Source organism: Ralstonia sp. TCR112 (genome assembly GCF_007997035.1).
Taxonomy (GTDB): Bacteria; Pseudomonadota; Gammaproteobacteria; order Burkholderiales; family Burkholderiaceae; genus Ralstonia; species Ralstonia edaphi.
In genome coordinates this window covers 1-103,901 of record NZ_VOSS01000044.1, presented here as the reverse complement: position 1 = coordinate 103,901, position 103,901 = coordinate 1, and the positions used below count along the sequence as shown (strand labels likewise).

General features: G+C 61.4%; 128 protein-coding genes, 4 tRNA genes and 4 pseudogenes. 73 read left to right on the top strand and 63 right to left on the bottom strand.

Features of this window, described 5'->3' with window-relative positions; all coding sequences use genetic code 11:
- The 4 genes from FUT88_RS13775 to FUT88_RS13760 form a co-directional block, all read left to right on the top strand.
- Positions 1-1,308: cbb3-type cytochrome c oxidase subunit I (locus FUT88_RS13775; RefSeq protein ID WP_147215891.1), on the top strand; the 1,308-nt coding region annotated here is incomplete at its 5' end.
- The gene (gene cyoC / locus FUT88_RS13770) at positions 1,301-1,966 is read left to right on the top strand and encodes a cytochrome o ubiquinol oxidase subunit III (RefSeq protein WP_147215889.1); all 666 of its coding nucleotides are present in this window, start codon (positions 1,301-1,303) and stop codon (positions 1,964-1,966) included. The genes FUT88_RS13775 and cyoC, both read left to right, overlap by 8 nt.
- Positions 1,963-2,388 (top strand): cytochrome o ubiquinol oxidase subunit IV, encoded by a 426-nt coding sequence (gene cyoD / locus FUT88_RS13765; protein WP_147215887.1) that lies wholly within the window; start codon positions 1,963-1,965, stop codon positions 2,386-2,388. Before cyoC ends, cyoD begins: the two co-directional genes overlap by 4 nt.
- Before the next feature lie 16 nt (positions 2,389-2,404).
- The gene (locus tag FUT88_RS13760; protein ID WP_147215885.1) at positions 2,405-2,830 is read left to right on the top strand and encodes a GNAT family N-acetyltransferase; all 426 of its coding nucleotides are present in this window, start codon (positions 2,405-2,407) and stop codon (positions 2,828-2,830) included.
- A gap of 9 nt (positions 2,831-2,839) precedes the next feature.
- Here FUT88_RS13760 and FUT88_RS13755 read toward each other — a convergent pair whose 3' ends face one another.
- Positions 2,840-3,736, bottom strand: a complete 897-nt coding sequence (locus FUT88_RS13755; RefSeq protein WP_147215913.1) for a LysR family transcriptional regulator — start codon at positions 3,734-3,736, stop codon at positions 2,840-2,842.
- A 117-nt stretch (positions 3,737-3,853) separates the two neighbouring features.
- Here FUT88_RS13755 and FUT88_RS13750 point away from each other — a divergent pair, with 117 nt between their 5' ends.
- From FUT88_RS13750 to FUT88_RS13655, 20 genes and pseudogenes are all read left to right on the top strand, one after another.
- Entirely contained in the window at positions 3,854-5,617 is a 1,764-nt protein-coding gene (locus tag FUT88_RS13750; RefSeq protein ID WP_147215883.1) for an acyl-CoA dehydrogenase family protein, read from the top strand.
- A pseudogene (locus FUT88_RS13745) lies at positions 5,614-6,800 on the top strand (CaiB/BaiF CoA transferase family protein). Before FUT88_RS13750 ends, FUT88_RS13745 begins: the two are co-directional and overlap by 4 nt.
- A 79-nt stretch (positions 6,801-6,879) precedes the next feature.
- Positions 6,880-8,286 carry an MFS transporter gene (locus FUT88_RS13740; protein WP_147215881.1) on the top strand — a complete coding sequence of 469 codons (1,407 nt, stop codon included), beginning with the start codon at positions 6,880-6,882 and terminating at the stop codon, positions 8,284-8,286.
- A gap of 98 nt (positions 8,287-8,384) precedes the next feature.
- Entirely contained in the window at positions 8,385-8,579 is a 195-nt protein-coding gene (locus FUT88_RS13735) for a hypothetical protein (protein ID WP_147215879.1), read from the top strand.
- A gap of 156 nt (positions 8,580-8,735) precedes the next feature.
- A complete protein-coding gene (locus tag FUT88_RS13730; RefSeq protein WP_147215877.1) occupies positions 8,736-9,266 on the top strand; it encodes a sigma-70 family RNA polymerase sigma factor in 531 nt (176 codons plus the stop codon).
- 153 nt (positions 9,267-9,419) lie between these two features.
- A complete protein-coding gene (locus FUT88_RS13725) occupies positions 9,420-11,555 on the top strand; it encodes a TonB-dependent siderophore receptor (RefSeq protein ID WP_261797154.1) in 2,136 nt (711 codons plus the stop codon).
- 314 nt (positions 11,556-11,869) lie between these two features.
- Positions 11,870-13,261 (top strand): lysine N(6)-hydroxylase/L-ornithine N(5)-oxygenase family protein, encoded by a 1,392-nt coding sequence (locus FUT88_RS13720; protein WP_147215911.1) that lies wholly within the window; start codon positions 11,870-11,872, stop codon positions 13,259-13,261.
- The gene (locus FUT88_RS13715; RefSeq protein WP_147215873.1) at positions 13,258-14,478 is read left to right on the top strand and encodes an MFS transporter; all 1,221 of its coding nucleotides are present in this window, start codon (positions 13,258-13,260) and stop codon (positions 14,476-14,478) included. Before FUT88_RS13720 ends, FUT88_RS13715 begins: the two co-directional genes overlap by 4 nt.
- Positions 14,468-15,082 carry a GNAT family N-acetyltransferase gene (locus FUT88_RS13710; RefSeq protein ID WP_147215872.1) on the top strand — a complete coding sequence of 205 codons (615 nt, stop codon included), beginning with the start codon at positions 14,468-14,470 and terminating at the stop codon, positions 15,080-15,082. Before FUT88_RS13715 ends, FUT88_RS13710 begins: the two co-directional genes overlap by 11 nt.
- Positions 15,083-15,100: 18 nt before the next feature.
- On the top strand, positions 15,101-16,987 hold the full coding sequence (locus FUT88_RS13705) for an IucA/IucC family protein (protein WP_147215870.1): 1,887 nt from the start codon (positions 15,101-15,103) through the stop codon (positions 16,985-16,987).
- On the top strand, positions 16,984-17,796 hold the full coding sequence (locus tag FUT88_RS13700) for a siderophore ferric iron reductase (protein WP_261797153.1): 813 nt from the start codon (positions 16,984-16,986) through the stop codon (positions 17,794-17,796). The genes FUT88_RS13705 and FUT88_RS13700 overlap by 4 nt, the downstream gene beginning before the upstream one ends.
- A 97-nt stretch (positions 17,797-17,893) precedes the next feature.
- Positions 17,894-19,054, top strand: coding sequence for an aromatic ring-hydroxylating oxygenase subunit alpha (locus FUT88_RS13695; protein ID WP_147215868.1), 1,161 nt, complete (start codon positions 17,894-17,896; stop codon positions 19,052-19,054).
- Positions 19,055-19,130: 76 nt separating this feature from the next.
- Positions 19,131-21,149: a bifunctional tRNA (5-methylaminomethyl-2-thiouridine)(34)-methyltransferase MnmD/FAD-dependent 5-carboxymethylaminomethyl-2-thiouridine(34) oxidoreductase MnmC gene (gene mnmC / locus FUT88_RS13690; protein WP_147215866.1), complete on the top strand. Its 2,019-nt coding sequence runs from the start codon at positions 19,131-19,133 to the stop codon at positions 21,147-21,149.
- 244 nt (positions 21,150-21,393) lie between these two features.
- On the top strand, positions 21,394-22,737 hold the full coding sequence (gene tig / locus FUT88_RS13685; protein ID WP_102067278.1) for a trigger factor: 1,344 nt from the start codon (positions 21,394-21,396) through the stop codon (positions 22,735-22,737).
- A 39-nt stretch (positions 22,738-22,776) separates the two neighbouring features.
- Complete coding sequence (clpP, locus tag FUT88_RS13680; RefSeq protein WP_024975598.1) at positions 22,777-23,424, top strand: ATP-dependent Clp endopeptidase proteolytic subunit ClpP; 648 nt, start codon at positions 22,777-22,779, stop codon at positions 23,422-23,424.
- A 198-nt stretch (positions 23,425-23,622) separates the two neighbouring features.
- Complete coding sequence (gene clpX, locus FUT88_RS13675) at positions 23,623-24,897, top strand: ATP-dependent Clp protease ATP-binding subunit ClpX (protein ID WP_147215864.1); 1,275 nt, start codon at positions 23,623-23,625, stop codon at positions 24,895-24,897.
- A gap of 169 nt (positions 24,898-25,066) precedes the next feature.
- Positions 25,067-27,481, top strand: coding sequence for an endopeptidase La (gene lon, locus FUT88_RS13670; protein ID WP_147215862.1), 2,415 nt, complete (start codon positions 25,067-25,069; stop codon positions 27,479-27,481).
- 103 nt (positions 27,482-27,584) lie between these two features.
- Complete coding sequence (locus tag FUT88_RS13665; RefSeq protein WP_410003880.1) at positions 27,585-27,911, top strand: HU family DNA-binding protein; 327 nt, start codon at positions 27,585-27,587, stop codon at positions 27,909-27,911.
- Positions 27,912-27,978: 67 nt separating this feature from the next.
- Positions 27,979-28,054: transfer RNA gene (locus FUT88_RS13660), tRNA-Val, on the top strand.
- A 169-nt stretch (positions 28,055-28,223) separates the two neighbouring features.
- Entirely contained in the window at positions 28,224-29,351 is a 1,128-nt protein-coding gene (locus FUT88_RS13655) for a site-specific integrase (protein WP_147215858.1), read from the top strand.
- A gap of 3 nt (positions 29,352-29,354) precedes the next feature.
- Here FUT88_RS13655 and FUT88_RS13650 read toward each other — a convergent pair whose 3' ends face one another.
- From FUT88_RS13650 to FUT88_RS13500, 35 genes are all read right to left on the bottom strand, one after another.
- Positions 29,355-29,570, bottom strand: a complete 216-nt coding sequence (locus tag FUT88_RS13650; RefSeq protein ID WP_147215855.1) for a helix-turn-helix domain-containing protein — start codon at positions 29,568-29,570, stop codon at positions 29,355-29,357.
- The gene (locus FUT88_RS13645; RefSeq protein ID WP_147215853.1) at positions 29,567-30,148 is read right to left on the bottom strand and encodes a hypothetical protein; all 582 of its coding nucleotides are present in this window, start codon (positions 30,146-30,148) and stop codon (positions 29,567-29,569) included. Before FUT88_RS13645 ends, FUT88_RS13650 begins: the two co-directional genes overlap by 4 nt.
- Positions 30,149-30,159: 11 nt before the next feature.
- The gene (locus FUT88_RS13640) at positions 30,160-30,360 is read right to left on the bottom strand and encodes a hypothetical protein (RefSeq protein WP_147215851.1); all 201 of its coding nucleotides are present in this window, start codon (positions 30,358-30,360) and stop codon (positions 30,160-30,162) included.
- A 2-nt stretch (positions 30,361-30,362) separates the two neighbouring features.
- Complete coding sequence (locus tag FUT88_RS13635; protein WP_147215849.1) at positions 30,363-30,875, bottom strand: hypothetical protein; 513 nt, start codon at positions 30,873-30,875, stop codon at positions 30,363-30,365.
- A 198-nt stretch (positions 30,876-31,073) separates the two neighbouring features.
- The gene (locus tag FUT88_RS26225) at positions 31,074-31,235 is read right to left on the bottom strand and encodes a hypothetical protein (RefSeq protein ID WP_186829309.1); all 162 of its coding nucleotides are present in this window, start codon (positions 31,233-31,235) and stop codon (positions 31,074-31,076) included.
- 12 nt (positions 31,236-31,247) lie between these two features.
- Positions 31,248-32,015, bottom strand: coding sequence for a lambda exonuclease family protein (locus FUT88_RS13630; RefSeq protein ID WP_147215848.1), 768 nt, complete (start codon positions 32,013-32,015; stop codon positions 31,248-31,250).
- 2 nt (positions 32,016-32,017) lie between these two features.
- On the bottom strand, positions 32,018-32,914 hold the full coding sequence (locus FUT88_RS13625) for a hypothetical protein (RefSeq protein WP_147215847.1): 897 nt from the start codon (positions 32,912-32,914) through the stop codon (positions 32,018-32,020).
- Entirely contained in the window at positions 32,911-33,297 is a 387-nt protein-coding gene (locus FUT88_RS13620; RefSeq protein ID WP_147215846.1) for a hypothetical protein, read from the bottom strand. The genes FUT88_RS13625 and FUT88_RS13620 overlap by 4 nt, the downstream gene beginning before the upstream one ends.
- Before the next feature lie 1,356 nt (positions 33,298-34,653).
- A complete protein-coding gene (locus tag FUT88_RS13615) occupies positions 34,654-37,164 on the bottom strand; it encodes a DNA methyltransferase (RefSeq protein WP_147215845.1) in 2,511 nt (836 codons plus the stop codon).
- Between the two features lie 91 nt (positions 37,165-37,255).
- Positions 37,256-37,441 (bottom strand): hypothetical protein, encoded by a 186-nt coding sequence (locus tag FUT88_RS13610; RefSeq protein ID WP_147215844.1) that lies wholly within the window; start codon positions 37,439-37,441, stop codon positions 37,256-37,258.
- Positions 37,438-37,878 (bottom strand): hypothetical protein, encoded by a 441-nt coding sequence (locus tag FUT88_RS13605; protein ID WP_147215843.1) that lies wholly within the window; start codon positions 37,876-37,878, stop codon positions 37,438-37,440. The genes FUT88_RS13610 and FUT88_RS13605 overlap by 4 nt, the downstream gene beginning before the upstream one ends.
- Before the next feature lie 2 nt (positions 37,879-37,880).
- Positions 37,881-38,993 carry a hypothetical protein gene (locus FUT88_RS13600; RefSeq protein WP_147215842.1) on the bottom strand — a complete coding sequence of 371 codons (1,113 nt, stop codon included), beginning with the start codon at positions 38,991-38,993 and terminating at the stop codon, positions 37,881-37,883.
- Complete coding sequence (locus FUT88_RS13595) at positions 38,987-40,165, bottom strand: RNA-directed DNA polymerase (RefSeq protein WP_147215907.1); 1,179 nt, start codon at positions 40,163-40,165, stop codon at positions 38,987-38,989. The genes FUT88_RS13600 and FUT88_RS13595 overlap by 7 nt, the downstream gene beginning before the upstream one ends.
- Before the next feature lie 200 nt (positions 40,166-40,365).
- Positions 40,366-40,740 (bottom strand): four helix bundle protein, encoded by a 375-nt coding sequence (locus FUT88_RS13590; RefSeq protein ID WP_147215841.1) that lies wholly within the window; start codon positions 40,738-40,740, stop codon positions 40,366-40,368.
- A 9-nt stretch (positions 40,741-40,749) separates the two neighbouring features.
- A complete protein-coding gene (locus FUT88_RS13585) occupies positions 40,750-41,340 on the bottom strand; it encodes a DUF1566 domain-containing protein (RefSeq protein WP_222614266.1) in 591 nt (196 codons plus the stop codon).
- A 52-nt stretch (positions 41,341-41,392) separates the two neighbouring features.
- A complete protein-coding gene (locus FUT88_RS13580; protein WP_147215840.1) occupies positions 41,393-42,001 on the bottom strand; it encodes a DUF1566 domain-containing protein in 609 nt (202 codons plus the stop codon).
- A 96-nt stretch (positions 42,002-42,097) separates the two neighbouring features.
- Positions 42,098-42,622, bottom strand: a complete 525-nt coding sequence (locus FUT88_RS13575; RefSeq protein WP_147215839.1) for a hypothetical protein — start codon at positions 42,620-42,622, stop codon at positions 42,098-42,100.
- Positions 42,619-42,819, bottom strand: a complete 201-nt coding sequence (locus tag FUT88_RS13570; protein WP_147215838.1) for a hypothetical protein — start codon at positions 42,817-42,819, stop codon at positions 42,619-42,621. Before FUT88_RS13570 ends, FUT88_RS13575 begins: the two co-directional genes overlap by 4 nt.
- The gene (locus FUT88_RS13565; protein ID WP_147215837.1) at positions 42,819-43,097 is read right to left on the bottom strand and encodes a Ref family recombination enhancement nuclease; all 279 of its coding nucleotides are present in this window, start codon (positions 43,095-43,097) and stop codon (positions 42,819-42,821) included. Before FUT88_RS13565 ends, FUT88_RS13570 begins: the two co-directional genes overlap by 1 nt.
- Positions 43,094-43,270: a hypothetical protein gene (locus tag FUT88_RS26220; RefSeq protein WP_186829308.1), complete on the bottom strand. Its 177-nt coding sequence runs from the start codon at positions 43,268-43,270 to the stop codon at positions 43,094-43,096. The genes FUT88_RS13565 and FUT88_RS26220 overlap by 4 nt, the downstream gene beginning before the upstream one ends.
- Positions 43,267-43,611, bottom strand: coding sequence for a hypothetical protein (locus FUT88_RS13560; RefSeq protein ID WP_147215836.1), 345 nt, complete (start codon positions 43,609-43,611; stop codon positions 43,267-43,269). The genes FUT88_RS26220 and FUT88_RS13560 overlap by 4 nt, the downstream gene beginning before the upstream one ends.
- Positions 43,608-43,814, bottom strand: coding sequence for a hypothetical protein (locus FUT88_RS13555; RefSeq protein ID WP_147215835.1), 207 nt, complete (start codon positions 43,812-43,814; stop codon positions 43,608-43,610). Before FUT88_RS13555 ends, FUT88_RS13560 begins: the two co-directional genes overlap by 4 nt.
- Positions 43,811-43,999 carry a hypothetical protein gene (locus FUT88_RS13550; protein WP_147215834.1) on the bottom strand — a complete coding sequence of 63 codons (189 nt, stop codon included), beginning with the start codon at positions 43,997-43,999 and terminating at the stop codon, positions 43,811-43,813. Before FUT88_RS13550 ends, FUT88_RS13555 begins: the two co-directional genes overlap by 4 nt.
- Complete coding sequence (locus tag FUT88_RS13545) at positions 43,996-44,334, bottom strand: DUF1064 domain-containing protein (protein WP_186829307.1); 339 nt, start codon at positions 44,332-44,334, stop codon at positions 43,996-43,998. Before FUT88_RS13545 ends, FUT88_RS13550 begins: the two co-directional genes overlap by 4 nt.
- On the bottom strand, positions 44,331-44,480 hold the full coding sequence (locus FUT88_RS26215) for a hypothetical protein (protein WP_186829306.1): 150 nt from the start codon (positions 44,478-44,480) through the stop codon (positions 44,331-44,333). The genes FUT88_RS13545 and FUT88_RS26215 overlap by 4 nt, the downstream gene beginning before the upstream one ends.
- On the bottom strand, positions 44,477-44,701 hold the full coding sequence (locus FUT88_RS13540; protein WP_147215832.1) for a hypothetical protein: 225 nt from the start codon (positions 44,699-44,701) through the stop codon (positions 44,477-44,479). The genes FUT88_RS26215 and FUT88_RS13540 overlap by 4 nt, the downstream gene beginning before the upstream one ends.
- On the bottom strand, positions 44,698-44,913 hold the full coding sequence (locus FUT88_RS13535) for a hypothetical protein (protein ID WP_147215831.1): 216 nt from the start codon (positions 44,911-44,913) through the stop codon (positions 44,698-44,700). Before FUT88_RS13535 ends, FUT88_RS13540 begins: the two co-directional genes overlap by 4 nt.
- Entirely contained in the window at positions 44,885-45,436 is a 552-nt protein-coding gene (locus tag FUT88_RS13530) for a dATP/dGTP diphosphohydrolase domain-containing protein (protein WP_147215830.1), read from the bottom strand. The genes FUT88_RS13535 and FUT88_RS13530 overlap by 29 nt, the downstream gene beginning before the upstream one ends.
- The gene (locus FUT88_RS13525) at positions 45,433-46,158 is read right to left on the bottom strand and encodes a metallophosphoesterase (protein WP_147215828.1); all 726 of its coding nucleotides are present in this window, start codon (positions 46,156-46,158) and stop codon (positions 45,433-45,435) included. Before FUT88_RS13525 ends, FUT88_RS13530 begins: the two co-directional genes overlap by 4 nt.
- A 1-nt stretch (position 46,159) precedes the next feature.
- On the bottom strand, positions 46,160-46,486 hold the full coding sequence (locus tag FUT88_RS13520; RefSeq protein WP_147215826.1) for a hypothetical protein: 327 nt from the start codon (positions 46,484-46,486) through the stop codon (positions 46,160-46,162).
- Positions 46,483-46,830 carry a hypothetical protein gene (locus tag FUT88_RS13515; RefSeq protein WP_147215825.1) on the bottom strand — a complete coding sequence of 116 codons (348 nt, stop codon included), beginning with the start codon at positions 46,828-46,830 and terminating at the stop codon, positions 46,483-46,485. Before FUT88_RS13515 ends, FUT88_RS13520 begins: the two co-directional genes overlap by 4 nt.
- A gap of 98 nt (positions 46,831-46,928) precedes the next feature.
- The gene (locus tag FUT88_RS26210) at positions 46,929-47,096 is read right to left on the bottom strand and encodes a hypothetical protein (protein WP_186829305.1); all 168 of its coding nucleotides are present in this window, start codon (positions 47,094-47,096) and stop codon (positions 46,929-46,931) included.
- 71 nt (positions 47,097-47,167) lie between these two features.
- Positions 47,168-47,950 carry a replicative helicase loader/inhibitor gene (locus FUT88_RS13510; protein WP_147215823.1) on the bottom strand — a complete coding sequence of 261 codons (783 nt, stop codon included), beginning with the start codon at positions 47,948-47,950 and terminating at the stop codon, positions 47,168-47,170.
- On the bottom strand, positions 47,943-48,821 hold the full coding sequence (locus tag FUT88_RS13505) for a conserved phage C-terminal domain-containing protein (RefSeq protein ID WP_147215821.1): 879 nt from the start codon (positions 48,819-48,821) through the stop codon (positions 47,943-47,945). Before FUT88_RS13505 ends, FUT88_RS13510 begins: the two co-directional genes overlap by 8 nt.
- A gap of 179 nt (positions 48,822-49,000) precedes the next feature.
- Positions 49,001-49,255 carry a hypothetical protein gene (locus tag FUT88_RS13500; protein ID WP_147215819.1) on the bottom strand — a complete coding sequence of 85 codons (255 nt, stop codon included), beginning with the start codon at positions 49,253-49,255 and terminating at the stop codon, positions 49,001-49,003.
- Positions 49,256-49,279: 24 nt separating this feature from the next.
- Here FUT88_RS13500 and FUT88_RS13495 point away from each other — a divergent pair, with 24 nt between their 5' ends.
- From FUT88_RS13495 to FUT88_RS26730, 35 genes are all read left to right on the top strand, one after another.
- Positions 49,280-49,819, top strand: a complete 540-nt coding sequence (locus FUT88_RS13495; protein WP_147215817.1) for a hypothetical protein — start codon at positions 49,280-49,282, stop codon at positions 49,817-49,819.
- Positions 49,800-50,033: a hypothetical protein gene (locus FUT88_RS13490; RefSeq protein WP_261797152.1), complete on the top strand. Its 234-nt coding sequence runs from the start codon at positions 49,800-49,802 to the stop codon at positions 50,031-50,033. Before FUT88_RS13495 ends, FUT88_RS13490 begins: the two co-directional genes overlap by 20 nt.
- Before the next feature lie 918 nt (positions 50,034-50,951).
- Positions 50,952-51,027 (top strand) — tRNA-Asn (locus tag FUT88_RS13485).
- Positions 51,028-51,031: 4 nt separating this feature from the next.
- A tRNA-Met gene (locus tag FUT88_RS13480) sits at positions 51,032-51,106 on the top strand.
- 86 nt (positions 51,107-51,192) lie between these two features.
- Positions 51,193-51,423 (top strand): hypothetical protein, encoded by a 231-nt coding sequence (locus tag FUT88_RS13475; protein ID WP_147215813.1) that lies wholly within the window; start codon positions 51,193-51,195, stop codon positions 51,421-51,423.
- Positions 51,424-51,855: 432 nt separating this feature from the next.
- Positions 51,856-52,035: a hypothetical protein gene (locus tag FUT88_RS13470; RefSeq protein ID WP_147215811.1), complete on the top strand. Its 180-nt coding sequence runs from the start codon at positions 51,856-51,858 to the stop codon at positions 52,033-52,035.
- A 136-nt stretch (positions 52,036-52,171) separates the two neighbouring features.
- Positions 52,172-52,702, top strand: a complete 531-nt coding sequence (locus FUT88_RS26205; protein ID WP_325205668.1) for an HGGxSTG domain-containing protein — start codon at positions 52,172-52,174, stop codon at positions 52,700-52,702.
- Positions 52,695-53,945, top strand: a complete 1,251-nt coding sequence (locus FUT88_RS13460; protein WP_147215809.1) for a phage terminase large subunit — start codon at positions 52,695-52,697, stop codon at positions 53,943-53,945. Before FUT88_RS26205 ends, FUT88_RS13460 begins: the two co-directional genes overlap by 8 nt.
- 7 nt (positions 53,946-53,952) lie before the next feature.
- Positions 53,953-55,287 carry a phage portal protein gene (locus FUT88_RS13455; protein WP_147215807.1) on the top strand — a complete coding sequence of 445 codons (1,335 nt, stop codon included), beginning with the start codon at positions 53,953-53,955 and terminating at the stop codon, positions 55,285-55,287.
- 73 nt (positions 55,288-55,360) lie between these two features.
- Entirely contained in the window at positions 55,361-55,672 is a 312-nt protein-coding gene (locus FUT88_RS13450) for a hypothetical protein (RefSeq protein WP_261797151.1), read from the top strand.
- Positions 55,673-55,692: 20 nt separating this feature from the next.
- Positions 55,693-55,914: a hypothetical protein gene (locus FUT88_RS13445; RefSeq protein WP_147215805.1), complete on the top strand. Its 222-nt coding sequence runs from the start codon at positions 55,693-55,695 to the stop codon at positions 55,912-55,914.
- 2 nt (positions 55,915-55,916) lie between these two features.
- Entirely contained in the window at positions 55,917-56,135 is a 219-nt protein-coding gene (locus FUT88_RS13440; RefSeq protein WP_147215803.1) for a hypothetical protein, read from the top strand.
- 7 nt (positions 56,136-56,142) lie between these two features.
- Positions 56,143-56,406, top strand: a complete 264-nt coding sequence (locus FUT88_RS13435; RefSeq protein WP_147215801.1) for a hypothetical protein — start codon at positions 56,143-56,145, stop codon at positions 56,404-56,406.
- 9 nt (positions 56,407-56,415) lie between these two features.
- The gene (locus FUT88_RS13430) at positions 56,416-57,132 is read left to right on the top strand and encodes a GIY-YIG nuclease family protein (protein ID WP_147215799.1); all 717 of its coding nucleotides are present in this window, start codon (positions 56,416-56,418) and stop codon (positions 57,130-57,132) included.
- Positions 57,107-58,516, top strand: coding sequence for a DUF6582 domain-containing protein (locus tag FUT88_RS13425; RefSeq protein ID WP_147215797.1), 1,410 nt, complete (start codon positions 57,107-57,109; stop codon positions 58,514-58,516). Before FUT88_RS13430 ends, FUT88_RS13425 begins: the two co-directional genes overlap by 26 nt.
- Positions 58,517-58,582: 66 nt before the next feature.
- On the top strand, positions 58,583-59,578 hold the full coding sequence (locus FUT88_RS13420) for a hypothetical protein (RefSeq protein ID WP_147215795.1): 996 nt from the start codon (positions 58,583-58,585) through the stop codon (positions 59,576-59,578).
- Positions 59,579-59,641: 63 nt separating this feature from the next.
- Positions 59,642-59,869 carry a hypothetical protein gene (locus FUT88_RS13415; protein ID WP_147215794.1) on the top strand — a complete coding sequence of 76 codons (228 nt, stop codon included), beginning with the start codon at positions 59,642-59,644 and terminating at the stop codon, positions 59,867-59,869.
- A complete protein-coding gene (locus FUT88_RS13410) occupies positions 59,866-60,162 on the top strand; it encodes a hypothetical protein (protein WP_147215792.1) in 297 nt (98 codons plus the stop codon). The genes FUT88_RS13415 and FUT88_RS13410 overlap by 4 nt, the downstream gene beginning before the upstream one ends.
- Positions 60,163-60,165: 3 nt before the next feature.
- A complete protein-coding gene (locus tag FUT88_RS13405) occupies positions 60,166-60,948 on the top strand; it encodes a hypothetical protein (RefSeq protein WP_147215790.1) in 783 nt (260 codons plus the stop codon).
- Between the two features lie 8 nt (positions 60,949-60,956).
- A complete protein-coding gene (locus tag FUT88_RS26200; RefSeq protein WP_186829303.1) occupies positions 60,957-61,094 on the top strand; it encodes a hypothetical protein in 138 nt (45 codons plus the stop codon).
- Positions 61,091-61,438: a hypothetical protein gene (locus FUT88_RS13395; RefSeq protein WP_147215786.1), complete on the top strand. Its 348-nt coding sequence runs from the start codon at positions 61,091-61,093 to the stop codon at positions 61,436-61,438. Before FUT88_RS26200 ends, FUT88_RS13395 begins: the two co-directional genes overlap by 4 nt.
- Positions 61,438-62,298: a hypothetical protein gene (locus tag FUT88_RS13390; protein ID WP_147215784.1), complete on the top strand. Its 861-nt coding sequence runs from the start codon at positions 61,438-61,440 to the stop codon at positions 62,296-62,298. Before FUT88_RS13395 ends, FUT88_RS13390 begins: the two co-directional genes overlap by 1 nt.
- Before the next feature lie 7 nt (positions 62,299-62,305).
- Entirely contained in the window at positions 62,306-62,470 is a 165-nt protein-coding gene (locus FUT88_RS26195) for a hypothetical protein (protein WP_186829302.1), read from the top strand.
- A gap of 67 nt (positions 62,471-62,537) precedes the next feature.
- Positions 62,538-64,064 (top strand): phage tail sheath C-terminal domain-containing protein, encoded by a 1,527-nt coding sequence (locus FUT88_RS13385; RefSeq protein WP_147215783.1) that lies wholly within the window; start codon positions 62,538-62,540, stop codon positions 64,062-64,064.
- 58 nt (positions 64,065-64,122) lie between these two features.
- On the top strand, positions 64,123-64,557 hold the full coding sequence (locus tag FUT88_RS13380) for a hypothetical protein (RefSeq protein ID WP_147215781.1): 435 nt from the start codon (positions 64,123-64,125) through the stop codon (positions 64,555-64,557).
- A 47-nt stretch (positions 64,558-64,604) separates the two neighbouring features.
- Positions 64,605-65,042: a hypothetical protein gene (locus tag FUT88_RS13375; RefSeq protein ID WP_261797150.1), complete on the top strand. Its 438-nt coding sequence runs from the start codon at positions 64,605-64,607 to the stop codon at positions 65,040-65,042.
- A gap of 166 nt (positions 65,043-65,208) precedes the next feature.
- Entirely contained in the window at positions 65,209-65,697 is a 489-nt protein-coding gene (locus FUT88_RS13370; RefSeq protein WP_147215779.1) for an HK97-gp10 family putative phage morphogenesis protein, read from the top strand.
- Between the two features lie 242 nt (positions 65,698-65,939).
- Positions 65,940-67,838, top strand: coding sequence for a hypothetical protein (locus FUT88_RS13365; protein WP_147215777.1), 1,899 nt, complete (start codon positions 65,940-65,942; stop codon positions 67,836-67,838).
- Between the two features lie 3 nt (positions 67,839-67,841).
- Positions 67,842-68,795: a hypothetical protein gene (locus FUT88_RS13360; protein ID WP_147215776.1), complete on the top strand. Its 954-nt coding sequence runs from the start codon at positions 67,842-67,844 to the stop codon at positions 68,793-68,795.
- Positions 68,796-68,880: 85 nt separating this feature from the next.
- Positions 68,881-69,930 (top strand): phage late control D family protein, encoded by a 1,050-nt coding sequence (locus tag FUT88_RS13355; RefSeq protein WP_147215774.1) that lies wholly within the window; start codon positions 68,881-68,883, stop codon positions 69,928-69,930.
- Positions 69,927-70,556, top strand: coding sequence for a phage baseplate assembly protein V (locus tag FUT88_RS13350; protein ID WP_147215772.1), 630 nt, complete (start codon positions 69,927-69,929; stop codon positions 70,554-70,556). Before FUT88_RS13355 ends, FUT88_RS13350 begins: the two co-directional genes overlap by 4 nt.
- Positions 70,553-70,954: a phage tail protein gene (locus FUT88_RS13345; RefSeq protein WP_147215771.1), complete on the top strand. Its 402-nt coding sequence runs from the start codon at positions 70,553-70,555 to the stop codon at positions 70,952-70,954. The genes FUT88_RS13350 and FUT88_RS13345 overlap by 4 nt, the downstream gene beginning before the upstream one ends.
- A 102-nt stretch (positions 70,955-71,056) precedes the next feature.
- On the top strand, positions 71,057-72,145 hold the full coding sequence (locus tag FUT88_RS13340; RefSeq protein ID WP_261797149.1) for a baseplate J/gp47 family protein: 1,089 nt from the start codon (positions 71,057-71,059) through the stop codon (positions 72,143-72,145).
- On the top strand, positions 72,145-72,819 hold the full coding sequence (locus tag FUT88_RS13335; protein WP_186829301.1) for a hypothetical protein: 675 nt from the start codon (positions 72,145-72,147) through the stop codon (positions 72,817-72,819). Before FUT88_RS13340 ends, FUT88_RS13335 begins: the two co-directional genes overlap by 1 nt.
- Before the next feature lie 58 nt (positions 72,820-72,877).
- Positions 72,878-74,623: a hypothetical protein gene (locus FUT88_RS26730; protein ID WP_261797148.1), complete on the top strand. Its 1,746-nt coding sequence runs from the start codon at positions 72,878-72,880 to the stop codon at positions 74,621-74,623.
- A gap of 197 nt (positions 74,624-74,820) precedes the next feature.
- Here the strand turns inward: FUT88_RS26730 and FUT88_RS13325 are convergent, their stop codons facing one another.
- The 3 genes from FUT88_RS13325 to FUT88_RS13315 form a co-directional block, all read right to left on the bottom strand.
- Positions 74,821-75,978 (bottom strand): acyltransferase family protein, encoded by a 1,158-nt coding sequence (locus FUT88_RS13325; protein ID WP_147215767.1) that lies wholly within the window; start codon positions 75,976-75,978, stop codon positions 74,821-74,823.
- 220 nt (positions 75,979-76,198) lie between these two features.
- Positions 76,199-76,903, bottom strand: coding sequence for a hypothetical protein (locus FUT88_RS13320; protein ID WP_147215765.1), 705 nt, complete (start codon positions 76,901-76,903; stop codon positions 76,199-76,201).
- Positions 76,900-77,760 carry a GDSL-type esterase/lipase family protein gene (locus tag FUT88_RS13315; protein ID WP_261797147.1) on the bottom strand — a complete coding sequence of 287 codons (861 nt, stop codon included), beginning with the start codon at positions 77,758-77,760 and terminating at the stop codon, positions 76,900-76,902. The genes FUT88_RS13320 and FUT88_RS13315 overlap by 4 nt, the downstream gene beginning before the upstream one ends.
- Positions 77,761-77,869: 109 nt before the next feature.
- Between FUT88_RS13315 and FUT88_RS13310 the strand changes: the two genes are divergently transcribed.
- From FUT88_RS13310 to FUT88_RS13275, 8 genes are read left to right on the top strand one after another with little or no spacing between them, the layout of a single operon-like run.
- A complete protein-coding gene (locus tag FUT88_RS13310; protein WP_147215763.1) occupies positions 77,870-78,160 on the top strand; it encodes a hypothetical protein in 291 nt (96 codons plus the stop codon).
- A complete protein-coding gene (locus FUT88_RS13305) occupies positions 78,157-78,600 on the top strand; it encodes a lysozyme (protein ID WP_147215761.1) in 444 nt (147 codons plus the stop codon). Before FUT88_RS13310 ends, FUT88_RS13305 begins: the two co-directional genes overlap by 4 nt.
- A 56-nt stretch (positions 78,601-78,656) precedes the next feature.
- Entirely contained in the window at positions 78,657-79,220 is a 564-nt protein-coding gene (locus FUT88_RS13300; protein WP_147215759.1) for a hypothetical protein, read from the top strand.
- Positions 79,221-79,222: 2 nt separating this feature from the next.
- On the top strand, positions 79,223-79,432 hold the full coding sequence (locus FUT88_RS13295) for a hypothetical protein (RefSeq protein ID WP_147215757.1): 210 nt from the start codon (positions 79,223-79,225) through the stop codon (positions 79,430-79,432).
- 2 nt (positions 79,433-79,434) lie between these two features.
- Positions 79,435-79,947 (top strand): hypothetical protein, encoded by a 513-nt coding sequence (locus FUT88_RS13290; protein ID WP_147215755.1) that lies wholly within the window; start codon positions 79,435-79,437, stop codon positions 79,945-79,947.
- 2 nt (positions 79,948-79,949) lie between these two features.
- Entirely contained in the window at positions 79,950-80,186 is a 237-nt protein-coding gene (locus tag FUT88_RS13285; RefSeq protein ID WP_147215753.1) for a hypothetical protein, read from the top strand.
- Positions 80,187-80,190: 4 nt separating this feature from the next.
- The gene (locus tag FUT88_RS13280) at positions 80,191-80,403 is read left to right on the top strand and encodes a hypothetical protein (RefSeq protein ID WP_147215751.1); all 213 of its coding nucleotides are present in this window, start codon (positions 80,191-80,193) and stop codon (positions 80,401-80,403) included.
- Position 80,404: 1 nt separating this feature from the next.
- Positions 80,405-81,568 carry a LysR family transcriptional regulator gene (locus tag FUT88_RS13275; protein WP_147215749.1) on the top strand — a complete coding sequence of 388 codons (1,164 nt, stop codon included), beginning with the start codon at positions 80,405-80,407 and terminating at the stop codon, positions 81,566-81,568.
- Here FUT88_RS13275 and FUT88_RS13270 read toward each other — a convergent pair.
- From FUT88_RS13270 to FUT88_RS13180, 20 genes are all read right to left on the bottom strand, one after another.
- Positions 81,565-81,798: a hypothetical protein gene (locus FUT88_RS13270; RefSeq protein WP_147215747.1), complete on the bottom strand. Its 234-nt coding sequence runs from the start codon at positions 81,796-81,798 to the stop codon at positions 81,565-81,567. The two genes, FUT88_RS13275 and FUT88_RS13270, sit on opposite strands and share 4 nt — an antisense overlap.
- 8 nt (positions 81,799-81,806) lie before the next feature.
- Positions 81,807-82,187: a phage protein NinX family protein gene (locus FUT88_RS13265; RefSeq protein WP_147215745.1), complete on the bottom strand. Its 381-nt coding sequence runs from the start codon at positions 82,185-82,187 to the stop codon at positions 81,807-81,809.
- A 1-nt stretch (position 82,188) separates the two neighbouring features.
- Positions 82,189-82,458, bottom strand: coding sequence for a hypothetical protein (locus FUT88_RS13260; RefSeq protein WP_147215744.1), 270 nt, complete (start codon positions 82,456-82,458; stop codon positions 82,189-82,191).
- Between the two features lie 26 nt (positions 82,459-82,484).
- The gene (locus tag FUT88_RS13255) at positions 82,485-82,739 is read right to left on the bottom strand and encodes a hypothetical protein (protein ID WP_222614268.1); all 255 of its coding nucleotides are present in this window, start codon (positions 82,737-82,739) and stop codon (positions 82,485-82,487) included.
- Complete coding sequence (locus FUT88_RS13250) at positions 82,736-83,404, bottom strand: HNH endonuclease (RefSeq protein WP_147215740.1); 669 nt, start codon at positions 83,402-83,404, stop codon at positions 82,736-82,738. Before FUT88_RS13250 ends, FUT88_RS13255 begins: the two co-directional genes overlap by 4 nt.
- A complete protein-coding gene (locus tag FUT88_RS13245; RefSeq protein WP_147215738.1) occupies positions 83,401-84,678 on the bottom strand; it encodes a hypothetical protein in 1,278 nt (425 codons plus the stop codon). The genes FUT88_RS13250 and FUT88_RS13245 overlap by 4 nt, the downstream gene beginning before the upstream one ends.
- Positions 84,679-84,834: 156 nt before the next feature.
- Positions 84,835-85,023: a hypothetical protein gene (locus tag FUT88_RS13240; RefSeq protein ID WP_147215736.1), complete on the bottom strand. Its 189-nt coding sequence runs from the start codon at positions 85,021-85,023 to the stop codon at positions 84,835-84,837.
- Positions 85,020-85,370 carry a hypothetical protein gene (locus FUT88_RS13235; protein WP_147215734.1) on the bottom strand — a complete coding sequence of 117 codons (351 nt, stop codon included), beginning with the start codon at positions 85,368-85,370 and terminating at the stop codon, positions 85,020-85,022. The genes FUT88_RS13240 and FUT88_RS13235 overlap by 4 nt, the downstream gene beginning before the upstream one ends.
- An 11-nt stretch (positions 85,371-85,381) precedes the next feature.
- Entirely contained in the window at positions 85,382-85,789 is a 408-nt protein-coding gene (locus FUT88_RS13230; RefSeq protein ID WP_147215732.1) for a recombination protein NinB, read from the bottom strand.
- A 1-nt stretch (position 85,790) separates the two neighbouring features.
- Complete coding sequence (locus FUT88_RS13225) at positions 85,791-86,072, bottom strand: hypothetical protein (RefSeq protein WP_104565629.1); 282 nt, start codon at positions 86,070-86,072, stop codon at positions 85,791-85,793.
- Positions 86,073-86,081: 9 nt separating this feature from the next.
- Positions 86,082-86,768 carry a hypothetical protein gene (locus tag FUT88_RS13220; protein WP_147215730.1) on the bottom strand — a complete coding sequence of 229 codons (687 nt, stop codon included), beginning with the start codon at positions 86,766-86,768 and terminating at the stop codon, positions 86,082-86,084.
- Between the two features lie 10 nt (positions 86,769-86,778).
- On the bottom strand, positions 86,779-87,441 hold the full coding sequence (locus tag FUT88_RS13215; RefSeq protein ID WP_147215728.1) for an AAA family ATPase: 663 nt from the start codon (positions 87,439-87,441) through the stop codon (positions 86,779-86,781).
- Between the two features lie 191 nt (positions 87,442-87,632).
- Positions 87,633-87,818 (bottom strand): hypothetical protein, encoded by a 186-nt coding sequence (locus tag FUT88_RS13210; protein WP_147215726.1) that lies wholly within the window; start codon positions 87,816-87,818, stop codon positions 87,633-87,635.
- Between the two features lie 223 nt (positions 87,819-88,041).
- The gene (locus FUT88_RS13205) at positions 88,042-88,230 is read right to left on the bottom strand and encodes a hypothetical protein (RefSeq protein WP_147215725.1); all 189 of its coding nucleotides are present in this window, start codon (positions 88,228-88,230) and stop codon (positions 88,042-88,044) included.
- Positions 88,227-88,439, bottom strand: coding sequence for a hypothetical protein (locus FUT88_RS13200; protein ID WP_147215723.1), 213 nt, complete (start codon positions 88,437-88,439; stop codon positions 88,227-88,229). Before FUT88_RS13200 ends, FUT88_RS13205 begins: the two co-directional genes overlap by 4 nt.
- Complete coding sequence (locus tag FUT88_RS13195; RefSeq protein WP_147215721.1) at positions 88,423-88,875, bottom strand: HNH endonuclease; 453 nt, start codon at positions 88,873-88,875, stop codon at positions 88,423-88,425. The genes FUT88_RS13200 and FUT88_RS13195 overlap by 17 nt, the downstream gene beginning before the upstream one ends.
- Before the next feature lie 18 nt (positions 88,876-88,893).
- Positions 88,894-89,190 carry a hypothetical protein gene (locus FUT88_RS13190; RefSeq protein ID WP_147215719.1) on the bottom strand — a complete coding sequence of 99 codons (297 nt, stop codon included), beginning with the start codon at positions 89,188-89,190 and terminating at the stop codon, positions 88,894-88,896.
- Between the two features lie 29 nt (positions 89,191-89,219).
- Positions 89,220-89,465, bottom strand: a complete 246-nt coding sequence (locus FUT88_RS13185) for a hypothetical protein (RefSeq protein WP_147215717.1) — start codon at positions 89,463-89,465, stop codon at positions 89,220-89,222.
- A 14-nt stretch (positions 89,466-89,479) separates the two neighbouring features.
- Complete coding sequence (locus tag FUT88_RS26185) at positions 89,480-89,638, bottom strand: hypothetical protein (protein ID WP_186829300.1); 159 nt, start codon at positions 89,636-89,638, stop codon at positions 89,480-89,482.
- Positions 89,635-89,952, bottom strand: a complete 318-nt coding sequence (locus FUT88_RS13180; RefSeq protein ID WP_147215715.1) for a hypothetical protein — start codon at positions 89,950-89,952, stop codon at positions 89,635-89,637. The genes FUT88_RS26185 and FUT88_RS13180 overlap by 4 nt, the downstream gene beginning before the upstream one ends.
- A 303-nt stretch (positions 89,953-90,255) precedes the next feature.
- Here FUT88_RS13180 and FUT88_RS13175 point away from each other — a divergent pair.
- Together FUT88_RS13175 and FUT88_RS13170 are read left to right on the top strand one after the other, a co-directional pair.
- Positions 90,256-90,332, top strand: a tRNA-Asp gene (locus FUT88_RS13175).
- 156 nt (positions 90,333-90,488) lie between these two features.
- Positions 90,489-92,429, top strand: a complete 1,941-nt coding sequence (locus FUT88_RS13170; RefSeq protein ID WP_147215713.1) for a SurA N-terminal domain-containing protein — start codon at positions 90,489-90,491, stop codon at positions 92,427-92,429.
- A 79-nt stretch (positions 92,430-92,508) separates the two neighbouring features.
- Here FUT88_RS13170 and lepB read toward each other — a convergent pair whose 3' ends face one another.
- Together lepB and FUT88_RS13160 are read right to left on the bottom strand one after the other, a co-directional pair.
- Positions 92,509-93,201 carry a signal peptidase I gene (lepB, locus tag FUT88_RS13165; protein WP_147215712.1) on the bottom strand — a complete coding sequence of 231 codons (693 nt, stop codon included), beginning with the start codon at positions 93,199-93,201 and terminating at the stop codon, positions 92,509-92,511.
- An 82-nt stretch (positions 93,202-93,283) separates the two neighbouring features.
- Entirely contained in the window at positions 93,284-93,892 is a 609-nt protein-coding gene (locus FUT88_RS13160; RefSeq protein WP_147215893.1) for an arylesterase, read from the bottom strand.
- A 73-nt stretch (positions 93,893-93,965) separates the two neighbouring features.
- Between FUT88_RS13160 and FUT88_RS13155 the strand changes: the two genes are divergently transcribed.
- Positions 93,966-94,676, top strand: coding sequence for an ABC transporter ATP-binding protein (locus FUT88_RS13155; protein WP_147215710.1), 711 nt, complete (start codon positions 93,966-93,968; stop codon positions 94,674-94,676).
- A 9-nt stretch (positions 94,677-94,685) separates the two neighbouring features.
- Here the strand turns inward: FUT88_RS13155 and pgi are convergent.
- Together pgi and FUT88_RS13145 are read right to left on the bottom strand one after the other, a co-directional pair.
- A pseudogene (pgi, locus tag FUT88_RS13150) lies at positions 94,686-96,304 on the bottom strand (glucose-6-phosphate isomerase).
- Between the two features lie 217 nt (positions 96,305-96,521).
- Positions 96,522-97,826 (bottom strand): annotated as a pseudogene (locus FUT88_RS13145) (NAD(P)H-hydrate dehydratase); the annotation flags it as partial.
- 226 nt (positions 97,827-98,052) lie between these two features.
- Here FUT88_RS13145 and FUT88_RS13140 point away from each other — a divergent pair.
- From FUT88_RS13140 to FUT88_RS13130, 3 genes and pseudogenes are all read left to right on the top strand, one after another.
- Positions 98,053-98,622 (top strand): winged helix DNA-binding protein, encoded by a 570-nt coding sequence (locus tag FUT88_RS13140; RefSeq protein WP_004626997.1) that lies wholly within the window; start codon positions 98,053-98,055, stop codon positions 98,620-98,622.
- Positions 98,623-98,770: 148 nt separating this feature from the next.
- Positions 98,771-102,876, top strand: a pseudogene (gene purL, locus FUT88_RS13135) (phosphoribosylformylglycinamidine synthase).
- 291 nt (positions 102,877-103,167) lie between these two features.
- Positions 103,168-103,901 (top strand): ESPR-type extended signal peptide-containing protein (locus FUT88_RS13130; protein WP_222614265.1); only part of this gene is annotated, 734 nt, incomplete at its 3' end.

Sequence of the window (103,901 nt, the reverse complement as noted above, 5' to 3'; positions counted from 1 at the left end):
ATGCGCATGCCGATCTTCACGTGGACAGCGCTGTGCACCAACGCGCTGATCGTTGCAGCGTTTCCGGTGCTCACGGCTGCCGTGACGCTGCTGGCGCTGGACCGCTATGTTGGCACCCATTTCTTTACGGTCGAGCTGGGCGGCAGCGCAATGATGTATGTGAACCTCATCTGGATCTGGGGCCACCCGGAGGTCTACATCCTGGTGCTGCCGGCGTTCGGCATCTTCTCGGAAGTGGTCGCCACGTATTCGCGCAAGCGCCTGTTCGGCTACGCGTCGATGGTCTATGCGACCGTCGTGATCACGGTGCTGTCGTATCTGGTCTGGCTCCATCACTTCTTCACCATGGGGTCGGGTGCGAGCGTCAACTCGTTCTTCGGGATCACGACGATGATCATATCGATCCCGACCGGGGCCAAAATCTTCAATTGGCTGTTCACGATGTACCACGGCAAGATCCGCTTCGAGCCGCCCATGCTGTGGACGGTCGGGTTCATGGTCACCTTCGTCATCGGCGGCATGACCGGCGTGCTGTTGGCGGTGCCGCCCGCGGACTTTTCGCTGCACAACAGCCTCTTCCTGATCGCGCATTTTCATAACGTGATCATCGGCGGTGTGCTGTTCGGCCTCATGGCCGGCATTACGTACTGGTTTCCCAAGGCGTTCGGCTACCGGCTCGTCTCGTCGTGGGGCAAGGCGTCGTTCTGGTTCTGGTTTGTCGGGTTCTACGTTGCCTTCATGCCGCTGTACTGGCTCGGGATGCTTGGTGTAACGCGGCGCATGAACCATTTCGACGATGCGTCGTTGCAGATCTGGTTCCAACTGGCAGCGCTCGGTGCCCTGCTGATTGCCATCGGCATTGCGTGTTTCCTGATCCAGCTTGTGGTGAGCTTCCTGCGCCGTGAAGAACTGCGCGACACGACAGGTGACCCCTGGAACGGCCGCACGCTGGAGTGGTCGACGTCGTCTCCGCCGCCGCAGTACAACTTCGCGATCACACCGCTCGTACATGACGCCGACGCCTGGTGGCAGATGAAGCAGTACGGCTACCGGCGCCCGCAGGAAGGGTTCAAGCCGATCCACATGCCCAAGGGCACGGCGGCGGGCATCGTGCTGGCCGGGCTCTCCACGGTGTGCGGTTTTGCATTGATCTGGCATATCTGGTGGCTGGCCATCGCATCGTTCGCGGCCACGATCATTTCGGCAATCATTCACACCTTCAACTACAAGCGCGATTACTACATTCCGGCAGAAGAGGTGATCCGGACCGAAGCATCGCGCACCCAACTGATGGCAGGCCATGGCTGAAACGACCGCATCCCTGCATGTGACCGGCCCCTCGGGTACCACCACGGTGGATGACGTCCCACCGGGCGGCTACCAGTTCCACGTCACCGAAGAACCGCACGTGCCAAACGGCACGCTGCTCGGGTTCTGGCTGTACCTGATGAGCGACTGCCTGATCTTCGCGTGCCTGTTTGCCGCCTATGGCGTGCTGGGCCGCGAATACGCAGGCGGGCCCACCGGGGCGGAGCTGTTCGAGTTGCCGCTGGTGGCGCTCAACACGTCGTTCCTGTTGCTGTCGTCCATCACATACGGCTTTGCAATGCTGCAGATGCAGCAGAACAAGGTCCCGGCCATGCAGATCTGGCTGGCTATCACGTGGGTGTTCGGCGCGGCGTTTCTGTCAGTGGAACTCTATGAATTCGCGCACCTGATTCACGAGGGTGCGGGGCCGACGCGCAGCGCGTTCCTGACTTCGTTCTTCTCACTGGTCGGCACGCACGGGCTGCACGTGACCTTTGGCCTGATCTGGCTGATCGTGCTGATGGTGCAGGTATCAAAGTACGGGCTGATCACCGCCAACAAGCGCCGGCTGATGTGCCTGTCGATGTTCTGGCACTTTCTGGACGTTGTCTGGATCGGCGTCTTTACCTTCGTCTACCTGATGGGAACGCTGCCATGAGCGCGCAAGATCAAACGATGAACGGACACGGTCATGGCCACGATGGCCATCACCACGAAGAAGAGATGGGACCGCACGCCACGCTGGGCGGTTACCTGACGGGGTTCGTGCTGTCGGTCTTCCTGACGGCGATACCGTTCTGGCTGGTGATGGCCAACGTGTTCGACAGGTCGTCGGCTACGGCGGTAGCGATCCTGCTCATCGGCGCGGTGCAGATCGTGGTGCACATGATTTTTTTCCTGCACATGAACGCCAAGTCCGAAGGCGGCTGGAACATGCTGTCGCTGATGTTCACGCTGGTGCTGGTGGTCATCACGCTCAGCGGTTCGCTTTGGGTGATGTACCACCTGAATACAAACATGATGCCGCACATGCGGCCGGCACAGACAACGCCTTCTGTTCTGCCGGCCCGAACGCAATAGAGGCAATAAGGTTCGCATGCAGCCTCCGGAAATCATCGTCACCGACGCGGCGGATGACGAATCGATCCAGATCATCGGCAATGGTCTGAACCGCTTCAACGATCAGCACGTCGGCTACGGCGATCGCCAACCGTTGGCAGTCCTTGTTCGCGGCCCTCAGAGCGGAGACGTGGTCGGCGGCGCGAGCGGGCGGACATCGCTGGGGATGTTGTTTCTTGACCTGTTCCATCTGCCCGAGACGTTGCGCGGCATGGGCATCGGCACCGAGGTGTTGCGCAGGTTCGAAGAAGAAGGGCGCCGCCGCGGTTGTCGCTCGGCGGTGGTCTATACGATCAGCTTTCAGGGCCCGCAGTTTTACGAACGCAACGGCTGGGTGCGGTTCGGAGAAGTACCCTGCGATCCGCCCGGTACGAGCCGGATCTTCCTCAGCAAGACTTTGTGAGTGAGGCCATCAAGGTCTCAGGTTGTCCTGCGCCGCGGCTTCGAGGTATTCCAGAAAGCGGCTGGCGACCGGCTCTGCATCGCCCGTGCGTCGCAATGACAGCACGGACGATTCTTTTTTGTCGCCGGCCAGCGGCACAAAGCTGACGCGCGCGTCGCCGGCATGTTGCAGCGTCTTCGGAACGAGCGCCACGCCCATGCCGCACCCCACCATCGTCACCACCGTTTGCCACAGCCGTGCCTCGTGGCGGATGACCGGGCTGAAGCCGGCATCCACGCAGAGCGCGATGATCAGGTCGTGATAGTGCGGCGATACCGTGCGCGGGAAGAGGATGAACGGCTCTTGCGCGAGCGCGTCCAGTTTCAGACGCTTGCGACGCGCCAGCGGGTGGCCCGTGGGCAGGCAGGCGACGAAGGGTTCCGAGAAGATCGGCGTGGAAATGACCTCGGCGGGAAACGTTCCCCAATATGCGCAGCCCAGGTCGATCTGCTGACGCTGGATGGCCTGAACCTGCTCGCCGGTGTTCATTTCGCGCAGGATGATTTCCACGGCCGGGTGGTCGGCCTCGAAGCGCTCCACCGCACGCGGCAGGCCGCGGTACAGCATCGAATTGACGAAGCCGACGCGCAGCCGGCCCGCCAACCCGTGCGCCGAGCGCTGCGTAATGCGTTCGACTTCCGCCGCTTGCTGCAACAGCTTGCGAGCCTCGTCCAGTAACACCTGGCCGGCATTGGTAAGCGCCACGCTCTTGTTGGTGCGCGCGAGCAATTGCACGCCCAGTTGATCCTCGAACTTCCGGATGTCGAAACTGAGCGCGGGCTGCGAGATGAACAGCCGTTGCGCTGCGCGCCCGAAGTGCAGTTCTTCCGCCACGGCAACGAAATAGCGCAGTTGCTTCAGGTCCATCGTGGGCATGATCGTCGATAAGGAATTCTTATCGTACAGGACAAATCCTGTATTGGACGATTATCGATACCGTTCCTATGCTGGCCGGACAAAACAGGAGACAGCGAGGCCACCCGCATGAACGACATCGCCCGCCAGCCGCTTACGACCCAGCCCGGCAGCCACCAGAACATCCCCGACAGCCGGGGCATCAATTTCTTCCACGTCGATCCTGACCTCGGGCGCCTGTTGCGGCTGTACCTGGGCGACGCGCAGTACCGCACCCTTGAGCCGCAGTTGAAGACGCTCGGCCAGCGCGCCTCGGACGAACTCGACGCCTGGGCCATCAGCGCGGATCACAACCCGCCCCAGCTACGCCACCGCACGCGTCGTGGCGAGGCCCTGCAGACCATCTACAAGCACCCCGATTACGTTGCGCTGGAGCGGGTGGCCTACGCTGAGCTGGGCCTCGCGTCGATGAGCCATGTCGGCAACGCACCGCCGCCGCTCGTCAAATACGCGCTCACGTATCTGTTCGTGCAGGCTGAATTCGGCCTGTGCTGCCCGGTCAGCATGACGGATTCGCTCACGCGCACGCTGCGTAAGTTCGGCGACCCGGCACTCGTGGCGCGCTATCTGCCGATGCTGACCTCGCGCGACTTTGATGTGCTGTACCAGGGCGCGATGTTTATGACCGAGCAGGATGCGGGGTCGGACGTCGCCCGCATCGCCACGCGCGCCGCATTGGAAACGGCGCCCGATGGCACGCAAACGTGGCGCCTGTACGGCGACAAGTGGTTCTGCTCGAACGCCGATGCCGATCTCGCCATGGTGCTTGCCCGCCCGGACGGTGCGCCGTCCGGTATCAACGGCCTGGCGCTGTTCCTGTTGCCCAAGACGCTGCGCGATGGGTCGCGCAATCACTACCGTATCGTCCGCCTGAAGGACAAGCTCGGCACGCGCTCGATGGCCAGCGGCGAGATCGTGCTTGAAGGCGCCACCGCCTACCTGATTGGCGAGATCGGCCGCGGCTTTCATCAGATGGCAGACATGATCAACATGTCGCGGCTGTCGAACGGTGTGCGCGCTGCCGGCCTGATGCGTCGCGCCGTCACCGAAGCGTTGCACATCGCGCGCAACCGCGAAGCCTTCGGCCGCAAGCTGATCGACATGCCGCTGATGCAGCGCCAGCTTCTGAAGATGTTGCTGCCGACGGAGCAAGCGCGCTCAATGTTCATGCAGATCGCGCAACTGCTGCCGCTGGCGGATGCGGGCGACGCGCAAGCCGGCAAATGCGTGCGCATCCTGACGCCGCTCATCAAGTTCCGCGCTTGCCGCGATGCGCGCCGCGTGACGGGTGACGCCATGGAAGTGCGCGGCGGCACCGGCTACATCGAAGAGTGGAGCGACGCGCGCCTCGTGCGCGACGCCCATCTGGGCTCCATCTGGGAGGGCACGAGCAACATCGTCGCGCTTGACATCGCGCGCGCTGTGAAGCGCGAAGGCGCGTTGGAACCGTTGCGCGCGTATCTCGTCGGCTTGATCGATGGGGTCACGTTGCCGACGCAGAGCGAAGCGTTGCTGCGTGCCACGCTCGACCGCGTGTGCCGCGTGATCGCCAAGGTGGCTGAAGGCGGCAGCGACGAACTCGTGCGCCAAGCCGGCTCCGCGCTGTATCACATCACCACGGCGATCTTCATGGCGGTGGAGGGCGTGCGTCTGGCGCCGGATCATCGCCGCTTGGCATTCGCGCATCTGGTGCTGCGTCACAAGCTGCTGCCGGTGGATCCGTTGGCCTTGCCCGAGAGCGCCGATGCATGGCTGTTCGATGCCCTCGTCAAGCAGCGTGACGTGCCGTTTGCGCTGGCCATGCAAGCGTTGCCGGCCGGAGGCGTGCAATGAGCGCGGTCGCCGGCGCGTTGCACGGCCTGAAAGTCATCGACTTGAGTCGCGTGCTCGGCGGCCCGTATTGCACGCAGGCGCTTGCCGACCACGGCGCGGAGGTCATCAAGTTGGAACCGCCCGTCGGCGACGAAACCCGCACCTGGGGCCCGCCCTTCGATGAGAGCGATACCGCCTGGTACTTCAACGGCGTCAACCGCAACAAGCTCGGCATCTCCGTCGACCTGTCCAACGAAGAAGGCCGCGCCGTGCTGTGGCAGTTGCTGGAAGACGCCGACGTGCTCGTCGAGAACTTCAAGCCCGGCACGCTCGCCCGCTGGGGCATGGATTTCGCGCGCGACCTGCAACCGCGCTTTCCACGCCTGATCCACTGCGCCGTCTCCGGCTTCGGCCCCGACGCCCGCTTGGCGGGCTGCCCGGCTACGATGCCGCCATCCAGGCGATGGCTGGCCTGATGAGCGTCAACGGCGAGCGCGACGGCGGCCCCATGCGCGTCGGTCTGCCGATCGTCGACATGGTGACCGGGCTCAACGCGCTCGCGGGCATCCTGCTCGCGCTGGCCGAGCGTGAGAAGAGCGGCCGCGGCCAATCTGTCGACATCGCGTTGTATGACTGCGGCGTATCGCTGCTGCATCCTCATCTGCCGAACTACTTCGGTTCGGGCAAGGTGCCGCAGCGCAGTGGCAATGCGCATCCGAACATCGCGCCGTACGACAGTTACCAGACCGGCACCGCGCCGATCTTTCTGGCGGTGGGCAACGATCGTCAGTTCGCCAAGCTTTGTGCGCATATCGGTGTCGCCGAATTGGCACAAGACGCACGCTTTGCCGACAACCGCAGCCGCTGCGCGCATCGCCCGGAACTCAAACTGGCGCTGGAAGCACAGCTGGCACGCTTCGATTGCGAGACGCTCGCGCAAGACCTGATCCATGGCGGTGTACCGTGCGGGCCGGTGTTGAGCGTCGATGTCGTGGCGCGCCATCCGCATACGCTGCACCGGCAGATGGTGGTCGAGCTGGGTGAGTACCGTGGCACGGGGTCGCCGATCAAGCTGTCGCGCACGCCGGCCACGTATCGCAACGCACCGCCTGCGCTCGGCGCTGATACCGATGCCGTGCTGGCGTCGCTCGGCATTGACGCGGGCACGCGGCAGCGCCTGTTCGAGGCCGGCGTTCTGAAATGAAGTAGCCCAGGTTCACCACGACAAGGCAGACAGCCCGCAGAGGCTGCGCCAAACCGGCAGTACCACCAAGGAGACCAACATGCCTCACCAGCCTGCGCCCCACGCCAACGCGACCGCAAACCTGCAACCGCGCCGCGCTGCAGTGGCCGCGTTCATCGGCACCACCATCGAGTGGTACGACTTTTACATCTACGGCCTTGCTGCGGCGCTCGTCTTCGGCAAGGTGTTCTTCTCCAAGACGCTGGACCCGGGCATCGCGACGCTGCTCTCGTTCGTCACGCTGTGGGCCGGCTTTGCGGCGCGGCCGATCGGCGGGATCATCTTCGGCCATTTGGGCGACAAGATCGGCCGCAAGACCACGCTCATCATCACGCTCATCCTGATGGGCGTGGCGACCATGGGCATTGGCCTGCTGCCCGGCTATGCGCAGATTGGCATGTGGGCGCCAGTGGGGTTGGTCGTGCTGCGTGTTGTTCAGGGTGTGGCCGTGGGCGGCGAGTGGGGCGGCGCGGTGCTGATAGCCAGCGAGAGCGCCCCCAAGCGCAAGAGCATCCTGTACTCGGCGTTTGCGCAGCAGGGCTCGCCGACGGGCAACCTGCTGGCGACACTCGTGTTCTTTGCGCTGAGCGCATTACCCACGCCGCAGTTCATGCTGTGGGGCTGGCGCGTGCCGTTCCTGTTGTCGGCGCTGCTGGTGGTCGTCGGCATGGTCATTCGCCTGAAGCTGGAAGAGTCGGACGATATGAAGCGCGTGCTGGCGCAGAAGAAGACCGTCAAACTGCCGCTCAAAGACGTGGTGCGTGACCACTGGGGCCTCGTGCTGCTGGGTGCCGGTACGCTGCCGCTCATTCACGTGACATACCTGAAGAGCAACTTCGCGCTCGCCTGGGCCACGAAGAAACTCGGCTACGCACAGGACACCTTCCTCGGCATCATCGCGACTGCGCTGGTGGTGCAATTCATCACGCAGCCGCTGGGGGCATGGCTGGTTTCGCGCATGGACATGCGCCGTGCCATCTGCCTGATGGTGCTGCCGGAATTCCTGCTCATGCCGGTGATGTTCTTCGCCATCGAGACCAAGGTGCTCTGGGTCGCGCTGCTCGGCATGTGCCTGGCGACGATTCCGCATTCGATGTTCTACGGCGCTATCGGCGGCATTCTGGCGCGCGTGTTCCCGACGCGCATCCGCTATACGGGCTTGTCGCTGGCGTATCAGCTGTGTTCGCTCGTGGTGGGCGGGGGCACACCGGTGTTTGCGCAGTGGATGCTCAATAGCAGCGGCAACATTGTGGGCGTGGCGGTGTCGTCGGCGCTGTATGCGCTGGTATCGCTGGCGTGCACGCTGGTACTGCTCAATCGCACGGGCTATCGCGCAGACGAACTGTCCACCGCCGAACGCGCCGATGCAATGGACCTGGGGCAGGGTGATGCCGATGTCGCCCGCCCGTTCCCCGGCCCGGCGGGTAAGCCGGCGGCCGCTGTCTGAGGTATTGGGAGCCACCGCGTCCTACGCGAAACGTGCGGTGGCACATCCGCCGCGCCTTCCCTACGATGAAGACGGTTCATGTACAGCGGGGAAGCGCCATGTCCATCTTCGACGAAAACGAGCATCGCGAGGCCTTCTGGGAAACGGTGCGGCAGGCCATCGAGGCGCGCCAACAGGCTGATGAAGCCCGGCGAGCAGGGCGGCTGACGGGGCTGGCAATCGGCCTGTCAGTGGCGGCGCTGGCGGTTGCGCTCATGGCGTGGCGGCACCGGTCGGCGGGCGATGGGGCATGAGGTCGCCCGCTGCGCCCGCCGATGCTTAGCACTTCCTTTTAATTCCCCGTTTGCAGACAAGGTTTTCGCGCCATAAAATGAGAATGATTCTCATTTGTATGGACGCGATGATGCGTGTGCTACGCGCGTGCGTCCGGTTGATGCCCTGGAGCCCGCATGCCCGCCGTCCGGCCCACGCCGCTGCACGACGCTGAGACGTCTATCGATGCGCTCTATGTGCAATACAGCGAATGGCTGTTCGCCTGGTTGCGCAAGAAGCTCGCATGCGCGGAAGAAGCGGCAGACGTGTTGCATGACACGTTCATGCGCGTGCTGGCTGCGCCGGACAGGCTGGGGGAGTTGCGCGAGCCGCGCGCCTATCTGACCACCACCGCCAAGCATTTGATGATCGATCGGGCGCGTCGTCGACGTGTCGAATGCGCATGCCTTGATGAACTGACGTTGCGGTCCGCGCAGTATGAGCATGCGCCATCGCCCGAGCAACGCCTGGCGCAGGCGCAGTCGTTGCAGCACACGAGCGCGATGCTGGAAACCCTCTCGCCCAGTGCGCGCGAGGCCGTGCGATTGCGCTACATCGAAGGGCAATCCCACGCGTGCATTGCCGAGCAGCTTGGCAAGTCGACGCGTATGGTGCGCAAGTATCTCGTGCAGGCGGTGGAGCGTTGCGCGACATGCGCGATGCGCTGATCGAAAAAAGATTCCGCAGCGGTTCCGCTTTCGCGGTGTGGATCGTCGATGGGTGTGGAAACCACACGCATCTTCCAACACACCATGCCAAAGCAAACGAACACAACAACGGTTTTTCCATCCGATACGCTCTGCCGGACAACGCTGCGCCCAATGGCGCTTGCCGCGCGGCTGACTTGCGCAGTGCTGCTGGGGGCGGCGCTGCCGACGCAAGGGATGGCGCAGAGTACCACTGGCGAGATCAGCGCCACGCTGCCCGCAACCACGGCGGTCGGCCGAGGGGAGACGGCGCAAAGCCCGGGCAAAGGCTTCGTTGCCAAGCAGAGCGCGGCGGGCACGAAAACCGATACACCCATCATCGAAACGCCGCAGTCGATCTCGGTGGTGACGCAGCAGCAGCTGGACGACCAGAAGCCGCGCGGCATTTCGGAGGCGCTGAACTACACGTCGGGAGCGTTTACCGCCCTGGTGGGGGCGTCCAACCGCTACGACTACGTTGCGCTACGCGGCTTCAACGACAGCAGCGTCGACAACACCTTGCTCGATGGGCTGCGCCTGATGAGCGACCAGGGCAGCTACAGCTCGTTCCAGGTTGATCCGTATTTCCTCCAGCGCATCGATGTGCTGAAGGGCCCGGGTTCGATCCTGTACGGCCGTGCGTCGCCGGGTGGCGTGGTGGCGCTGACGAGCAAGAAGCCGCTCTTCCAGCCGTATCACGAGGTGGAAGTCACGGTGGGCAATCGCAACCGTCTTGAAGGCGCGTTCGATATCTCGGGGCCGATCGACCAGAACGGTGTGATGGCCTTCCGGGTGACCGGTCTGGCGCGCGGCATGGATACGCAATTCGAGCACGTGCGCGAGCAGCGGTTTGCGATTGCGCCGTCGCTGGCCATCAACTTCACGCCCGATACGCATCTGCTGTTGCAGGCCTATTTGCAGCACGATCCGGAAGGCGGCTATCACAGCGGCGTGCCGGCAGAAGGCAGCGTCTTCCCGCGCAATGGCCGCTACATTTCCCGCTACTTTTTCGATGGCGACCCCACGGTTGAAAAATACCGTCGCACCGAGCGCATGGTCGGCTATCAGTTCGAGCATGCGTTCAACGATCGGCTGACCGTACGCCAGAACTTTCGCTACGTGTTCGGCGATACGCGTTTGCGCCAGATTTACGGCTTCGGCTGGGCCAGCGCGGATGAGCTGACGCGGTACTACTCCGGCGCCAAGGAGGCCACGCACGCTTACACGGTCGATAACCAGCTGGAAGGCAAGTTCACCACGGGCGCGGTCAAACATACGATGCTGTTTGGCCTCGATTATCAGAAGCGCCACGTCGATGGCTTCTGGGAGTCCGGCAGCGCTGACCCGATCAACGCGTTCAATCCTGTATATGGCAGCCCGGGGCTCACGGGCGTCACGGCGTCACCGATCGATCGGTGGCTCGAGCAGACCGGCCTGTATCTGCAGGATCAGATTGCTATCGACCGGTGGCGCTTGACGCTGGGCGTGCGCGAAGACCATGCGAAGGCGTCCAATCTGTACGGTACCGGCACGCCGTCGGAGTGGAGCGGCTCGAAGTTCACCAAACGTGCGGGCGTGGTCTATCTGTTCGACAACGGTATCGCGCCGTATTTCAGCTACTCGGATGGTTTCAACCCGAGCCTGCGCGCGGACCAGCGGGGCAATCTCTTGCAACCGGCCACGGCCAAGCAGTTCGAGGCGGGTGTGCGTTATCAGCCGAAGGGCTCCAGCACGATGCTCTCGGCGGCGGTGTTCAATCTCGATCAGGAGAACGTGGCGACCAAGCCGGTGGGGCAGATTTACTACGTGCCGAGCGGCAAGATCCGCACGCGCGGCGTAGAGCTGGAAGCGCGCACGCAGGTGACGGACACCGTCTCGGTGTTGGCCAACTACACCTTCACCAACATGAAGTTCATCGAGTCGGCAGAAGGTTTCGTTGGCAACACGCCGTATCAGGTGCCGCGCCATATGGCGTCGGCCTGGGTGGACTGGCGCTTCATGCCGGGCTACACCGCCGGCATGGGCTTGCGCTACGTCGGCACAAGCTGGGGCGACAACGCCAACAGCTTCAAGGTGCCGCCGTATACGCTGGTGGATCTGATGTTGCGCATTGACCTTGCACGTTGGGATCCGTCGCTCAAGGGTGCCAAGCTGCAATTGTCTGCCAAGAATCTCTTTAATAAGAATTACGTGGCATCCTGCTTGAGCAACGCCTATTGTTATTGGGGTGATGCGCGCAATGTGATGGCCACCATTTCTTATCAATGGTAATTACATTTTCTTCACACAAGCATTCCATTTTCTGTGTAGTATTGTGACTTAGATTGTTGCCCGGCGATTTGTTTTCATTCCGTCGCCGGGCATTTCGAATCTGTTCCCGATATCGCGCTTGCGATATTCATGATCATTCAGCAGCCGGCACGCATCGGCTGTGATCAAAACCCCACCTGAATTCACCCAGCCTAGGCGCGGCCTCAAGCCGCCGGCCGACGGAGAGCGTGCGCGTTCGCCGCGCTAGCCCGGCCACGTTCCTGGTGCTGTCGTTTGGTAAATGCAGCCTTTGCAAATCAGGAGGTTCAAGCGTGATGAAGTCCGATGTATATGATTTTATTGCAATTGGTTTAGGGCCATTCAATTTAAGCCTGGCATGTCTGGCGGAGCCGATTGAAAGTCTGAACGGCCTATTTTTGGAGCGCGCCGAGGAATTCAATTGGCATCCTGGCATGCTGATTGATAACACCACATTGCAGAATCCATTCCTCGCCGACCTGGTAAGCCTGGCCGATCCGCAAAGCCGCTTCAGCTTCCTGAACTACTGCAAGCAGGAAGGCAAGATCTATTCGTACTACATCCGCGAGAACTTCTATCTGAGCCGCGCGGAATACAACCGCTACTGCAAATGGGTCATCGCGCAACTGAGCAGCGTGCATTTCCACCATGACGTGGATGCGCTGGCCTATGACGCCCAACGCGGTTGCTATGTCGTCACAGGCTTTCGCGGCGCGGAGCGAGAACCGTTCGTGCTGCGCGCACGCAAGCTGGTGCTGGGCGTCGGGTCATCACCGTCGTTTCCCGCATGCGTGCCGCGCGATGGGCATCGCTACCTGCACACCGCCGACTACATCGACGTGCGGGACGCGCTGCGCGAAAAACGCTCCATCACCATTGTCGGCAGCGGGCAAAGCGCGGCGGAGGTCTATTACGACCTGCTCAAGGAGAGCGACAAGCACGATTACAGCCTCGTCTGGATCACGCGTTCGCCGCGCTTCTTCCAGATGGAGAACACCAAGCTGACGCTGGAGATGATCTCTCCGGACTACATCGATTACTTCTTCAACCTGCCGGATGGCCGCAAGGAAAGCATCCTCCGCAAGCAGGACAGCCTCTACAAGGGCGTCAACGCGAGCCTGATCAATCAGATCTACGATCTGCTCGACGATAAGCGCAAGACGGGCGCGCTGCGCACGCACCTGATCACCAACTGCGAGTTGCAGGCCTGCCGGCACGATGCCGTTACCGGCACCTACGAGATCGAGTTTCAGCAGCTCGACAGCGGCGCGCGCTATGCACATCGCACGGAGGCGCTCGTGCTTGCCACGGGCTATGAGCAGAACATCCCCGCGTTTATCGATGGCATCCGCCACCGCCTGCGCTGGGACGCCAAGGGTCGCTATCAGCTTTCGCGCAACTACGCGGCCGATTTCAATGGCAATGAGGTCTACGTGCAGAACGCCGGCCTGCACACGCACGGCTTGACCAATCCCGACCTCGGGATGAGCTGCTACCGCAACTCCTGCATCATCCGCGAGCTGACCGGAGTGGAGCACTACAAGATCGAGCGGCGTATTGCGATCCAGGATTTTGCGGTCCCGTCCACGCCCGATTTCATTCCGCTGGCGGCCAGGGAGTCAGCCAAGGAAGCAACCAGGGACCGCGTGCCGGAAATGGCGGAAGAGACCGCCGGGGTGGCCGCATGACGTTGCGTATGTACATCATCCTGATGACGACTTTTGCCGTCATCAGCGATGCCATCCTGATTCCGTTCTATCCGCAGTTCTTTGCTTCGCGTTATGGGCTCGATAGCCCCGTCCATGTGGGCGCATACGTCGCGGCGATCTCCATCGCGGTGATGTGCACGTTGCCGGTCTGGGCGCGCGTAGCCAAGCGCGTGGAACCGCTGCACCTGCTGGTCTACACGCAGTTTGCGGCGGGCACCTTCAGCCTGCTGAGCGACTGGGCGCCGGACGTGGTGACGTACTGGGTGCTGTCGATGCTGATGTTCATGTGCAAGAGCAGCTATCTGCTGATGTATCCGTACATGATGCGGCTCACGCCCAAAGAGCAGCACGCCGCCACGGTGGGCATCCTCTCGGTGGTGGTGCACTTTGGCGCCATCTTCGGTGCCGTGGTGGGCGGCTTCGTGCTGCAGACCTGGGGGCCGCGCGCCAGCATCGTCGCCATGGCAGCGGGCGATTTCTTCCAGATGGCTGTGTGCCTGTATCTGATCCGCAGCGGGAAGATCGTGCGCGTCAATTCGGGCGAGCACGCAGAAGCCGCGGCCGCGGAGGCGCCGCGCACGAGCTGGCGTGATCGTCTGCCGATCCTGCGTCTCGCGCTCGTGATGCTGGTGTTCGATTTCAGCGCATACCTGATCCGCTCGTTCTTTGCCGTGTATTGGCAGCAGGTGTCAGGCCACGACAGCGAGTTCGTTTCAGGCATGGTCTTCGCGATACCGGGTGCCATGGCCATCCTTGCGCTGCGCTTGCATGCCCGTATCCGCGCGCGCGGTGGCAAGTTGCCGGACCACACGCTGGGCAATCTGCTGCTGGGCGCTGCCGGGCTGCTGCTGCAGGCTGCACCCAACCCTGTGCTGATCGTCATCGGGCGCGTGCTGTATGGCTGGGCGTTGTTCCAGATCATCGTGAAGCTGGATGTCAACCTGTTCCGGCTTTCCACTCCACAGCGCTATGCGCACGACTACAGCATCACCAATTTCTTCCAGAACCTGGGTGTGCTGCTGTCTTCGTTTGCGGCCGGGGCGATCGTCAATCGCTACGGATTGCACGTGCCGTTCCTGTTGGCTGCGGGCGGTTTTGCGCTGACGGCGCTGCTCGACCGGCTGATCCTGAACGTGCCGAGCGCCACGCACGCAGGCGAACCCGTCAACCTGGAGGCGCCCGCTCATGCCAATTGACCTGCATGCCATTCATCGGCGCGCCGACGCCAGCCGTGCACCGCACACGGATGCCGACGGCTACACCTTCCGTCTGCTGCGCATTCCGGAAGACATCCCGACGCTGCACCGCTGGTTCCAGCCGGAGCGTGCATCGTTCTGGTTGATGCGCGACAAGACCGAAGCCGAGATCGGCCAGATCTATCAAGAGCTGATGGATTCCGGGCATGCCACTGCCTATCTCGTCTGGAAAGCGGGGCGCCCGGTTTTCCTGGCCGAGTGCTACGACCCCGCGCACGATCGCATCCGTGCGTTCTACGACGTGCAGCCTGGCGACTTGGGCATGCACATCTTCATCGGCCCATCGGATGTGCGCGTGCCCGGCTACACGCGCGAGGTGTTCTTCGCGTTGATGCGTTTCATGTTCGAACACCTCGGGGCGGCACGCATCGTGGTCGAGCCCGACGCCAACAACGAACGCATTCACGCCATCAACCGCGCCGCCGGTTTCGTCTACGGCCGTAACGTCGCCTTTACCGAAAAGATCGCCAGCCTCGCCTTTTGCACCCGGCGAGATTTTGAACGCGCTATCGCCGCCACCGCCGCTATCACCGCCACCGCTTAATCAACGAAAGGATTCGCCATGAACGTGACGCTCCAGAACCAGCTCTCCCAACACCCGGCACAGGCCGCCGCTCACCTCACGCCCGAAGTGTGGGCACAAGCCAATCGGCTGCTGCTGCGCAAAGCCATTGCCGAATATGCGCACGAGATCATCCTCGAACCCGAACACGTGAAAGATGCGGCCAACGGCTTCGCGCTGTATCAAGTGTTTTCCGACGACGGCAAGGTCTGCTACCAGTTTGAGGCCCGGGGGTTGGCGCTGCGCCATTGGTTTATCCGGCCGGAGTCGATTCGCCGCCTGGTCGATGGCGCTGAGCAACCGTTGGATGCGCTGCAGTTCATCATCGAATGCCGCCAGCGCCTTGGCATCCGCGACGACCTGCTGCCCATCTACCTTGACGAAATCAGCAGCACGCTCTTCGGCAGCGCCTACAAGCGCATGAAGGCCGACGCCCCAAGCAGCGCACAACTGGCCGACGCCACCGACTTCCAGACCATCGAGGTCGCAATGATGGAAGGGCACCCGGGCTTTGTCGCCAACAACGGACGCCTCGGCTTCAACGCCGTCGACTACCAGGCCTATGCGCCGGAGGCCGGCTCCGACATCCGCGTAATCTGGCTGGCTGTGCACAAGGACCACGCCACACCGTCGACGCTGTCCACGCTCGACTACGCGCAGCTGCTGGCCGAAGAGCTGGGCCAGGACACGGTCGACGAATTCACCCGCCAGGTGGCTGCGAAGGGCGTCGACCCGGCTGACTATCACTTCATGCCGGCGCACCCGTGGCAGTGGTTCAACAAGCTGTCCATCGCGTTCGCGGGCTACGTGGCACAGCGCAAGATCATCTGCCTCGACTACAGCGCGGATCACTACATCGCGCAGCAATCCATCCGGACGTTCTTCAACACGAGCGATCGCACCAAGCGCTATGTGAAGACCTCGCTGTCGATCCTGAACATGGGGTTCATGCGCGGGCTGTCGCCGTACTACATGTCAGGCACGCCCGCCATCAACGAATTCATCAAGGCGCTGGTGTCGGGCGATGCCTTCCTGCGCGAGAACGGCTTCACGATCCTGCAGGAAGTGGCAGCCATCGGCTTCCGTAACTTCTATTACGAGGCGGCGATTCCCGTAGATACGCCGTACAAGAAGATGTTCTCGGCGCTGTGGCGCGAGAACCCGCTGCAACTGCTGCAACCGGGGGAACGCCTGATGACGATGGCCGCTTTGCTGCATGTCGACAAGGACGGCGTTGCGCTGATGCCGGAACTGATTCGGCGCTCCGGCCTGCCGGCACTGGCCTGGGTGCGCCGATACCTGCAGGCGTATCTCACGCCGCTGCTGCATTGCTTCTACGCACACGACCTGAGCTTCATGCCGCATGGCGAAAACCTCATCCTCGTGATCGACAACCACGTGCCCGTGCGCGCCATCATGAAAGACATTGCCGAGGAATCCGCCATCCTGGAAATCAAGGCACGCGAATGGCTGCCTGAACGCGTGCAACGCCTGGCCGTGGAGGTGCCGGACAACTTCAAACTGCTCGGCATCTTCATCGACGTGTTCGATGGTGTGTTGCGTCACATCAATCACGTGCTGGTGGAAAACGGCTGCTGCACAGAAGACGAGTTCTGGGGGGCGGTCGCGGATTGCGTGTATGACTACCAGGACGCGCACCCCGAACGCTCCGCCAAGTACGCGCACTACGACATGTTCGTGCCCGAGTTTCTGCATTCGTGCCTGAACCGCCTGCAGCTGGGCAACAACGTGCAGATGGTGAACCTGGCCGACCCGGCATCGAGCCTGAAGATGGCCGGCAACCTGGTCAACCCGATCGCCAAGTTCCGCCGTGCTGCGCAGGGCCGTTCGGTCGCGCCGGCTGAAGCAGCGGAAGCGGCTGCATGACGGACGGCATGCGCGCCTTCGTTGAAGACGCCAGCGGGCCGGGCTTCGCCACGGCGGTAGCCTGGCGGCCATCGTCTGTGCCGGATCTCGCACGCGTATGGGCGGCGGCGCAGCGCGTCCTGCCCAGCCTGCGCGGTGAGCAGGGCGGCGCGGCACCGGCGGGCGCGCTGCGTCTCGGAGACGACGATGCGTTGCGCGCCCTGTGCGACCACTGGGCGCGTGCCTATCCGGAAGCTGGCGCCCATTACCTCGCCCTGCGGTGCTGGGGCCTGGCGATCTGGCAGCCGATCTATCTCTGCGTGATTGCAGTCCATCTGGATGCGCCGGTGCCCAAGCTGTCAGGTCTTGCGCAGCCGGTGAAGAACGGTTTTCCGAGCGGCCTGCGTTTGCCCGCACATGTGCCGGTCGAGGGAACGTTCGCGGCGCGCAGGGAGGTCGCCGCCACTGAACTGCGCGCGTTCTGCGCGGCGATGCGTCGTGCGTTGAAACCCATGGTGTCGTTACACGATCGCGCTGCCGATCGGCTGCAAGCCGAGTGCGTGCTTGGCGCCCTCATGGCCGTGCGTCCGCATGTGCCGTTGTCCGATGCGGACTTGGTAGCAGCCGGGGAAGACTGGCTCGCGCATCTTGGCATCTCCGGCGGATGCGGCTTCTTTGCCTACCGCGCCCGAGACGGCACGCCCGCACTCGCCCTCGACCGCAAGGTCTGCTGTCACCATTTCCGCCGTCACGACGGAGAGAAGTGCAGCACGTGTCCGAAGCTCTCGCTGGACGCCCGCATCGCCCGCTTGGTGGCGGAAGCGGGCTGAACGTCCCCGCGCGAGCACATTCCCCCGATACCTGATGGGGCGCATGTGGTTTGGCCCAATGCCAAACCGCCCGCCACACCGTGTTGGAGATTCTCCGATGACTGATGTCGGACGCCTGGCGCACGTGATGCCAGCGCATACCCAATTGCCCGTCGCCGCGTACTTTGATGACGCCTTGTTCGCGTGCGAACTCGAAACGATCTTCAAGCATTCTGCCTGCTACGTGGGCAGCGAAAAAGCCGTACCCGAATCCGGCGATTGGCGCCGCCTCCCACAGGAAGGCGGCGGCCGCGTGCTCGTTCGCAACGCCGGCGGCGTGGAGTTGATGTCGAACGTCTGCCGGCATCGGCAGGCGCTGATTCTTGGCGGTGAAACGGGCAATGTGCGCGGCCCCGCCAATGCCACCGGCAACTTGCGCACGGCCGGCGGCAATATCGTCTGCCCCTTGCACCGCTGGACGTACACAGACCACGGTGAACTGATCGGCGCGCCGCAGTTTCCCAGCACGCCATGCAAGAACCTGCAGCGCTTCACGCTTCGCAACTGCCATGGGCTGTTGTTCGAAGGCCCGCGCGATCCGGCACGCGATATGGCGCCGCTGTTCGCGCGTCCGGAATTCGACTTTGGTGACTACGTGCTCGATCACGTAGAAGTTCACCAGTGCAACTACAACTGGAAGACGTTCATCGAGGTCTATCTGGAGGATTACCACGTCGCGCCGTTCCACCCCGGCCTCGGCCACTTTGTCACCTGCGACAACCTTGAATGGGAGTTCGCCGACTGGTACAGCATGCAGCGCGTGGGCATCAACGAGGCGCTCAGCCAGCCGGGCTCCGATATCTACGGCGCGTGGCACGATCGACTGCTGGACTATCGCCGCGGCGCACCGCCCGACTTTGGCGCGATCTGGGTGACGTATTTTCCGACCCACATGATCGAGTTGTATCCGCATGTGCTCGTGCTTTCCACGCTGTATCCGAAAGGGCCGCAAGACACCGTCAACGTGGTCGAGTTCTACTACCCGGAAGAGATCGCCGCGTTCGAGCGTGAATTCGTCGAAGCGCAACGCGCTGCGTATATGGAAACCTGCATCGAGGACGACGAGATTGGCGAACGCATGGATGCCGGCCGCCGTGCGCTGATGGAGCGCGGTGTGTCGGAAACCGGGCCGTACCAGTCGCCGCTCGAAGACGGCATGCAGCACTTCCACGCGTGGTACCGGCGCGTGATGGGCACGCTGCCCGTCGCCGACGTGTAACGCAGAGCCGCTGCTTTAGATCAAGGCGCAGGGAAGGGGCGGCGTTACAATTCGCCGCTTCTTCCCAGGGTGTTTCATGCCACGCGGCCTTGTTCTCGCCACGCCTCAGCTCACGTCGGACGGCACGCCGTTCTCCGCGCAGTACGACGACGTCTATCACAGCTCCGAAGGTGGTCTGGCGCAGGCGCATCACGTTTTCCTGGGCGGCAACGGCTTGCCGGGCGCATGGCGCGGCAAGCGCGCCTTCACCATCGTCGAAACCGGCTTCGGCCAAGGCCTGAATTTCCTCGCCACCTGGGCCGCATGGCGCGACGATCCGCAGCGTTGTGCGCGGCTCGATTTCGTCTCGGTCGAGAAGCATCCATTCGATCGCGCGGGCTTGTCGGTCGTGCATCCGGCCAGGGGCGCGCTGGCCCCGCTCGCCGAGATGCTCCGCCAATCATGGCCCGTGCCGGTGCCCGGCGTGCATCGTTTGACCTTCGACGGCGGCCGCGTCACGCTCACGCTGCTGCTCGGTGATGCGATGGAGACGCTGCCGCAACTGTCGTGCGCTGCCGACGCGTTTTATCTCGACGGGTTCGCCCCGGCCAAGAACCCCGATCTGTGGCAGCCGCGCGTGTTCAAGCAGCTTGCGCGGGTGGCACGTGCCGGCGCGACATTGGCGACGTACACCGCCGCAGGATTCGTACGACGCGGCTTGCAGGAAGCCGGTTTCGAGGTACGCAAGGCGCCCGGTTTCGGCAGCAAGCGCGACATGACCGTCGCGCAGTTCCCGACCCATTGGCGCACACGGCGCGGGCCGGCCGAAGCGCCTGTCTGGAGCCAGCGTCACGCCATCGTGCTCGGCGCCGGGTTGGCGGGCTGCTCTGTTGCAGAGCGGCTCGCGTCGCGTGGCTGGCGCGTCACGGTCATCGACGAAAATGACGGCCCCGCGCGCGGCACGTCTGCGCATCGTGCAGCGGCCATGCATCCGCATGTATCCATCGACGACAGCGTGCTGTCGCGGCTATCGCGCGCAGGCAACCTCCTTGCACGCCGCCACTGGGATGCACTCGATCGCGCCGGCTTCGCCACCGGTTTCCAGCGCACCGGCGTGCTGCAGCTCGCTGAAGACCCCGATGACGCTATCGAGCAGCAACGGATCGTGCAAACGCTCGGCTATCCGACCGATTACATCGACTGGCTCAATGTAGAGCAGGCCGCGCAACGCGTCGGCGCCGGCGTGCCGCAGGGCGGCTGGTGGTTTGCGCAAGCCGGCTGGGTTGCGCCGCCTGATGTTTGCCGTGCCAATCTCGCCGCTGCGGGTGCCGCAGTCGACGCACGCTGGAACACGCGCGTTGAATCGCTGCGCCAAGACGGCGAGCAATGGCAGGTGCTGGATGCGCAGCGCGCTGTGATTGCGAGTGCGCCGGTCATCGTTCTGGCCAATAGTCTTGGTGCCGCGCGCCTGGCTCCCCTGACGTCCGCTTCGCTCAAGTCCGTACGCGGTCAACTCACCGATGTGCCGATCCCCAGCTTGGAAGCGGGTGCCCCGTGGCCGAAGGCCGTGGTTTGCGGCGACGGCTATCTCTTGCCTGCCGAGCCGGGGGCGCGATCGGTTCGCACGGGCTCGTCGTTCCAGCCGGGGGAATCCGATCTGGCCGAGCGTGTCACCGATCACGCGGCCAATCTCGGCCGGCTGGCCCGGTTGCAACCGCAACAATCGCGCGCGCTTGCGATGCTGAATCCTGCAACGCTGCATGGCTATGTCGGCGTGCGCTGCGTCTCGGCCAATCGGTTGCCGTTGATAGGCCCACTGGTGGATGAGGCGGCGGCCATGGCGCCCGGTTTCCGACTGCGTGGTCCACATGCCCAACTGCCTCGCCTTGCCGGGCTGTATGCAGCACTTGCGTATGGCTCCCGGGGCCTCACATGGTCGGTACTGGGCGCAGAGGTGCTGGCGGCGCAGATCGACGGCGGCCCGCTCCCGCTGGAATCGGACCTGGTTCCGGCGCTTGACCCCGGCCGGTTTGTTCTGCGTGCGTTGCAGCATGGGCGCCATCAAGGGCAGGGCGCGACACCCCCGGAAAACGAAGCCGCGGAACCGCTGGATTAACACGCGGTTTGAAGGGTTTTCCTAGCGTTCCGACCCAAAAAATCAGGGCCGCCGAACGTTCCATGCCATAATATGCGTTTTGCGTTTGCCAGCCTGAACGCGCCCGTTGTGCCGTGCATTGTGCAGTCAAGCGGCCCTCGCGCCGCATTCCTGCAAGCCCGGCAACACCAAGAACTTTGAACCACGGCTGCTGCTGGCGCTGCGCCGTTCGACGCAACCATCTTCTGAATCTGGAATTACGACCATGTCGACTATCGAAAACCTCGGCAAGCTTGATCGCAAAGTGACCCTGGCTGTCCCGAAGGCCGAAGTGGAGCAAGAGAAGCAAAGCCGTCTGGCGCGTCTGTCCAAGACCGTCAAGATGTCCGGCTTCCGCCCGGGCAAGGTCCCGATGAAGATGGTCGAGAAGCAATACGGCCAACAAGTCGAATTCGAAGTGCGCTACGACAAGGCTGCTCGCCAGTTCTTCGACATCACGAACGAGCAGGGCGTGAAGGTTGCCGGCCAACCGCGCTTCGAACTGAAGACCGAAGGCGTGGCTGACGATCAAGTCGCCTTCGACGCGACGTTCGAGGTGTATCCGGAAGTGAAGCTCGGCGATCTGGCCGGCGCGGAACTGACCCGCACCAAGACCGAAATCACCGATGCCGAGATCGACAAGACCCTCGACATCCTGCGCAAGCAGCGCGTGCACTACCATCCGCGCGGCGAAGCCGGCGAGCACGGCGACGGCGGTGCAGCCGTTGCACAGAATGGCGACCGCGTGACGGTCGATTTCGTCGGCACGATCGACGGCGTGGAATTCGCCGGTGGCAAGGCTGAAGGCTTCAGCTTCGTGCTGGGCGAAGGCCGCATGCTGCCTGAGTTCGAACAAGCCACGCTGGGCCTGAAGCAAGGCGAGTCGAAGAAATTCCCGCTGGCGTTCCCCGAGGACTACCACGGCAAGGACGTCGCCGGTAAGACTGCTGAATTCACGGTCACGCTCAAGCAAGTCGAGTGGGCGCACTTGCCGGAAGTCAACGAAGCCTTCGCACAATCGCTGGGCATCGCCGACGGCAACCTCGACAAGATGCGCGCCGACATCCGCGAAAACCTCGAGCGTGAAGTCAAGCGCCGTACGCACGCGCTGCTCAAGGACCAAGTCATGGAAGCGCTGCTGAAGGTGGCGGAGCTGGACGTGCCGAAGTCGCTGGTCGAGCAAGACCAGGAGCGTCTGGTCGAAATGGCCCGTCGCGACCTCGAATCGCGCGGCATGCCGAACGCCAAGAACATGCCGATCCCGGCTGAGATGTTCACGCAGCAAGCTGAGCGCCGCGTGAAGCTGGGTCTGGTGCTGGCCGAAGTCGTGAAGGCCAACGGCCTGGAAGCCAAGCCGGAGCAGATCAAGGCTGAGATCGAAGAGTTCGCCAAGAGCTATGAAGACCCGAAGGAAGTCATCCGCTGGTACTACGGCGACCAACAGCGCCTGGCCGAGATGGAAGCCTACGTGCTCGAAAACAACGTGGTAAATTTTGTGTGCGACAAGGCCAAGGTCACTGACAAGGTCGTGTCGTTCGAAGAGCTGACCGCCACGCCGGCGCAAGGCTGATTCGATCGATAGTTTCCGAACTAAGCACCGGAGAACCGCATGATCCGCAATGAACTGATCGACCAACTTGCCCGTACCCAGGCTTCCGCGCTTGAAACGCAGGGGCTCGGTCTGGTGCCGATGGTGGTCGAGCAGTCGGGCCGCGGCGAGCGCGCCTACGACATCTACTCGCGCCTGCTCAAGGAGCGAGTGATCTTCATGGTGGGTGAGGTCAACGACCAGACTGCCAACCTCGTGGTGGCACAGTTGCTGTTCCTGGAAAGCGAGAATCCCGACAAGGACATCTCGCTGTACATCAACTCGCCGGGCGGTTCGGTATCGTCCGGTCTGGCGATGTACGACACGATGCAGTTCATCAAGCCGGACGTGTCGACGCTGTGCATGGGGATGGCGGCCAGCATGGGCGCGTTCCTGCTTGCAGCCGGTGCGAAGGGCAAGCGGCTGGCGCTGCCAAATTCGCGCATCATGATCCACCAGCCGCTGGGCGGCGCGCGGGGTCAAGCCTCTGACATCGAGATCCAGGCGCGCGAGATTCTCTACCTGCGCGAGCGCCTGAACACGGTGCTTTCGGAGGCGACGGGTCAGCCGGTCGACAAGATCGCCCGCGACACGGACCGCGACAACTTCATGAGCAGCGAGCAGGCCAAGGAGTACGGCCTGATCGACCAGGTTATCGCCAAGCGCTGAAGTGTCGAAGTCATGCGTCGATGTGCGCGGTAGGCGGTATTGCCGGTGCGTTCTACGGCACACCGGTTAGCCGCTCCGAAACATGTCAAGCGGTGTCAAAAACGAGGCCTCGCGCCTCGTTTTTGCTTTGAACAACACCTGCGGATCGTCGCCAGATAATTTGGCGTATGATGCTGCCAAGAACTACTGGTAATCGTTATGGCGGACAAGAAAGGCTCGACTGGCGAAAAGCTGCTGTACTGCTCGTTCTGCGGCAAGAGCCAGCATGAGGTCAAGAAACTGATTGCCGGCCCCTCGGTCTTCATCTGCGATGAATGTATCGACCTGTGCAACGAGATCATCCGGGACGAAGCAGCCATCTCCGAAAAGGAAGGTGGTCTGGCGGTCAAGTCTGATCTGCCCACGCCGCATGAAATTCGCCTGAGCCTGGACCAATATGTGATCGGTCAGGAACAGGCCAAGAAAATCTTGGCGGTCGCGGTCTACAACCATTACAAGCGTTTGAAGCACCTCGGCAAGAAAGATGATGTCGAGCTGTCCAAGAGCAACATCCTGCTCATCGGGCCGACCGGCTCGGGCAAGACGCTGCTTGCTCAAACGCTGGCGCGTCTGTTGAACGTGCCATTCGTCATCGCCGACGCCACCACGCTGACCGAAGCGGGCTACGTGGGCGAGGATGTCGAAAACATCATTCAGAAGCTGCTGCAGAACTGCAATTACGAGGTGGACAAGGCCCAGCGCGGCATTGTCTACATCGACGAGATCGACAAGATTTCGCGCAAGTCTGACAACCCTTCCATCACCCGGGACGTTTCTGGGGAAGGCGTGCAGCAGGCCCTGCTCAAGCTGGTGGAAGGAACGATGGCGTCGGTGCCCCCGCAAGGTGGTCGCAAGCATCCGAACCAAGACTTCCTGCAGGTTGATACGACCAACATCCTGTTCATCTGCGGCGGCGCCTTCGATGGTCTGGAAAAGATCATCATGCAGCGCTCCGACAAGACCGGTATCGGTTTCGGTGCCGAGGTGCAGAGCAAGGAAGAGCGCGACGTCAGCGAAGTGCTGCCGCAAGTGGAGCCGGAAGATCTCATCAAGTTTGGTCTGATTCCCGAGTTGATCGGCCGTCTGCCCGTGGTTGCGACGCTGGCCAAGCTCGATGAGGCCGCCTTGATGGAGATCCTCGTCGAGCCGAAGAACGCAATCGTCAAGCAGTACCAGAAGCTGCTGGCAATGGAAGGGGTGGAGCTGGAAATTCGTCCGAGCGCGCTGACGGCAATCGCCCGCAAGGCGATCAAGCGCAAGACGGGGGCGCGTGGTTTGCGTTCCATCGTCGAGCACGCTTTGATGGATGTGATGTATGACCTCCCCAACCACAAGGGTGTGCAAAAGGTGGTGATCGATGAAAGTACGATCTCCGACGAAGGCAAGCCCTTGCTGATTTACGAAGAGCAACCCAAGGTTGCAGGTTCCAACTGACGCGAATGCCGGCCGGGATGCGCCGTATGCGTCCCATGCAGGAAGCCGTTCGCTCGCGAGCGGCTTTTTTTGCTTCGGGAAACCGGGTCGGCATGCGACTTGCAGCAGCGGTCTTGTAAAACCGTCGCTGTGCCCAATTTAGCCCTTACATGACTTTCTGGGGAAAATAATGTCCGGAACCCAACTTTTACCCGCTGAGCAGATTCGCCTGCCGCTGTTGCCGCTGCGTGACGTGGTGGTGTTTCCGCACATGGTGATTCCGCTGTTCGTGGGGCGCCCCAAATCCATCAAGGCGCTGGAAGCCGCGATGGAGGCGGGCAAGAGCATCATGCTCGTGGCGCAAAAGACCGCCGCCAAGGACGAGCCGACCGACAAGGATCTGTACGAGGTGGGCTGTATCGCCAACATTCTGCAGATGCTGAAGCTGCCGGACGGCACCGTGAAGGTGCTGGTCGAGGGCACGCAGCGCGCCAACATCCTCTCCGTCACCGACGACGAATCGCACTTCTTCTGCGAAGCCGTGCCCGTCGGCCCGGAACCCACTGAATCGGCCGAGACCGAGGCGCTGCGTCGCGCCATCGTGTCGCAGTTCGACCAGTACGTGAAGCTGAACAAGAAGATCCCCCCTGAGATCCTGACTTCCTTGTCGGGCATCGACGAGCCGGGTCGTCTGGCTGACACCATCGCCGCGCATCTGCCGATCAAGCTCGAGCAGAAGCAGAAGATTCTTGAGATGTTCAACGTGACCGAACGTCTGGAGAGCCTGCTTTCGCAGCTTGAAGGTGAGATCGACATCCTGCAGGTGGAAAAGCGCATCCGTGGCCGCGTCAAGCGCCAGATGGAGAAGAGCCAGCGCGAGTACTACCTGAACGAGCAGGTCAAGGCCATCCAGAAGGAACTGGGCGAAGGCGAGGAAGGCGCCGATCTCGAAGAGCTGGACAAGAAGATCAAGGCCGCCCGCATGCCCAAGGAGGCCAAGAAGAAGGCCGAGTCCGAGTTCAAGAAACTCAAGCTGATGTCGCCGATGTCGGCCGAAGCAACGGTCGTGCGCAACTACATCGACACGTTGGTGGGGTTGCCGTGGCGCAAGAAGAGCAAGGTCAACAACGACCTGTCGAATGCCGAGCAGGTTTTGGATCAGGACCACTACGGCCTGGAGAAGGTCAAGGAACGCATTCTTGAGTACCTCGCAGTGCAACAGCGCGTGGACAAGCTGAAGGCGCCGATCCTGTGCCTCGTGGGGCCGCCGGGTGTCGGTAAGACCTCGCTTGGGCAGTCGGTGGCGCGCGCAACGAACCGCAAGTTCGTGCGCATGGCGCTGGGCGGCGTGCGTGACGAGGCCGAGATTCGCGGTCACCGCCGTACGTACATCGGGTCGATGCCGGGCAAGATCCTGCAGAGCCTGACGAAGGTCGGCGTGCGCAATCCGCTCTTCCTGCTGGACGAGATCGACAAGATGGGTGCGGACTTCCGCGGTGACCCATCGTCTGCGCTGCTCGAAGTGCTGGACCCGGAACAGAACCACACGTTCCAGGACCACTACATCGAGGTGGACTTCGATCTGTCGGACGTGATGTTCGTGGCGACGTCGAATTCGCTGAACATCCCGGCGCCGTTGCTGGACCGGATGGAAGTGATTCGCCTGTCGGGCTACACGGAAGACGAGAAGGTCAACATCGCCCGTCGCTACTTGCTGCCCAAGCAGATCAAGAACAATGGTCTGAAGGAAGGCGAGATCGAGGTGACCGAAGCCGCCCTGCGCGACATCATCCGCTATTACACGCGGGAAGCTGGTGTGCGTTCGCTGGAGCGTGAGGTCTCGAAGATCTGCCGCAAGGTGGTCAAGCAGTTGCTGCTGAAGAAAGAAGCCGGCACGTCCGTGAAGGTCGATTCGGAGAACCTGGACAAATTCCTCGGCGTGCGTCGCTTCGACTTTGGTCTGGCCGGCAAGGAAGATCAGGTGGGCCAGGTGACCGGTTTGGCATGGACGGAAGTGGGCGGCGATCTGCTGACCATCGAAGCCGCGCTGATGCCGGGCAAGGGCAACATCACCCGCACCGGTTCGTTGGGCGACGTGATGAAGGAGTCGGTCGAGGCTGCGCGCTCGGTGGTGCGTTCGCGTTCGGCGCGCCTGGGTATCAAGGATGAGATGTTCGAGAAGCGTGACATCCACATCCACGTGCCCGAAGGTGCGACGCCCAAGGACGGCCCGTCGGCAGGTATTGCAATGACGACGGCGCTGGTGTCGGTGCTGACCGGGATTCCGGTGCGCGCTGATGTGGCGATGACCGGCGAAATCACCCTGCGCGGCGAAGTACTGCCGATCGGTGGCTTGAAGGAAAAGCTGCTGGCGGCACACCGCGGTGGCATCAAGCTGGCGCTGATTCCGGAAGAGAACGTCAAGGATCTGGCGGACATTCCGGACAACGTGAAGAACAGCATCGAGATTCAGCCGGTGCGCTGGATCGACAAGGTGCTGGAACTCGCGCTGGTGCGCAAGCCGGAGCCGTTGCCGGAAGAGGAAGCCAAGCCTGCGCCCGCCCAGGGCGACGACGGCAAGTCGCAGGAAATGGTGCATCACTGACACCGTCGCCTCCCAAGGCTGAAGAAGGGCCCGACATGTTCGGGCCCTTTTTCTTTGCGCAGGCTGCGACCTGTGGCATGCAGTTCTTCGCCTTGACACGTCGATTGACGGCCACTTTAATGAATCCACACTAGCGGGTGTTCGGGGAGGTGGCACGATGAACAAAACAGATCTCATCGACCATGTGGCGACGCAGACGGACATGTCGAAAGCCGCGGCAGGGCGCGCCATCGATGCGCTCATCGACGGCATCAAGGATGCGTTGCGCGAAGGTGGGTCGGTCACGCTCGTCGGTTTCGGAACGTTTCTGGTCGGCAAGCGATCTTCGCGTAATGGGCGCAATCCCCGCACGGGTGCGGCCATCACAATCGAAGGCGGTAAAGTTGCTAAATTCAAACCTGGTAAAGCGCTAAAAGATGCGCTAAACTAGCGGGCTTTGGTGCTCGTGGGTGACAACACGGGCGCCGGACAGCCCGGCTCACGCCGGCAGTACGAACGGGTGCTTAGCTCAGTTGGTAGAGCAGCGCCCTTACAAGGCGCGGGTCGGGAGTTCGAGCCTCTCAGCACCCACCATCGTTCGTTCAATAGAATCAAGGGCTTAGAGCAATCTAGGCCCTTTTTTCTTGCCTGTCGCACCTACTTTCAAAGGAGCCAAAAGGAGCCCATACCCGCCAAAAGTAGACGCTTACCAGCTATACTATTTCTGTGCAGGGCGTAGATTCGCCCAAGGGGAGAGTGGCGGGTGGCAGGCAAGAAGCGGTTCCCAAACGGGACGGTGCAGTACATCTTCAAGAAGGCGGGGGTGCTTGATAAGCCCCTCTACTTGACCTTCAAAGACGAGGCAGAAGGCGATGCGTATGCGGCGCAGTTAGAAGAGCTGCTGTCGCGCGGCATTGTTCCGGCGCAGCACCAGCCGCAGTCAAACATTGTGCGGCTTGACCAATTGGTGCGCGCGTACGAACTAGACGCGCATCCAAGCCCCAAAGATCAGGGGGCATTGAACGCCTGCCTCAAGAAGTGGGGCGACACGCTTCTTCCTGTGATCAGCGCGAAGTGGGTGGACCAGATCATCGATGAGATGAAACGCGTGGAGAAATTGGCGCCTGCCTCGATCCGTGCACGCATCGGCGCCTTAGCTCGGGCCGCCGACTGGGGAATGCGGAAAGGGCACGTTACGCTGCCAGACCATCCGTTCCGCACACTGCCAGACGGTTATGCCCAGTACAGCAAGGCGGATGTATCAGCCGCTGGCGTCAAGCGCCAGGATATTGAGCGGGACCGACGCTTGGAGCCAGGGGAATACGAGCGCATTCTAGCCGTGATCGACGGCGGTGTTTTGGCGCGCAAGCAACGGCCGTTGACGATCGAATACCCAAGGGCCCACCGAACACTGTTCATCCTCGCGGTGGAGTCGGCGATGCGCCTATCGGAGATGTACACACTATCTGTCGGTCAAGTGGATTTGCCGAAGAAAACCGTGTTCTTAGAAAAAACCAAGAACGGCGACAAGCGCCAGGTTCCGCTTTCAAGCGTAGCGCTGGCCCTGATGCGTGAGCATTTGGATGAGAGGGAAATACCCGCCGCGCACCCGCAGGATCTGGTGTTCCCGTGGTGGAATGGGGATCGATCTACTAAGGCACGGGCGGACGTATCGGGCTACCTCTCGAAGCGATTCATCGACATTTTCACACAGGCGAAGTGCGAGGGCTTGAAATTCCACGACCTGCGCCACGAAGCGGTAAGCCGTTTGTTCGAGCGGACCACGCTGTCTGAAAGCCAGATCATGAAAATCAGCGGTCACAAGAGCCACCGCATGATGATGCGGTACGCGAACCTTAGAGGGTCGGACCTTGCGGTAGCTCTCTGGTAAATGTCAGGCGCTCATGCGCCGCGCGACCAGCCTCTTGCTTGTCTGCTCCATGATTTGCCTCTCAACGTAGGCCATCACATCCCGCGTCAACATGACCCAGGAACGGCCCACCTTGGCAGCGGGAATTGTGCCTGCGCGGATCATGTCTTCGACGGTCTTGGGGTGGACGCGCATGATCTCGGCCGCGCCCAGCACGCCGACGGTATCGGCAGTTCTCATGCCGCACCCCCAATCCAAGCCGCGGCCTCGTCGCGCCGGATCAACTTGCCTCCCTTCTCGCAGTCTCGCAGGCGCTTCTTGGCGTCACGCCGTGCTAGGGCTTCAGGATTCTGCTTGAATCGTTGATAGCGGCGTTTGTTGATCTCCTTCTTCGTCAGCGGCTGCGGGCGCGGCGCATCCTTCCCGGCGCCCAGCGTCCACAGTTTGGCCCGGTAGCCAGTCGGGCCGCGCTCGGCGTAGCCCGCGATATGAATGTCGGCCGGGTGATGTTGCCGCAGTTCTTCGTAGACGTGCTGGCGCGTGACGCCCGTGCGCTTGGAAATCTCGATCGGCGTAAGCGGCTCGCCTGCTTCCAGTACTTGCCGGATCAACCGCCACGACGGCGAATTACCGGAAGTGCACCCGCTTCCGCGTGGCGCCAGTTTGAGCTTGCCGGCGCGCTGCACAATGCCGCGCTCGCTTCGGCCCGGCAGTAGATCCAGCCACATGCGGATCGGTCGGCCATTCGTCCACTGTTCCCGGAGCGTCTTGTCTTCGGCTGCGCTCCACTTGAGCCGGCTTGATCTCATCTCGCTCATGATTCCCCCGATCAGCGGCCCCACGTGCCGCGCTTATCCACCGCGTGCCCGATGTGGTAGCCACCACAGAACGAACAGCGGTACACGTTCATGAATCCCTGATAACCCTTCGCGCGGTTCAGATTCCGCCGTCCTTGGCCTGCCGCTTCGGCCGTCTCGTAGCGGATCTTTCCCTCGCACGATCGGCGGCGGATTCTTCGCTTGGATGCCATGGCTATTCCTCCATCGCCTCGGCGACGGCCGCCTTGATGGCCGCCCGGGTGGCGTCGCTTCCCACATGCAGCCCGCGCTCGTAGCAAGCCGCCGGCGGCAGCCCATCGAAGAACTCGGCAGATGGCACCGCGCTCTGCGCCTCCACCTGAAGAGCCGCCAGAATCCGCTCGCGTTCAGCGGCGCGCTTCGCCGTGATTTCGCTGATCGAATCGGCGAGCTGGTCGGCCATCGGGGCCAGCGTGACGGCGATGTCCGCGCGCACAAATTCGACGTCTCCCGGCGCGCCCTTGACCCTGATCCCTTTGCGGCCCAGGTAAAGCCGCTCGGGCGTCGAATCGTCGTCCGGCGTCTCGATGGACTGGTTCAGGCACTGAGCAATCCAGCGCGCGGCGGCATGCTTTTCCTCGTCCGTCGCAAAGCCCGTCAATCCCAGTTTCACGTCCGGGTAGAGCTGCGCGTGAACCACGTCGCCGTTTTCGTCCGCCAACCAGTGGCCGCTCTCAAGGCTTTCCATGGCTAGTGGCCGCAGGGCGGCGCTTCTCCGGACTTGGTTTTGGCGCCGCGGGAAACGCAGGTCAGCGTTTGTTGAGGAAGAATCTGCGGGACTCGTCGTCCCTCATATGCAGCCAGAAATGCGCTGGCGAGGCCCGGGCTGATCTGCGGCGCTTCGGTGCGGTCTTTGTTTTGTGGTTGCATTGCGGATAACCTGTTATCAGTGCGGGTAAATGAAAGCGGCAGTCAGAAGGGCGATCACCACGCCATAGGCAGCGCCGGCGCCGATGTTCTTGGCGTCATCGCCGATCAGCCATCCATCAAACCAGCGGGATTTGTGGTGGACCGGGTTCTGGTACTGCAGGCGTCTTCTGAAGTCCATGGCTGATCCCGGTTAGGCGGCTTGCTGGCGCAGCATCTTTTCGTACTGGGCGACGAGACAGGCGAACTCCCAAAGTTCTGCCTCCATCTTTTCGATGTAGTTGTCGTCGCGCTTGAACTCCTGATACCAAAACTGCTTTCCGACCGACTCGAGCGCCGGGCAGTAAAGGCAGTTGTGCCACCATCCCCGGCCGGAAATCCACATGCCGCCCATGGATTGGTCGTGCACTTCGGAGATGTCGCCATCGATGTAGATTGAGCGCAGCTTGTCGGGGGCTAGGAAGCACTTGTATTCGCTGCCACCATCGTCCCCAATCAAGCCATCCACGCTGACTCCAAACAGGCCGTCATCCGTTTTCATGAAGCCGCAGCGCTGCACGAACAGGCCGGTACGGGCCTCATGCTCCATGCGCGCCTCGGGCTCCAGTTCGTGGCCGCGTTTCATTTGCCACGTCTCAAAACCCTCGTCCAGAGGTTCTCCGCTGATCCGCTCAATCGCGAGGCGGAAAGCGTAATCCTTGGCGGCGTCGGAATAGTCGCCAACCTTCTCGCCGTTGAGGGCGCGCGTGATGATGTCCGACCGCGGCATTGTCTTGTACCCGGCGGCCTCCGCAGCGGCCTTCTCGGGCGTGCCGGCAAGGCGGAGATTGACGAACTGCTGTTGCCTATCATCCAGGCAGTTCACCTTCTTGCGGGCCGTGCTGAACATGCTGGCGGTAATCACGCCTGCACGGGCGCGGTGCCATTCTGGGCTTCCTTGAGCGCATTCGATGACGATCACTTTTACCTCCCTTCGGCGGCAATCTGGCGTTGAAAATCGGCTTGCAGTTCGCCGTCATCGGAGCCAGACTCACGTTTTGGTGGCTCGTTATCTTTTGCTGGAAGCGCCTTGCTTTTCTCGGCCATCGCCGCCTTGAAAGCGTCGGACGCCCCGACATCCTTTGCCGCGTTGATCTCCTTCACGCCGCGCTTCCACAGCGCGTCGAATTGCTCGCGCGTCGTCACTGCATTGGCTTCGCCGACGAGCTTCACGCCGAGTGCGCTCAGGACAGGGGCGCCCGGCTCATCGTCATGTCGGTACTCTTCCGGCAGGTCTTCAATGTCCTGCGTGAAGATGTCGGACGCGCCGGTCACGTTGAGCGTCATGGCGATCTTGGCGCGCTTGCAGGCCATCTTCAGGATGGTGTTTGCCTGATCGGCAGACTCAGTGCGAATCTGCTGCTGCTTCTCGATCTTGTTGTTCCATTTCTGGAACTTCATGCGGCGCATGGTTTCTGGCGTCAGCTCGTATTCTTCGGCGCAGATGGCGCGGCGCCATTTGTACTTCTCTTCGTGCGAAGAGCATTCGCCCATGCCTTCGCCCAGCACAACCCCCGTCACCTGGTGGACGCCGATGCAGCGCACGCGGTAGCGGGCCATGCCGTCGACCGTCAAGTCTTCCACCTCGTACTTGTCGGCGATGCGGAACGTGACGCACAAAACCTCGGCGCCCGGCTTGTAGAGCGATGGCTTTTTCGTGCCCGGGATCACGCCGTAGTGCGTTTCGCTCTTCATGATGGAGCGCATCACCTCTTGAACGAGGTTCACGCGCTGGCGGATCTCGACGGCGGAATATTGGTTTGTTTCCCTCGCCACAATCCCGGCGCTCTCGCGCGGCGGCATTTCAATGACTTCGTTCATGCTGCAACCTCCACAGCAGCCCATTCGTGGCGGCAGAGCCAGTTCAGGGCCGTCTCTTGTTCGACCATGTAGTGCACTGCGATGATGGAAACCAGCTCGCTCGGCGCCGGGCCGTTGAGCTCGAATTGCACGCGCTCACGGCGGGCTTGCTCGGCTTCTGCCGCGGCCTTTTCATCGGCGGCGCGCTGGGCTTCTGCGCGGGCGGCGGCTTCTTCGGCTTCCCGTTTGGCTTGCTCTGCGGCCTCGGCCGCTTCGCGGGCTTCCCGTTCCTTGCGTTCCTGCTCGGCGCGTGCGGCGTTGAGTTCATCTTGCTGGCGCTGCAGTTCTGCGCGCTGTGCGGCCAGTTCGGCCTCTTGCGCTTCGGCTTGGCGGCGGCGGGGCATCGACCTGGGCAATCTCGGTCATCTTCTTCTCCGTGGTTTGGTTGAGAACATGTAATCAAGATAGCAGAGAGATAACAAGTTATCAAGCGGAGAAAGAAAAAAGCGCCTCGGTTTGAGGCGCTTTGTTTTGCCGGTTCATCCGGCGGAGGCCGTATGGCCCCGTTCTGGGCTATCAAAGCCGCTTGCGAAGTATGTAGGTAAGGGCTCGTCATGTCTGCATACCTAGCCGTACTCCATTTGCAGGGGCCTATCGGCGTGGTCTATTCGGCATGGCATCCGCGCCCGAAGGCTCCGCCATCGCCACGTTATCCCCACTGGAGCCCACAGCAGGGGAAGGATCAAGAGGAAAAGGACTGCCAACAGAATCACGTCGTCACTCCTATGTGTTGGTGCTGGTGACGGGCTCCAGCGTCCGCCCTATCTTGCGGCCGGTTTGTCTGAGGGGCCGGAAGTGAATTCCCGTCTTGGGGCGTGGCACTGACTCCCCGCTTGCACGGCATAGCCGCACGTACCACCTATCAGCACATCGCGCATCCCCGTCATGCAGGCCCGTCGCCCAACATTTCCGGGAGTTAGCTTCGCTTGCGATCCTGCTGCGCATCACCACTGCGCATTCCCTCAAGTGAGCGCCCTATGCACCGATCGCCAAGTCGGGTACATCACAGGGAGGCTATGCCCGCCAACCCTGCAACCGGAGTCACCACCGGTTCGCTCGTTGCGTTTTTGAATGAGAGTGCGCTACCACTCTTGTCGCCTCGGATTTGCCAAGGCCGCGCCCACTGGATCGTAGGGCGCTCACTTGAGGATGCCGGTCTTTCCCGGCCGTCAGCAGGTATATGGCCCCTACGCATCGCGCTCTGACTCTTATCGTTGGTGCTCGCATCCAGACGCTGCCCATTCACTCGCGCGGCAGACTCGCTAGGCTGTCTTTCCAGCCCGTCACATACGATCTCGCTCGTCTGCCTTCCGCGTCCGTCCGTGGACATTTATGGGGACCGTCTTGGACGAAGAGGTCATCCAGTCCCGGTAAGGGCACTCGTTGAATGCGCTTACCGGGAGGCCGTCTCTCCGGCCTGTCACACCGACGATAGGCGCAGCCGAAGCCGTTCCGTCGTCAACCGCCGTCTCGCAACTGGTGTTGTCGCTTGCATTACAGGGGCGGTCCCCGCTGCGCCTAAGCTGACTCGACGCAGAATGCTGGTTTAGAGACAGTAGGTTGTCAGCCCAGCAGCAGAACTTTGAATTCTTGACCCGACTCGCACGGGCCTCGGCATGTAGAGCCGCCGTGGCTTCGGTATCTACGATGAATACATGTTATCAACTGGGGCGGCATTGTTCAAGGGGAATTTGCGCGGGTTAGGCGGCTTGCTCCAGGTCGAACAGCGACGGCATGCTGTACTCGCGCTCGGCGGCCTTCAAGTAATGAACCTGATCCATGAAATAGGTCGGATTCAACTCCGATCCGCCTCCGCGGCGTCCTTTCAAGATGGCCCGATACGGAACAGTGCCAAGGCCGCAGAAGGGATCGTAGACCAGCTCGTCCTTGTTGCTGTATCGCTCGATCAACCGGTCCACAATGTCGAACTGCAGCGGGCAAACATGCTTTTCCACGGCCCGGCGCGCTTGTTCGCCGTTGAGGGTCAGCATGCGCGTCACATCGTGCCAGATGTTCGGGTCGTGCGAGCCCGGCGCGAGGCTCATGAACGTTGAGGGCAGGGCGCCGCGCGCTTGCAGTTCCTCGCCGATCTTGACGTGGAATTCGTAATCGTAGACGTTCTCCAAGCTGTACTTGGTGAACAGGCTGGCCAGCTTGTCCGGGCCCAACGCTGCCAGTTCTTCGGCGGTCAGAAGGCGTTCGCCGCTTGAACGCCAGAACGCATGCGCGTCGATCTGCCAGCGCGCCAGGCTGTATTCATCTTTGGACTTGCGGATCGGCGTGTCAGCGTAGCCCTTGGATCGATCTGTCTGCGGTTTATGAAACAGCAGGATGTACTCCGGCGAGCCAACGGACATCTTGGAGCCATCTTTGCACATTTCGGTATAGCCGAGGCGGTATGTCTGGTTGTTCTCGCGCACGACATCGGTGTTCACCGTGATCATCCCGCAGTAGTCGAAGCCATGCTTCATGCCGTGAAACAGTGCTTCGGCATGAAAGGGGCTCACGGTAGGGATGCCGGCGCCGGTCACATTGCCGAACAGAATGCGGTCCTTCACGTGACAAGCGTAGATGCGTCCAGGCTTCAGGATGCGCAGCAGTTGGGGCGTCAGGTAGTCCATCTGCGCCCAAAAGTGGGCATTGTCCTCGGTGTGGCCGAAGTCGTTGTAGGAGGGCGAATATTCGTAATGGTTGGCAAACGGGATCGACGTGACAATCAGGTCGACGTGGTTCTCTGGCAGCAATCTCGCCTCTTCCACGCAGTCATTGTTCGCAACCGTGAAGCGCTCGCTGGAAACCTCAATGCGCTTGACGCCGATCGAGCGCGCAAGCGTCTCCTGCATGGCGAGCTGATTCAGCCCGTACTCTTTGATGATGGTTGTCATCTTGGCCTGCATTTCCTCGTGTTGTGCCCACTTGGCGAGCAACGTGCGCAAGACTTCGCGCTCGGCCTCGCTGTGGACAATATCGATCCGCACCTTGTGGGGCTGCCCGAAGCGCTGCACCCGATGGATCGCCTGAATGAAGTCGTTGAACTTGAATCCGATGCCGGCAAAGATCTCGCGGTGACAATGGCGCTGGAAGTTGCAGCCACTGCCGGCGATGATCGGCTTTGTGGACAGCACCCTGTGTTTGCCGTCGCCAAAGTCAATGATTCGCTGCTCGCGCTCTTCCAGTTGCTGAGTACCCCACACGCTGACTGCTTCAGGGATCGCGCTTTGGATGGCATGCCGCTCGTCCTCAAGGTCGTGCCAGACGATGAAATGGTCGTCCGGCGCTTCGGCTACCAGTTCACGGACCTTTTCGACGCGCGCCGGCATGCTGTCGCGCTTCTCGGCGCTGGCGGCGCTTAGGCTCAACGCTGGATCGGTGAACATCAGAGCTTGGCCATCGCGCTCATGGCCAGCCTTGGCGTAGTCGCTCGGGATTTCGTGATAGCGCACGTCCAGATCGGGCAGTACATAGCCCTCGTCGCTATGGCCAAGATCGCTCGGCCGCTGGATGAAGACGGCCCAGCTCGCAACCCACAGCCAGAACTCCTGTTCCTTGTGCGGGTAGAGCGTCAGGTTGCCGGCCTTTTCGCTGTCGCGTTGGAAGAAGCGCGTCAGTGCCTGTCCTGTGTCCATTACGCCTAGGTAGCCGGCATAATGGATCAGCTCTTTGTACCGGTTAGGGCTCGGCGTAGCCGTGTTGACCAGCTTGAACTCCACTGACTCAAAGGCCGGCAAGAACTCCTGATATGTCTTGCTGCCGTAGCTACGCAAGACGCTTGCCTCGTCCAGATTCGTCGCGCGGAACAAGCCGGGAGTAATCTTGCCCTCGCGCACGCTTTCGTAGTTCGTCAGGTAGATGGTGCGCTCGTCACCGATTTCGCTGTCGCTGCGTATGAAACGCAGATTCAGCGCGTACTCGCCGCGGAAGTGCTCGGCCGCCTGCAGGATGAACTCTTGGCGCACACCAAGCGGGCACACATTGAGGCGCAGGCCTGGCCGGCGGTTGCCAATGAGCCGGAACCACTCCAACGCCGTCACGGTCTTGTGCAGGCCAAACGATGCAAAGACAGCGCGGTTCCCGCCTTTGGCGGCCCAGCGAACGATGTCCTTGGTGTGCGGCTTGAGTTTGGGATTCAACTCTTCCGGGTCAACGTCGAACCCATCAAAACGCGCCATCTTGATCTTGGCGCGCAGAAACTCTTCATAGCGGTCATTCATTCCGCCTCTCTCCTGTTTTTCGTTTCACCCCAAGACCACATAGCGCGCCACAAGACGCATAGCCCGATGTAGGCTGCGAGTAGGGGGTTCATCAGTAGTCCTCGCACATTGCTTGCAGGTCGGTCCAAGCCACGGCCGCGCCGTTCAGCAGCCAGATTGCAGTGCCGCCCTTGCTGACCGTGCACGACACGTCGCGGTCGCCGAGGGTGGCGAATGCGGGCTTGCCGGGGCTTGCGTTGGCGCGGCGGAATAGCTGTTGGAGTTGGGCTTGGATCATGCGGCCTCCCGCTTCTTCGCCGCCGCAATCTCCCCATCGATGTACGCATCCACCACAGCCTTACCGCTGTAGAGCACGCTCGATGGGATGTCGTGGGCCGGGTCTACCCACCAGCGATAGCGCGCGGCGTCGTCTTCCGATGCAACGATTTCGGGATGCGCCTCAAGCGTGTCGGCATCCGGATCGGTGAGCTTGTTGCGCGGGTCCAGCAGCACGGTCATTCCAAAAATCACGCGGAACAGGCTGCCCTTGTCCGCTGCGTCAAGCAACTTGTTGAGCGCGACCTTGCACTGGTCAGGATCGTCGCGGTCAAACCACTTGATGCCGTCGTCCTCGGCGTCGGGCTCGGAGGGCATGTATCCCTTGGCTAGTTCTTCTACGAGAATGCGCGACACGTCGAGCGCCGCCTTCAGGTCATCATCGGATGCGCGGGCCATTTTCATTTGTGGGCCTCCTGCTCGTGAGTGGGCGCAGCGGCATACATCGCCGACCATGCGTGTGCCGCTATGCCATACCCGGTCAACGGAATTTTCTTGGCCGCAACTACTGCTTCGGCGCCTCGGTCAAGCATGGGGTCAGTGGGCTCCTTTGGGACCAGCTTGCATCCATCTGGCAAGCCAGTGGGTTGGCTGGGCTGTGCAGCCCACTTGCACGCCGTCTTCATGAATGCTGCGAGCTGATCCGCGCGCTCAGGCTGAGCGGGATACCGGTCGCGCGTTTTCTTTGCATCCGCCTGCACGACTTCCGCCAGATGTAGGAACATGCCCAGTTGTTGGCTGCGCTCATACGCCCGCGGCTCGGCCTGCTGCTGGGCGGCTTCCGCTTCTGTACGCCCTTCGTCATCGTTAAAGGGGCCTGTTTCGCCACGTTCAATACGGCACGCATCGCACTGACAGTTGCGCGTAGAGCAGTCATACACGGGCTTTGCCTCGCTCACAGTCGCGGCGCTGGCGCCGGATAGCACGGCATTCGCGCGATCAACCATGCGCACGCCCCACGAATGGCCGGCGGGATCGGACTGCTTCGCCCAATTCGACATGACGCGCATGGCGTCCCGCGCTTCAAACAGGCCCTTGCGCAGTTCTTCGATGCGAGCATCCGGCGATGCAGTCGCGTCGCTGGCGAGGATGGATTCGAGCAAAGCAATGCGAGACGTGAAATATGAGCCGCTATTCAAAGAGATTTGGCGCACGCATCGAATTGCTACGGTCAGTGCATCCCGCTCTTCCTCACTCAGCCCCGGCGACGAAGCTTCGCGGCAGGTGTCTGGCGCTTCGTGCTCAAGTTCATCAGCAAACTTCTGCGCATACGTCACCACATTGCGCCAGTTCTCATAGCACGCTGCGTGTTCCGGGTACTTCTCGTTTGTCTTCGCTTGATCTGCCGCTTTGCCGCGCAGCCAAGCCACCGCAAGGCGATGCCACGCGACGGGTCGAACATCGGCCTGTGCGGCATCGGTCTGCTCCACCTCCCGCACAAACGCGCGCACGTTCTCGGTGATCGTTACGCCGTGCTTTTCGGCTAACGAGCATAGAACCCCATAGGTCAGCATTGCTTTTCCCCTTTGCGATATGCCTTGGTAAGTTGTCGATTGACGGCATGGCCGCGCGAGCGCACGGCATTGGCGAGCTGGGCGCGGTCGTGGTGACTGGCCGATGCCTGGCGCAGCAGGCCGAAATAAGAGTTGGCCAGAACGTGCACGTCAGCGGCCGGCGCAGCGCCAACTCGGCGCAGTCCTTCATTCAGCGTTCGCTTTCGTGTCGCCCGATTCCATGGCTTGATGACGTGGCCGACGAAATCGACGCCACGATCGATCGGCTGCAGGATGGTCTTGCGCGGGTTGATGCGCACGCTGAGGCGATCCAGTAAGAATGCCGTCACGTCGGCGAGAATCTCGTTCAGACGCGCCGGCGACTCATCCAAGAAAAGGAAATCGTCCACGTACCGGATGTAGTACTTCGCCTTCAGCTGGTGCTTGGCGCGCTGGTCAAGAACATCCAGATAGACGTTGGCGAAGAACTGCGACGAAAGGTTGCCGATCGGCAGGCCCAGGTGCGCCGACTGTTCCATCAGGCGCTTGTGCGGCGGCACCTTCTCCAGCAGCTTGGGATCGCCGCGGAACTCGAAGTCGGAGCGAGGATCGTGCATCAACACCAGCTCGGTGAGCCACGCCCAGAACGGCTCCGGAATCTTGGCGAGCAACAGCTCGCGCAGGATCTGCTTGTCGATTGAAACGAAGAAGTTAGAGAGATCGCACTTCAGGTAGTGAGCCGGCCGGGACCAGTTCCGCGTGATCGAGCGGATCATCAATTCCAGGCTCTCGGCGGCGCGAAGCGTGCCACGCCCCTTGATGCAGGCATACGAGTCCGCGATGAACGCATCCTCGAACCGCGCGCCGATGTGGTTGTACAGCAGGTGGTGGACAATGCGGTCACGGAAGTCTGCCGCCCACACCTCACGCGGCTTCGGTCGCGTGACCACAAAGCAGATGGAGCGGCCTGGCCGATACGATCCATCCAACAGATCGCCGTACAGGCACCCGAGGTTGTGCTCCAGATCCTGCTCGAACTCCAGCGCGTTGCGCGTGTTGCGCTTCGTGCGCCGGCAGTCGAAATAGGCCCGTACGAGCGCCTCGAAAGAAAGGAGGCCCTCTGCATCGCACTGATATTCGGACGAGGCGGACACGACCTTCGTTGTTCTTGTTCGCGTTGTTCTGGTTGCCATCATTGAAGTTCTGGTTCCAGGCGTTGTTGGCCGAGTACTGCGTCGTATCGCGCTATCTACGTCACCGCACCGAAGGCGTCAGCCGATCAGTGCAGCAACTGCGCCAGACCTTTCCGCACACCGGCAGCCGGTTTCTGTTGTGCGCATGGCGGTGCCCTTGTGGAGCAGCGGCGCGACCAGATCAATAATTCGCACAGGCATCACGGCCATGACCGTGGTGCAGCGGGCGACGATGCAGATTGTTGTTTCCGCCAGCCACCTACCTGCTTGCCGACCATATCAGTGCGCTGAATCGCTGCCGCGTACGGCTTCGTCGTGATCATCTTCATGTCGTGCGCGAGGCGCAGGAGCAGGTTGATCACTTCGATCCGTTCCAGCAGATCGGTCAGATACGGCACCTTGTTGGTGGTGGAGTTCGCGCGGAAGATCAGGACGACGATGTCCATCGCTTCCTTGGTGAGCGGACCCCCGACCAGCTGCTTCACATCGCGCGGCATGTTGCGCACCGCGCTCAGGATGACGCCCAGCAAGTCGTACGCGACCTTGTAGACGGGTAGGTCTTTGGCGGCTGCCATGGTTAATAGTTAAAACTTAAAGTTCGACCTGCGGACGAGGCGGACACGACCTCCGTTGCTCTTGTACGCGGTGAGCTGGCCGCCAACAGTGAAGTACTGGGACCAGGCGTAGTCGGCCGAGGACTGGGTCGACGTCCAATACCAAGCCTTCTCGAACTTCTCGGGGATGGTTGACGCGCACAGCGAGATCTGCCGTTTGGCGGGCAGGAAGAAGTCGCTGTGACCGTCTTTCGTGTAACCGGTGGCGAATTGCGCGGCCGGATGCGCGTGCTTGCTCTCGATGAGCGCTCGCGTGTTTGCATAGCCGTCGAGATCGCTCTTGGCACCGGGTTCGTCCTGACCGTAGGCGCCCCATTCGGCTGGGCCGAAGTCATCGACCGACGCGATCAGGGGATACTGGCCACCGTTACCGTCCGGCATGAGTCCGGCGAAGATGCCGCCTTCGCCGGCCCAGTACTCTCCGAGTGCGGGCGGCATGTTGATGCGCGGCAGACTCTGGTCGGAAGTTGCCTTGAGAACCTTGTCGAGCCACGCGCGCGCAGCTTCGTTCTCGGGCACCACGAGCTTTCCGCCGTGGAAGGGAATAGTGATTTCGCTCATCTGATCCTCTTGATCGTGATCGGTTGGTCTGGGCCGTCGAAAGGATGAAGGGTTAAAGCTTGATGCTGCGGACGAGGCGGACACGACCTTCGAGGTCCTTGCTCGCGTAGTGCTGGCTGCCACCATTGAAGGTCTGGCTCCAGGCGTCGTCGGCCGAGTACTGCGTGCTCGACCAGTACCAGTCAGCAGCAAAGGCCTCGGTGCCGCCGACGCGGAACAGCTCGACCGTGGTCTGGCCGGGCAGGTGAATCGTGTACGGGTAGCCCGGGGGCAGGCTGCTCGGGTTGTCACCGTTGCGGCACACCCAGTTCTCCTGGGTGGTCGGCTTGAAGTGCCGGTACTGGAGTTCGAGTTGATCGCGCGCAGGGATGGCCCAGTCATCGAAGCCAGCAATGCGCTGCTCGAGTGCCCACTGGGCGATCTCGCTGCCGGCCTCGGCCATGCCCTTCGTGTTCGCCAAGCCGTCGAAGAAGCTGTCGGCGCCCTTGATCTCGGTGTAATCCAGGAGCCAGATGGCGGGCTTGTGCTCGCCGTCAGTCTTTGCGGCGGTGACTTGCGCATACACATCGCCACCGAAAGTGATCAGACCGCTATAGAAGCCGCCTTCCCACGGTGTTCCGATGATGGCCGGGACAGTAATGCCGTTCACAACTGCGTTCATGGTTCTCCCCTTCATGGGTTATTGACCTCAGGTTTTGTGGTGCGTGTGAGCACTCTAGCAAAGAGATAACATGTTCTCAAGAAGAATATCAAAAAATCAGCTTGAGCGGATCAGGCCCGACCCCGCGAAGTGTTCGTCGGCCATGTCAAAGAACCGGTTGCGCAGGGAGTCCATGGCCGTCTTGACCTTGGGCTCATAGCGCTGGATCGTCCGCTTGTGCACGCCGACCTTCTCAGCGATCCGCTCGCAGGACATGCAGCGCGACTGGCCGAGTTCGATCTGGCGGCGCATCAGCAGGAACCGCATGAGGCCGTTGACGATGCCCGTCTCGGTCGCCAGGTGCAGATCGAGCACGTAATTGCCGCCTTTGCGCTCATGCTCGGCCCATGAGTACGAGGCCCATGCGTACGCCTGGAGCAGTTCCGGCATGCCCTCGATGTAACGCCGTACCATCGCAGCTTGGCCGTGCTGATCCTGAACGCTCAGGGCACCGTCTGCGCTCTTGTTCGTGTCGCTGGCGCCGGCCATGGCTCTCTGTGCATCGGAGACCTTGCAGATCGGCTGCTCAACGATGGCGTAGGCCCAGCGGAGCAGGGCGTCGGTGTCGCGGAATACCCTCATTCTTCCCCCTCATATTTGCTGCATCGCTGACCGTGTTTGCGCGGCGAGCCGTCGCGGTTCTTGAGCGTGCAGACGTGGATGACCGTGCCGAACAGTTCTTTGCGTTCTTCGTGGGTGCAGCCGGTACAGCGAAAACCTTCCGCGCGGATCAGTTGTTCGAGCGGGTCGCGGTACGCCCAATGTGGAAGGGTGGCCATCAGGTATTCAGCGCCTCAATGGTCCACGCCAGCAGGTCGACTTCGTCGGCTTTCACCTGCTTGAGCGCCATACGGTTTCCGTGGATGCCCGACTTGCCCCTGTGGTGTTCCGGGCAGAGCGGCACGGCCAGCCAGTTCTCCGCGCGCTGGGCCATCCCCTGACCCTCGCGCACGTGGTGGATTTCGGCGGGTGTGGCGCCGTAGCCCAATCGGTCGCAAAGGATGCAGCCCAGCGAGGCGACGCGGCCCAGATAGTCCTTCTCGGCATTCGTCGTCATGTCAAAAACTCCACCGCCCATCGGCCAAAGCGATAGACGCGCCGAAAGCCGATGCGCTCGGCGAACAGGCGAGGCCGGTCCTTCTCAATCGACACGCCGAAGCCGCGCACGCGGAAGAACATCCCGAGGCGGCACGTGTAGAGATAGGTGTCTGCGCTGATGAGGATTCTCATACGTTCCTTGCCTCCGCTCTCCGTGTGGCTTCGATCGTTCTCCAGGCTTCGATCTTTGCTTCGGCGGCCACCATCAACCAGCGAAGCGCTTCTTCTTGCTCGGTTGCAGCCTGCAGGGCCGCAAGGATCTCGACATAGCCATCATCGGCGTATGCTTCGCGCTCTTGGATTGCTGCGGTCTTGTGCCCTCGCAGTTCGGCCGCGCGCATCAGGATCGCCTTCTTGCTCTTGCGGAAATTCTCCAGATAGACGCGCTTCGCTTTGGCTTGGGCGTAGGCGGTGGCGTTGTCTCTGATGAAGTCCAGCGCGCGGAATATGTTGATTTCACTTTCGTCGCTCATGCTTTCATCCCCGTGAAGATGCGGATGACTCGGCGGTGCAGCGGCGCGCGGGGTTCCCAAAGAGAGAGTCGGCTGCCGGTCTGGCAACGGCCACCATGCTTCACCTCGACATCGCAATACCAGCCTGTGCGGACGCAATGCCAGAAGCCGTAAATGAATCCGCGTCGGTGCGCGCAGGTGCTGCAGTTTTGTTCGTCACTCATGACCGGCTCACCGCATCGAAAATCTTCACGTACCCGCGCATCCAGTTGTCATGCAACGAGTTGCCGGGCTTATAGGGGCAGAAGGCGAAGCCGTAGGGCAGATAGGACGCGACGCGCCGGCCGACCTGAAAGGCTTGGGCGCCCTCGTCTTCGATTGAGGGGAGGGCGAGGGGTGGCGCGCTCACGTAACCTCCTTGATCGTTATCCCGTGGACGTGGATCATCAGCTTGAACTTCAGAACGTAGGCTGGCAGCTTCCGCGTTGCTTCGGATTTCACGTCCTCAACGACCTGTTTCCCGTTCAGGTCATAAACGAAGTCGGCGATGTATTTCACGGCGCGGATGGCCTTGCCGCTCGCGTCGCGCTGCGCCGGGATCAGGATGTATTCGACCTGTCTGCGCAGATTGCTGATCGACTTCTGGCGCTGCATCATCAGCAGTTCCAGGTAACGGGCATGCTCCCGCTTGGAATCGAAAGTCCCGGCTTCCGTGGTCACCTTGACATTGCGATACTTCCTCACGCGACATGCTCCTGAATCCACTCCAGCCCGCGCGCAACGCAGCTAAGCGCCCAGATCGCGCCGGCAAACGGCACTAGACACAAGGTAACGGCCGCGTAGATCAACGCGCCGATGAGGGCGGCAACGAAGGTTAGGGCGCGTTTCATGCGGCCTCCTGCGGTTCATTTGCGAGGCCGCGCCATTGACGCTCTTGATTCAGACACGCGAGGTCGTCACCCGCTTCAGGCTTTCTGTGGTGCCACTCTTTGCCGTCGAACCATTCAAGCCACGCACGAAAGCCACCTGTAACCTGAAGGTATTTGCGCTCATAGAGGCCCGGCCGCACTGGTTTCAGTTCGCCGGGGAACCACTCGGTTAGCTTGCTCACACTGCCTCCTTGATGCGATTGAACGTCCGGCGCAGCACGTACCCGCGCGCAATGGAGATGCCCGTGTAGATCAGCCCCATCACGAAGTTGTCGCGGATGCTGATGTGCATCCCGAAGAGCGGGAAGATCAGGAGATTGGCCGTGAAGTTCACGCCGTACCCAACACAGGTATTGGCCAGCGCCTCAACGAGGCTCAGTCGTTTTGATTGCATGCAGAGCCTCGGTGTGGATTGGCGGGTAGCCGTGTACCGCCGCATTGGAATCAGCGATCAGGCGCGCGTCGGTTTCGCGCGCGGCGTGTTCGGCCATGCCGTTGGTGTCGGCGATGGTGTAGTGATACGGGGCTTTGTCTGCGTGCCGGTCAAGAATCGCCGCAGCGGCAGTGTTTAGGCCCGAATAGAACGGTCCGGATGATGGCGCCCGATCGTCTGTGACTTTTCCCTGGATCATCGCGTCACGGAGAACAACGAGGGACGTGATCGCCTTCGTGATGTGCGACATGCCCGAATCCGGGTCGATGTTCTCGCCTTCCCACCAGGAAAACAGGTGGCGCAGTGTGGCGTCGTAGTAGACGGAAGCGCGAACGCCAACGGCTCTGTAATTGTGGCGCCCGTATTTGGCCGCCCCTTCAAGCATGGCGACGCCGACCTCGGCCATGACGACAGCGGAAACCGTGGACATGGGCGCCTTGCGGATGCCGACGCTGTCTTTCGGATTAGTTGGCTTCTCGCTCACTCCACTTCCTCCCAATCAAGGCGCACGCCAAGATCCACCGGCCGCAACGTGCTGAGATTCAAAATGGTGAAATCGCGCTCACGGAAGACTGCGCCCGTGTCGATGTAAAGCGTGTTTCCAAGGCTGGTGAATCGCTCGACCGGCGTGTGTCCCACGATGACGGCGCGGACGTCGCTCACTTCATCGGGGCGCAGGGCATTGATGCGATCGCGTGCCCATAAGGCTGTTTCGAGAATCGCCCGCTTGAGAGGCGAAGGAAGTTCGGGGGTCTCAAGGACTTCTACGAAGTCTCGCCAAGACGGGAATGGGCATTCCGCGTGGACGATGCCGACCAGACCGTTGGCCGTTTCGATGTCCAGCGCCAACGGTAGCGCCATGAAGTAGTCGGCAAACAACTGCTGCACGACACGCGGGTTGCCGACGTTCCAGCCGCCGCCGTTCTGCACGTAGTTGACCGTGTCCATGTTCCCGCGCGGGAATCGAATGGCCATGTCTTCGTGATTGCCGCGCACTGCGTGAAACCACGGTTTATCCAGCCACTCAAGCGCTAGGTCGGACTCCGGCCCACGGTCGACCAAATCGCCGACGCTGAACAGGCGATCACATTCCGGGTTGAAGCCGATGGTGTCGAGATGCAACTGCAGGCGGCTGAAACAGCCGTGAATGTCGCCGACGGCGAAATCTCGGCCGTTGAGGTTGCGCTGGAAGTGCTGGATTCTCATGTCACCGCCCCCAAGGCGCACCCTCAGCGACGCGCCAGTGCGAATGCAGGTATTCGGTGTAACCGGTCATGTCGCCGGTCGGTGTGCGGCGGACCATCTCGCGCTCAGACGCGCTCATGGCCCAGTAGACGCGGTGGCCGGCAGTGTTGCGGCCCGTGCGAAGCTGGAAGTTGTCGACGGCCTTGGCGCAGAGCTTTTCTAGGCGCTTGGCTGTCGTCTTGAAGATGTGGACGAGGTCGTCAATGGTGAACTGCTCGCCCGCGTAGAGGTTCAGCTCATGCACGAGCTGCACCATGCGGACGGCGCGCGGCTTCTCGGCTTCTCTCATGCGGCGATCCTCTCGAGTTCGATTTTGATTTGCGTGGTGCGGACCAGGCTGGCCGCGTACTCGACCGTCATGGCCAGCGTTTCGCTGCGAAGGGCGGCAAGGTCGCGGCGGACGGCGGCGCAATCTTCCAGCGTGAGCGGGCTCGCGTATTCGAGCTTCTTGGCGAACCTGCGCAGGTTGTCCAGCGGCATCGGCCGGCCGCTGCGCAGCTCGTGCGTGGCGTATGCCTCGACGATCCCTTCAATCGCGGGCGTGGTTGCGTACCAGTGCCCGTCGCCGGCGTCCTTGAACATCGGCATGCCCTTGCCGTCCGTCGTCACTTCGCCGGTCTGCTCGATTTGCAAGAGCACGGATTCCAGCGGATGAAAGACGGCCGATACTCGCCATGGTTGGGTGCGCAATCTCGGGCTGAAGCCTTTGCGCGGCTTTTGATTCCCTGCCATCAATTCCTCCCCTTGAGCCAGTTGCGCCGCGCTTCGGACTTCTCTGCGGGCAACGCCTCGAACTTGTTGCAGTCACGCGGCCACTTCACGTTGTTGAAGCGCCCCGCCATTGGCTCGAATGCGCAGTGACCAAAGCCCAAGCGCGCCTGTGCCTTCTCGGTCTTCATGTCGCAGTGCTTGCAATCGATGCATTCGACCATGGCGTGGTAACAGCGCGGATAACGTGTTATCAGTATAGTTAAAATGAAGCGGCGTGGGTAGGGTTTTTAGCAAAATCCGAGGCAGATTTTTTCTCGTGCTCGCGCGTCATTTCCTCGGCTTGCTGTTTTGCCGCCGCCGTGCGATCTCGATCTGCAGCAGACTCAGCTTCGCGCGCTCGTTGAAACTGTTCCCTTTTTGAGGTAAGCGTCGCCATCATGGCCTTCACCCTCGCGAGCCCTTCGGGGTAGACGTCTTGCGTCTTTGGCTTAGGCGGAGGAAGAAGGGCAGCGGCTTTCGGTGCCGGGAGAAAACCAGCAGCTACCGCTTGGTTCACAACACGCGCGCGCTTCTCGGCATCCCACCCAAGCGAAGCCTGCCATTCAACCGGCTTGCCGGCGGCCCGGGCCTCGGACACGATACGGTTGTAGACATCCTTGAACGCCATACGGGCTCCAACTTCGTCACCGCTTTCAAGAACCGTCTGGGCGATGCTGAACGCCGCCATGATCTCGGGCGTCGTGATGATGGTTTCCGACTCATCCATCCCGGTTAGCGCGCGCGCCCAAGCCTCATCGGCGCCAAGTCGGCCGTCGCCACCATTGGAGCCGCGCAGAAGGCCGAGCAATTGCCCAATGGTCGGCGGATACTTCGGCTCGGTCGCGATATAGCGCATGCATGCACCCCGAACGGCGGCCATGTCGAAGCCGGCCAGCATTTCCCACCACACTCGCAGGGTCGAGTTCATCGGCTGCTCGCGGTGATAGTTGTCGAACGTCGCGCGGATCACTTCCGCAAATTCCTTCCTGTCCTGCTCATGCATGGTCGCGCTCCATGTCGATCGTCATGCCGTCATCTGGCGGCCCGTCAAACGTTGCCAAAAATCCCTCAACGCTCCGGTCATCAACCGGGACGCCGGCCTTGAGCTGGCCGATGTACTGGGCGAACTTCGTGGCGTTGAAAAGTGTGTCGGGCCGCAGGTACTGCGCCATCTTCGCGTCCTTGGCCCACTGCTTGACCTTGAGGTCGATCACGGCGCGTATCTCCGCGGGCGTTGCGCCTTCCTTGAGGCGTGCGCGGATCAGCTTGATGTTCGAGGGCACCGGCCGATAGTCACGACCTGCGGCGGCATTCAGATGCGCAAGGATTTTTTCGGCCTCATCGTCCGGCTTGCCGGACAAGTGTTTTCCCTGTTCTTGCTCCTGTTCCTGCTCCTGCTCCTGTTCTTGGCTTGCAAGGGGCTTGCAAGGGGCTTGTTGCCCCCTATCGTGATGGCGGCATCTCTCCATGCAAAACGCCTCGCCGTATTTCTCAAAGAACGGCTTCAGGAAAGGGTTTCCGGGAAGAGAGTCATACTCATTCTGGACGCCCTTGATGCGCAGGTCTTTGCCGGTCAAGCGCTCTGCGATCTGGTACTGGGCCATCTCTGGCACCCAAACCATCTCTGAAGCCTCGTCGTAATGGCAGAAACCAACTTCGCAGCAACTAGCAAGGCCCTTCAAAGCCCCTTCTATGCCTAGTCCTGTCTCGTGTGCGATGTAGGCCGTGGGAACGTAGTAAAGCCCCAGCATGTTCGCGTGCGGGCTGGTCATCAGGTAGAGAGCGACGAGTTGAGCGTCAGCGCCGCGCTTTCTGAGGGCCTTCCCTGTTTCGCCGATCCAGAACTTGGGGCCGACCTTGCCATAGTCACGCATGGCGGACTCTCCCGGATCTGGGTTGTTTTTCCATATCAGTGCTCCATTGCCTCAACAGCCAATAGGCCGGGCGGCGCGGGCCAGGGCGAGCCCGCGCGACGGTGGCCACCGCCTGCCCGATTAACAGATGCTTACCGAGAACTTTGATAGCATGTTCTCATCGGTAAGAAATTTTTTTCCTACTGCTTCTGCGCCAGTTCCGGCATCTGGTCAGCCACCTTGAACTCGGCGCTGGAACCCTTGGATGCTTTCTCCAAGCGTCTCGCGAGCTTGATGCCGATGACGCCGCGATGACGCGACATGCGCAGCGTATTCATGGTGGCATCAGCCTTCTTGAGGATGCGGGTGCGTTCTGCCTTGCGCCGCTCACGCTCGCCGGGGGTGAGGTTCTTGCTGTTCAGGCACATCGCGTCAAGCCATTCGACCAGGTTCATGCGGTTCTCCCACAGGTTGTTTTGGTGAGAACACTTTATCACGATAAGCGGTTATCTCCATGGGAACATGTTGACAACGGCGCTATCACACCTAAAATCCGGGGCATGAACCGAAACGAGATACGCCAACTGAATCTGAACCTCCTGATAGATGAGGCGACGACCATCATGAAACTTGCGGCGCGCACCGGCGTGGGGCGCGTCTACATCACCCATTGCAAAAGCGGTTTTCGCAACATGGGAGATGACGTCGCTCATCGTCTTGAGGATGGGATGGATAAGCCGCGTGGTTGGATGGATATCCCGCACATTCCGGATGGGCACAAGATGGCCGCTGCGGACGTGCACACCCGTTTGCTTAAATTGCCACGGCCTGTAACGGATGTTGTTGCGGCACTCCTCCGGCTGATAGAGAATCCAGAAGGGGGGGATGATGTGTTGGGGCAAATCAGCCTGGCCAAGTCGCAGGCCGGCAAATCAAAAGGAAGGGTTGTTACCCTGAAGGACAATGACGCCAAGAGCAAAACAAGCGAACGTAATTCCCATGTTTCCAAGCGGCGCTAACGATTCGACGCCGGGGGACGAGCTGAGAGATATCGCTGACGCTTACGAAACCGGGGACGTGGAGGGGGTTCTCATCGCTTACGTGATGAAGGACGGAACAGTGAAGTACAAGACCATGGGCGCGCTGGCCGACCGAGAGAACCTAGGCAGCGCGGTCACCGTAGCAGGGGAGTTGCAACATCGGCTCCAACTGCGTTTTTTTTCGCCCAGTTGATAACCTGTTCTCAAAATGGTTGCATGTATGCGCCGAATCTGCTAGGATGTGTGTAAGTTAGCGAAGCATTCGCCGCAAAGAGAGCGTTCCCCGCCAGCCAGAGCCCGACATTGATCGGGCTCTAGTCGTTTTTGGCCCCGGCAAATCGAATTTACGCCCGCGCGCAAGGCGCTGGTATTGAAGAAAAGTAAGACCAGATAGAAAGAAAAACCCCGCTCGTCGGCGGGGTCGCTTTTTTGTTGTCTCGGCGCCGAACTTCCCCGTACCGCTACGCGACCCCCGCGCCGATCAAAGGGCCGCGCTCAAACTCTTCTGTTTGCGTCTCCAAGCGCCTGCACATGTTGGGCGCCGAACTCTGCTGGGTAGCTAGTCATCGCTGGAAACCTCCTTGCCGGGTGATCCGGCGTGATCTTTGATAACAGATTGGCTGTTAAGCGCGAATATAGATAAAGAGTTATCAAAAAGCAAACGCGGCGAACTTTTGTGTGGCGCAACAAACACACTGCCTCAGATTGAGGCTCCTGACACAACCCCGAAACTGCCGGCATGGCTGGTCGAACGCATCCTGCGCGGATGAACGGGTCGCGGGGTTCTGTCAGGGATACAACTTACCCACGAGATCGGCGCGGCTTGTCCGTCTGGTGCGTGGGCCCCTGAATCCTCACGCATGAGTCTTGGGCTTCCTCCTGTCGACGGCAACCGCCAGGAACAGGGGCTTGGTTCTGTTGCCGGGACCGCCGCGCCACTCGCGGTACAGGGCTCAGTTGTGAGGGTGACAGCGACAGTCGACCATTGATGCGTCAACTGGGGCCCAAATTCCAGGGTAGAGCGCACAGCCGCATGGATGCGGCGCTAAGACTTGTCCCCCACGTAAGCCGTACGGGCTCATCAACCCGGCGCGGTGGTTCCCTCTTCAATTGTCAGAAACGCACAAAGGTGTGCGGCCGGACTGTTAATCCGTGTGAGGCTGGTTCGATTCCAGCTCGGACAGCCATTTTTGCGGTATGGCGCAGCGGTAGCGCAACGGGTTCATACCCCGAAGGTCAGTGGTTCGATTCCACTTGCCGCAACCATCTCCCCTCGCGCTCTGCGCGTTTGGCCCGCGCTGATCGGGTCGCTTTTTATTCGGGCAGAGATGCCCATTCACTAGGAGTAGACCATGATGTATTTGAAACTGATGTCGGCAGAAGACATGCCGGACAACGCCGTCGAAAAGAATTTCACGGTGGTTCAAATCCTCGACCATGAGCAATTGGACTTCATTCGAGATGGAAGCCAAGTGGTGGCACATGTGACGGGTGACAACAGCATGCGGCAGTTCACCTTGACCGGCAATGCCTATGTTCTAAATGCGCAGGGCAAAACGATCGCGAATCGCGCGCCGTATTAATCATTCCTCTTGACCGGCATGTCCGGCCATTATTCCAACATGCCCCGGCCGCAGCGCACCTTCGATGATGACGAGGCCATTCCAAGCAATGGCCATTTCCCCAGCGTCTTACCTCACCTGTACGACCAAGAGGGCGAAGACGAGGCAGTCGGGGCGATTGGGCGGGAAGGGTGCTTGCACACAGACTGTTTGCCCATGGGTGGAGACGCATCGTGAACCTGCTACGCAGACTCCGCATCTGGTGGGATGACTTGAACTGGATGGGCGAGTCCGAGGAGTTTATCGACAACTTCCTTGACGCCTACACATTTGCAGGCGGCCCGAAGCCCATGGATAAGCGCCGATCTGGCGAGTCCATGCGAGAGTACCGGTCTCGTTTCGTCGAATGGCTAACGGCGCCGTTCACTTATCCGAACCGGGCGAGTGATTGCCATGGAAGCCATTGAGTACACCCTCAAGATCAGCATCGCATGGTGGGTGAACTGGTATCTGCGCGCGCGGATCGTGCTCGCGTATCTCGGTGGGCCGTGGCCTGAACCTGAGAGCGTCGCCGACTTCATCATGCGCCGTGGTGCACGGGTGCGGTTGATCCCCTCACGAGGAAGGGCGTGATTGATGGGTGGCAATAGATTGCCTCTATCTTGCCGCGCCGAAAGTCTCAGAAATAACGGGTTTATATCCGGCGGCGAGCCGCTCGCGATAGTCAAAACCTAAAACTCACGAAACAACCCCATGAACGAGGCCACGCATGGCAAGCACATGCGGAGCCAAGACGCGGTCAGGAGCGCCGTGCAAACGGGCTCCAATGGAAGGCAAGACGCGCTGCAAGTTGCATGGCGGAGCAAGCACCGGCGCCCCCAAGGGTAATGCCAATGCCGTGAAACACGGCTTCTACTCCGATGCCCTGACCTCTGATGAGCGCGTGCTGTACGAGCGCGCCGAGGTTGGCAGCCTGGACGACGAGATCCGGCTGGCCCGGGTGAAGCTCCATCGATTCGTGCGCCTGTCCGGCTCGCTTGACCTGATGGACATGGTCGACGGCGCGCTGCAGGTCACTCGCAAGATCGGCGAGGAATACGACCGCGCGACCGAGTCGATGCAGCCGTACGACAAGAAGGAATTGAAGGCCGCCGCGCCCGACTACGCCGACCTGATCATCCGGCAGATTGACCTGATCCGAAAGCTCGAACTTGCTCGCCGCGACCTGATGGCCGACGAGGACGGCGACGCGCCGGAATCGATCCGCATCACCGTACGCCGGGCCCGAAAGGATGAGTGAACTTGAAGTCAATCTGGCGCTGACCGAGCCGCAGGAAGATTTCGTGTTCTCCGAGCATCAGTTCCCGGCCTTCGTGGGCGGGTTCGGTGCGGGCAAGTCCGACGCGCTGGTCACGCGGCTGATGATGAAGAAGCTGCTGTACCCGATGTTCAACGTCGGGTACTTCGCGCCGACCTATGACCTGATCAGCCTCATCGCTTGGCCGAAGTTTGAAGAGCGGCTGGATGCGATGAAGATCCGGCACAAGCTGAACAAGTCGGACAAGGAACTGAAGGTCGGCACCGGCGGCAACGTCATCTTTCGCACGCTGGACAATCCCGATCGGATCGTCGGCTTTGAGATTTCGGACGGCGGGATCGATGAGTTCGACATTCTGGACGAGAAGAAGGCGGCCAACGCCTGGCGCAAGTGCCTAGCTCGCTGCCGGAAGAAAAAGCCGGACGGCGACAAGAACACGCTGGCGATTGCCACGACCCCGGAAGGCTTTCGCTTCGTCTACCAGACGTGGCAGAAAGACCCGAAGGATGGATACATCCTCTACCGCGCGCCGACGTCGAGTAACCCATTCCTTCCGGATGGCTACGTCGACCAGCTGCGGGCGATCTATCCGGCGAACCTGCTGGATGCATACCTTGAGGGCTTGTTCGTCAACCTGACGAGCGGGGCGGTGTATCCGGACTTTGACCGGCACAAGAACCACACGGACGCCGAGATCATCGACGGCGAGCCGTTGCATGTGGGTGTGGACTTCAACGTCTACAACTGCACCGCAGTCATCGGGGTGGATCGCTTCGGCTACCCCATGATCCTTGATGAACTCACGGGCGTTCGGGATACGCCGGCGCTTGCGCAATTACTGGTCGAGCGTTTCCCCGGGCACCACATCACGGTCTATCCGGATGCGAGCGGGCGAGGTCACAAGTCGGTCAATGCTTCGCTCTCTGATCTGCAGATTCTGCGCGATCACGGCCTGTCGGTGCACGTTGGATCGACAAATCCGGCCGTCAAGGACCGGGTCAATGCCGTCAACGGGTTGATCCTGAACGGTATTGGCGCAAGGCAATTGTTCGTCAACACGCGCAAGTGCCCGACCGTGACTGAGTGCCTTGAGCAACAGGTGTATGACCAAAACGGCGAGCCGGACAAGAAGAACGGCAAGGACCACGCGCCCGACGCCCTTGGCTATTTCATCGTGAAACGGTGGCCGATCGATAAACCGACCTTTGCATTCGGCAGCGTCTAGGAAAACCATGGCGGTACGCAAAAAACCATTCCTGCAGCGCGTGGCCGATTGGTCTGGCGATCGACTAGCTCAAGCACTGTGGGCCGGCCGGATGCGTAAGGCGCCGGCGCGCGTGTCGACGGCCTATGCGCGGCTGATGAACCTGGGGAGTGTCCGGTACCAAAAGGACCGGCCCCTCATCAAACCGACGCCGTCGAATCTGCGGATGTTCAGCCGCACGCCTTATGCGCGGCGAGCGATCAACCGCATCAAGGGTGCGATCGCCGAGCTTGAGTGGGAAATCGTCCCCAAGGCAAACGCCAAAGAGACGTCTGAACTCAAGCGGCAGATCGAGGTCGCCACCGCATGCTTGCAGCGGCCCAACAATGATGACTCGTTCCGCACGCTGATCGAGCAGTGCGTCGAGGACTATCTGATCTGCGGCACTGGCGCGATTGAGCAGGAGATTGGCGCCGACAAGATCCGGCCACTGTGGATGTGGCCAGTTGACGCGCTTTCCATCCAGGTCTATGCGGCCTGGTCGGGCGATCGCAACGAGCCGCGGTACCTGCAAACGCAGGGCTACGGCAACGTAGGCGGAGTTCAGGGCGTTTCGCTGCTCAATGAGCAGTTGATCTACATCCGCAAAGACCCGAACACCGAGAATCCATTCGGTTACGGCTGTCTTGAGGTCGCGTTCAACTCGATCAATCGCCAACTCGGCGTCGCTGACTACGCCGGCAACCTGACGAGCAACAGCCAACCGGAAAACCTGCTGCAGTTCACGGGCATGGATCGGACGACGCTTGATGCGTTCCGGGACTGGTGGCGCAACGAGATCGAAGGGCAGGGCCAGACGCCAATCGTCGGCGGCGAGGAAGTGCAGGTACACAAGCTGCGGGGCTCGTCAGACGATGCCTTGTACCTGAAGTACCAAGAGTTCCTGCTGCGCGAGATCGCCACGGCGTTTGAACTCAGCCCGCAGAACCTGGGCGTCGAGGCGGACGTGAACCGCAATACCAGCGAGGTCGGCGACGACCGCGACTGGGACGCGATCATCAAGCCGACGGCACGCAACTTCTCTGCCTACCTGACGCGCGAGTCGATCGAGGCGCGGCTTGGGTTCAGCCAGATTGAATTCCGTTTCCGCGGGCTTGATCGTGAGGACGAACTGAACCTCGCGAACGTCTACGAGAAGGAATACAAGAACAACGCGATCACCCCGAACGAATACCGAGCGCGGCGCGGACTGCCGCCGCTGGAAAGCCAGTGGGCAGACCTGCCGTATGCCGACGTCGAGATCGCCATGAAGGGCGCAATGGGCGCCAAACAGGTCAACCCTGACCTGGCTACAAAGGAATGACAGGCTGAACGCCTGACAAGCAGCCGCTCTTCGGGGCGGCTTTTTCATGGGCGTTCGCCCTACAGGAGCAGAAATGCCGTTTGATCTCTTTGCAATGGAAGTGCCCGATGGCGCTTACGGTTTCAGCCAGAAGGGCCGCGCGCTGGTCGGCGCTGGTATCGGCGTAGCCAATGCTGCCGGCGGGGGCGCTGGCGCATCGGTGACGGTCGTCGTTAGCGGCCTGAAGAATCTGCCCGCCAACTTCGGCGTGGTGGTCAACCCTGGCCAGGACGCCACTTGGTGGATCTCGGCCAAGACCTCCACCGGCTTCACGATCAATCTGTCGCCGCGCCTGGCTGCCAACACCTTGGCATCCGGCACGATTGATTGGTTCCTGTTCGGTTGATCACCTCAAGGACCTGATCAATGACGACCTACATCGCAAACCTCGGGACGATCGCTCTGTCGGCAACCGAGAAGAACGCCGTCGCCTCTGCCGTTGGCGCTGAAGACGCGCAAGGCATGCTCTCCGCGATCAACAACACGCTCGTCGAGACCATCGCGCAGTTGCAACGTCTCGCAACGTACGTGCCGGCTGGCGCCAACCTGACGGCGATCAACAACGCCATCACACAGTTGCAGACCTGACCATGACCCAGCACGCAGATGTGAAAGCGGCCCGAATCGCGGCCGAAAAGGCGATCAACAGCGCGCCGACCGCGGCAAACCACGCCCAACTGGGCCGTCTTGCCGAGCTGGAAGCGAAGATCGCCGACCTGAAGATCGCCGTTGCGCGCATCAACGCCGCCGGCGGCATCTTGGATGCCAACGCCGCAACCGCGCTGGCCAACCTCGTTGCGAACCTCTGAGGACACCATGGCACGACAAAAGAACGACGCTGCGGCTCCTGAAGCCGCCGGTGCTGATGCCGCTGACGTGGCCGAAACTCCGCAGGGCTTCTTGGCCGAGGTTCAGGCGGCACTCAAGGGTGCGGTACAAGCCGGCGACAACGCTGCACACGGCGCGTTGGCCGCGCTTGAAACCGGCATCGGCGATCTGCGCTCCCTGCTGGTAGCGGTCGAGCGCGAGGCATCGGACGACGTCAAGGCGATGATCGCCAAGATCAAGGCCGTTCTGTAAGGAACATCGATGGCGGTTGGCATCTACGTCATTCGGAACGTGTCGAACGGCAAGGTCTATATCGGTTCGTCCGGCGATGTTACGACTCGCTGGCGGCAACATCGATCTGATCTGAACTGCGGTAGGCACCACTCAATCTCGTTGCAGCGCGCCTGGGCGAAATATGGTTGTGGTGCATTCCAATTCGAGCTGATCGAGATTGTCCAAGACGTCGACCAGCTGCTTGTTCGCGAACAGTTTTGGATTGACTCGTACCGCAGCACCGTGCGCGAGTGCGGATACAACATCGCCAAACATGCCGAAGCCCCAATGCGGGGTAGGAAGCATCGCCCAGAGTCCATCGCAAAGCAGATTGCCGCGCAGACCGGCCGAAGATTTAAGAAATCGGAAGAGGCGAGACTGCGCGAGCGTGAGCTTCGCCAGAGCAATCCGCTGCCGCCCATGAGCGAACAGACCCGCCAGCGGCTTTCGGATGCTCTAACCGGGCGCAAGCTCTCTGATGAGACCCGGATGAGGATGTCGATTGCAAAACGCAAGCCGCGGGGTCCGCAATTGTCACGCCGCGCGCTGACGCCGGAACAGTCGGCTCAGGTGAAAGCGCGACTCCGTTCTGGCGACCTTGGCTATGTCCTAGCGGCTGAATTCGGCGTTAGCGCCACCACGATTTCAAATATTCGGAAGGAAATGCACGGGGATCAACATGAGCCTATCCAAAGAGCGGCGTGACGCCTTGCCGGATAGTGATTTTGGGGTGCCAGGAAAGAGGGCGCTACCAATTCACGACGAGCGGCACGTTCGGATGGCTTGGTCGCAACTGCCGCGCACTCAGGGCCTTTCCGACTCGGAGCGCGAGGAAGCGCGAAGCAGGATCATCCATAAGGCAAAGGCACTCGGCATCGATGTTTCCAGTTGGGAGCTGCATGCGCTGGCCTTTAACTTGGAAGCGATGTCGCTGGCGATGCCTGATGTCGAAGGTCATCCCAACAGGATGCCTTTCTCAGGCATCTTGACGCGCATCGATGAGCCGTCCGACGCGCCGCCGAACGGCAGCACCGGTAAGCGAACGTACATCCCGCGCGATGTTGCTGAGAGAGCCATCCCCAGTCTGCTGGGCATGGCGATTGATTACACGGAAGACTTCGATGGCCACGACAAGAAGGCCAAGATCGGGGTTATCACCGAAGCAAGAGTTGAAGGAAACGCGATTGGAATCGCGGGCTTCCTGTACGCAAGTGACTTTCCCGAAGAATGTGCGCGCATTAAAGCGGAGAAGAATCGTCTTGGGTTCTCGTATGAGTGCCTAGCCGCCATCTCCGACCAAAGTGCCGACCCTTGGGTAGTAGAACACTGCGTATTCACCGGAGCGGCCGTGCTTTACAAGCATCTGGCGGCCTATACCACCACATCACTGGCCGCTCAGGCCGAACAGGAACTTGAAATGACCAAGGAAGAACTCCTGGCCGCGCTCGCCGAGGCCAACAAGCCGCTGGCTGCGGCCGTCGAAACGCTGACTGGCAAGGTCGCTGAACTGGAGGCCAAGGGCGCATCGCTCGCTGGCCCGATCATCGATCAGGTCAAGCCGCACGTTGACGCGCTGAACGCAGCCGCCGATTCCATGGAAAAGGCCGGCGTGGGCACGCATGCGACCGCCGGCCACGTGGGCGTCGTTCGCCGCGTGGCTGCGCACATGGCCGCCGCCGCCGTCTCCGGCAACGTGCCGCACATCTACCGCGACCACGACTACCTGCCGGGCGCGACGGTGGAAGCCGCTGCCGACAAGGCCGCAGCGCAAAAGGCCATCTCCGATGCCGTTGCTGCCGCTGTCAAGCCGCTGCAAGAAGCTCTCGAAGCTTCGCAGACCAAGCTGACCGATCTGCAGGCCAAGGCTTTCGCCACCGCGCAAGAGCCGGAACGCAAGACCATCTCGCCGGCCATCAAGACGCTGCTGGCGAAGGGCGGCATTGCAGAGGCCGAAGTCGCCGACGGCAAGAAGCTCACCGTCGAGCAGGTCGACAAGGCGCTCGAAGCCGCTGGCGTTAAGGGCACGAAGGCCATCGAGGCCAAGCTCAAGATGCGTCACGAAGGCCTGATGGTCGTCGGCCAAGCCTGACCCCGAATCCTCCCGCATCACCCGCACCCCGCTTCGGCGGGGTTTTTCATTTCTGGAGCATAGAACATGGGTGTTCAAACCAAGTTGCTGAGCCTCGACGCAGCCGCCGACTATCTCGGCACCGGCGCGATCGAAGTTCCCGAATTCGAGCGCGAGATCATGGACGTTCTGCGCCGCTCGTCGATCCCCCTGCAGCGCATCAAGCCGAACAAGGCCACCGGCCACCCGCACCGCTACTTCGAGCAGACCGCTCTGGCGAGCGCGGCAGCCGTTGACCCGCGCAACCTGTCGGCGACCGCCACCGGCCCGACCCGTGTGGAACGTCCGGCGTTCATCAAGGCCGTGACCGCTCAGTCCAATCTGTCGCTGTTCGACAAGGATGTGACCGAGCAGCAAGGCCAGTTCGCCAGCGTGGTCGCCAAGGACGTGGACGACATCATCAGCGCGATCGAACTCAAGCGCGCTTCGATGTTCTGGGCCGGCACCGACACCAGCATGTCGGCCCCGACCACGCTGGAATGGATGGGCGGCCTGTCGCAGATCACCCAACAATCGGTCATCGCCCAAGGCGCATCGATCATCGACGGCCTGAAGACCGCCGTGGCCAACATGGTCGCGAACCAGACGTACGTCGTGCGTCCGACCGCGATCTACCTGAACCCGCTGCTGGCTGATTTCATCGACCAAGAAGCGAAGGCCTCGCGCATCACGCTGGACGAGATGGAAGTCGTGGCCGGCGTCACCGTGGCCGCGATCTCGACGCAAGTCGGCAAGCTGCCGCTGATCGGCGATCCGTTCATGCCGACCACGCCGGCCGCTACCGCGCAGTACGGCTTCTCGGCAACGCCGACCGGCGTCAAGGGTTACTACGCAGCCATCCTGATGGAATCGGAAATCGAGATTCCGTACATCAGCGGCAAGGAAGACAACCCGAATCCGCGCCTGTTCCAACTGGGTCTGGTGGGCAACCTGTCCGGCCAGTTCGTGGGCGTGAAGTTCGATTCGGTGATCTTCAAGGGCGCTTCGTACGCCCACGCCGTGGTGCAAGTGCAGCGTCCGTAATTCGGGCGGCAGTGACTAAAAAGGGCCGCCTTCGGGTGGCCCTTTGTCTTTCCAAGAGGCGACATGAAGGTCTATCACCCCGGCGCGCGCGGCAAATCCACCACATTCGTTCAACCTGGCGTTCATCACCCGGTTTCCGACTGGATGGATGAGACCGGCAAACCGCGCATGTTCGCTGTCGAATTCATCGAGGGTGTTGCGGAAGTCCCCGACAACCTCGGCAAGTATCTGATTGATCGTGAGCTGGCCTCGTGCAGCCCGATCATCCTCCCTGAAGGGGTTGCTGCATGAGCGTCGCCCAGCAAATTCTGATCGGCGCCCAAACGGGTGCCGCCACCTCTCAGCCGTTCCAACTGTCTGCCGCTGACGGCGCTTGCTCGCTGGTCGCGGGCGGCCTTGGGGCGAGCGAGACGGCTACCGTTCAAGTTCAAGACGCGGGCGGCAACTGGCAGAACGTGCCGGCTGCCATCTGCGCCCAGATGACCTCCACGACGATGGAAGCGGTATTGAATGCCCCTGGCATCTACCGCGTCGCCAAGACCGCAACCGCTGCCGCAGTCGGCGTGGTGCTCTACCGCATCTGATCTATGCCCTCCACCTACCTGCAATCGACTGACTACGCGGCTTTCGGCGTGCCTAGCGCGACGGCCCAACAGGTCACGCAGGCGAGTGTTTTGGTGGATGCGTACCTGCGACGCCCGGCTGGCCTGATCTACGTGAAGGACTCCACCGGGCAGCCTGCCTACATGGCCGCATTGAGCCCGGAACTGACGTTCACCAGCGTTGGCGCGTTCGGTCCTGGCAACGGCATCCAGGTGCAAGTGAATGGCCCGGTGCAAGTGCTGCAGGTCGGTGAATGTGTTGTGCTGGATCGGGCGAATCCTTCGCTTGTGGAGTCGGTGCAGATCACCAGCATGACCGGCAACACGCTGACGCTCGGCACGACAGCGGCCATCGGGGCGCAGGGCGTTCAATTCCCTCACGCCGCTGGATGCACGATCGATACCGGTCTGCTGATCACCGAGAAGCGCTACCTACCGAAGAATCGCAGCGAGGTGATGCTCGCGCACACGCCTGTCGGGCGGATTGTCGGCGGTACCGGTCGGTATGCGTATGGCCGCCGCGGCGACGCTGCGAGCTACAACACCGATAACTTCAACCTGCTGGCCAGCATCAGCAAGTTCGGCGGGCCGCCGGCTTGGGAAATCTGGCCGGCAAACAGCGCCGCCGGGATCGACTCGAGCACGGGGCAGCTTTGGGTGCCGGCGGCATCATGCTGGCGTACTACAGCGAGATCAAGGTCCGCTACGTCGCCGGGTTCCAGTACACGAACCTGCCTGACGAGATCAAGCTGGCCACGGCGCAGTTGATTACGGCGATGTCTCAGAACGCCCAGATGGGCGCCTTGAAGTCCTATCGGGCCGGCGATACCCAGATCGAGCAGTTCGCCGCGACAGTCATCAGCGATGACGTCAAAGCCTTGCTGAATCCGTGGCGCGCGAGGATGTTTGTATGACCTTCCTCTACCCGCGTACTGTGGCAATCACTCGCCCGAACGGCCAGGCCGGCGTCGGAGTTCAACCCTACGGCGGCGAAACGCCAGCCAACGAGGCACCTGTCGCGTCTGGTCTGCCTGCATCCATTCAACTGCAAAAGGACAGGGGCAGGCCGGCGGCGGATCTTCCTGCCGATGCCGGCAAGACGATGTGGCGCGTGTTCATCCCTGTGGCATCAGCCGCGCTTGGCTTGATCAAGACGCGCGATATCGTGACGGATGACCTAGGGCAGCGCTATCAGGTCGTTGGGCCTTACTGGAATTCGCTCGGGCACAACCTGCTAGTCGAGCGATTGGAGACGTAATGGCCGATCTCACCGATGTCAGTTCGGCTCTCGTCTTGCTGATCGACGGGGTGTTGTACCCGAACGGAGATGCGCAGTCGCCGGCCTCTGGAGTGCCTGCAACCCGCATCTATCCAGGCTGGCCGGTACCGGGACAGCTTGATGCGGATCTCGCCGCCGGAATCGCGAATGTGTCCGTTTTCAATCGTCCTGAAGCCAGGAACACCACACGATACCAGACGGTGCCGCAGGACATGACCGTCACGGCGCCGACGCTGACGCTCACGATCAACGGCCGCACGGTCACGGTCGGCGGCACGGTCGCCGCAGGAGTGAACACGGCGGTCATCGTTGGCACGTCAGCCTTCACGTACCAAACGGTCGCCAACGATACGCTGAGCACGATTGCCGCGGCGCTGGCCAGCCAGATCAACGCGGCCTATCCGGGCACGACGTCCAGCGGCGCAGTCATCACACTGCCGAACACTGGACCGCCGATCAATGCGGCTCGAGTCGGTGGCTCAGGCCAGCAGATGACCGAGGCCGGCCGCGTGGAGCAGGTTTTTCAGATCACGGTCTGGGCCAACACGCCGGACAACCGCAAGGCCATCGCGAAACTGATCACGCCCGCGATCATGGCCACGCGCTTCCTGACGCTGGCCGATGGGACTGCCGCGCGCGTGATTCTGAAAGGGCAACGCGACGACGACGTGCCGCAGAAGGAATTGCTTTTCCGCCGCGACATCATGGTCACGGTCGAGTACGTCGAGACGGTTGTGAACACGTCAACGACGGTGGTCGACATCGTCCAGAACACCGCCGTCGGCGTGAACGGCTACAACGGCGGCACTTACCCGAACACCACGACTACCAACGTCTGAGGCAACCATGGAATTTCATCTGACCGTCCGCGAGCCCTTCGGCGTGTATGCCAAGGGCGACGAAATCACCGATCCCGTCGAGGTCGCCCGCGTGCTGGCCTCCGAGAACGAGGGCCACGTGCTGAAACGCGCCGCGCCCACCGATTCCAGCAAGCCGACCAAGGCGAGCTAAAGCCCAACCCCCTCCCGATTCGCCTGAAGGCCCGCCAAGTGCGGGCCTTTTTCATTGGAGACTCTGAATGACACAGATCGTGCAGTACGGTCAGGTCAATACCACGGCGCTGATCGTGCCGGATCTGATCGTCCAGATCATCGCGCCGCAAGTGGCGCAACTGAACGGCGTCCCGACCAACGTCGCCGGCTTCGTCGGCACCGCCACGTGGGGCCCGGTCAACGCGCCGACCAGCATCGGCAGCATGGCGGACTATGCGCGCAACTACGGCGCCATCCAGAACCGTCTCTACGACATGGGCACGGCCGTTGCTGCCGCTGTCCTGCAGGGCGCCAACAACTTCCGTTGCGTGCGCGTGACGGACGGCACCGATACGGCCGCCACGGTCGTTGTGCAGACGAGCTGCATCACGTTCACCGGCAAATACACCGGCACGCTGGGTAATTCGGTCTCTGTGCAGGTGGCGAACGGTTCGCTGGCGAACTCGTATAAGGCCATCGTCACGCTGCCCGGCCAAACGCCGGAAGTGTTCGACAACATCACCGGCACCGGCAACGCGCTGTGGGTCAACATGGCCAACGCGATCAACAACGGCCAGGTCGGCGCGCGCGGCCCTTCGCAGATCATCGTCGCAACGGCTGGCGCAGGCACGACCGCCCCGGCGCTCGCAACGTACAACCTCGCAAGCGGCACGGACGGCGCCACGACGATCACCGGCACGACGCTGGTGGGCGTGGATACGATCCCGCGCAAGGGCATGTATGCGCTGCGCGGCACGGGTGCATCGGTGGCCGCGCTGGTGGACTGCTCGGACACGACGACCTTCTCGACGCAGGTCTCCTACGGCCTGTCCGAAGGCACGTACATGATCGGGGTCACGCCGCAGGGCGACACGATCAGCAACGCCGTATCGACCAAGGCGACCGCCGGCATCGACTCGTATGCGTTCAAGTACATGTTCGGCGACTGGGTCTACTTCCTCGATCCGGTCAACGGCGGCACTCGCCTGATCTCGCCGCAGGGCTACGTCGTGGGCGTGCTCGCCAATCTGGCGCCGCAGCATTCGTCGCTGAACAAGCAGCTCTACGGCATCGTTGGCACGCAGAAGTCGGCGCAGAACCTGCAGTACAGCGCGGCCGAATTGCAGTCCCTGGCTCAGGCGGGGATCGACGTCATCACCAACCCGATCCCGGCTGGCAATCAGTTCGGCGTGCGCATCGGCCACAACAGTTCGTCGGACAGCACTCGCAACGGCGACAACTACACGCGGATGACCAACTACCTCGCGGCCACCACAGCGCAAGGCATGGGCATCTACGATGGCCGCCTGCAATCGTCGCAGCCGACCGACCCGCTGCGCCGCAACGTCAAGGCCACGCTCGACAACTTCTATCTGAACCTGCAGCAGCAAGGACAGATTGACGACTTCACGGTGCAGTGTGACCTGAACAACAACCCGCCGAGCCGTATCGCGCTGGGCTACCTGCAGGCCGATGTGCGGGTGCGCTACCTGGCCGTGGCCGAGAAGATCCTGATCAACCAGGAAGGCGGTCAGTCCGTGACGATCAGCCGTCAGCAACTGTCGAGCTTCTAAGCCTTTCCCGCCTTAACAGAGCCGCCTTCGGGCGGCTTTCCCTTTTTCTGGAGCAACTATGGCCATTGGTCCGTTTAACACCGGGCGGGACGTCGTGCTGGACGTGATGACGCCCACCGGCCCGCTGCGTCTGCCGACGACCGTCACCGACTGGGAAGCAAAGCCCAAGTACAAGACGATCGAATCGATCGCGCTCAGCGGCGAGAACAACCACGCCAACGTGCCGATCGGCTGGACCGGCACGATCGGCCTGGACCGCACCGACAACGTCGTGGGCGACTTCTTCGTGCAGCTCGAGGCGCTGTACTACTCGGGCGTGAACATCGGCTACGCGACGATCCTTGAGACGATCAGCGAGTCGAATGGCGCCGTGACGCAGTACCGCTATACGAAGGTCTCCCTGCGGCTGGAAGAGGGCGGCAAGTTCGTCGGCGATGACCGCGTGCAAGTCAAAATCGGCTTCGAGGCGTCGCGCAAGATCAAGCTGCAGTAATTTTCGGCTGCGGATAGGTTGGCCGACCGACAAGCGCGCTGCCCTGAGTGCGCTTCCGCAGCCCCTATTCAGGGGTTTTGCAGGGGAAACCCAACATGACGAAGAAATCCACGCTGGAACTGACTGAAGTCGAAGCATCGTCGCCGTCCGCTCAACTCGTCCAAGCCGCCGCATCCGAAGTGGTTGTGACGGCCGCAAACGGTCGGATCATCAAGCTGAAGAAGCCGGGTGTCTTGGCGCAGTTCCGGTTGATCAAGATTCTGGGCGATTCCGCAAAGAATCAGGTCTACACGTCGATGATGCTGCCGCTGATCTACGTGGCAGAACTTGACGGCGATCCAGTGTTGCAACCGCAGAGCGAGCGCGAACTTGAGGCGCTGATCATGCGTCTGGACGATGCCGGGGTGGAGGCGGTGATGAACGGGGTTCAGGAGAACTTCGGCGCCGCCAATCCCGACGCCGACAAGGCCGAGCTAAAAAACTAGTAGAGGCCACGCCAATCCGGGAAGCGCTGTGGCTGGTAAAGAACGGCGTCCCGTTTGACGTGGCCTTTCAGTTGGGCGACGTGCACCGTGCGGCCTTTTCCATCATCTTCAGTGAAATGGAAGGCCACAAGTTCAATTTTCAGTCCATGCGATTTGAGGAGCCGAAATGAGGGAGTTTTCAAGCCTCGCCGCATTCGCGACTCATCTCGTTGAACTGCAAACTGCCGTCGCCTTGGAGGCTCACCGGGGGCTCAAAGAGGTGGCAAACGCCATCACGAAAACAGCCAAAGACGAGATCGGTCATTACCAGGAATCGGTCGGACCCTTCCCTAAGTGGGCCGAGTTGGACAAAAGTACCAAGAAGGATCGCGTGCAGCAGGGGTATTCAGAGAACGACCCCTTGCTGCGTTCTGGCGAGCTTCGAGACTCAATTGAGAACGAGGTAAGCCGCTTGGAAGCGGTTATTGGCTCGAAAAGCGAGATTGCGGTGTATCAGGAACTCGGCACCGACGAGATTCCGCCGCGCCCATTCCTTGGGCCTGCCGTGATCCACAACCACCGGCTCATCAAACGGATTTTCGGTGAGGCGCTGGTGCGAGGCCTGCTCGGCGGCGCCCCGATCCCCGGGCGGGTTGGTTACGACCAATCAATCTGATGCGCGCTTATAGAAGTGCCCAAATAAGCACGCCGACGGCTAGCATGACAATGATGGACATGAGCAAAAGGCCGACGCCGAAAAGCAGGATGTCTAGCCGGTTCCCGAGCGGCATTTGATGGACGAAGCGCAGGAGCCGATGATTGCGCGCATTTGCGCTCTGAGGGCGTATGTCGGGGTACTGAACCCACGAAAACCTGTCCGCTGCCCATTCGTGGATGCGGTATTTGAGCGAGTGCCTCATGTTTGAAGCCTATAAAATCGGCGTCCGAATCAGCCTAATCAACCATGCGAGCATGGGGCTTGCGGCGCTGTCTAAGGACTTCATGAAGACGGAGGAGCAGGCAGCGCGACTCCAGAAACGCATTGATAGCATAAAAAATCAGGCTTTGAAAGGCGGCCTGATGCTTGGCTTGGCCGGCGGCCTTGGTGGTTTGCTAAAAGCGCCTTACGAAGAGGCGAAAAAGCTTGAGCAGGAACGCCAGAAGTTCAATGTCCTGAATCTTTCGGCTGCTGACAACGCCCGCGCATTCGCGCAAGCCCAGACGCTTGCGCATAAGAACCTTGGCACAACGATCGGCGAGAACATCGCCCTGATCACCGACCTGCACACGGCGCTAGGCGATCTGCCCAAGGCGCTGCAGATGAGCGAAGACTTTCAGAAGTTCTCAATTGCCGCCAAGATCCAGAACGACGGCAAGCCGGTTGAGGGTCTTGTCTATAACGCCGTGAAGGCGCTGGAGCACCGCGGCGACCGCGTGGCCCAAAGCCCGGCCGAAATGAAGCGCGAACTCGACATGATGTCGAAGGTGTACTTCGGATCGCGCGGCAAAGTCGGCCCGAACGACTATTTCCACGCTTCCCAGACCGGCAAGCTGGCTTATACCCTGTTCGACCCGGAATTCTTGTTCGGACAGTTCGCCGCCTTCATGCAGTCAAAGACGGGGCCGACGGCCGGCACGTCCGCGATGACCTATGTGAGCAGCCTTCTTGGCGGCCACATGGACAACAAGGCTAAGGGCTTCATGACGTCCCTTGGCCTATGGGATATGTCGGTCAGCCCGCAGGCCAAGCTGATGCAAAACGCCGTCAACGACGCTATCAAGCAAGACCCGTCGATTGCTGGCGCTTTGAAGAAAATGCACATGCTGACCCCCGTCGTCGGGGGATTGGCGCCGCAGTTTCTGGAAATGGCATCGCGTCGACCTGATGAATTCATTCAGAAGGTGGTTGCGCCGCGTATTCGCGAGCGCTTCGGCATGGACCTTACCGATGAACAGGTCGCCGGGATCATCATGCGGAACTTCAACCGCAGCACGGCAGATTTCATCGGCTCATTCATCACGAGTGAGCACAAGTACGAAAAGGACGCCCGCATCTTTGAAAACTCGAAGGGGTTCGGTGCCGCCTATCAGCAGTACATCAAGTCCCCGGAAGGCGCAGAAGTGGCAGCAGATGCGGCATGGCGGAATTTCCTCGCCATGTTTGGTTCTGTCTACTTGCCGGTCATCACAAAGGGGCTGATCAAGATTGCTGGCGCTCTGGATTCCCTGTCCCAATCTGTTGAGCATCATCCTGGCGTCTTCAGGGCTTTGGCTTATGCATTGGGCTTGGTGTCTGTCGGGCTTGGTCTGCGTGGCGGCGGCCTGTTGCTGAGCGCTGCATTCCGCGGCCTTGGCCTTGCTCTGGCAATGCAAACGGCTGGCGGTGCCGCAGGCATCTTGAAGATTGCTGGTGCGATCGGTGGCGCTGGAAACACAGCACTTGTCGGTGCGCTTGGCGCTCTCTTGAGCCCTGTTGGCTTGGCGGTCGCGGCGCTCGGGACACTGGCGCTCGCCGCTTATGCTTTCCGGCCCATGAGTCAGTCTGAGATCGACTCTTACAAGGATCAGGGTGGGGCGCGGCTCACGCCGGGCGCTCAGGCGCGAGTCAATGCCGGCGAATTGAATGGCGGTGGGTACGTCAAGACCAAGCAGCAACAACCGCTCAATCTAACGGCGTCCATCTACCTTGATCGAACAAAGCTCGGCGATGCGCTTGTCAGCTACATGGCGGACGGTCTCAGCAAGCCGCAAACAGGCCGGTCCGGCACCGACATGACGATGAGCCCGCTCCCGATTGGCCACAACTACGCACGATAACTCATGGCGACTAACCTCTCTCTCGGCGATGTGCTTTTCGCCGAACTGGAAGTCCCTGAGCACATCACGTTTGGCGGCGAGCAGAAGCTGACGGTGCATGAACTTGTGGGCGGCACGCGCATCGTTGATGCGATGGGCCGCTCTGACATGCCGCTGGAGTGGTCCGGCTACTTCATGGGGCAGGATGCGCTGTCTCGAGCGCGTTACCTTGAGACGCTTCGCATCTCTGGTCAGCCAATCCCGCTTGTCTGGTCGGAATTGCAGTACATCGTCGTCATCTCGCAATTCAAGGCGGATTTTCAGCGGGAATGGCACATCCCGTACCAAATCTCGTGCGTGGTCGTGCAGAACGCCACGCAACCGCAGACTTCGCTTGCAGGCCCGTCGATCAATGACCTGATCGGCTCTGACCTGTCGCTGGCGAATTCGCTTTCAGACCTGATCGGAGACGGCCCGCTGTCTGGGTTGATGGGGTCGCTGAACACCGCGATCTCGACGGTTTCCAGCTTCGCCAGTGCCGCACAGAGCACGATCAACAGCGTGCTGACGCCGATTGCCGCGGTGCAAACGCGGGTGTCAACGCTGATCGGCCAAGCGTCGAATACGATCGCCAATGTGACGACGCTCGGCGGCCTCGTGCCGAACAATCCGATCTCGACGGCGGCGGCGAAGCTAACGGCGCAGGTTACGGCGTTCAACAGACTGCCTCCGCTCTATAACCTGCAGTCGGTCGTGGGACGCATGTCTCTGAACCTTGGCAGCGTGTCGGGCGCGTCGCAGCAGATCACGACCGCCGGCGGCAACCTGTTGCAGATCGCGGCGAAGGTGTACGGCAACGCAGAAGCTTGGACCGGCATCGCCAAGGCAAACGGCCTGAGCGACCCGACGGTACAGGGTGTGCAGACTTTGAACGTTCCGGTGCGCCCGGACAATGCTGGTGGGGTTCTGAGTGGCTAGTCTCAATACTGTTCCCGCGGTGCCGACCGCTCGGCAACCGCGCGGGATGGTGTTGCTCGGTGATCCGAATCAGCCTGGCACTCGGGTGCCGTGGATTGATTGGGAGGTCGAGCAAAACGTCTGGCACTCGGCCAGCACGTTCCGGGTGCGTCTCCCGATCTCGGCGCTGACCGATCCAGTCAATCTGCAATACGTGATCAGCACGAACCCGCTGCAGGCGCAGATTTACGCGGGCTTCCCGCAAGACCCCGATCAGTACGGAACGGCGGACCTGCAGCAACTCATCATCGGCAACGTCGACCAAGTGCAGTTTGATCCCGCTCGGCGCACGGTTGAGTTGTCCGGGCGGGATTACACGTCACTGCTGATCGACACCAAGACCTTTGATCGGTGGACGAACCAGACGGCCAGCCAGATCGCCACGACGCTCGCAAAGCGTCACGGCTTGACGCCGCAGGTGACGGCCACAAAGGGACTGGTGGGCAAGATTTACGAGATCGACAAGATCCACGATCGACACGGCTCGACAGAGTGGGAATTGCTCACTTGGCTGGCCAGCGTCTACGACTATGTGGTGTACGTGCAGGGCATGACGCTGTATTTCGGTCCTAAGCCGGACCCGAAGACTGCCACGCCATACCTGATCCAGTGGCAGAACCCGGACCAAGATCGCGGCTTCTTCCAGGCGAACATCTTGGATGTGTCCTTCTCGCGCACGCTGACGGTCGGCAAGGGCGTCGTGGTTCAGGTGCACAGCTTCAACCACAAGCAGAAGGCCGGATTCTCGGTCACGTACCCGCAAGGCAAGGCCAAGGGCATCACGCCTGGCACGGCCAAGGCGCCGGCGCAGGTGTACAGCTACATCATCGCCAACCTGAGTCAGCAAGATGCCCAGCAGCGGGCGATGAAGATCTACAACGACATCATCCGGCACGAGCTGAAGATGACCGCCCAGCTTCCGGGCGACAACATCCTCATGCCGAACGTCATGGTTCAGGTTTCGGGCACGGAAACGCAGTTCGATTCGATGTACTACGTCGAGTCGGTCGCGCGCCGCATGTCGTTCGATTCGGGCTACACCATGTCGGTGCGCGGCAAGAATCACAGTCTGGACACATCGGTCATCCCATCATGAGCGCTTTCGCAAACCTGATTCGCGCGCATGCGCAGATGGCTCAGGGAGAGAAGACCACACATAGGGTTGGGCAAGTTACAGCCTATGACCCAAACAAGTACGCCGTGAAGGTGAAGTTCTGGCCGCGCACGGATGAAAGCACGGGCTGGATTCCGCTGGCCTCAACGTATGTCGGTGCAGGGTGGGGCTTAGTCGCGGCGCCGAGCGTCGGCGATCAGGTCATCGTCGCCTTTGATCTTGAGGATCAGGATGCGGGCGTCGTCGTTGGACGCTTCTACACTGACGTGGAACAGCCGCCGGCGGCGCCGTCCGGTGAATTCTGGCTGGTGCACAAGTCTGGCTCGCTGCTCAAATTTCATAACGATGGATCGGTTGAACTGAAGGCCAGCGCTGGCATCACCTACACGGCAACGCAACATCACTTCGTCGGGCCGGTGCAGATGGACAACACACTGAACGCTACGCAGGCCATCACAAGCCAAGCAGACATTCAGGACAACACCGGAACGAACGCTCACTCAATGAGCCAGATGCGGACCATCTTCAATACGCACACCCACCACGTCCAGAATGTTCAGGGTGGCAGCAGCACGGTTGTGTCTAACGCTCCGGATCAAACAGAATGACGACGCAACTTCTCGCCGATTTGAATCACCTCTGGGGGCAGGACGTGCTCACAAGCCCGACCGGCGATCTTAGTGCAGTGAACTCGGCCACCCGCAGCCAGCAGCGCGTCATCCGCCGGCTGCTAACGAACCCTCTGGACGCGAACGGGCCGCCTGACTATGCGCTACATCCGTCCTACGGCGCGGGCTTGTCCCGATACGTCGGCCAGGCCGTAGACACGGCCAAGCTGCGCGCGCTGATCCGCGGGCAGATGCTGATGGAGGACTCAGTGGCGCGCAACCCCGAGCCGCAGATCACCGTGACGCGGCCCGATCCGTCAACGATCTCGGCCTACATCCGCTACACGATCGCCGGCACTGGAGCGCCTGCAACGCTTTCTTTCAACGTCAATTCCTGACCTTTCGCCACTCCATAACAGGCCGCCTCCGGGCGGCTTTTTTGTTGCCTGGACGCCATGCCTCAAGTCACAAGCCAAGACCTGCCAACAGTCATCGGGAACATGGCTTCGGCCATCCAAGCCAAAGCGAAGGTCTTGGTCGACTTCACGGTCGGCTCGGTCACGCGCGCCATCGTTGAAGCGACGGCGCAGGTCGTTGTGTGGCTGGAAGGCCTGATTCTCCTGCTGCTGCAAACGACTCGAGCGGCGACGTCGAGCAATGCCGATCTTGACAGCTGGATGCTCGACTACGGTCTGACGCGTCTTGCGGCGACGTCTTCGACCGGTCAAGTCACGTTCTCGCGCTTCACGCCGACCTATCAGGCCGTCGTTCCTGTTGGCACTGTCATCCAGACCGCCGACGGGACGCAGCAATTCACGGTTGTCGCTGATACCTCGCAATCGGCATACAGCGCATCGCTGGGCGGCTATGTGATTGCGGCGGGCATCACAAGCGCGGTTGCGACGGTTCAGGCGGTGAACACCGGAACCATCACCAACGTGCTGGCGAACACCATCACCACGCTCACGCAGGCGGTGCAGTACGTCGACACGGTGACAAACGGCGCGGCGTTCACGAATGCGATCGATACGGAAACCGACACGGCATTCCGGGCGCGTTTCGTTGCCTACATCAACTCGCTTTCGCGGGCGACAAAGGCGGCGATTGGGGCAGCCATTCTGGCTGTTCAGCAAGGCCTGCAGTACACCCTGACGGAGAACCAGACGTATGCTGGCGCGACGCAGATGGGCAATTTCTTCGTTGTGGTGGACGATGGATCGGGCTCGCCGCCTTCAGCGCTGCTAAACAGCGTGAGCAATGCGATCGATGCGGTCCGGCCATTCACCAGCACATTCGATGTGCACGCGCCGGTTGTTGTGAGCGTGACGGTCGCCATGACCATCACAACCGCAACCGGATACACGCACTCTGCGGTGGTTTCGACGGTCCAGGCGGCTCTACTCGCTTACATCAACACCCTTCCGCTAGGCACGGCGTTGGCCTATAGCCGTCTTGCTCAAATCGCTTACGACGCTTCTCCTGCCGTGACGAACGTGACCGGCGTAACGCTGAACGGCGGCACGTCGGATGTCGCCGCAACAAGTCTTCAGGTGATCAAAACGACTTCCGGGTCCGTGGTGGTGAGCTAATGTCGACGGGTGATTCTAACGACGTGTTTGCACGGCTGAAGTCGGCGCTTCCGTCTCGCTGGTTCGGCGCGACGTCCGATTCCGTGCCAGTGGTTGACTCGCTGCTGGCAGGCATCACGACCGCGCTCAGCTTCGTCTATTCGCTGTACGCCTACGCCAAGCTGCAAACGCGAATACTGACCGCGTCGGATGGCTGGCTGGACATGATTGCGGCCGATTTCTTTGGCACGTCGATCCAGCGCAAGGCGAATCAAACCGATGCTTCGTTTCGCGCGACGATCATCGCCAACTTGTTCCGCGAGCGCGCGACACGCCATGCAATCGTCAAGGTTCTGCAAGACCTGACGGGCCGGACGCCAAAGATCGTCGAGCCGAAACGACCGGCAGATACCGGTTCATATGGCGGTCCGCTGATCGGATACGGCGTGGCCGGGGCGTATGGCTCCATGCAGATGCCGTATCAGGCTTTCGTCATCGCATATCGACCGCTGGGCAGTGGCATCCCTTCGGTGGCCGGCTACGGCATATCGACGGGCGGCTACAGCCAAGCGTCACAGGCTGAATGGGCTTCTCTTTCCATGATTCAGCAGGCCGTCACCGACGCAGACATCTTCGCGGCCATTGATAGCGTGCGCCCCGCCGCAACCATTGTCTGGACAAACATCCAGTCGTAACCAAACACCACTTCGCACAAAGGCACCTTCGGGTGCCTTTTTCTTTTGAGGCTCACACATGACTGACCGCGTAATCGTCTGGGCTGGCCAGATCCCCCTTGAGACGGACGTTCTGCGCTCGAACAAGTTTGCGATGACCGGCATCGCGAAGCTGGCCGCCGCAGTGCTAGGCACTTCCGCGACGGTCGTGAACGGCTTGGCCTGCGTGCCCACGTCTCCTGCGGGCCTCACGGTGAACGTGAACCCTGGCGAAATCTATAGCCTCGTCAGCATGGACGCGACGGCTTATAGCTCGGTCGCCGCAGACACGACGCACCAGATCCTGAAGAGCGGCATTCTGCTAGATGCCGTCAACCTTTCGTGCCCCGCACCGGGCACCGCCGGTCAGAGCATCAACTACCTGATCGAAGCGATTTATCAGGAAACGGATACCGACCTGACGACGCTGCCTTACTACAACGCGTCGAATCCCACCTCCGCTTGGTCGGGCCCGAATAACAGCGGCACGCCACAAGCTACGACACGTAAGGGCACCGTTGCTCTGGTGGCAAAGGCTGGTGCTGCTGCGACGACCGGGTCTCAAATCACGCCGACGCCGGATGCAGGCTATACCGGCCTGTGGGTTGTGACGGTTGCCAACGGCCAGAGCACGATCACCGCCGGCAACATCACTCAGTACGCTGGAGCCCCGATCCTGCCGTCGTCGCTGCTCGCGTCGATCCAGAACGGCAATCTGTCGTATGCGGTCGCCACCGGCACGGCCAACGCGCACACCATTGCTCTGACGCCAGCGCTTCAGGCGCGCGTCGATGGCATGCAGATCCGCTACAAGGCCCCGGCAGCCAACACGGGCGCCGTTACATTGAACGATGGCCTTGGCGCGGTCCAAGTGCTGGGCGGGAATCACGCCGCGCTTCAAGGTGGCGAGTACGCTGCGAACGGCGATGCGTTCGTTGTTTGGAACAGCACGGTCAGTGGTGGTGCGTACATTCTTGAGGGATGCACTGGCGGAGCCCTGCAAGTCGCCCAGGCTACAGCCAGTCAGCACGCCGTGCAGTTCGGGCAAGTGGCTGGCGTTGTCGGTTCGACTCGGAACTTAAAGATGTCGGTGCCGACTGCCTCGGCATCGGCCACGATGACGGCCGACGAAATCATCGTTGAGTCTGCGCTTGGCGGTCTGCGGTATTGCATTGCGAACTTCAACAAGGCCGTCAATTTGGCGACGACTGGCGCCGGGGGTATGGACACCGGTACGGCGCCGGTGAGCGGTTATGTGGCGCTCTACGCCATCTACAACCCGGCGACCTCGACCGCGGCGTTGCTCGCCGTCAACGCCACCAGTGCGGCCGCACCGAACGTGTACGGCGGCGCCAACATGCCTGCTGGATATACAGCGAGCGCGCTCGTGGGGGTGTGGCCGACGAATGGTAGTGGTCAGTTTGTAACCGGCACGCAGCGGGACCGGACTTGCTATATCGCGAGCCTTACCGCCCTCAATTCCTCGACAACGCAGGCCAGCTTTACGGCGCTATCGATTTCCGGGATCGTTCCCGCAAACGCAATTTCGATCTCGGGGTCGCTTCAATGCTCTGGATCGACTACGACAACAATCGCCCTCTCGGTGGGGGCGGATGCGTCAGGAAGTGGTACAGCGATCTCATCTTTCGGAACCAGTGGTGCACAGGCATACACCGTACCGTTTCAAAAGGTTGGCATTTCAAATTCTCAAAACCTGTACTACAAGGCGACCAACACTGCAGGCACGCCAACCTTCATCATTTCGATCAGCTCCTACGAGATATAAGGGTAAAAGATGTTTGTGCAATTTTCAGATGCGACCGAGACAAAGATAGCCTCAATTTTCTCTTGCCCACAAGACCCCTCAATATGGCCAAATCAGGGGGAGGTGCTGCTCAGTGACGCGCGCTACGCAGCATATTTCAATTCATTGGCCCAATCTGGTCAGGAAACGATGACGCCTCCTTCATACTGATCATGCATTCACGCGATCTGCGCCGACTTCCCAACGGCCTCCTTGTTCTTCAGTAACGGCTTCCTGTACGTTCTAACGAACGGGTATTCGACAAGGAATGACAGTAGCCACGCCAAGACGGAGGAAAAGGGTATGAGCATGACCGCCATTCCTGGAAGTGGCATGCCCTTAATCCACGCCAGCAATGGAGCGTCGCGATAGGCCCAATACACCTCCTGCACGAAGATATGCACAAGGTAGAGAGAGAATGACAGCCGTGCGATGATGATGACCGGCAACGACCGGCAATTCATCCGATAGACAGCCGCGAGGATCGCCGCGAAACAGACTCCGAGCATTGCCGGAAACCACAACGCGGCAAACCGTGTCGTCTGTGCAGAATGGCCCCACATGCGCGAGTTCACAAGATAGGTTATCGACGCAGCGAGAATCGCAAAGCCAATCGAAAAGGCCACCATGCGCTGTCGTGAATCTAGCTTGACCATCCTCACAACGAGCGCCGTCAAGACGCCCCATGCGAGCGTGTCATAGCGAGAACGGAATTGGAGCCAACTTGAGAAGTACCAGTACAGATCATCTGGCGCATAGTGGTAGTTTGCAACGTAACGCACAACTGGCGCGCTCACACAAACGATCAGCAGCGAGATCAAGAGCGCCTTGCGGCTGTGAAACAGGCTCCAGACGGTCGCGATGAAGATTGGGCAGAGCAGATAGAAATATTCCTCAATCACAAGGCTCCAAGTGCCACCTGGCACGAAGTTTCCGTCACCAACCCAATCGAAGTACCAGATTGAAGAGGTCTGCATGAAGGTCAGGGCCGCTGCGATACTGCCGACCGACTTCCACGATAGCCCGCTGATAGGCAAGCCAATCATCACCGATTTGAGCGCAATTACGGTGTAATAGAGGGGCAGGATGCGAAGCGCGCGGTGGCCGTAGAATTTTCGGTATGACCATGCGCCACGCTCGACCTTGTCGATAATCGCCCCGCCGATGAGGAAGCCCGAAAGCACAAAGAAGAGATCTACACCTAGCCAGCCGGGATTGAGCATCCCGAAATGGAAAAATACTACCGAGCACACGGCAATCGCTCGAAGTGCATCAACGCCGCCCATTTCTCCCGGGGTCGTAAGGTACGAGGTGTGTTCGGCGAAATAGCGTTTCATTTTGGCTCCGTTGGCGGCCGCATTCTATCGCACCGACTACGGGCAATTTAAGTCAATAGCATCCCGCCGCGAGCGGGCATTTTCATTTCTGGGAGCCTGAGGTCTGAACCAACATGTTCCCGCAGGAGAGAAAGCGGAACCAGCCTGCCCGCCTGGGTAGCGGGCAGAGAATCACTATTACTCTCTAGACTTCTTTGCGGCGCCATGATTGCCTTTCGCCTCAGAAGCGATAACGTACCAGTACCAGATCCACGGAATGCCAAATCGAGGGTGCCATGTTGCTGCTGGACGGTTTGAGGAAGAAGTGCTGATAGACGAGCGAGACGTTGCCGTACGAGACAGATGCACCGACAACTATGCCACCTCGCCATCCATCAGTGCTGGCGACGCGCAGATTGATCGGTGACGCCGTGGGCGTCGCATGCCAGTTGCCAACATCCTCAACCCACGTTGCGCGGTGCAGCGTGGGGCCAGCCTCAATGCCGAATCGCCACTTTCCGACATCGTAGTGCGGCTCAAGAGTAATCAGAAACGCCTGAGCGTGCCCAGTGCCACGGAAATTTGCGAGCGGCCAGCACTCTCCATTGCAACCAGTCGCCGAGCGGGGGTTGTAGTTATCGTCACTGGGCGTTGCCAAGCTCTGCGTGTGAATCTGCCCAAGCCACGCCCAGTCGGCGTGCCACGAGACCCCCCAGCGCGAGGCGCGATACAAATCACCGGTAATCCCGGCTTCAAAGGCGGGCGCCGTAAGTTGCAGCTTGTGCTGGAAGTGCTCCTGCACCCAGTACCCATCTTGCCCTCGGCTGTATGCCGAGCCGCCGACGCCAGCCTCAAGGTGGATCGGTGTCTCGGCGTGCGCAGCAGTTGCGCAGCCGATCAATACCGTCAGCGCCGCAGCCTTCCAGAATTTGACAGAAATTTTCATGATTGGACCTCAACAAAAAATTGAATAAGTGGCGCCAAAAGATCCGCTTGCCGCTTTCCCTTGATCTGCAACATCCACTCATCCGGATAGAAGCAGCCTTTCATGTGTGACTGCCAATTCGGCAGCGTCTGGATGTAGTCGAATTGCTTGACGATCGGCACGTTGAACTGCGCTGCGGCGTCGTTCATGGCGTCCACGTAGGCCGCAAGCTGCGGATGGTCGCCGTCGCAAACCGGGCCGGGTTCTTCAAGCACTGGCGTTTTGCCAGCCGCTCTAATTGCGGCGATCCACTGCGCGAGGTATTGCCGATAGTCGACCAGCGTCTCGCCGCCGAGCGCGTCGTTGATCGCATGGTTGTCGATCACGATGCTCGCCGCAGACGTCTTGATTCGATCTGCAAACGGTGCGCCGTTGCCGTCCATGCCGAGCATTTCGTTCTTGAGGCTGCTGGAGCCGCCGCCAGTGGCGTAATTGGCGATGGTGACGGCAGTGTCGTTCAGCGTTGCTTGCAGCAGCGATTGGGATTGATCCGTCTCGTTTTGCTGGGCGCGACCCATCATTGACGTCATGCCGGACATGGCATCATCACCGTAGACATCAATCAGAACCGCCTTCTGCGGTTTTGGCGCTGGCTGTGGGGTCGGCGCAGGCTGTGGCGCAGGGCTCGGTGCAGGGGCGGGAGTCGGCTGCGCAGGTGGCGCAGCAACCGGTGAGGTCGCGCTGATGGGCGCTGGCGTTGCCACAGGCGCCGGCGGCGCGGGTTGGCTTTGCGTTGCTTGGCTTTGATCTTCACCGCCGCCGCAAGCAGAAAGCGCCGCGCAAACAGCCGCAAACACAAAATTTCGAGTGGTTTTCATGTCGTTCTCATTGGTGACTAATGAGATAACATGTTATCACAAGGTTTTCAGATTTCAAGAAGACAATCCAGCCGCCTCCGGGCGGTTTTCTTTTTCCGGGGGCATCTCCATGGATTTCACGACGGGCGCCTTTGGCGCTGCTGCAGCTGGCGTTTTCGCGGTCTTCGGCTGGTTTCTGAAACGGTCCATCACCCAGTTGGATGACAAGCTGAAGAATCAAGACGACGCCATCAAAGAGCAGCGCAAGGATTTCGACGCGCACCGTTTGCACGTGGCCGAGCGATACGTCACCAGTGACGCGCTTCAGAAGGCGATTGATGCCTTCAACCGGTCCATTGATGCCGTATTTGCGAAGCTGGAGCAAATCGACGGCAAGCTCGACAAGAAGGCCGACAAATGACCCGCCAAGTCTCTCCGAATGGCGTCGCGTTCACCAAGTCGTTTGAGGGCTGCAGGCTCAGTTCGTACCCCGATCCCGGTACCGGTGGCGCGCCGTGGACGTGTGGCTATGGGCACACGGGGCCGGACGTCAAGCCGGGCATGACCGTTACGCAGGCGCAGGCCGATGCGTGGATCGTCGAAGATCTGGGGCGGGCGGCCCAGTCCGTGAATTCCCTTGTGCATGTCGTGCTGACGCAGAACCAGTTTGATGCGCTGGCCGACTTCGTATTCAACGTGGGCGCCGGCAATCTCCGTTCGTCAACGCTGCTGCGAAAGCTCAACGCGGGCGATTACGCCGGCGCGGCCAACCAGTTCCTACTGTGGGACAAGGCCGGCGGCAAGCCTCTCAAGGGGCTGACGAAGCGTCGCCAGGCCGAGCGCAAGCTGTTCCTCTCCTGATCCAAAGCCGTCCATATCTGCCCCGCCGCGCGCGGGGCTTTTCATTTGAGCGACCAATGACCGCGCCCAACAAAGAACATGAATACGCACACGCCTTGAAAGAAGACGTGTTCTACCCGGAGCATCCGCCGCGCACCGAGTCGGCGACGTTCCGGGCAACAAAGCGCGCCGGCCATGCCGCGAAGCTGCCCTGCGCGATTTCGGGCGCGACGGAAGAGGTCGAGTACCACCATGTCTTTGTCGAAGAAGCGTTCATGAACGCCGTCGACTGGAAGATGGTCAAGGAAGTGGCCGCCGGCAAGCGCAAGTTCCTGCCTGTGCTGGATCTGAGCACCGACACGCCGACCGCTGAGTTTTGGCCGGTCGAGCAATCGCTGTTGTGGGCCGTGATCCAAGTCACGCGCGCCCGTGGCTTTGACTGGGAAGCATTCGATCCAGCCAAGCCCGAGACGTTCGTCGATAGCCCGGCAAACATGCTGATCCTGCACAAAAAGTTCCACCGTGGCCCGCAGCACGGAATCCACGCCGAATCGATGCCGATCTGGTCGTTCCAGCTCTGGCCGCGCATGCCCGGCTTCGTCTATTCGCCTGATGAGCTGAAAGGCTTCCACAAGGACTGACCATGCTGAAAAAACTGATGGAGATCGTCACCGACGACACGAACGTCACTCTTGAGCCGGCGTACGCGCTCGGCGCCGCCGCCTTCGTCGTCGGCATCGGCCTGGAAATCTATGCGGTGATCGCGGGCAAGACGTTTGACCTTCAGGCCTACGGCGTCGGCGTCGGCGTGTTGATCGCATCCGTGGGCGCCAGCAAGAAACTCGGGAGCTGACCATGAGCATGCTTGACCCACGATTCTGGCTGGCCGCCATCCTCGGCCTGGTTCTCGCGTTCGGCGCGGGCTTCGGCTCCGGCGACATGCACCGCATCAAGATCGAGAAGGCCGAGGCCGCAAAGGCTGCTGTGGCCGTCGCAAAAGTGGAGACGAAACAGGCCGAAGTGACGGCCAATGTCGCCCAGCAGGCCGCGCAGAGCCAGACCAAGATTCAGACCGTCTTCCGAGACCGGATCATTTACCGAGACCGCGAGGTTCCCCATGAAGTCATTGTTCACGATGACGCTGCTTGTCGCATCCCTGGCCGCTTTGTCGGCATGTGGAACAGTGCCAATCGCGCCGAAGTTCCCACAACCGCCGGCCTCCTTGATGAAGCCCCCAGTGGAGTTGTCCTCTCTGATGTTGAAGCCGAGCACGACCGGGAAGCTGAAGCCTTCCACGCAAACGCCCAGCAACTGAAAGACCTGCAGGATTGGGTGCGTCAGCAGGCCGCTGTTTCGCCGCAGGAGTGACCATGCTCGCATTCCTCAAACGCTACGCCATGAACTGGCTGCGCTGGCTGGATGCCGGCCTGAACGTGCTGACCGGCGGCGATGCCAACGAGATGCTGTCCTCGCGCGCCGGCAAGGCGCAACTCAAGGGCAAGCGCTGGGCCTGCGTTCTCTGCCGGTTCCTTGATCTGTTCCAGAAGGATCACTGCAAGCTGTCGATCAACACCGACGACGGCGCCAACGCAACGCTTCCGGACTGATTCCATGGCCACACGCAAGAAACAACCCGAGCCCGTCGAACTGCTGATCGCTTGCGAAAACTGCCGGTACTTCGTGCCCAAGGAAGGGCGTAACGAATGCCGCAGGAATCCGCCTGTAGTTGCTGTGGACTTCCAAGAGAGCAGCACCACCAGCGTCTTCCCTGTGGTGGATGCGGGCGAATGGTGCGGCTGCTGGGCCGCCAAACTGAATAGCTGACATGATCGATACCCGACTGAAAGAATGGGCAACGCCGCGCGATCTCCAGATTCTGGAAGCGATCGAATCGGAGGGGAGCGAGCGCAAGGCCGCAAAGCTGCTGGGCATCGGTTCGGGCACCGTGTCCGGGGCTGTTCGGCGGGTGAAGGTGAGGGCGTCCCGGGAAGGGTATGCGCCGGGGCACTGGACCGGCGGCGTCGCGCCAGGCTACTTGACGGGCAAGGTCACAGTTGCGGTCAATGCCAAAACCGGCGAAGTCGAGCGCTATTGGCAGCGGCAGCATCCTGACGCCAACCAAACTGAGGCCGCAATCCGTGCCGCAGCGGAAGCGATGGCAGAGACGCTGCCGCGCGTGAAGGCCGCCGCAGCCCCGGAAAAGACGGATGCTGCGCTATGCAATCTGGCCGTTTTTTCGGACTACCACATCGGCATGCTTGCGTGGGAGAAGGAGGGCGGCGCGAATTGGGATCTGAAGATCGCCGAGAAGGTCTTGCTGGCCAGCTTTATCCACATGATCGAATCGGCGCCGAAGGCAAAGACTTGCGTGTTGTGCCTTCAAGGTGATGCTTTGCACGTCGACTCGTTGTTGCCTGTCACCCCGGCGCACCATCACGTGCTTGATGCTGACGGACGCTTCTCCAAGATCGTCGGCGCTGCCGTGCGCGTGATTCGTCGGCTGATCGACCATGCGCTTTCAAAGCATGAGAACGTGCATCTGATCATCTGCGAAGGGAACCACGACGAAAGCAGCTCAGTCTGGATGCGTCACATGTTCGCGGCGCTCTACGAAAACGAGCCGCGGCTCAAGGTGAACGATTCCGAATTGCCGTTCTACGTGTATCAGCATGGCGAAACGATGCTGGCCTTCCACCACGGCCACAAGGTCAAGAACGAGCAATTACCGATGCTGTTTGCGGCGCAGTTCCCCAAAATATGGGGCGCCACGACCAAGCGATTTGCGCATTGCGGTCATCGTCATCACGTCGACGAGAAGGAATACGCCGGCATGACGGTTGTCCAGCATCCGACGTTGGCCGCTCGAGACGCCTACGCAGCTCGGGGCGGGTGGATTTCCGAGCGCGCGGCCAGCATCATCACCTACCACGAGAAATATGGGCAGGTGGCGCGCAATACCGTTTGCCCGGAGATGTTTGAGGCGGCCTAGCCCGCAGCCTGCTGTGCATCTTCCCGAAACGCGAAATCAGGGTCGTACTCGCCCCAATCTTCGCCGTCGTGGTTCACGCATCCCTTGTTTGAGCAGTAGCCCCAATAGTCCGTACCCCACGGCGGGGCGCCCATCTCATCATTACAGCAAGCATGAATCACCGGCCAGCCGCAGGCTTTGCAGAACAGGCCAGGCGCAATGCTGGCCGTGTTGGTCGGTTTCGCTTCCATCCTTCCTCCTAGCCAGCCGATCCCGACTGCGCGTCTGCCATATCTGGCACTTCATCCCCGAACTTACTCGCCACGTAGGCACGCATGGCGGCCTGCAAAGGGGTCTTGCCGATCTGCTCATGCTTCAATTCGTGGCAGGGCTCTCCGTACTCTGTCCCGACATTGAACCCATAGCCCGCACGCCATTCGCCGTACATCTTGACTGTTGAAATTGACTCGTTCTCTAGGATCGGGCCGGCCTGCGCCCAGTCGGTTGAATAATGCACGGGCACGCCGTTGAGCGTAGCGTGCCAGTTCTCGTCTTGTTCGAAATAGGCCGCTTCGCCATCACGCATCGCGCGCGCCACCCAGTAGTCCAGCAGCGCACCGCCTAATTTCTCGACTAGCATCTCACCCCTCCCCATGCTCGGGCTTGGCCCGCAGCTTCTTCAAGATCAGGCGCACCAGGCGCTCATGCACGCGGCGTAGACGCTCGTCCTCGCTCCAGTGGTAGCCCGGATCGAAACAGAAGCCGTCTTCGTACGCAGGCCTTTCGGACGGATATTTCTTAGCCAGCATGCAACCAGCTTCTGCTTTAGCCGCCGCTTTCGCTGTGAAGTACGCGCGCCCACGTGAAGGTGAGCGGTACACCACGCGCGGCACCGTCTCAATCATCGGCATCGCTCTCTCCAATGGCTGCGGCTGCGCTACTGGCAAACATGGCGTGTGATACCCGTGATGCCGTTTGGCAGCGCCTGGTCGTCTTCGGGCTGCAAGAACGGAGCCCCATTTCCTGCGGTCGCCTTGATGTAGTCCACCTCCACCTTGGCGCTATCGACAAGGACGCGGGCAACGTCCGCAACCGCGCGTGCACGCTCAACCTCCATGGGGTTGTTGCGGTCGCGGAGGTCAGCCAGCGTGTCAAGAAGATGCTGCCGAACGGTGGTCATGTTGTTGCTCACGATTGCCTCTCTTTCGCCTCGCGGACGATACGGTTTACCTGACGCGTGATTGCGCCCTTGAGTTGAACCAGCTTCGCCAACTCTGGATCACGCATTCGTGGATGGTTGCGGCGTGCGTTTTCGGCCATGCTGATGCACTCAATGCGGCCCAGCGTGATCTCCTCCAACTTGTTGGAGAACAAGCCGGGCCGGAAGACAACCATGTGCTTTGGCGGCAAAGGGCCATTGGCGGCACACCAGACGAGCTCGGCCACGGTTCGCCAACGCATGCTGTTCGATCCGCTGGCGTTGCTGATCTTCTGTTGCAGATGGCCTTCTTTGTTTAGGCGAAAGCTGCCAATCGGTTGCGTGTTGTGGGGCGACTGTCCCTTCTTAAACTGAGTCGCGCGACAGCCTTCCTGCACGCCAACAACGCCCGTGGTGCCTTTGTTCCAGGGCGTCAGGCCCTTGGCGAAGCGCATGCCGTTGTCTCGCGAGCCATCGAGCCGCCCGGAATCTTTGCTCTCCAGGAACGCGGCAGATTTGTGAAGGCCGAGCGCATACGCCTTGTTTGATACAGAGTAGGAGGGCCTATCCAGCACTCGCGCGAGATCATCCGTGCGCGAATCAGCATAGTTCCGTCTCAGAAGCTCGACCTCTGCGGGAGACCAAAGGCGCCGTTTCACTTCCCGCCCTCCTGCTGCTGCGTGGGGGCGGCGGCGATAGCGGCATCGATTGCAGAATCCATGTCAGTCTCGTCTACGCAATGCATGATCGGCGTCCACGCAATGTCTTCGCCCGCGTCGGGGTCAGCAAGCCACGCAGCACGCATCCAGCGATACCGCGCCGCATCCCGTGCATCCTCCGCCACGCCCGCCCGCTGGCCGGACTGGGCGGCTTTAGGTGGCAGGAATTCGCAATCTGGGAATTGCATCCAGCGCTTGACGTTCTTCGCCTTCATGTATGTTTCATCTGCGGTTTTGTAGTCGTAGGTGTATTCCTCCGGCAGCGCACGAAGTACTACACGCTCACCATAGATGGTTTCCGCGATGAACCATTCCTCGCGCTGCGGGAAAGGCGGCTCGCCGTCGTACCACGTCAGTGGCGCCAATTGGGGGGATTGGGCGGCTTTTACGGCAGATACAAAAAGATCGTGACCTCGATACATATCGTCTAAGGATCGGTATTCAGCGACCAAGCGGAACCGTTGTTTTGCCGGGTTGGGGTCGCCCTCAACTTGGGTAGTCAGGAACGGTGTGGCAACTGCCCGCTCATCCGCCCGCGGCTCGGCCTGCTGCTGGGCGGCTAGGCGGTGAATCGCTTTCACGGCGCACTCGATGCCGTTCCCGGAACCATCGAGATAGCCCGGCGCGACCTCTTTGAGCGCCTTCGCTACGGCCATCCATGCCTCGGTGTGCTCATCCATGTATGGCACGCGAACCGGATAGACATCGTGATTTCCTGCCGGCAAGCCTGGCGCGTAGAGCTTCGCGGCCGTCACCTCGCCGTTTTCGCTGACGGTGATATTGACGATAGGCCACACATTGTCGGTATCCGGCTCGGCCACAGTCGCGGCGCTGGCGCGGGTGAGGTTCGCGGCGAACGCCTTTTCAATCGCGGCTTTGTCGCCCCAATTCGTCATCACGATGCGCATTGCGTCTTCGACACTCAGCCCCGGCGCCGATGCTTCGGGGTCGTGCGCATCAAAGATCGCCTGCAGGTGTTCCGCCGTACCGGGCAGTCCTTCATCCTTGGCCCATTCGATGGCTTCGTACAGGGCGTCTAGCTCAGCTTCGTCGAAGTGAAACCTAGCCACGGGCCGCGCATCAGCCTGCGCGCGGAGCCCGTCAAGCGCTTCTAGCGCCTTGTGCACCTTTTCCTCGGTCGGGCCTGTGAGGTCAAACTCGATGTAGCCCAGCAATTCTCGGAGCAGGTTGATCTGCTGTTCACTCAGTTGCATTTCCATCCTCCAGCGCGGCGCTCATGGCTGCGTCGATTGCTTCTCTGAACTCTTCTTGAGTCGGTGGAGTCCCCACACCCTCTACATCAGGCGGAATCTCTTTGAGACAAATCTCGGGCAGCCAATAACCAAATCCATCACATTCGAGCTTCTGCCTCAACTTCTCCAGTAGCTCCCATCCCTAACCAACGGCTCAAGCGCGCGGGCGCAGGCGAGGAAGCCAACTAGACGCACATCCCATTCGTCGGCGTCGTCTTGCTCCCGGTAGCTTCCTGCGCTGTTAGGGCGCTCGCCAAATTCCTTGATGTACATCTCGCGCAACTGCGCTTCACGCTCGGGGGTCATGTGGAGTCTCCAAGAGCCTTAGCGATGGCGGCTCTAGCATTGCTGATGGCCTCAAGCTGATCCTCTTTGCCGTCCATGCGCATGCAGTACTCCATATCTGCGCCGAACAAATCTTCAAGAGCCTTCAGAAGTTCGGGCGCAGCGGCGATGAGATTCGCGTCTGCATCCAGCTTTTCATCGTTCCAATCTGTGCGCACAACTAGGGCAACAACGGTCCCATTCGCATGCACTGGGACAAACGATGTGCGGCCGGCATCGTGGTTGTCAGCGTTCCACGAATGTTCATCGAAGTACTTGCCGTCTTCGCCGCGCGTACTCCACGGCCCAGCGGTAAATCTCTTGTCCATGTCTTCCTCGGCTAGTCCCTGAACTCAAGGCCGAACTCTGCTGCGGCGTGGGATTCGATTGCGGTCAGAAAGTCCGCGAATTCCTGCTTGTTCAGCGTTGTCGTTGAAATGCCCCGCTCGATCCGCCGTCCGTCTGGCAACTCGATTTCCTCGGTTCCGATGTATCGCGCGCGGTAAAATTCTTTCCACGCCTCCATCTCGTACCGGCGCCCATTCAGGTAAGCGTTCTGCGAAATCTCGTTCAGCATCGCGTGCAGGCGCTTGTTCTGGTCTAGGCTACGCTTGGCGTGGTATTCAGATATATCCACAGCCAGCGGCTTACCAGCATCAGCCAGCGCCCTCCAGTTGTGCTTGAGAAAGTTCCACAGGGCTTGCGCGTTGGGTTCGCCGCGCAGGACGAAGGTTTTTGCAGCAGACATATCAACTCCAGGCGGCAGACTTCAATTCGGCACGTTGGGCTTGCAGCGCCTTGATCGACTTGGCGGACGTTTCCATCTCGTTGATCTTGTCGCGCATCTCGTCAAGAACATGCTTCACATCGTGTCCCTCTTGCAGATCACGAAGAACCGATGCCGACCGAGACGAGATAACGGCACAGAGCGTTTGCATGTTCCGCATCTCGTCATCAAGCGCGGACCGCACAGTTGCGTACTGGCCGCGCGCTCGAATCAACTCTTCTGGAATGTCTTTGAAATCGATCATGGCGGTTCATCAGATCAGGTGCCCAGCAAAGCCGCGCATGTGCTGAAGGAAAGGAATATCTGAGTCGTCAAAGCCTGCTCCGCCGCCATTCGATGCATTGGTATAGGCATTGGCAGAGCTATGGCTTGCTGCTGCGGGACGCTTTTTCAACGGACGGTCGGCCAGCAATGCCACACGTTGCGCAAGCGCTTCCGGAGTCTTTTTGCCGCTCAGAATTTCGGACGCGGTGAGTTCGGTTTGCGACTCAAACACGCCAACCAACTTTGCAGTCCACGCGGTTTCTCCGGGCGTCTTGCGGCTTTCTTCTTCGGTCTTCTGCAGCAGGAAGCCAATCTGCTTGTTGGCAAGCTCGGGGTATACCTGGCCTTGCTCCATGTATTCCTGCTTTGCCTCGCGGTCCCAGCGCTTGACCTGTCCGGTCACGGGCTTCATGTCACGCAGCTTCAGGCAGGTCATGAGCGCCATCACCAGATCGAAACCAGAGAGGCGCGTGCCGTCTTCTTTCTCGGTGTAGATGAATTGGCGCGTTTCGCGGCCATCGTTGGCTTGCAGGGTCAGAGCAATGCCTTTCGTGCCCGTGCGATCCGACTTGATGTCTTCGGCGCACAGGATGCGGCCAACATACTTGCCGGTTTCGGTGAGCCACTTGCCCGTGCTGTCAGCGTTCATAGCTGCTTGCTTATCGAGTGTGTACATGCTGGTTTCCTTATGCTGCTTGCTTGAGGTCGTAATAGGCAGTGATCGCCTTGTCCACCTGGGCGAGATCGTTCTCGATCAGATCGGATTCAAAGAGGCCAATCGGTGACTTCACCGTGTCTTGGCCGTTGTTCTTGGTGCTGAACATGTAGTCGCCGTTGGCAACCACGGTCCGCAGCACAATGGTCACAAGACCCTCCATGACGATCTTTTCGTCGAGCAGCTTGCCGATGGTCTTGATCTTGGTCTTACCGAAATCGTCTGTGCTGGTGTGGCTCAGGATGTAGACGCGCTTGTGATCCGGCAGCGAGGTCGATGCCATTAGCACATCCCATGCGTGGCGGGCGATTTCGTTGTACTTGGCGAATGCACCATTGCCGGTTTCGTTGTCCGTCACGCGGCGCATGAACTCGTTTGCAAGCACGTACTGGAAGTCATCAATGACAATGATTTCCTTGTCTGTGCGCTGCATGGCGGCAACGATATGGGCGCTGTTGTCGCTGACAAAAACAGATCCTCCTTGGCCCTTCACAACGGGCTTCCAGTCCGTCGAGCGAAACGGAAGCGGCTTCTTTACCGCCTGAATCAACAGCGTGTTTTGCGGGTCAAGGTTGCGGAGGCTCGTGCTCTTTCCGGTTCCGCTCTCTCCGATAATCATCGTCGCGATGCTCATTTCCTGATTCCTTTTCTGATTGGTTTAAAAGGGGCAACGATCCGGGTTGCCATGCTTGCGCAGCCATCGGCACCGCTGCCATTCGCGCATTGCTGCAACTAGTGCGGAGCGCAGATCGTGAAACACAGCTTCCATTTCTTTCCTCGTACCAAAACAAACAGTCAGCGGCGTCGTCTAGGTCGTCTTCCATGTCAGGCGCGAGCCAGAACGGTGACGTACCACATGACCCCAATGCATGCCCCGATGCCGATTGCATAGGCCCAGTCAGCGATACCCTTGCGTTTTTCCACCGACAGCCGCGCATACGGCCCGAATTTGGAAGAACTCAGCGAACGCGGTGTGCTGGCGTAGTGCCGTACGTCTTTCGAGAATTGCATTGCGATCTCCTGTTAGAGAGGGCGCCTGGCGGTGGGTAACCCAGGTGTCCCTTTAGCTTGGGATGCGAACCGACCAACTCGCGTCCAGTTGGCGCGCCGGAACTCTTCCCCTGTTCCTTCACCCTCTGTGATTGAGACTACGTATCGGCCGACAAAAGCCACCGGGGGCATCCAGAGGCATCGCAATCTCAATCACAGAGCGCCCATTACGCCGGGCGTAGCGTTAGTGCTTAAAAGGCCAGCCGCTGTATCGCAACGCTGGCAACCCATCCGCCCGATGCTTGATCTTCCCCATCATCTGCAGCAGCACGTAATCGGTGTCACGCACAAGCTTTGTCGTATCCACCACTGCTGCCGGGTCGATGTACAGGACGATTGCGCCCTGCACGCATTTCACGTCGCTTGAGTTCATGACTGGGCTCCTTCGCGGGCTTTGGCGATTGCCTCACGTGCCGCATGCGCGCAGTACGAAAAGTGCTTAAGGGCGCTATACGGCGAATCTTTGTTTGCATCGGCCCATTCGACGGCTTTTACGAACGATTCCAACGCCTCCACTAACTCCCCCACAAGGTTGTCGCGCTCGGCCAATTTGATCGCTGCGGCTTCATTTGTCATGCACATGGCTGGCTCCGGTGGCTTTGGCGCGAGCCATGTAATGCTCGGCGCCACGTTTAACTTTCTCAGCATGTTTGCTGCGTTTGATCGCATCGGAATGCTTCTTGCCGCGCGACGTTTTTCCGTGCAGATCACGATCTGCCGCGTTCTCTTTCTGGGTTCCCCACGCCAAGTTCTTGTAGTGCGGATTGAGCTTGTTGCCATCAAGATGTCGAATCTCGTACCCCGGGGCAGGCTGCGGCCCAATATGCGTTTTCACCACCAACGAATGCACAGTTACGCGCTTGCGCTTTCCGTTGACGATGATTCGCACTGACGGATAGCCGTGAGCGTTAAGCGTCTGAACCATCTCCCGCTTGCCCATGCCGCGCCAATTCGTATCCACAGAAAACACCCGGCCGTCATGCGTAACTTCATAACGCGGCGTGTACTTCGTATTCATGGTCAGGCTCCTTGGGGGTCAGGCGGCGCTATTGCGGAGCGCGTCCAGTGCCGCGCGTTGCATCTGCCCGCAAACATGCGGATAGCTGCCCGACTCGTAGGGGCGACGGTCCTCAAAATAGATTTGCGTGCCGCAAAACTTGCATGGCCGGAACGTGGACCGGCGCAGCACTCGCGCGAGATGTGCGTCAGCTGCAGCCTGCATCGCAGCATCAATTGGTGCGGTTTCTGCGGAATACGGCCCGGCAAATGGGCTGCCAAATTCCCAGCGAAACTGTGCAGCGTGTTCGTCGGCGATGTTTTCTTCGTTAAGCATGTCTGTCATCCCTCAGTGTCAGTGGTGGGTTAGGCGGCGCGCGCCTCAAGCTCAACAGCGATGTTTGCAAGCACTTCGGGCACCATCGATTTGTTCTCGTCATATGCCGCGTAGCGATGCACAAAATGCGCTCCGGGCTCGCAAAACAAAGCGCCGAAGCTAGCCTTGAACATCTGGACCTGCGTTGAAGTGCGCGGCTCGCAAAAGAAGCAGATGCGAGCTGCCGACAAAACGTCACTGAGTTCTTGCGTGTGAATGGTTTTCAGATCGCGCATCTCGTCAACCCCTATCAGTACCGGCGCTTCTCGCTGCGCTCGTCGGATTGCTCTTGTTCAAACTCGCGCTGGAAGTCGGAGCGGGCTTTTGCCAAGCCCCAGGCAAGCAGCGCGCCCAGCACAACAGTCGTTGCCCCGAACAGGCCGAGCTGTCTCCAGATTTCGTGACTCATGCGGCCACCCCGTACGGCGAACGTTGGTTGTCGTAGATGCTTTGCGCATCGTTCTGGAGGTCATCCCATTGCTTGCCGGTGATGACGCTCGTCATGCTTACGCTCGTACCGGCCAGCGCCACATCCCACAGATCGACCTCGCCGCGATCCACGACGCCCCAGAAATCGACGGCCAGATCGCCGAACGAACCGGAGCCGATCAACTGGATGCGGTTGTCTTTGGCGACTTGCGGTTGAGCGGCCAGAGCCTTTTCGATCTGGTAGGCCGCATTGCTCATCGTGGCCTGCCGGTTGATCGCGTTTTCGTTCGTCATTTGCCGCTCCCGTGTTCGTCGCTAACGTGAGTACATGTTATCACGTAAGTTATCAGATGCAAGGGGTTTTTGCGAGGAGGGAAACAGGCAGGCGGGAAGGGGGGTTGCGCAGGACGAAACTGGCGGCTACTATTCGGCCTCGGTCACACGGCCGGGCGGTAAAGCGAAGTTGGTGTGCCTTGTAAGTTCTTGATTTGAAATGACAAGCAAATCCCTTACAAGGCGCGGGTCGGGAGTTCGAGCCTCTCAGCACCCACCATCGTTCGTATTGCCGCTCGCGCGTCGGGTAGTCCGACCCAATCTGGAGCGGTAGTTCAGTCGGTTAGAATACCGGCCTGTCACGCCGGGGGTCGCGGGTTCGAGTCCCGTCCGCTCCGCCAGAATCCTGTACAAAGGCCCGATTCGTTCGGGCCTTTCTCTTTTCAGCGGCGAACGCTTGCAGATCATGCTGCGTGCCATCCCGCGATTGTCCGGAATGCCGGCGGCACCTGATAGAATCGCCGGATTTTCCATCTTCCATTCACCTCCGGTCCAGCATGCTTGATTTCGTACGTACGCATCGGCGCTTGATGTTTCTGGTGCTGCTGATTCTGGTGTTCCCGTCGTTCGTGTTCTTCGGTGTGCAAAGCTATTCGAGCTTCATGGACAGCTCGCATGACGCTGCCAAGGTCGACGGCAAGGTCATCTCCACCAACGAGGTCGACGCGCGCGTGCGCGAGCAGACCGAGCGTCTGCGCCAGATGCTCGGCGCGCAATATGATCCGCGCCAGTTCGAAGGGCCGCAAATGCGTCGCGACGTGCTCGACGGCATCATCCAGCAACGCGTGCTGGCCAACGAGGTCGTGCGTTCGAACCTGACCATCTCCAACGACAAGATTCGCGACACCATCCTGCAGATTCCCGCTGTGGCAGCGCTGCGCAAGCCGGATGGCTCGTTCGATCAGGAAGCCTACGTGCGACTGCTGGCTGCCCAGAACATGACGCCGGAGCAGCTGGAAGGCAATCTGCGCTTCGAGTTGTCGCAGCAACAGATTCCGCAATCGATCGTGTCGTCGGCATTTGTGCCGAAGTCGCTGGTGGAGCGCCTGATCCAGGTACGCGATCAGCAACGCGAAGTGCAGACGCTGCTGTTCAAGCCGGCCGACTACGCTGCAAAGGTCAATGCGGACGACAAGGTCATCCAGGCTTACTACGACGCGCACCAGCAGGAATTCTCTGTGCCGGAGCAAGTCAAGGCCGAGTATGTCGTGTTCTCGGGCGAGGACATGATGAAGCAGATTCCGGTCACGCCCGAGCAGATCAAGGAGTACTACGATCAGAACGCTGCGCGCTTCAAGACACAAGAAGAACGCCGCGCCGCTCACATCCTGATCAAGCTGCCGGACAACGCCAAGCCTGCGGACAAGGAAGCCGCCAAGAAGAAAGCCGAAGAAGTGCTGACCGAAGTGCGCAAGAACCCCGCGAGCTTTGCCGAGCTGGCCAAGAAGTATTCGGGCGATCCTGGTTCGGCCGCGCAGGGTGGCGAGCTCGGCTTCCTCGGCAAGGGCGCAACCGTGCCGCCGTTCGAGAACGCGCTGTTTGCTCTCAAGCAGCCAGGCGACATCAGTGACGTGGTCCAGAGCGATTTCGGTTTCCACATCATCAAGCTGGAAGAAGTGAAGGGCGGCGGCGTGCAGCCGTTGGACGCCGTCAAGCCGGAGCTCGAGCGCGAGCTGCGCACGCAACTCGCCAACAAGAAGTACTCGGAGATGGCCGATGCGTTCTCCAACACGGTGGAAGACCAGTCCGACAGCCTGAAGCCGGTGGCCGACAAGCTCAAGCTGCAGATCCAGACGGCCGACAACGTGACCCGCACGCCGAGCCCCGCGCAGTCCGGCAGCCCCATCGGCAACGACAAGGTGCTCAAGGCCCTGTTCGCTGACGACGTGATCAAGAACCACCGCAACACGGCCGCCATCCAAGTGGGTCCGACCACGCTGGTTGCAGCGCGCGCGGCGGAGTATCGCCCGGCCACGGTGAAGAAGCTGGCCGACGTCCGCGAGCAGGTCAAGGCCAAGGTGATCGCCGAGCAAGCGGCTGCGCTGGCCAAGAAGGCTGGCGAAGAGAAGCTGGCCGCCGTGAAGCAGAGCAACAGCGCCGATGGTTTCAGCGCCGCACAGACCATCTCGCGCCAGCAAGCGCAAGGCACGCCGCCAGCTGCACTGACGGCCATCCTGCGCGCGGATGCGACCAAGCTGCCAGTCACCATCGGTGTCGATCTGGGTGCCCAGGGCTACGCGCTGTATCGCATCAACAAGGTGCTGCCGCCGGCCAATGTGGACGAGGCGCGCCGTACTGCCGACGCACAGCAACTTGCGCAGGCGGCCGGCCAGACGGAGTTCAACGCCTACTACGAAGCACTGAAGGCGCGCTCGAAGGTGAAGATCAACAGCAACGCGGTCGACACCAGCAAACCTGCCAATACGGCTGAGGACTGATACCCGTCCTGCAAGTAGTCAGACAAAAAAAGCCCCCTCTACAACGAGGGGGCTTTTTCTTTGACGTATTTTTTGCGGACTAGTCCAGCGGCTTGCCGATGCGCGCGACGCGCGGCATGTACCAGTGATCCGGATCGAACGACAGGGCCACGTGTGAAGCGCGCGCGATCAGGTTCTTGCGAGGGACCAGGCCGAAGTAACGCGAGTCTCGGCTGTTGTCGCGGTTGTCACCCAGCATGAGGTAATGGTCTTGCGGGACGGTGATGGGGCCGAAACTGCGCAGCGCACGCACCTCCGGCAAGACCATCACGGTGTGCTCGCGGCCGGGTAGCGCTTCCGACCACAGTTCGTGCGGCAGCGTCGCAGTTGCTTGCAGCAATGTACCGGGTGCGACGTCTGGCAACCGCGCATAGGCCATGCGCCGGTGATTGATGTAGAGCGCTTCGTCACGCATCTCAACCACGTCGCCGGGCAGCCCAATGAGTCGCTTGACCAGCTTCGTGCCGTCTTCGGGCGACGAGAAGACGACGACATCACCACGTCGAGGGTCGCTGCCGCGCTTGAGCCAGACGGTCGTGGCCGGTACGCGCACCCCGTAAGCCAGCCGGTTCATCAAAATGTAGTCGCCTTCGATGAGCGTGGGGTTCATTGAACCGCTGGGCACGATTGACCAGTCTGCAATGCAGGCGCGGAAGGCGAAGAGCAACGACATGCCGACCAGGAACCGCTTGTTGTCGCGCGCTGCACGCAGCCCGCTTGCCAGAAGCTTCATGGTGTTCGCCCGTGTTAGATGTGGCACCCGCAGCCCGACTTGGAAAGATGCAGCTAATGGCGCAGATCGGCGGGCCGGAATGTCATCTTCCGACCCGGCCTTTGAGAAGAGGTTCCAGCTTGGGCCAAACGTTATCCAACATCGTTGGCTGTGCGGCGGCAATGGGGTGGATGCGATCTTCCTGGAACCAGTCGGGCCGTTGCGCAACGCCTTCCAGCAGAAACGGCACCAGCGGCAGCTTGTACTGCTGCGCCAGCTTGCCGAACATGGCGAAGAAGCGCTCGCTGTAATCCGGGCCGTAGTTGGGCGGGATCCGCATGCCCACCAGCAACACCTTCGCGCCTGCGGCTTGCGATGCTTCGATCATGGCCTTCATGTTGGCTTCGCTCGAAGCGAGCGAGAGGCCGCGCAGCGCGTCGTTACCGCCCAGCTCCAGAATCACGACGGAGGGCTTTTCGCGCGCCAGCACGGCGGGCAGGCGTGAGCGGCCGCCGGCCGTGGTGTCGCCGCTGATGCTGGCATTGGCGACGCTATAATCGGGCTTCCGTTCTTTGAGGCGCTTGTCGAGCAAGGCGACCCAGCCTGTGCCTTGCGCAAGGCCGTATCCCGCCGACAGGCTGTCGCCCAGCACCACCACACGATGCGATGCCGGCGCGCCTTGTGCTACAGCCGTCTGTGTGAGCGGCAGCATGCCGAACACTGCGCAGCCGGCCGCCGCTGCAAGCCACTTCACGCTGCGCCTTCTACTACCAACCCGTCCAATCATGTCGTCTTCCGCTACCTGGGTGATTGAAGTCGATTCGCTGCACAAGACTGTGCGCGATGCCACCGGTGAGTTGCCTATTCTGAGCGATGTTGCTTTCCGTGTGGAAAAGGGCGAGACACTGGCGATTGTCGGCGCGTCCGGCTCGGGCAAATCGACGCTGCTCGGGTTGCTCGCGGGCCTCGACTTGCCGACATCGGGCTCGGTCAAGCTGCTGGGCAACGACCTGTTCAAACTCGATGAGGATGGCCGTGCCGCCGTGCGCGGCAGCCACGTCGGCTTCGTCTTCCAATCGTTCCAGCTGCTGCCGCACCTGACGGCGCTCGAGAACGTGATGTTGCCGCTGGAATTGCAGGGCGATGTGAGTGCCGCTGAAATGCGTCGTCGCGCCACCGTTCTGCTGGAGCGCGTCGGCCTCGGTGCACGGCTGTCGCACTATCCGAAGACACTGTCGGGCGGCGAGCAGCAGCGCGTGGCTCTGGCGCGCGCGTTCGTAACCGAGCCCGACATTCTCTTTGCCGACGAGCCGACCGGCAGTCTCGACACCGCCACCGGCGAGGCCGTGATCGCGCTGATGTTTGAACTCAACCGCAGTGCCGGCTCCACGCTGGTGCTGGTGACGCACGACCGCTCGGTCGCGGCGCGTTGCAGCCGCATTCTCACCATCGAAGCCGGACATCTTGTCGGCGACGAGATCGTCACCGAACTCTGAACGTTTGCGTCAGAGTGCGGCTTTGGCGCGGCGGATCAACGCCGCCGTCGATGCGTCATGCGCCACCGAGGCCGGCGCGCCCTCCAGCTCTGCCTGAATCGGCTTGGCGAGTTTCTTGCCAAGCTCCACGCCCCACTGATCGAACGAGTTGATGTTCCACACCGCGCCTTGCACGAAGGTGCGGTGCTCGGCGCAGGCGATCAGCGCACCGAATGACGCGGCGTCGAGCCGCTCCATCAGGATGGTCGTGCTCGGCCGATTGCCTTCGAACACCATGTGCGGCACCAGGGCTTCGTCGGTAACGCCGCCAGCGCGAACCTCCTCGGCGGTGCGCCCAAGCAGCAGCGCCTCGCCCTGCGCGAAACAGTTCGCGAGCAGCTTGGCGTGGTGGCCAGGCAGGTTGCGCACTGGCTCGAGCGTGGTGATGAAATCCACCGGCACGATCTGCGAGCCCTGGTGGATCAACTGGAAATACGCATGCTGCCCGTTAGTGCCGGCCGTGCCCCAGACGATGGGGCCGGTGTCGGTATCGATGGCCGCGCCGTTGCGCTGGACCGATTTGCCGTTGCTCTCCATCTCGAGCTGCTGCATGAAGTCGGTCAGAAGCTCCAGCGCGCGCAATAGGGCACGGTGCATGCGCTGGCCGCGTCGAAGAAGCCGCGATACCAGACCGAGAGCATCCCGAGAATGAGCGGCAGGTTTTCGCGCGGCGCGGCGGTCGCAAAGTGGCGATCCATCGCGCGGGCGCCGTCGAGCATCGCTTCAAACTGCTGCGGCCCGATCGCCAGCACGATCGACAGGCCCACCGCTGACCACAGCGAGAACCGCCCGCCCACCCAATCCCAGAACGTGAACATGTTCTCCGGGTCGATGCCAAACTGCACGACGGCTTCGCGGTTGGTGGAGACCGCGACGAAGTGGTGCTTGAGCTGATCTTCTGCCACGCCATGTTCGACAAACCACCGGCGCATGCTGTGCGCGTTGGCCATCGTTTCCAGCGTGGTGAACGTCTTCGAGCAGACGATGGCGAGCGTGGTATCCGGATTCAGATGCTCGAGCGTTTCAGCCAAGTCCGTGCCGTCAACGTTGGAGACGAAATGCACGCGCACCTGCGGCACGGCAAGGTGGTCGAGCGCACGGCACACCATGCGCGGGCCGAGGTCTGAGCCGCCAATGCCAATGTTCACGATGTCCGTGATGCGCTGGCCCGAGTGGCCTGTCCAGGCGCCGCTATGCACGCGGTTGGCGAAGTCGTGCATCTGGGCGCGCACGCGCAGCACTTCGGGCATGACGGGCTCGCCATCGGCGCGATAGTCGTCTTCAGCGCGGCCACGCAGGGCTGCATGCAGGACGGAGCGGTGCTCGGTGTTGTTGATGCGGTCGCCACGCAGCATGGCGTCGCGCAGCGGGAGTACGCCGGCCTCGTCGGCCAGTTGCAGTAGCAGCGCCAGCGTCTCAGGCGTGATGCGGTTCTTGGAGTAGTCGACCGTCAGGCCAGCGGCTTCCAGTGTGAAGGCGCGTACCCGCTCCTCGGCGTCCGGCGCGGCAAACCAGTCTCGCATATGTGTCGCGCGGATCGATTCTGCGTGTTGCGTCAGGGACTGCCAGGCGGGTAGGGCTGTGGGCATACGGCGTGATGTGACGTGAGGTTGGTGCGGGAAAACGAATGGGCAGTATAACGGCGCAATATGACGTGTTTCTATCGGCGAACGTCCGACGCCAGCAAGGCGTTGAGCGCACGCCGCGCCGGCGCGCATAGCTCGCTTGCGTGCAGGCCGATGGGCCCGACGCCTGCCTGGACCAGATCGTCGCGGCCCGGCCATGCAGCCATACACCGGCGAGTGCTGCTTCGCGCGCTCCCATGCCCTGCGCAAGCAGCGCGCCGATCATGCCGGTCAGGACATCGCCCGTGCCGCCGGTGGCGAGCCCGCCGTTGCCGGTGGGGTTGACGGCCGGCGCGATGCCCGGCGCCGCGACGATCGTGCCCGAGCCTTTGAGCACGACCACCGCGCCAGTCCGGTTGACGAGCGCCTGGGCGGCGGCCAGCCGATCGTGCTGCACAGCGCGCGCATCGGTCCAGCAGGCGCGCGGCCTCCAGCGGATGCGGCGTCAGCACCAACGGCACACCGTTCCGGCCAACTGCGTGAGGCGCGCGAGCAGGGCGGGCGTTTTCGCAAAGAGATTCAGTGCATCGGCATCGAACACGGCAGGCGTGTGCGCGGACAGCATGCGGTCCAGCAGATGCTCGAGCGCCGCTTCCGATTCCTTGCCGGTGCCCATGCCGGGGCCCACGGCCAGCGCCTGCATGCCGCCAAGATCCAGCGCGCCCCATGTGTGCAGCATCAATTCCGGTTGCGCGGGGTCGACACGCGGCGCGTCGGCGGCCAGCGAGGCCACGTGCACCTTGCCCGCGCCCAGATAAAGGGCACCGCGCGCCGACAGCAGTGGCGCCCCGACCATGCCCGCGGCGCCGCCCACGATGGCCACGCTGCCGTACGTGCCCTTGTGGCCGTTATGCCGCCGGCGCGGCACGTGCGCGAGCCAGCGTGACGGCGTGTTGACGAAGGCGTCTGCTTCGACCACGCCGTCATAAGCCGGTTGCGCGGCTTGCAGGTCGGCCAGCGCGATGTCGCCGGTGGCGTCACGGCCATCGCCTGTCAGCAAGCCCGGTTTGACGGCGAGGAACGTGATGGTGGCGCGCGCCTGGATCACCGGCGAATCCGGGGCAGGCGGCTGGCCGGTATCGCCGTTCAGCCCGGAGGGAATGTCCAGCGCATAGACCGGCAATCCGCTGGCGTTGATGGTGTCGACCAGCGCCGCATGCAATCCCGTCAGCGGCCGGGCGAGTCCCACACCGAAAAGCCCATCGACGATGGCCGAGGTGGCGGCTGGCACCGAAGCCACAGCGTGCAACCGCTCGATGAGGACATTCGCGGCACACGCCTCCGTCCAGGCGCGGCGCGCATCGTCGGGCAGCTTTGCCGGGTCGGCGGCAAGCCACACGGTGACGGCGCGCCCCGCTAAATGCAGCACGGTCGCCGCAACGAGCGCATCGCCACCGTTGTTGCCTGGGCCGGCAACGAGCAGCACATGCCCATGCGGCGCGCGCGTCTGCAGCCAGTCGGCGGCGGCTTCGCCGGCCCGGGCCATCAAGGTGAAGGGTTCCAGGGTTCGGTACGCGGCGGCTTCCAGCGCGCGGATGCCGGCCGTGCCGAACAGCAGATCGGCGCCGTGGTGCGCGGCCAGGGCGCCGTCGATCAGGATTTCGCGCCAAGTAGGGTGTGAGGACATGGCAACTACGCTTTCCACTGTGCAGACATGACGATCTATTCTCTTACAATAGCCCGCGTTTCCGGTCCTTTCCCTGCCCGTTGCAATGTCCAAATCGCCGACCACCCCGAAAGCTGATCTGCCGCAATCCGCAGCCAATGAGGACGCCGGCAAGGGCGGGCCGATCGTGTCTTCGTCACACTTGGTGTCGGCGCGCAGCCCGGAGCTGTCGGAGTTCGAGTTTGCGCTCAACACCGCCTACAACGCCTACAACCGCTGGTGCGTGCGCTGCATGGCCGCCGCCGGCGTGCGCGACCTGACCTTCCTCGACGTGCTGGTGGTGCACCACGTCAACCACCGTGGCCGCGCCAAGCGCCTGGCCGACATCTGCTTCGTGCTCAACGTGGAAGACACCCACCTCGTCACGTATTCGCTCAAGAAACTGCAGGGGATGGACCTGGTGGAGGGCACGCGCAACGGCAAGGAAGTCACCTACACGACCACCGAAGCCGGCGAAAAGGCCTGCGCCCGGTACCGCGAGATCCGCGAGCAGTGCCTGACCAGCAATATTTCGCCCAGCGGCGAGGAAAATGCCGAAATTGGCGAACTGGCGCGCCTGCTGCGCGTGCTGACGGGCCTGTACGAGCAGGCGGCACGGTCCGCCACGTCGCTGTAAAACGGGCGTTTTCGACAATTTCCGGCCGAGGCAGGCGCATTTCAGGCCGATTTGAGGGTCGGTAACAAGGGCCGGGCAAGGTACAATAGCGGTTTTCCCGCGCACGCCGGGAAGTCCCTCCTTCCAGCTACTGCCTGCCTTGCCCACCATGGCGCATTTCTCGTGCTTTCCCGGCGCTCTCGCGCTGTCCGCCTTCCGCCAGCAACGCCTGCTTTCCACCCTCAAGCGCATCGATCCGGACATCGACGCCGTCAGTGCCCAATACCTGCACTTCGTGGCCGCCGATACGCCGCTGTCGGCCGATGAAGCCGCCCGTGTGCAAGCGCTGCTGACCTACGGTTCGCCCGCCCCGGCCGATGTCGAGGGTGACCGCTTTGTGGTGATCCCGCGTTTCGGCACGATCTCGCCGTGGGCCAGCAAGGCGACGGAAATCGCCCGCCACTGCGCACTGCCGCAAATCCATCGCATCGAGCGCGGCGTGGAATTCACCGTCACGTGCAAGAAGGGCCTCATCCGCAGCCTGACCGGCGCTGCCAAGCACCTCGACGACGCCACTCGCGCCGCCGTCGCCGAGCATCTGCACGATCGCATGACCGAAACCGTCATCGACTCGCGCGAAGCCGGCTACGGCCTGTTCGACGTGTTGCCCGCCAAGGCATTGCGCTTTGTCGATATCGCCGGTGGCCAGGATGCTGGTCGTCGTGCCTTGGAAGCCGCCAACGTCGAGATGGGCCTGGCGCTCTCCGACGATGAAATCGACTACCTGGTCGACGCCTACCGCAAGCTCGAACGCAACCCGACCGACGTCGAGCTGATGATGTTTGCGCAGGCCAACAGCGAGCACTGCCGCCACAAGATCTTCAACGCCGACTGGACCATCGACGGCGAAACGCAGGACAAATCGCTCTTCGCGATGATCCGCAACACGCACCAGCTTGCGCCGCAGGGCACGATCGTCGCGTATTCGGACAACGCCGCCGTGATGGAAGGCGGCATGGCCGAGCGCTGGTTCCCGCATGCGGGCACCGAAGGCGAGACGGGCGTGCCGCAATACGGCCGCCGCGAAGCCCTCACGCATACGCTGATGAAGGTGGAGACGCATAACCACCCGACGGCCATTTCGCCGTTCCCGGGCGCGTCGACGGGCGCGGGCGGTGAAATCCGCGACGAAGGCGCGACGGGCCGCGGCGCCAAGCCCAAGGCCGGTCTGACAGGCTTTACGGTGTCGAACCTGCTGCTGCCGGAAGCCGTGCAATCGTGGGAAAACGCGCGCGATACCGCCCAGCCCGTGGCGCACCGCAATCCGAATGAAGCCGCACCGGGCCCCGTCGGCAAGCCTGACCGCATCGCCTCGCCGCTGCAGATCATGATCGAAGGCCCGATCGGCGGCGCCGCGTTCAACAACGAATTCGGCCGGCCCAACCTCGGCGGCTACTTCCGTGTCTACGAGCAGAACGTCGGCGGCACCGTGCGCGGCTATCACAAGCCGATCATGATCGCCGGCGGCATCGGCAACATCGATGCCGGCCACACGCACAAGCACGGCCTGCCGGCCGGCACGCTGCTGATTCAGCTGGGTGGCCCCGGCATGCGCATCGGCATGGGCGGCGGTGCTGCCAGCTCGATGGCCACCGGCACCAATACCGCCGACCTGGACTTCGATTCCGTCCAGCGCGGCAACCCCGAAATGCAGCGCCGCGCGCAGGAAGTCATCAACGCGTGCTGGGCGCTGGGTGAGGACAACCCGATCCTGTCGATTCACGACGTGGGCGCGGGCGGCATCTCCAACGCCTTCCCGGAACTCGTCGATGGTGCCGACAAGGGCGCGCGCTTCGACCTGCGCCAGGTGCATCTGGAGGAGTCCGGCCTGAGCCCGGCAGAAATCTGGTGCAACGAATCGCAAGAGCGCTACACGCTGGCGATTGCCCCCGGCGATTTCCCGCGCTTCCAGGCCATGTGCGAGCGCGAGCGCGCGCCGTTCTCGGTGGTCGGTTTCGCCACGGACGAGCAGCAGCTGCAAGTGGTCGACAGCGATACCGCAGCCGATCTGCCCGAGCACTTCCCCGTCAACATGCCGATGGACGTGCTGCTCGGCAAGCCGCCGCGCATGCACCGTGATGTGCGTCGCGTCGCGCAGGAACTGCCGGAAGTCGATGTCACCGGCCTGGACCTGGAAGTCGTTGCACGCGACGTGCTGCGTCATCCCACCGTCGCCAGCAAGTCGTTCCTGATCACCATCGGCGACCGCACGGTCGGCGGCCTGAACACGCGCGACCAGATGGTCGGCCCGTGGCAGGTGCCGGTGGCCGACGTGGCCGTCACCACGCTCGACTACAAGGGCTACGCCGGCGAGGCGATGACGATGGGCGAGCGCACGCCGCTGGCCGTCATCAACGCACCGGCATCGGGCCGCATGGCCATCGGCGAGTCCATCACCAACATCGCCGCTGCGCCGATCGACTCGCTCACGCAATTGAAGCTGTCGGCCAACTGGATGGCCGCCTGCGGCGTGAACGGTGAAGACGCCCGCCTGTACGACACCGTCAAGGCCGTCGGCATGGAGCTGTGCCCGGCACTGGGCATCAGCATTCCGGTGGGCAAGGATTCGCTGTCGATGCGCACCAAGTGGGAAGACGAAGGCGCAGCGAAGGAAGTCGTCGCGCCGGTCTCGCTGATCGTCTCGGCGTTTGCCCCGGTGACGGATGTGCGCAAGACGCTCACGCCGCAGCTCAAGCAAGTGGAATCGGCCAACGCGCCGGCAGACACCACGCTGATCCTGATCGACCTGGGCCGCGGGAAGAACCGCATGGGCGGCAGCATCCTGGCGCAGGTCACGGAGCAGATCGGCAACAGCGTGCCCGACGTGGACGACGCCGAAGACCTCAAACGCTTCTTCGCCGCCATCCAGCAACTGAACGCGAGCGACTCGCTGCTGGCGTATCACGACCGCTCCGACGGCGGCCTGTGGGCAACCGTCTGCGAAATGGCCTTCGCCGGCCACTGCGGCGTGTCGATCAACGTCGACATGCTCACGCTCGACGGCGCGCATGAATCCGACTACGGCGACGCCAAGAACTGGGCGCAGCAAGTTTCCGGCCGCCGCGCCGACCTGACGCTGCGCGCGCTGTTTGCCGAAGAACTCGGTGCCGTCATCCAGGTGCCGCTGGCCCAGCGCGACGCTGTGTTCGCGGTGCTGCGCGAGCACGGCCTGGCCGGTTGCAGCCACGTGATCGGCGCGCCCAACGCCAACGACCACATCGAAATCTGGCGCGACGCCAAGAAGGTGTTCAGCGCGTCGCGCATCGAACTGCAACGCACCTGGACGGACGTCTCCTGGCGCATCGCCAGCCTGCGCGACAACCCCGAGTGCACGCAGAGTGAATACGACCGCATCCTCGACGCTGAAGACCCGGGCATCTCGCCCAAGCTCACGTTCGATATTGCGGAAGACGTGGCCGCACCGTTCATCGCCACGGGCGCCCGCCCGCGCATGGCGATCCTGCGCGAGCAGGGCGTGAACTCGCAGATCGAAATGGCCTACGCGATGGACAAGGCCGGCTTCGACACCTACGACGTCCACATGAGCGACCTGCTGGCCGGCCGCACGAACCTCGCCAGCTTCAAGGGCTTCGTCGCCTGCGGCGGTTTCAGCTACGGCGATGTGCTCGGCGCGGGCGAAGGCTGGGCGAAAACGATCCTCTTCAACAGCATGCTCGCCGAGCAGTTCGCCGCCTTCTTCAACCGCACCGATTCGATTGCGCTGGGCGTGTGCAACGGCTGCCAGATGATGGCGAACCTCGCCCCGATCATCCCGGGCGCCGGCGCATGGCCGAAGTTCACGCGCAACCAGTCGGAGCAGTACGAAGGCCGTCTGGTGACCGTGCAGGTGGAGGCATCGCCGTCGATCTTCTACGCGGGCATGGAAGGCAGCCGCATTCCCATCGTCGTCGCGCACGGCGAAGGCTATGCCGACTTCTCGCAGCAAGGCGACATCGGCAAGGTCGCCGTCGGCCTGCGCTACGTCGACAACCGTGGCGAAGTCACGCAGACGTACCCGCTGAACCCGAACGGCTCGCCGCAGGGCATTGCTTCGGTGACGACGCATGACGCCGTTTCACGGCCCTGATGCCGCATCCGGAACGCGTGTTCCGCGCCGTGCAGATGAGCTGGCATCCGAAGGAATGGGAAGCCGCCGGCGACGGCAGCAGCCCGTGGATGCGGATGTTCCGCAACGCGCGGAAGTGGATGGCGTAAGCAGTCCGCTCAGCAGCAAAATGAAAAACGCGCCGGGGCGACTCGGCGCGTTTTTTTGCCTTCCGCCGGGCCGATTGAGCCCGCGCAGCCACCCTGACCAATAGCCCGGGCAATATTTCCCAGGCAAGTGTTATATTTCGCGCGCATGCGCCCCGGCCTATGAGCCGAAAACGCAGTACCCGCCGCCGGCGCGCCAGAGAACGACAACACAAGAACGGGTCACCCGCGCCACGGTCCTGCCTCTCAACGGCCAGCGCCCGACCCATGGGTCTATGCAACGAGGGGATCGACATGAACCGGGTCTATCGGCTGGTCTGGAGCCGCAGCTTGCGCGCTCCGCAAGTGGTGTCCGAATGTACAAAGGCGTCGCACGGGGGCGTTGACGCCGGCAACGACACGACCCACGCGCGGCGGCGCGCATCCATCATTTCAATCGGCGTATCGCTTGGGCTGGCCGGCGCAGCGCTCCCAGGCTGGGCCGCGACCTGCTCGCCCAGCACGATCGCAAACTGCAGCGCGGCGGGTGGCGCCGGCATCCCGAACCGCAGCGGTAATGGCGGCAGCGGCAACGGCGGTGGCGGCGGTTCGTCCGGGCTGGGCAACGGCGGCGCAACGGTGCAGATCCCTGGCGGTGCAACGTCAGGCGGGACTGGCGGCACCGGGGCCCTCAACGACAGCGGCCAAAACGGCCCCGGCGGGGCGCCTGCAGTGGTGCTCGCTGGCGATGCGGTGGTCAATACGAACGTACAGGGCGGGTCGGGCCAAGCGTTCGACGGATTCAATTTCGCTGGCGGTGCCGGGGGCGGCGGCGCCGGCGTGTACTCCACGGGCACCAGCGTCACGGTCAACAGCGGCATGACCGTTCAGGGTGGCGCCGGCGGAAATGGCGGAGCCGGCACATCGGGGCCGGCCTCCAACGGCGGCGGCGGCGGCGGCGGTGGCGCTGCCCTGGTGATGGTGACGCCGGCGGCCGATGTCAACAACCAGGGGACGCTGGTCGGTGGCAATGGCGGTAACGGAGGGGG

What these genes read in the sequence shown, in the direction of transcription:
- FUT88_RS26220 (WP_186829308.1), bottom strand. Translation starts at nt 43,270, where the DNA reads ATGAGAATCCTCATCAGCGCAGACACCTATCTCTACACGTGCCGCCTC.
- FUT88_RS13425 (WP_147215797.1), top strand. Translation starts at nt 57,107, where the DNA reads ATGAGCCTATCCAAAGAGCGGCGTGACGCCTTGCCGGATAGTGATTTT.
- FUT88_RS13455 (WP_147215807.1), top strand. Translation starts at nt 53,953, where the DNA reads ATGGCGGTACGCAAAAAACCATTCCTGCAGCGCGTGGCCGATTGGTCT.
- FUT88_RS13235 (WP_147215734.1), bottom strand. Translation starts at nt 85,370, where the DNA reads ATGGACAAGAGATTTACCGCTGGGCCGTGGAGTACGCGCGGCGAAGAC.
- FUT88_RS13565 (WP_147215837.1), bottom strand. Translation starts at nt 43,097, where the DNA reads ATGACGACGAATGCCGAGAAGGACTATCTGGGCCGCGTCGCCTCGCTG.
- FUT88_RS13595 (WP_147215907.1), bottom strand. Translation starts at nt 40,165, where the DNA reads ATGGCAACCAGAACAACGCGAACAAGAACAACGAAGGTCGTGTCCGCC.
- FUT88_RS13140 (WP_004626997.1), top strand. Translation starts at nt 98,053, where the DNA reads ATGTCCAAATCGCCGACCACCCCGAAAGCTGATCTGCCGCAATCCGCA.
- FUT88_RS13415 (WP_147215794.1), top strand. Translation starts at nt 59,642, where the DNA reads ATGAAGGTCTATCACCCCGGCGCGCGCGGCAAATCCACCACATTCGTT.
- FUT88_RS13605 (WP_147215843.1), bottom strand. Translation starts at nt 37,878, where the DNA reads ATGGCCCGCGCATCCGATGATGACCTGAAGGCGGCGCTCGACGTGTCG.
- FUT88_RS13155 (WP_147215710.1), top strand. Translation starts at nt 93,966, where the DNA reads ATGTCGTCTTCCGCTACCTGGGTGATTGAAGTCGATTCGCTGCACAAG.
- FUT88_RS13650 (WP_147215855.1), bottom strand. Translation starts at nt 29,570, where the DNA reads ATGAGAACTGCCGATACCGTCGGCGTGCTGGGCGCGGCCGAGATCATG.
- FUT88_RS13575 (WP_147215839.1), bottom strand. Translation starts at nt 42,622, where the DNA reads ATGAGGGTATTCCGCGACACCGACGCCCTGCTCCGCTGGGCCTACGCC.
- FUT88_RS13435 (WP_147215801.1), top strand. Translation starts at nt 56,143, where the DNA reads ATGGCACGACAAAAGAACGACGCTGCGGCTCCTGAAGCCGCCGGTGCT.
- FUT88_RS13245 (WP_147215738.1), bottom strand. Translation starts at nt 84,678, where the DNA reads ATGCAACTGAGTGAACAGCAGATCAACCTGCTCCGAGAATTGCTGGGC.
- FUT88_RS13580 (WP_147215840.1), bottom strand. Translation starts at nt 42,001, where the DNA reads ATGAACGCAGTTGTGAACGGCATTACTGTCCCGGCCATCATCGGAACA.
- FUT88_RS13305 (WP_147215761.1), top strand. Translation starts at nt 78,157, where the DNA reads ATGACCCGCCAAGTCTCTCCGAATGGCGTCGCGTTCACCAAGTCGTTT.
- cyoC (WP_147215889.1), top strand. Translation starts at nt 1,301, where the DNA reads ATGGCTGAAACGACCGCATCCCTGCATGTGACCGGCCCCTCGGGTACC.
- FUT88_RS13535 (WP_147215831.1), bottom strand. Translation starts at nt 44,913, where the DNA reads ATGCAATCAAAACGACTGAGCCTCGTTGAGGCGCTGGCCAATACCTGT.
- FUT88_RS13390 (WP_147215784.1), top strand. Translation starts at nt 61,438, where the DNA reads ATGGCCGATCTCACCGATGTCAGTTCGGCTCTCGTCTTGCTGATCGAC.
- FUT88_RS13275 (WP_147215749.1), top strand. Translation starts at nt 80,405, where the DNA reads ATGATCGATACCCGACTGAAAGAATGGGCAACGCCGCGCGATCTCCAG.
- FUT88_RS13190 (WP_147215719.1), bottom strand. Translation starts at nt 89,190, where the DNA reads ATGCTTAACGAAGAAAACATCGCCGACGAACACGCTGCACAGTTTCGC.
- FUT88_RS13350 (WP_147215772.1), top strand. Translation starts at nt 69,927, where the DNA reads ATGAGCGCTTTCGCAAACCTGATTCGCGCGCATGCGCAGATGGCTCAG.
- FUT88_RS13555 (WP_147215835.1), bottom strand. Translation starts at nt 43,814, where the DNA reads ATGAGTGACGAACAAAACTGCAGCACCTGCGCGCACCGACGCGGATTC.
- FUT88_RS13170 (WP_147215713.1), top strand. Translation starts at nt 90,489, where the DNA reads ATGCTTGATTTCGTACGTACGCATCGGCGCTTGATGTTTCTGGTGCTG.
- FUT88_RS13440 (WP_147215803.1), top strand. Translation starts at nt 55,917, where the DNA reads ATGACCCAGCACGCAGATGTGAAAGCGGCCCGAATCGCGGCCGAAAAG.
- FUT88_RS26200 (WP_186829303.1), top strand. Translation starts at nt 60,957, where the DNA reads ATGTCTCAGAACGCCCAGATGGGCGCCTTGAAGTCCTATCGGGCCGGC.
- FUT88_RS13195 (WP_147215721.1), bottom strand. Translation starts at nt 88,875, where the DNA reads ATGAATACGAAGTACACGCCGCGTTATGAAGTTACGCATGACGGCCGG.
- FUT88_RS13180 (WP_147215715.1), bottom strand. Translation starts at nt 89,952, where the DNA reads ATGACGAACGAAAACGCGATCAACCGGCAGGCCACGATGAGCAATGCG.
- FUT88_RS13590 (WP_147215841.1), bottom strand. Translation starts at nt 40,740, where the DNA reads ATGGCAGCCGCCAAAGACCTACCCGTCTACAAGGTCGCGTACGACTTG.
- FUT88_RS13450 (WP_261797151.1), top strand. Translation starts at nt 55,361, where the DNA reads ATGCCGTTTGATCTCTTTGCAATGGAAGTGCCCGATGGCGCTTACGGT.
- FUT88_RS13260 (WP_147215744.1), bottom strand. Translation starts at nt 82,458, where the DNA reads ATGCCGATGATTGAGACGGTGCCGCGCGTGGTGTACCGCTCACCTTCA.
- FUT88_RS13205 (WP_147215725.1), bottom strand. Translation starts at nt 88,230, where the DNA reads ATGAACTCAAGCGACGTGAAATGCGTGCAGGGCGCAATCGTCCTGTAC.
- FUT88_RS13240 (WP_147215736.1), bottom strand. Translation starts at nt 85,023, where the DNA reads ATGACCCCCGAGCGTGAAGCGCAGTTGCGCGAGATGTACATCAAGGAA.
- FUT88_RS26205 (WP_325205668.1), top strand. Translation starts at nt 52,172, where the DNA reads ATGGCAAGCACATGCGGAGCCAAGACGCGGTCAGGAGCGCCGTGCAAA.
- FUT88_RS13225 (WP_104565629.1), bottom strand. Translation starts at nt 86,072, where the DNA reads ATGATCGATTTCAAAGACATTCCAGAAGAGTTGATTCGAGCGCGCGGC.
- FUT88_RS13510 (WP_147215823.1), bottom strand. Translation starts at nt 47,950, where the DNA reads ATGCATGAGCAGGACAGGAAGGAATTTGCGGAAGTGATCCGCGCGACG.
- clpP (WP_024975598.1), top strand. Translation starts at nt 22,777, where the DNA reads ATGATCCGCAATGAACTGATCGACCAACTTGCCCGTACCCAGGCTTCC.
- FUT88_RS13295 (WP_147215757.1), top strand. Translation starts at nt 79,223, where the DNA reads ATGCTGAAAAAACTGATGGAGATCGTCACCGACGACACGAACGTCACT.
- FUT88_RS13720 (WP_147215911.1), top strand. Translation starts at nt 11,870, where the DNA reads ATGAAGTCCGATGTATATGATTTTATTGCAATTGGTTTAGGGCCATTC.
- FUT88_RS13340 (WP_261797149.1), top strand. Translation starts at nt 71,057, where the DNA reads ATGGCTTCGGCCATCCAAGCCAAAGCGAAGGTCTTGGTCGACTTCACG.
- FUT88_RS13735 (WP_147215879.1), top strand. Translation starts at nt 8,385, where the DNA reads ATGTCCATCTTCGACGAAAACGAGCATCGCGAGGCCTTCTGGGAAACG.
- FUT88_RS13740 (WP_147215881.1), top strand. Translation starts at nt 6,880, where the DNA reads ATGCCTCACCAGCCTGCGCCCCACGCCAACGCGACCGCAAACCTGCAA.
- FUT88_RS13585 (WP_222614266.1), bottom strand. Translation starts at nt 41,340, where the DNA reads ATGAGCGAAATCACTATTCCCTTCCACGGCGGAAAGCTCGTGGTGCCC.
- FUT88_RS13370 (WP_147215779.1), top strand. Translation starts at nt 65,209, where the DNA reads ATGAGGGAGTTTTCAAGCCTCGCCGCATTCGCGACTCATCTCGTTGAA.
- FUT88_RS13160 (WP_147215893.1), bottom strand. Translation starts at nt 93,892, where the DNA reads ATGCTGCCGCTCACACAGACGGCTGTAGCACAAGGCGCGCCGGCATCG.
- FUT88_RS13265 (WP_147215745.1), bottom strand. Translation starts at nt 82,187, where the DNA reads ATGCTAGTCGAGAAATTAGGCGGTGCGCTGCTGGACTACTGGGTGGCG.
- FUT88_RS13220 (WP_147215730.1), bottom strand. Translation starts at nt 86,768, where the DNA reads ATGTACACACTCGATAAGCAAGCAGCTATGAACGCTGACAGCACGGGC.
- FUT88_RS13290 (WP_147215755.1), top strand. Translation starts at nt 79,435, where the DNA reads ATGAGCATGCTTGACCCACGATTCTGGCTGGCCGCCATCCTCGGCCTG.
- FUT88_RS13610 (WP_147215844.1), bottom strand. Translation starts at nt 37,441, where the DNA reads ATGATCCAAGCCCAACTCCAACAGCTATTCCGCCGCGCCAACGCAAGC.
- FUT88_RS13270 (WP_147215747.1), bottom strand. Translation starts at nt 81,798, where the DNA reads ATGGAAGCGAAACCGACCAACACGGCCAGCATTGCGCCTGGCCTGTTC.
- tig (WP_102067278.1), top strand. Translation starts at nt 21,394, where the DNA reads ATGTCGACTATCGAAAACCTCGGCAAGCTTGATCGCAAAGTGACCCTG.
- lepB (WP_147215712.1), bottom strand. Translation starts at nt 93,201, where the DNA reads ATGAAGCTTCTGGCAAGCGGGCTGCGTGCAGCGCGCGACAACAAGCGG.
- FUT88_RS13525 (WP_147215828.1), bottom strand. Translation starts at nt 46,158, where the DNA reads ATGAGAATCCAGCACTTCCAGCGCAACCTCAACGGCCGAGATTTCGCC.
- FUT88_RS13335 (WP_186829301.1), top strand. Translation starts at nt 72,145, where the DNA reads ATGTCGACGGGTGATTCTAACGACGTGTTTGCACGGCTGAAGTCGGCG.
- FUT88_RS13600 (WP_147215842.1), bottom strand. Translation starts at nt 38,993, where the DNA reads ATGCTGACCTATGGGGTTCTATGCTCGTTAGCCGAAAAGCACGGCGTA.
- FUT88_RS13300 (WP_147215759.1), top strand. Translation starts at nt 78,657, where the DNA reads ATGACCGCGCCCAACAAAGAACATGAATACGCACACGCCTTGAAAGAA.
- FUT88_RS13700 (WP_261797153.1), top strand. Translation starts at nt 16,984, where the DNA reads ATGACGGACGGCATGCGCGCCTTCGTTGAAGACGCCAGCGGGCCGGGC.
- FUT88_RS13505 (WP_147215821.1), bottom strand. Translation starts at nt 48,821, where the DNA reads ATGCGTGACTATGGCAAGGTCGGCCCCAAGTTCTGGATCGGCGAAACA.
- FUT88_RS13710 (WP_147215872.1), top strand. Translation starts at nt 14,468, where the DNA reads ATGCCAATTGACCTGCATGCCATTCATCGGCGCGCCGACGCCAGCCGT.
- FUT88_RS13560 (WP_147215836.1), bottom strand. Translation starts at nt 43,611, where the DNA reads ATGAGCGACGAAAGTGAAATCAACATATTCCGCGCGCTGGACTTCATC.
- FUT88_RS13750 (WP_147215883.1), top strand. Translation starts at nt 3,854, where the DNA reads ATGAACGACATCGCCCGCCAGCCGCTTACGACCCAGCCCGGCAGCCAC.
- FUT88_RS13280 (WP_147215751.1), top strand. Translation starts at nt 80,191, where the DNA reads ATGGCCACACGCAAGAAACAACCCGAGCCCGTCGAACTGCTGATCGCT.
- FUT88_RS13380 (WP_147215781.1), top strand. Translation starts at nt 64,123, where the DNA reads ATGGCCATTGGTCCGTTTAACACCGGGCGGGACGTCGTGCTGGACGTG.
- FUT88_RS13325 (WP_147215767.1), bottom strand. Translation starts at nt 75,978, where the DNA reads ATGAAACGCTATTTCGCCGAACACACCTCGTACCTTACGACCCCGGGA.
- FUT88_RS13410 (WP_147215792.1), top strand. Translation starts at nt 59,866, where the DNA reads ATGAGCGTCGCCCAGCAAATTCTGATCGGCGCCCAAACGGGTGCCGCC.
- FUT88_RS13620 (WP_147215846.1), bottom strand. Translation starts at nt 33,297, where the DNA reads ATGCCCCGCCGCCGCCAAGCCGAAGCGCAAGAGGCCGAACTGGCCGCA.
- FUT88_RS13230 (WP_147215732.1), bottom strand. Translation starts at nt 85,789, where the DNA reads ATGTCTGCTGCAAAAACCTTCGTCCTGCGCGGCGAACCCAACGCGCAA.
- FUT88_RS13460 (WP_147215809.1), top strand. Translation starts at nt 52,695, where the DNA reads ATGAGTGAACTTGAAGTCAATCTGGCGCTGACCGAGCCGCAGGAAGAT.
- FUT88_RS13570 (WP_147215838.1), bottom strand. Translation starts at nt 42,819, where the DNA reads ATGGCCACCCTTCCACATTGGGCGTACCGCGACCCGCTCGAACAACTG.
- lon (WP_147215862.1), top strand. Translation starts at nt 25,067, where the DNA reads ATGTCCGGAACCCAACTTTTACCCGCTGAGCAGATTCGCCTGCCGCTG.
- FUT88_RS13320 (WP_147215765.1), bottom strand. Translation starts at nt 76,903, where the DNA reads ATGAAAATTTCTGTCAAATTCTGGAAGGCTGCGGCGCTGACGGTATTG.
- FUT88_RS13310 (WP_147215763.1), top strand. Translation starts at nt 77,870, where the DNA reads ATGGATTTCACGACGGGCGCCTTTGGCGCTGCTGCAGCTGGCGTTTTC.
- FUT88_RS13500 (WP_147215819.1), bottom strand. Translation starts at nt 49,255, where the DNA reads ATGAACCTGGTCGAATGGCTTGACGCGATGTGCCTGAACAGCAAGAAC.
- FUT88_RS13470 (WP_147215811.1), top strand. Translation starts at nt 51,856, where the DNA reads ATGGAAGCCATTGAGTACACCCTCAAGATCAGCATCGCATGGTGGGTG.
- FUT88_RS13420 (WP_147215795.1), top strand. Translation starts at nt 58,583, where the DNA reads ATGGGTGTTCAAACCAAGTTGCTGAGCCTCGACGCAGCCGCCGACTAT.
- FUT88_RS13385 (WP_147215783.1), top strand. Translation starts at nt 62,538, where the DNA reads ATGACACAGATCGTGCAGTACGGTCAGGTCAATACCACGGCGCTGATC.
- FUT88_RS13405 (WP_147215790.1), top strand. Translation starts at nt 60,166, where the DNA reads ATGCCCTCCACCTACCTGCAATCGACTGACTACGCGGCTTTCGGCGTG.
- FUT88_RS13200 (WP_147215723.1), bottom strand. Translation starts at nt 88,439, where the DNA reads ATGTGCATGACAAATGAAGCCGCAGCGATCAAATTGGCCGAGCGCGAC.
- FUT88_RS13715 (WP_147215873.1), top strand. Translation starts at nt 13,258, where the DNA reads ATGACGTTGCGTATGTACATCATCCTGATGACGACTTTTGCCGTCATC.
- FUT88_RS13640 (WP_147215851.1), bottom strand. Translation starts at nt 30,360, where the DNA reads ATGGCATCCAAGCGAAGAATCCGCCGCCGATCGTGCGAGGGAAAGATC.
- FUT88_RS13520 (WP_147215826.1), bottom strand. Translation starts at nt 46,486, where the DNA reads ATGAGAGAAGCCGAGAAGCCGCGCGCCGTCCGCATGGTGCAGCTCGTG.
- mnmC (WP_147215866.1), top strand. Translation starts at nt 19,131, where the DNA reads ATGCCACGCGGCCTTGTTCTCGCCACGCCTCAGCTCACGTCGGACGGC.
- FUT88_RS26730 (WP_261797148.1), top strand. Translation starts at nt 72,878, where the DNA reads ATGACTGACCGCGTAATCGTCTGGGCTGGCCAGATCCCCCTTGAGACG.
- FUT88_RS13730 (WP_147215877.1), top strand. Translation starts at nt 8,736, where the DNA reads ATGCCCGCCGTCCGGCCCACGCCGCTGCACGACGCTGAGACGTCTATC.
- FUT88_RS13475 (WP_147215813.1), top strand. Translation starts at nt 51,193, where the DNA reads ATGATGTATTTGAAACTGATGTCGGCAGAAGACATGCCGGACAACGCC.
- FUT88_RS13445 (WP_147215805.1), top strand. Translation starts at nt 55,693, where the DNA reads ATGACGACCTACATCGCAAACCTCGGGACGATCGCTCTGTCGGCAACC.
- FUT88_RS13430 (WP_147215799.1), top strand. Translation starts at nt 56,416, where the DNA reads ATGGCGGTTGGCATCTACGTCATTCGGAACGTGTCGAACGGCAAGGTC.
- FUT88_RS26195 (WP_186829302.1), top strand. Translation starts at nt 62,306, where the DNA reads ATGGAATTTCATCTGACCGTCCGCGAGCCCTTCGGCGTGTATGCCAAG.
- FUT88_RS26210 (WP_186829305.1), bottom strand. Translation starts at nt 47,096, where the DNA reads ATGAAGACCGAGAAGGCACAGGCGCGCTTGGGCTTTGGTCACTGCGCA.
- FUT88_RS13755 (WP_147215913.1), bottom strand. Translation starts at nt 3,736, where the DNA reads ATGGACCTGAAGCAACTGCGCTATTTCGTTGCCGTGGCGGAAGAACTG.
- FUT88_RS13360 (WP_147215776.1), top strand. Translation starts at nt 67,842, where the DNA reads ATGGCGACTAACCTCTCTCTCGGCGATGTGCTTTTCGCCGAACTGGAA.
- FUT88_RS13215 (WP_147215728.1), bottom strand. Translation starts at nt 87,441, where the DNA reads ATGAGCATCGCGACGATGATTATCGGAGAGAGCGGAACCGGAAAGAGC.
- FUT88_RS13625 (WP_147215847.1), bottom strand. Translation starts at nt 32,914, where the DNA reads ATGAACGAAGTCATTGAAATGCCGCCGCGCGAGAGCGCCGGGATTGTG.
- cyoD (WP_147215887.1), top strand. Translation starts at nt 1,963, where the DNA reads ATGAGCGCGCAAGATCAAACGATGAACGGACACGGTCATGGCCACGAT.
- FUT88_RS26225 (WP_186829309.1), bottom strand. Translation starts at nt 31,235, where the DNA reads ATGGACTTCAGAAGACGCCTGCAGTACCAGAACCCGGTCCACCACAAA.
- FUT88_RS13725 (WP_261797154.1), top strand. Translation starts at nt 9,420, where the DNA reads ATGGCGCTTGCCGCGCGGCTGACTTGCGCAGTGCTGCTGGGGGCGGCG.
- FUT88_RS13365 (WP_147215777.1), top strand. Translation starts at nt 65,940, where the DNA reads ATGTTTGAAGCCTATAAAATCGGCGTCCGAATCAGCCTAATCAACCAT.
- FUT88_RS13490 (WP_261797152.1), top strand. Translation starts at nt 49,800, where the DNA reads ATGTTTCCAAGCGGCGCTAACGATTCGACGCCGGGGGACGAGCTGAGA.
- FUT88_RS26215 (WP_186829306.1), bottom strand. Translation starts at nt 44,480, where the DNA reads ATGAAACGCGCCCTAACCTTCGTTGCCGCCCTCATCGGCGCGTTGATC.
- FUT88_RS13285 (WP_147215753.1), top strand. Translation starts at nt 79,950, where the DNA reads ATGCTCGCATTCCTCAAACGCTACGCCATGAACTGGCTGCGCTGGCTG.
- FUT88_RS13635 (WP_147215849.1), bottom strand. Translation starts at nt 30,875, where the DNA reads ATGGAAAGCCTTGAGAGCGGCCACTGGTTGGCGGACGAAAACGGCGAC.
- FUT88_RS26185 (WP_186829300.1), bottom strand. Translation starts at nt 89,638, where the DNA reads ATGAGTCACGAAATCTGGAGACAGCTCGGCCTGTTCGGGGCAACGACT.
- FUT88_RS13345 (WP_147215771.1), top strand. Translation starts at nt 70,553, where the DNA reads ATGACGACGCAACTTCTCGCCGATTTGAATCACCTCTGGGGGCAGGAC.
- FUT88_RS13760 (WP_147215885.1), top strand. Translation starts at nt 2,405, where the DNA reads ATGCAGCCTCCGGAAATCATCGTCACCGACGCGGCGGATGACGAATCG.
- FUT88_RS13705 (WP_147215870.1), top strand. Translation starts at nt 15,101, where the DNA reads ATGAACGTGACGCTCCAGAACCAGCTCTCCCAACACCCGGCACAGGCC.
- FUT88_RS13315 (WP_261797147.1), bottom strand. Translation starts at nt 77,760, where the DNA reads ATGAAAACCACTCGAAATTTTGTGTTTGCGGCTGTTTGCGCGGCGCTT.
- FUT88_RS13185 (WP_147215717.1), bottom strand. Translation starts at nt 89,465, where the DNA reads ATGCGCGATCTGAAAACCATTCACACGCAAGAACTCAGTGACGTTTTG.
- FUT88_RS13210 (WP_147215726.1), bottom strand. Translation starts at nt 87,818, where the DNA reads ATGCAATTCTCGAAAGACGTACGGCACTACGCCAGCACACCGCGTTCG.
- FUT88_RS13395 (WP_147215786.1), top strand. Translation starts at nt 61,091, where the DNA reads ATGACCTTCCTCTACCCGCGTACTGTGGCAATCACTCGCCCGAACGGC.
- FUT88_RS13695 (WP_147215868.1), top strand. Translation starts at nt 17,894, where the DNA reads ATGACTGATGTCGGACGCCTGGCGCACGTGATGCCAGCGCATACCCAA.
- FUT88_RS13615 (WP_147215845.1), bottom strand. Translation starts at nt 37,164, where the DNA reads ATGAATGACCGCTATGAAGAGTTTCTGCGCGCCAAGATCAAGATGGCG.
- clpX (WP_147215864.1), top strand. Translation starts at nt 23,623, where the DNA reads ATGGCGGACAAGAAAGGCTCGACTGGCGAAAAGCTGCTGTACTGCTCG.
- FUT88_RS13645 (WP_147215853.1), bottom strand. Translation starts at nt 30,148, where the DNA reads ATGAGCGAGATGAGATCAAGCCGGCTCAAGTGGAGCGCAGCCGAAGAC.